This window comes from Paracidovorax avenae ATCC 19860, assembly GCF_000176855.2.
In the GTDB taxonomy this organism is placed as follows: Bacteria; Pseudomonadota; Gammaproteobacteria; order Burkholderiales; family Burkholderiaceae_C; genus Paracidovorax; species Paracidovorax avenae.
Genome location: NC_015138.1, coordinates 559558 through 669866, shown reverse-complemented (window position 1 = coordinate 669866; position 110309 = coordinate 559558). Strand labels below are relative to the sequence as shown.

The 110309-nt window shown below is 69.3% G+C and carries 117 protein-coding genes and 1 tRNA gene (1 of these 118 running past the window's edge); 54 read left to right on the top strand and 64 right to left on the bottom strand.

The genetic code is table 11. From position 1 onward, the window contains the following. A protein-coding gene (locus ACAV_RS03055; protein ID WP_013593109.1) for an MFS transporter crosses the window boundary here: on the bottom strand, positions 1–407 show its beginning. Its footprint begins 904 nt before the window's first position; 407 of the gene's 1311 nt are visible here — the first part of the coding sequence; its start codon is at positions 405–407; its stop codon lies beyond the left edge, outside the window. 342 nt (positions 408–749) lie between these two features. Between ACAV_RS03055 and ACAV_RS03050 the strand changes: the two genes are divergently transcribed. Together ACAV_RS03050 and ACAV_RS03045 are read left to right on the top strand one after the other, a co-directional pair. Continuing rightward, positions 750–2318: a class I SAM-dependent methyltransferase gene (locus tag ACAV_RS03050; RefSeq protein WP_013593108.1), complete on the top strand. Its 1569-nt coding sequence runs from the start codon at positions 750–752 to the stop codon at positions 2316–2318. A gap of 9 nt (positions 2319–2327) precedes the next feature. Continuing rightward, positions 2328–3269 (top strand): XamI family restriction endonuclease, encoded by a 942-nt coding sequence (locus ACAV_RS03045; protein ID WP_081463102.1) that lies wholly within the window; start codon positions 2328–2330, stop codon positions 3267–3269. Between the two features lie 95 nt (positions 3270–3364). On the opposite strand, the gene ACAV_RS03040 is transcribed toward ACAV_RS03045, so the two are convergent. Together ACAV_RS03040 and ACAV_RS03035 are read right to left on the bottom strand one after the other, a co-directional pair. Continuing rightward, on the bottom strand, positions 3365–4129 hold the full coding sequence (locus ACAV_RS03040) for a LuxR C-terminal-related transcriptional regulator (RefSeq protein ID WP_013593106.1): 765 nt from the start codon (positions 4127–4129) through the stop codon (positions 3365–3367). Between the two features lie 12 nt (positions 4130–4141). After that, a complete protein-coding gene (locus ACAV_RS03035) occupies positions 4142–6049 on the bottom strand; it encodes a type IV pili methyl-accepting chemotaxis transducer N-terminal domain-containing protein (protein WP_041828537.1) in 1908 nt (635 codons plus the stop codon). A gap of 97 nt (positions 6050–6146) precedes the next feature. On the opposite strand from ACAV_RS03035, the gene ACAV_RS03030 reads away from it, so the two are divergent. Next, the gene (locus ACAV_RS03030; RefSeq protein WP_013593104.1) at positions 6147–6971 is read left to right on the top strand and encodes a ChaN family lipoprotein; all 825 of its coding nucleotides are present in this window, start codon (positions 6147–6149) and stop codon (positions 6969–6971) included. Between the two features lie 36 nt (positions 6972–7007). Here ACAV_RS03030 and ACAV_RS03025 read toward each other — a convergent pair whose 3' ends face one another. The 3 genes from ACAV_RS03025 to ACAV_RS03015 form a co-directional block, all read right to left on the bottom strand. Further along, entirely contained in the window at positions 7008–7724 is a 717-nt protein-coding gene (locus tag ACAV_RS03025) for an MgtC/SapB family protein (RefSeq protein ID WP_013593103.1), read from the bottom strand. A 109-nt stretch (positions 7725–7833) separates the two neighbouring features. Continuing rightward, a complete protein-coding gene (locus ACAV_RS23770; protein ID WP_013593102.1) occupies positions 7834–8205 on the bottom strand; it encodes a hypothetical protein in 372 nt (123 codons plus the stop codon). A 295-nt stretch (positions 8206–8500) separates the two neighbouring features. Next, the gene (locus ACAV_RS03015; RefSeq protein ID WP_013593100.1) at positions 8501–10474 is read right to left on the bottom strand and encodes a putative bifunctional diguanylate cyclase/phosphodiesterase; all 1974 of its coding nucleotides are present in this window, start codon (positions 10472–10474) and stop codon (positions 8501–8503) included. A 51-nt stretch (positions 10475–10525) separates the two neighbouring features. Here ACAV_RS03015 and purU point away from each other — a divergent pair, with 51 nt between their 5' ends. The 4 genes from purU (at position 10526) to ACAV_RS02995 (ending at position 16001) form a co-directional block, all read left to right on the top strand. Then, positions 10526–11374: a formyltetrahydrofolate deformylase gene (purU, locus tag ACAV_RS03010; protein ID WP_013593099.1), complete on the top strand. Its 849-nt coding sequence runs from the start codon at positions 10526–10528 to the stop codon at positions 11372–11374. Positions 11375–11434: 60 nt separating this feature from the next. Next, complete coding sequence (locus tag ACAV_RS03005) at positions 11435–12340, top strand: LysR substrate-binding domain-containing protein (RefSeq protein ID WP_013593098.1); 906 nt, start codon at positions 11435–11437, stop codon at positions 12338–12340. Positions 12341–12380: 40 nt separating this feature from the next. Beyond that, positions 12381–14378, top strand: a complete 1998-nt coding sequence (locus ACAV_RS03000) for a UvrD-helicase domain-containing protein (RefSeq protein WP_013593097.1) — start codon at positions 12381–12383, stop codon at positions 14376–14378. An 87-nt stretch (positions 14379–14465) separates the two neighbouring features. Further along, positions 14466–16001: an FAD-linked oxidase C-terminal domain-containing protein gene (locus ACAV_RS02995; protein ID WP_013593096.1), complete on the top strand. Its 1536-nt coding sequence runs from the start codon at positions 14466–14468 to the stop codon at positions 15999–16001. Between the two features lie 71 nt (positions 16002–16072). Here ACAV_RS02995 and ACAV_RS02990 read toward each other — a convergent pair whose 3' ends face one another. Further along, positions 16073–17176 carry a hypothetical protein gene (locus ACAV_RS02990; protein WP_013593095.1) on the bottom strand — a complete coding sequence of 368 codons (1104 nt, stop codon included), beginning with the start codon at positions 17174–17176 and terminating at the stop codon, positions 16073–16075. Positions 17177–17340: 164 nt separating this feature from the next. Between ACAV_RS02990 and ACAV_RS02985 the strand changes: the two genes are divergently transcribed. Further along, positions 17341–17766 (top strand): hypothetical protein, encoded by a 426-nt coding sequence (locus tag ACAV_RS02985; RefSeq protein ID WP_013593094.1) that lies wholly within the window; start codon positions 17341–17343, stop codon positions 17764–17766. A gap of 107 nt (positions 17767–17873) precedes the next feature. Next, the gene (locus ACAV_RS02980) at positions 17874–18302 is read left to right on the top strand and encodes a hypothetical protein (RefSeq protein ID WP_013593093.1); all 429 of its coding nucleotides are present in this window, start codon (positions 17874–17876) and stop codon (positions 18300–18302) included. A gap of 22 nt (positions 18303–18324) precedes the next feature. On the opposite strand, the gene ACAV_RS02975 is transcribed toward ACAV_RS02980, so the two are convergent. Next, complete coding sequence (locus tag ACAV_RS02975) at positions 18325–19749, bottom strand: DUF445 domain-containing protein (RefSeq protein WP_013593092.1); 1425 nt, start codon at positions 19747–19749, stop codon at positions 18325–18327. 211 nt (positions 19750–19960) lie between these two features. Next, on the bottom strand, positions 19961–21100 hold the full coding sequence (locus tag ACAV_RS02970) for an aminotransferase class V-fold PLP-dependent enzyme (protein ID WP_013593091.1): 1140 nt from the start codon (positions 21098–21100) through the stop codon (positions 19961–19963). A gap of 204 nt (positions 21101–21304) precedes the next feature. Here ACAV_RS02970 and ltaE point away from each other — a divergent pair, with 204 nt between their 5' ends. Further along, the gene (gene ltaE / locus ACAV_RS02965; RefSeq protein WP_013593090.1) at positions 21305–22369 is read left to right on the top strand and encodes a low-specificity L-threonine aldolase; all 1065 of its coding nucleotides are present in this window, start codon (positions 21305–21307) and stop codon (positions 22367–22369) included. Positions 22370–22380: 11 nt separating this feature from the next. Here ltaE and ACAV_RS02960 read toward each other — a convergent pair whose 3' ends face one another. Beyond that, positions 22381–23103: a YggS family pyridoxal phosphate-dependent enzyme gene (locus tag ACAV_RS02960; RefSeq protein ID WP_013593089.1), complete on the bottom strand. Its 723-nt coding sequence runs from the start codon at positions 23101–23103 to the stop codon at positions 22381–22383. A 41-nt stretch (positions 23104–23144) separates the two neighbouring features. Between ACAV_RS02960 and ACAV_RS02955 the strand changes: the two genes are divergently transcribed. The 4 genes from ACAV_RS02955 to ACAV_RS02940 all read left to right on the top strand — a co-directional run bounded on the left by ACAV_RS02955 (position 23145) and on the right by ACAV_RS02940 (position 27100). Next, on the top strand, positions 23145–24188 hold the full coding sequence (locus ACAV_RS02955) for a type IV pilus twitching motility protein PilT (protein WP_011793812.1): 1044 nt from the start codon (positions 23145–23147) through the stop codon (positions 24186–24188). Positions 24189–24275: 87 nt separating this feature from the next. Next, entirely contained in the window at positions 24276–24914 is a 639-nt protein-coding gene (locus tag ACAV_RS02950) for a cyclic nucleotide-binding domain-containing protein (protein ID WP_013593088.1), read from the top strand. A 27-nt stretch (positions 24915–24941) separates the two neighbouring features. Next, on the top strand, positions 24942–26078 hold the full coding sequence (locus ACAV_RS02945; RefSeq protein ID WP_013593087.1) for a PilT/PilU family type 4a pilus ATPase: 1137 nt from the start codon (positions 24942–24944) through the stop codon (positions 26076–26078). 83 nt (positions 26079–26161) lie between these two features. Next, positions 26162–27100 (top strand): NAD(P)-dependent oxidoreductase, encoded by a 939-nt coding sequence (locus tag ACAV_RS02940; RefSeq protein WP_013593086.1) that lies wholly within the window; start codon positions 26162–26164, stop codon positions 27098–27100. A gap of 99 nt (positions 27101–27199) precedes the next feature. On the opposite strand, the gene ACAV_RS02935 is transcribed toward ACAV_RS02940, so the two are convergent. The 3 genes from ACAV_RS02935 to ACAV_RS02925 form a co-directional block, all read right to left on the bottom strand. Further along, positions 27200–27856 carry a BON domain-containing protein gene (locus ACAV_RS02935; protein WP_013593085.1) on the bottom strand — a complete coding sequence of 219 codons (657 nt, stop codon included), beginning with the start codon at positions 27854–27856 and terminating at the stop codon, positions 27200–27202. After that, positions 27853–28455 carry an SIS domain-containing protein gene (locus ACAV_RS02930; RefSeq protein WP_013593084.1) on the bottom strand — a complete coding sequence of 201 codons (603 nt, stop codon included), beginning with the start codon at positions 28453–28455 and terminating at the stop codon, positions 27853–27855. Before ACAV_RS02930 ends, ACAV_RS02935 begins: the two co-directional genes overlap by 4 nt. Before the next feature lie 71 nt (positions 28456–28526). Further along, on the bottom strand, positions 28527–28934 hold the full coding sequence (locus ACAV_RS02925) for a YraN family protein (RefSeq protein WP_041828534.1): 408 nt from the start codon (positions 28932–28934) through the stop codon (positions 28527–28529). Between ACAV_RS02925 and rsmI the strand changes: the two genes are divergently transcribed. Beyond that, the gene (gene rsmI / locus ACAV_RS02920; protein WP_013593082.1) at positions 28934–29893 is read left to right on the top strand and encodes a 16S rRNA (cytidine(1402)-2'-O)-methyltransferase; all 960 of its coding nucleotides are present in this window, start codon (positions 28934–28936) and stop codon (positions 29891–29893) included. The two genes, ACAV_RS02925 and rsmI, sit on opposite strands and share 1 nt — an antisense overlap. Before the next feature lie 84 nt (positions 29894–29977). Here rsmI and ACAV_RS02915 read toward each other — a convergent pair whose 3' ends face one another. The 26 genes from ACAV_RS02915 to ACAV_RS02795 all read right to left on the bottom strand — a co-directional run bounded on the left by ACAV_RS02915 (position 29978) and on the right by ACAV_RS02795 (position 48552). Beyond that, positions 29978–31228 (bottom strand): Hsp70 family protein, encoded by a 1251-nt coding sequence (locus ACAV_RS02915; protein WP_013593081.1) that lies wholly within the window; start codon positions 31226–31228, stop codon positions 29978–29980. Positions 31229–31389: 161 nt separating this feature from the next. Next, positions 31390–31466 (bottom strand) — tRNA-Met (locus ACAV_RS02910). Positions 31467–31485: 19 nt separating this feature from the next. After that, a complete protein-coding gene (gene rplQ, locus ACAV_RS02905; protein WP_013593080.1) occupies positions 31486–31890 on the bottom strand; it encodes a 50S ribosomal protein L17 in 405 nt (134 codons plus the stop codon). 98 nt (positions 31891–31988) lie between these two features. Further along, positions 31989–32981, bottom strand: coding sequence for a DNA-directed RNA polymerase subunit alpha (locus tag ACAV_RS02900; RefSeq protein WP_011793801.1), 993 nt, complete (start codon positions 32979–32981; stop codon positions 31989–31991). A 109-nt stretch (positions 32982–33090) separates the two neighbouring features. Beyond that, positions 33091–33714: a 30S ribosomal protein S4 gene (rpsD, locus tag ACAV_RS02895; protein ID WP_013593079.1), complete on the bottom strand. Its 624-nt coding sequence runs from the start codon at positions 33712–33714 to the stop codon at positions 33091–33093. 103 nt (positions 33715–33817) lie between these two features. Next, a complete protein-coding gene (rpsK, locus tag ACAV_RS02890) occupies positions 33818–34222 on the bottom strand; it encodes a 30S ribosomal protein S11 (RefSeq protein ID WP_011793799.1) in 405 nt (134 codons plus the stop codon). A gap of 18 nt (positions 34223–34240) precedes the next feature. Beyond that, positions 34241–34606, bottom strand: coding sequence for a 30S ribosomal protein S13 (gene rpsM, locus ACAV_RS02885; RefSeq protein WP_011793798.1), 366 nt, complete (start codon positions 34604–34606; stop codon positions 34241–34243). Positions 34607–34627: 21 nt separating this feature from the next. Then, the gene (gene rpmJ, locus ACAV_RS23965; protein ID WP_011793797.1) at positions 34628–34741 is read right to left on the bottom strand and encodes a 50S ribosomal protein L36; all 114 of its coding nucleotides are present in this window, start codon (positions 34739–34741) and stop codon (positions 34628–34630) included. A 145-nt stretch (positions 34742–34886) separates the two neighbouring features. After that, the gene (gene secY / locus ACAV_RS02880; RefSeq protein WP_013593078.1) at positions 34887–36206 is read right to left on the bottom strand and encodes a preprotein translocase subunit SecY; all 1320 of its coding nucleotides are present in this window, start codon (positions 36204–36206) and stop codon (positions 34887–34889) included. Positions 36207–36233: 27 nt separating this feature from the next. Beyond that, complete coding sequence (rplO, locus tag ACAV_RS02875; RefSeq protein WP_013593077.1) at positions 36234–36665, bottom strand: 50S ribosomal protein L15; 432 nt, start codon at positions 36663–36665, stop codon at positions 36234–36236. Between the two features lie 10 nt (positions 36666–36675). Further along, positions 36676–36858 (bottom strand): 50S ribosomal protein L30, encoded by a 183-nt coding sequence (gene rpmD / locus ACAV_RS02870; protein WP_013593076.1) that lies wholly within the window; start codon positions 36856–36858, stop codon positions 36676–36678. A 14-nt stretch (positions 36859–36872) separates the two neighbouring features. Beyond that, positions 36873–37391, bottom strand: a complete 519-nt coding sequence (gene rpsE, locus ACAV_RS02865; RefSeq protein WP_013593075.1) for a 30S ribosomal protein S5 — start codon at positions 37389–37391, stop codon at positions 36873–36875. A gap of 16 nt (positions 37392–37407) precedes the next feature. Continuing rightward, complete coding sequence (gene rplR, locus ACAV_RS02860; protein ID WP_013593074.1) at positions 37408–37773, bottom strand: 50S ribosomal protein L18; 366 nt, start codon at positions 37771–37773, stop codon at positions 37408–37410. Between the two features lie 11 nt (positions 37774–37784). Further along, positions 37785–38318: a 50S ribosomal protein L6 gene (rplF, locus tag ACAV_RS02855; protein ID WP_013593073.1), complete on the bottom strand. Its 534-nt coding sequence runs from the start codon at positions 38316–38318 to the stop codon at positions 37785–37787. 23 nt (positions 38319–38341) lie between these two features. Beyond that, entirely contained in the window at positions 38342–38737 is a 396-nt protein-coding gene (gene rpsH, locus ACAV_RS02850; RefSeq protein ID WP_011793790.1) for a 30S ribosomal protein S8, read from the bottom strand. Positions 38738–38755: 18 nt separating this feature from the next. Then, positions 38756–39061, bottom strand: a complete 306-nt coding sequence (rpsN, locus tag ACAV_RS02845; protein ID WP_013593072.1) for a 30S ribosomal protein S14 — start codon at positions 39059–39061, stop codon at positions 38756–38758. A gap of 9 nt (positions 39062–39070) precedes the next feature. Next, positions 39071–39610 carry a 50S ribosomal protein L5 gene (rplE, locus tag ACAV_RS02840; protein WP_011793788.1) on the bottom strand — a complete coding sequence of 180 codons (540 nt, stop codon included), beginning with the start codon at positions 39608–39610 and terminating at the stop codon, positions 39071–39073. 9 nt (positions 39611–39619) lie between these two features. After that, positions 39620–39940, bottom strand: a complete 321-nt coding sequence (gene rplX, locus ACAV_RS02835; protein WP_013593071.1) for a 50S ribosomal protein L24 — start codon at positions 39938–39940, stop codon at positions 39620–39622. Positions 39941–39949: 9 nt separating this feature from the next. Continuing rightward, positions 39950–40318, bottom strand: a complete 369-nt coding sequence (gene rplN, locus ACAV_RS02830) for a 50S ribosomal protein L14 (RefSeq protein ID WP_013593070.1) — start codon at positions 40316–40318, stop codon at positions 39950–39952. Between the two features lie 190 nt (positions 40319–40508). Next, entirely contained in the window at positions 40509–42101 is a 1593-nt protein-coding gene (locus tag ACAV_RS02825) for a glycerol-3-phosphate dehydrogenase/oxidase (protein WP_013593069.1), read from the bottom strand. A gap of 151 nt (positions 42102–42252) precedes the next feature. After that, a complete protein-coding gene (locus tag ACAV_RS02820) occupies positions 42253–43986 on the bottom strand; it encodes an ABC transporter substrate-binding protein (protein ID WP_013593068.1) in 1734 nt (577 codons plus the stop codon). 89 nt (positions 43987–44075) lie between these two features. Next, complete coding sequence (locus ACAV_RS02815) at positions 44076–44384, bottom strand: DUF2160 domain-containing protein (protein WP_013593067.1); 309 nt, start codon at positions 44382–44384, stop codon at positions 44076–44078. Between the two features lie 167 nt (positions 44385–44551). Then, entirely contained in the window at positions 44552–45364 is an 813-nt protein-coding gene (locus ACAV_RS02810) for a carbohydrate ABC transporter permease (protein ID WP_013593066.1), read from the bottom strand. A 60-nt stretch (positions 45365–45424) separates the two neighbouring features. Continuing rightward, positions 45425–46315, bottom strand: coding sequence for a carbohydrate ABC transporter permease (locus tag ACAV_RS02805; protein WP_013593065.1), 891 nt, complete (start codon positions 46313–46315; stop codon positions 45425–45427). Between the two features lie 15 nt (positions 46316–46330). Beyond that, positions 46331–47404 (bottom strand): ABC transporter ATP-binding protein, encoded by a 1074-nt coding sequence (locus ACAV_RS02800; RefSeq protein WP_013593064.1) that lies wholly within the window; start codon positions 47402–47404, stop codon positions 46331–46333. A gap of 71 nt (positions 47405–47475) precedes the next feature. Further along, the gene (locus ACAV_RS02795) at positions 47476–48552 is read right to left on the bottom strand and encodes an ABC transporter ATP-binding protein (protein WP_013593063.1); all 1077 of its coding nucleotides are present in this window, start codon (positions 48550–48552) and stop codon (positions 47476–47478) included. A 204-nt stretch (positions 48553–48756) separates the two neighbouring features. On the opposite strand from ACAV_RS02795, the gene ACAV_RS02790 reads away from it, so the two are divergent. From ACAV_RS02790 to ACAV_RS02765, 6 genes are all read left to right on the top strand, one after another. Next, positions 48757–49521, top strand: coding sequence for a DeoR/GlpR family DNA-binding transcription regulator (locus ACAV_RS02790; RefSeq protein ID WP_013593062.1), 765 nt, complete (start codon positions 48757–48759; stop codon positions 49519–49521). Between the two features lie 43 nt (positions 49522–49564). Beyond that, entirely contained in the window at positions 49565–51085 is a 1521-nt protein-coding gene (gene glpK, locus ACAV_RS02785) for a glycerol kinase GlpK (RefSeq protein ID WP_013593061.1), read from the top strand. A 106-nt stretch (positions 51086–51191) separates the two neighbouring features. After that, a complete protein-coding gene (gene proC / locus ACAV_RS02780; RefSeq protein WP_013593060.1) occupies positions 51192–52034 on the top strand; it encodes a pyrroline-5-carboxylate reductase in 843 nt (280 codons plus the stop codon). Between the two features lie 96 nt (positions 52035–52130). Next, the gene (locus ACAV_RS02775) at positions 52131–53648 is read left to right on the top strand and encodes a glycosyltransferase family 39 protein (RefSeq protein WP_013593059.1); all 1518 of its coding nucleotides are present in this window, start codon (positions 52131–52133) and stop codon (positions 53646–53648) included. Between the two features lie 190 nt (positions 53649–53838). After that, positions 53839–54270 (top strand): GtrA family protein, encoded by a 432-nt coding sequence (locus tag ACAV_RS02770; protein ID WP_013593058.1) that lies wholly within the window; start codon positions 53839–53841, stop codon positions 54268–54270. Continuing rightward, positions 54267–55079 carry a ChbG/HpnK family deacetylase gene (locus tag ACAV_RS02765; protein WP_013593057.1) on the top strand — a complete coding sequence of 271 codons (813 nt, stop codon included), beginning with the start codon at positions 54267–54269 and terminating at the stop codon, positions 55077–55079. Before ACAV_RS02770 ends, ACAV_RS02765 begins: the two co-directional genes overlap by 4 nt. Before the next feature lie 17 nt (positions 55080–55096). Here the strand turns inward: ACAV_RS02765 and ubiA are convergent, their stop codons facing one another. The 4 genes from ubiA to recG all read right to left on the bottom strand — a co-directional run bounded on the left by ubiA (position 55097) and on the right by recG (position 59870). Continuing rightward, entirely contained in the window at positions 55097–55984 is an 888-nt protein-coding gene (ubiA, locus tag ACAV_RS02760; protein ID WP_013593056.1) for a 4-hydroxybenzoate octaprenyltransferase, read from the bottom strand. A 72-nt stretch (positions 55985–56056) separates the two neighbouring features. Next, entirely contained in the window at positions 56057–56581 is a 525-nt protein-coding gene (locus ACAV_RS02755; protein ID WP_013593055.1) for a Dps family protein, read from the bottom strand. 90 nt (positions 56582–56671) lie between these two features. Next, complete coding sequence (locus ACAV_RS02750; RefSeq protein ID WP_013593054.1) at positions 56672–57637, bottom strand: LysR substrate-binding domain-containing protein; 966 nt, start codon at positions 57635–57637, stop codon at positions 56672–56674. A 106-nt stretch (positions 57638–57743) separates the two neighbouring features. Next, a complete protein-coding gene (recG, locus tag ACAV_RS02745) occupies positions 57744–59870 on the bottom strand; it encodes an ATP-dependent DNA helicase RecG (RefSeq protein ID WP_013593053.1) in 2127 nt (708 codons plus the stop codon). A 176-nt stretch (positions 59871–60046) separates the two neighbouring features. Here recG and ACAV_RS02740 point away from each other — a divergent pair, with 176 nt between their 5' ends. From ACAV_RS02740 to queA, 6 genes are all read left to right on the top strand, one after another. Then, a complete protein-coding gene (locus ACAV_RS02740; RefSeq protein WP_013593052.1) occupies positions 60047–61342 on the top strand; it encodes an HD-GYP domain-containing protein in 1296 nt (431 codons plus the stop codon). Continuing rightward, positions 61339–62304 carry an AraC family transcriptional regulator gene (locus ACAV_RS02735; protein ID WP_013593051.1) on the top strand — a complete coding sequence of 322 codons (966 nt, stop codon included), beginning with the start codon at positions 61339–61341 and terminating at the stop codon, positions 62302–62304. Before ACAV_RS02740 ends, ACAV_RS02735 begins: the two co-directional genes overlap by 4 nt. Positions 62305–62397: 93 nt before the next feature. After that, positions 62398–63183 (top strand): fumarylacetoacetate hydrolase family protein, encoded by a 786-nt coding sequence (locus tag ACAV_RS02730; RefSeq protein ID WP_013593050.1) that lies wholly within the window; start codon positions 62398–62400, stop codon positions 63181–63183. Positions 63184–63341: 158 nt separating this feature from the next. Continuing rightward, positions 63342–64322: a peptidoglycan recognition protein family protein gene (locus ACAV_RS02725; protein ID WP_244875518.1), complete on the top strand. Its 981-nt coding sequence runs from the start codon at positions 63342–63344 to the stop codon at positions 64320–64322. A 29-nt stretch (positions 64323–64351) separates the two neighbouring features. Then, positions 64352–64618 (top strand): hypothetical protein, encoded by a 267-nt coding sequence (locus ACAV_RS02720; protein ID WP_157768710.1) that lies wholly within the window; start codon positions 64352–64354, stop codon positions 64616–64618. Between the two features lie 150 nt (positions 64619–64768). After that, on the top strand, positions 64769–65878 hold the full coding sequence (gene queA, locus ACAV_RS02715) for a tRNA preQ1(34) S-adenosylmethionine ribosyltransferase-isomerase QueA (RefSeq protein ID WP_013593047.1): 1110 nt from the start codon (positions 64769–64771) through the stop codon (positions 65876–65878). Between the two features lie 11 nt (positions 65879–65889). On the opposite strand, the gene ACAV_RS02710 is transcribed toward queA, so the two are convergent. The 9 genes from ACAV_RS02710 to ACAV_RS02675 form a co-directional block, all read right to left on the bottom strand. Beyond that, positions 65890–67509: a gamma-glutamyltransferase family protein gene (locus ACAV_RS02710; RefSeq protein ID WP_013593046.1), complete on the bottom strand. Its 1620-nt coding sequence runs from the start codon at positions 67507–67509 to the stop codon at positions 65890–65892. A gap of 95 nt (positions 67510–67604) precedes the next feature. After that, positions 67605–69815 (bottom strand): T3SS effector XopP-like protein, encoded by a 2211-nt coding sequence (locus ACAV_RS02705; protein WP_013593045.1) that lies wholly within the window; start codon positions 69813–69815, stop codon positions 67605–67607. 194 nt (positions 69816–70009) lie between these two features. After that, positions 70010–70738, bottom strand: coding sequence for a uracil-DNA glycosylase (locus ACAV_RS02700; RefSeq protein WP_013593044.1), 729 nt, complete (start codon positions 70736–70738; stop codon positions 70010–70012). Positions 70739–70749: 11 nt separating this feature from the next. Further along, positions 70750–71550 (bottom strand): indole-3-glycerol phosphate synthase TrpC, encoded by an 801-nt coding sequence (gene trpC, locus ACAV_RS02695; protein ID WP_013593043.1) that lies wholly within the window; start codon positions 71548–71550, stop codon positions 70750–70752. Further along, complete coding sequence (locus ACAV_RS24875) at positions 71543–71698, bottom strand: hypothetical protein (RefSeq protein WP_013593042.1); 156 nt, start codon at positions 71696–71698, stop codon at positions 71543–71545. The genes trpC and ACAV_RS24875 overlap by 8 nt, the downstream gene beginning before the upstream one ends. A gap of 25 nt (positions 71699–71723) precedes the next feature. Beyond that, the gene (trpD, locus tag ACAV_RS02690; RefSeq protein WP_013593041.1) at positions 71724–72761 is read right to left on the bottom strand and encodes an anthranilate phosphoribosyltransferase; all 1038 of its coding nucleotides are present in this window, start codon (positions 72759–72761) and stop codon (positions 71724–71726) included. 32 nt (positions 72762–72793) lie between these two features. Then, the gene (locus tag ACAV_RS02685) at positions 72794–73477 is read right to left on the bottom strand and encodes a LysE family translocator (RefSeq protein WP_013593040.1); all 684 of its coding nucleotides are present in this window, start codon (positions 73475–73477) and stop codon (positions 72794–72796) included. Positions 73478–73495: 18 nt separating this feature from the next. Beyond that, a complete protein-coding gene (locus tag ACAV_RS02680; RefSeq protein ID WP_013593039.1) occupies positions 73496–73996 on the bottom strand; it encodes a DinB family protein in 501 nt (166 codons plus the stop codon). Positions 73997–74001: 5 nt separating this feature from the next. Further along, complete coding sequence (locus ACAV_RS02675) at positions 74002–74571, bottom strand: aminodeoxychorismate/anthranilate synthase component II (protein WP_013593038.1); 570 nt, start codon at positions 74569–74571, stop codon at positions 74002–74004. Between the two features lie 427 nt (positions 74572–74998). Between ACAV_RS02675 and ACAV_RS02670 the strand changes: the two genes are divergently transcribed. The 4 genes from ACAV_RS02670 to ACAV_RS02655 all read left to right on the top strand — a co-directional run bounded on the left by ACAV_RS02670 (position 74999) and on the right by ACAV_RS02655 (position 78480). Next, entirely contained in the window at positions 74999–76702 is a 1704-nt protein-coding gene (locus tag ACAV_RS02670) for a hypothetical protein (RefSeq protein WP_013593037.1), read from the top strand. A gap of 81 nt (positions 76703–76783) precedes the next feature. Then, the gene (locus tag ACAV_RS02665; protein ID WP_013593036.1) at positions 76784–77170 is read left to right on the top strand and encodes an HrpB1 family type III secretion system apparatus protein; all 387 of its coding nucleotides are present in this window, start codon (positions 76784–76786) and stop codon (positions 77168–77170) included. A 27-nt stretch (positions 77171–77197) separates the two neighbouring features. Beyond that, positions 77198–77686, top strand: coding sequence for a GNAT family protein (locus tag ACAV_RS02660; RefSeq protein ID WP_013593035.1), 489 nt, complete (start codon positions 77198–77200; stop codon positions 77684–77686). Further along, positions 77668–78480 carry a hypothetical protein gene (locus tag ACAV_RS02655; RefSeq protein ID WP_013593034.1) on the top strand — a complete coding sequence of 271 codons (813 nt, stop codon included), beginning with the start codon at positions 77668–77670 and terminating at the stop codon, positions 78478–78480. The genes ACAV_RS02660 and ACAV_RS02655 overlap by 19 nt, the downstream gene beginning before the upstream one ends. A gap of 75 nt (positions 78481–78555) precedes the next feature. On the opposite strand, the gene ACAV_RS02650 is transcribed toward ACAV_RS02655, so the two are convergent. Further along, positions 78556–79326: a lytic transglycosylase domain-containing protein gene (locus ACAV_RS02650; RefSeq protein ID WP_013593033.1), complete on the bottom strand. Its 771-nt coding sequence runs from the start codon at positions 79324–79326 to the stop codon at positions 78556–78558. Continuing rightward, entirely contained in the window at positions 79326–80825 is a 1500-nt protein-coding gene (locus ACAV_RS02645) for a class I SAM-dependent methyltransferase (RefSeq protein WP_013593032.1), read from the bottom strand. The genes ACAV_RS02650 and ACAV_RS02645 overlap by 1 nt, the downstream gene beginning before the upstream one ends. A gap of 310 nt (positions 80826–81135) precedes the next feature. Here ACAV_RS02645 and sctC point away from each other — a divergent pair, with 310 nt between their 5' ends. The 14 genes from sctC to sctN all read left to right on the top strand — a co-directional run bounded on the left by sctC (position 81136) and on the right by sctN (position 90672). Further along, positions 81136–83187 carry a type III secretion system outer membrane ring subunit SctC gene (gene sctC, locus ACAV_RS02640; RefSeq protein WP_013593031.1) on the top strand — a complete coding sequence of 684 codons (2052 nt, stop codon included), beginning with the start codon at positions 81136–81138 and terminating at the stop codon, positions 83185–83187. After that, on the top strand, positions 83184–84185 hold the full coding sequence (gene hrpD5, locus ACAV_RS02635) for an HrpD5 family protein (protein WP_013593030.1): 1002 nt from the start codon (positions 83184–83186) through the stop codon (positions 84183–84185). Before sctC ends, hrpD5 begins: the two co-directional genes overlap by 4 nt. 25 nt (positions 84186–84210) lie before the next feature. Then, positions 84211–84474 (top strand): hypothetical protein, encoded by a 264-nt coding sequence (locus tag ACAV_RS02630; RefSeq protein ID WP_013593029.1) that lies wholly within the window; start codon positions 84211–84213, stop codon positions 84472–84474. Between the two features lie 13 nt (positions 84475–84487). After that, on the top strand, positions 84488–84937 hold the full coding sequence (locus ACAV_RS02625) for a hypothetical protein (RefSeq protein ID WP_013593028.1): 450 nt from the start codon (positions 84488–84490) through the stop codon (positions 84935–84937). A gap of 119 nt (positions 84938–85056) precedes the next feature. Then, positions 85057–85263: a hypothetical protein gene (locus ACAV_RS02620; RefSeq protein WP_011793652.1), complete on the top strand. Its 207-nt coding sequence runs from the start codon at positions 85057–85059 to the stop codon at positions 85261–85263. Between the two features lie 80 nt (positions 85264–85343). After that, on the top strand, positions 85344–85550 hold the full coding sequence (locus tag ACAV_RS02615; protein WP_013593027.1) for a hypothetical protein: 207 nt from the start codon (positions 85344–85346) through the stop codon (positions 85548–85550). A gap of 101 nt (positions 85551–85651) precedes the next feature. After that, positions 85652–85858: a hypothetical protein gene (locus tag ACAV_RS02610; protein WP_011793652.1), complete on the top strand. Its 207-nt coding sequence runs from the start codon at positions 85652–85654 to the stop codon at positions 85856–85858. A gap of 50 nt (positions 85859–85908) precedes the next feature. Beyond that, complete coding sequence (locus tag ACAV_RS02605; RefSeq protein ID WP_013593026.1) at positions 85909–86088, top strand: hypothetical protein; 180 nt, start codon at positions 85909–85911, stop codon at positions 86086–86088. After that, entirely contained in the window at positions 86085–86603 is a 519-nt protein-coding gene (locus ACAV_RS02600; RefSeq protein ID WP_013593025.1) for an HrpB1 family type III secretion system apparatus protein, read from the top strand. The genes ACAV_RS02605 and ACAV_RS02600 overlap by 4 nt, the downstream gene beginning before the upstream one ends. 41 nt (positions 86604–86644) lie before the next feature. Beyond that, positions 86645–87025, top strand: a complete 381-nt coding sequence (locus tag ACAV_RS02595) for a type III secretion protein (protein ID WP_011793650.1) — start codon at positions 86645–86647, stop codon at positions 87023–87025. Between the two features lie 12 nt (positions 87026–87037). Beyond that, a complete protein-coding gene (gene sctJ, locus ACAV_RS02590) occupies positions 87038–87901 on the top strand; it encodes a type III secretion system inner membrane ring lipoprotein SctJ (protein ID WP_013593024.1) in 864 nt (287 codons plus the stop codon). Continuing rightward, entirely contained in the window at positions 87898–88533 is a 636-nt protein-coding gene (locus ACAV_RS02585; RefSeq protein WP_013593023.1) for a type III secretion protein HrpB4, read from the top strand. Before sctJ ends, ACAV_RS02585 begins: the two co-directional genes overlap by 4 nt. Then, positions 88527–89351 (top strand): FliH/SctL family protein, encoded by an 825-nt coding sequence (locus ACAV_RS02580; RefSeq protein ID WP_013593022.1) that lies wholly within the window; start codon positions 88527–88529, stop codon positions 89349–89351. The genes ACAV_RS02585 and ACAV_RS02580 overlap by 7 nt, the downstream gene beginning before the upstream one ends. Further along, positions 89344–90672: a type III secretion system ATPase SctN gene (sctN, locus tag ACAV_RS02575; RefSeq protein ID WP_013593021.1), complete on the top strand. Its 1329-nt coding sequence runs from the start codon at positions 89344–89346 to the stop codon at positions 90670–90672. Before ACAV_RS02580 ends, sctN begins: the two co-directional genes overlap by 8 nt. A 102-nt stretch (positions 90673–90774) precedes the next feature. Here sctN and ACAV_RS02570 read toward each other — a convergent pair whose 3' ends face one another. The 4 genes from ACAV_RS02570 to ACAV_RS02555 are packed head-to-tail and all read right to left on the bottom strand — an operon-like array spanning position 90775 to position 94028. Continuing rightward, complete coding sequence (locus tag ACAV_RS02570) at positions 90775–91302, bottom strand: hypothetical protein (protein WP_218918157.1); 528 nt, start codon at positions 91300–91302, stop codon at positions 90775–90777. A gap of 23 nt (positions 91303–91325) precedes the next feature. Next, positions 91326–93041 (bottom strand): hypothetical protein, encoded by a 1716-nt coding sequence (locus tag ACAV_RS02565; protein ID WP_013593019.1) that lies wholly within the window; start codon positions 93039–93041, stop codon positions 91326–91328. Positions 93042–93045: 4 nt separating this feature from the next. Beyond that, positions 93046–93543 carry a hypothetical protein gene (locus ACAV_RS02560; RefSeq protein WP_013593018.1) on the bottom strand — a complete coding sequence of 166 codons (498 nt, stop codon included), beginning with the start codon at positions 93541–93543 and terminating at the stop codon, positions 93046–93048. Next, on the bottom strand, positions 93540–94028 hold the full coding sequence (locus tag ACAV_RS02555; protein ID WP_013593017.1) for a CesT family type III secretion system chaperone: 489 nt from the start codon (positions 94026–94028) through the stop codon (positions 93540–93542). Before ACAV_RS02555 ends, ACAV_RS02560 begins: the two co-directional genes overlap by 4 nt. A 312-nt stretch (positions 94029–94340) precedes the next feature. Between ACAV_RS02555 and ACAV_RS02550 the strand changes: the two genes are divergently transcribed. Next, positions 94341–95729 (top strand): leucine-rich repeat domain-containing protein, encoded by a 1389-nt coding sequence (locus tag ACAV_RS02550; protein ID WP_041828528.1) that lies wholly within the window; start codon positions 94341–94343, stop codon positions 95727–95729. A 117-nt stretch (positions 95730–95846) separates the two neighbouring features. Here the strand turns inward: ACAV_RS02550 and ACAV_RS02545 are convergent, their stop codons facing one another. The 5 genes from ACAV_RS02545 to ACAV_RS02530 all read right to left on the bottom strand — a co-directional run bounded on the left by ACAV_RS02545 (position 95847) and on the right by ACAV_RS02530 (position 101471). After that, the gene (locus tag ACAV_RS02545; RefSeq protein WP_013593015.1) at positions 95847–97598 is read right to left on the bottom strand and encodes a pectate lyase; all 1752 of its coding nucleotides are present in this window, start codon (positions 97596–97598) and stop codon (positions 95847–95849) included. Positions 97599–97747: 149 nt separating this feature from the next. Then, a complete protein-coding gene (locus ACAV_RS24435; protein ID WP_013593014.1) occupies positions 97748–97891 on the bottom strand; it encodes a hypothetical protein in 144 nt (47 codons plus the stop codon). Next, positions 97875–99464, bottom strand: a complete 1590-nt coding sequence (locus tag ACAV_RS25170) for a hypothetical protein (protein WP_013593013.1) — start codon at positions 99462–99464, stop codon at positions 97875–97877. Before ACAV_RS25170 ends, ACAV_RS24435 begins: the two co-directional genes overlap by 17 nt. A gap of 551 nt (positions 99465–100015) precedes the next feature. Beyond that, positions 100016–100924 (bottom strand): type III secretion system export apparatus subunit SctT, encoded by a 909-nt coding sequence (gene sctT, locus ACAV_RS02535; RefSeq protein WP_013593012.1) that lies wholly within the window; start codon positions 100922–100924, stop codon positions 100016–100018. 4 nt (positions 100925–100928) lie between these two features. After that, positions 100929–101471 carry a type III secretion protein gene (locus ACAV_RS02530; RefSeq protein WP_013593011.1) on the bottom strand — a complete coding sequence of 181 codons (543 nt, stop codon included), beginning with the start codon at positions 101469–101471 and terminating at the stop codon, positions 100929–100931. Between the two features lie 240 nt (positions 101472–101711). Here ACAV_RS02530 and sctU point away from each other — a divergent pair, with 240 nt between their 5' ends. From sctU to ACAV_RS02490, 8 genes are read left to right on the top strand one after another with little or no spacing between them, the layout of a single operon-like run. Continuing rightward, the gene (sctU, locus tag ACAV_RS02525; protein ID WP_013593010.1) at positions 101712–102770 is read left to right on the top strand and encodes a type III secretion system export apparatus subunit SctU; all 1059 of its coding nucleotides are present in this window, start codon (positions 101712–101714) and stop codon (positions 102768–102770) included. Positions 102771–102814: 44 nt separating this feature from the next. After that, positions 102815–104878 carry a type III secretion system export apparatus subunit SctV gene (gene sctV / locus ACAV_RS02520; protein WP_013593009.1) on the top strand — a complete coding sequence of 688 codons (2064 nt, stop codon included), beginning with the start codon at positions 102815–102817 and terminating at the stop codon, positions 104876–104878. Positions 104879–104886: 8 nt separating this feature from the next. Continuing rightward, the gene (locus ACAV_RS02515) at positions 104887–105789 is read left to right on the top strand and encodes a type III secretion HpaP family protein (protein WP_013593008.1); all 903 of its coding nucleotides are present in this window, start codon (positions 104887–104889) and stop codon (positions 105787–105789) included. Further along, positions 105786–106907, top strand: coding sequence for a type III secretion system cytoplasmic ring protein SctQ (gene sctQ / locus ACAV_RS02510; protein WP_013593007.1), 1122 nt, complete (start codon positions 105786–105788; stop codon positions 106905–106907). The genes ACAV_RS02515 and sctQ overlap by 4 nt, the downstream gene beginning before the upstream one ends. Beyond that, positions 106904–107566: a type III secretion system export apparatus subunit SctR gene (gene sctR / locus ACAV_RS02505; RefSeq protein WP_013593006.1), complete on the top strand. Its 663-nt coding sequence runs from the start codon at positions 106904–106906 to the stop codon at positions 107564–107566. The genes sctQ and sctR overlap by 4 nt, the downstream gene beginning before the upstream one ends. Positions 107567–107586: 20 nt before the next feature. Then, complete coding sequence (sctS, locus tag ACAV_RS02500) at positions 107587–107850, top strand: type III secretion system export apparatus subunit SctS (RefSeq protein WP_013593005.1); 264 nt, start codon at positions 107587–107589, stop codon at positions 107848–107850. After that, complete coding sequence (locus ACAV_RS02495; protein WP_013593004.1) at positions 107847–108821, top strand: hypothetical protein; 975 nt, start codon at positions 107847–107849, stop codon at positions 108819–108821. Before sctS ends, ACAV_RS02495 begins: the two co-directional genes overlap by 4 nt. Next, positions 108818–109273, top strand: a complete 456-nt coding sequence (locus ACAV_RS02490) for a type III secretion system chaperone family protein (protein ID WP_013593003.1) — start codon at positions 108818–108820, stop codon at positions 109271–109273. The genes ACAV_RS02495 and ACAV_RS02490 overlap by 4 nt, the downstream gene beginning before the upstream one ends. A gap of 34 nt (positions 109274–109307) precedes the next feature. Here ACAV_RS02490 and ACAV_RS02485 read toward each other — a convergent pair whose 3' ends face one another. After that, complete coding sequence (locus tag ACAV_RS02485; RefSeq protein ID WP_013593002.1) at positions 109308–110126, bottom strand: response regulator transcription factor; 819 nt, start codon at positions 110124–110126, stop codon at positions 109308–109310. Between the last annotated feature and the right edge of the window lie 183 nt (positions 110127–110309).

The following is a 110309-nucleotide window of genomic DNA, read 5'->3' as shown; positions in this document are numbered from 1 at the left end:
CAGCGCGCCACGTAGGGCGTGCCCACCGAAAACGAGCCCCCGGCCAGCCCGACGAACAGGCCGATCGCGAGGAAGTGCCAGTACTGCGTGGCATACCCCATGATCCAGATGGCCGGCACCGTCACGGCCATCAGGCAGGCCATCACGATGCGGCCGCCGTAGCGGTCCGTCCAGATGCCGAGCGGCACGCGCACGAGCGAGCCCGTGAGCACCGGCATGGCCGTGAGCAGGCCGAACTCGGTGGCATTCAGGCCCAGCATCTTCTTGATCGGGATGCCGATAACGCCGAACATCATCCACACCATGAAGCACACGGTGAAGGCGAGCGTGCTCACGGCGAGCACGGACCAGGCCTGGCGGGTGCGGCGCGGGGTTCCGTCCGGGGTTGCGGACGCGGTGTCAGCCATCTTGTTTTCCTCGTGGGAGCGATGGCATGGATGATTGCGCTCGCGGAGCGCGCTGCATATCCGCCGGTGGTACGGCCGGGGCGAGGCAGAAGAACTAGGCGCGGGCCCGCGGTGTAGTTAGAAAGAACTAGGTTTGGGCCACCGCCTCCGCGACCGGCTTGCCAACACCATCACGGGCATGAGGAGGGACTTTGCATCAAGGGTCAGCGGACAGAGAAAAGCTGCTTGCTGACAAGGCCTCGTTTGCAGCGAGTGCTGTAATAAACTACAGGTGTAATCGTTTCAAAACAACTAATCCTTGTGACTACACCTGAACAGCACCTCGCCTGCCGGCTCGACACAATGTCAGCCGTCATGGGCGTCGTCGCTGCGCTTGTGCCTAAAAAAGGGGTGACTGCCCTTGAGCGAACGGTCCTTGAAGACTTCAAGCCAGCTAGGGAAAAAACGCTTTTGGCTGCTGTGGTTGCAGCCGTGCAGGCCGGTGAGGATCCTCTGGGAAACGCTTACTGCGCCCTCAACAGCCCTGAGGCTCGCCGCGGTCGGGGACAAACCTTCACGCCGGACTCCGTCGTCGAAGGGATGCTCACTTGGGTTCGCAGACAAAGGAAGTCCATAGTAAGGCTGGTTGACCCCGGAGCGGGATCCGGACGCTTCACGCTCGCTGCTTTGCGGATGTACCCGAAGGCAGAGGCGGTCGCAGCCGAGATGGACCCGACCGTGGCGCTCATCCTTCGAGCCAACTTGGTGGCTATGGGGTTCGCTGATCGCACGGAGGTGCGTGTGGGCGACTTCCGGGATCTCAAACTCCCGGCGGTGAAAGGCACCACCCTTTTCATCGGTAATCCTCCGTACGTGCGGCACCATGACATAGATGCTGCTTGGAAGGAGTGGTACTCCAGGACGCTCCGGCGCTTCGGGCACGATGGCAGCAAACTCGCAGGCCTTCACCTTCACTTCTTCCTGAAGACTCTCGAGCTTGGCAACCCGGGAGATCTCGGGTGTTACGTGACTGCGGCTGAGTGGCTCGACGTGAAGTACGGCCAGGCGCTACGCCAGCTACTCACCAACGGTCTGGGGGGCATGGACGTTTTCGTTGTTGATCCAGAGGTTCAGATTTTCGGTGATGCACTGGTTTCAGCCGCCATCACCGGGTTCTCACATGGCTCCGCCCGCACGGAACTCCGTTTCGCCGAAGTAGGTAGCAAAGCCCAACTGCGCAAGCTCACCGCGGGAAATCCCGTCGCAGTGGCTGCGGCGAAGGCTGAGCCTAAATGGTCCTTCCTGGTCAAAGGTGGCCGTGCAGCCAAGCCTAAGGGCTTTGTAGAGCTGGGCGAGATGTTCAAGGTGTCCCGAGGCCAGGTGACCGGGCTGAACCGTGTATGGATCGCGAACCCGGGCGCCCCAGACCTGCCGAGCCGGTTCCTGGTGCCCGCTATCACTGACTCCACTGACATCACAGGCGCCGCGCGTGGTGTCATCGATAACAGCAAGGAACTACGGCGCCTGGTGTGCCTGCCTCGCGACCTTCAGGAGCTACCGCGGGCGGAGCGTGACGCGGTGGACCGATTCCTGGATTGGGCTCGCCGGCAAGGCGCTCACGAGACTTACATCGCCCGACACCGCAATCCCTGGTGGTCTGTGAGCACCAAGGAGCCTGCGCCTATCGTTATGACTTATATGGGTCGGCGCCCACCTGCGTTTGCTCTGAACAAAGCGAATGCCCAGCTCATCAACATAGCCCACGGGCTCTACCCGAGACGGGACCTTGATGAATCGCACTTTGGTCGGCTGGTCGCGTGGCTCAACGAGAACGTTCAACAAGCTGATGGGCGCGTGTACGCCGGTGGCCTGACTAAATTTGAGCCCTCGGAAGCAATGCGTATTCTTGTCCCGGGGGAACTGGCCCTCTGACAGGAATCTATGCGAGCTACTGACGATCAGGCAATGCCATCGGTATGGACCACCGAGCAAATCAAAGAAGACGCAACCGTCGCCCGAGCTGAGTTCCGCAGCCGTCGACTCGACGAGCCTTTGAGGGAGTACCTTGAAAAGTTTCCTGCAGCCAAAGCAGCCGCCGACGTCGTCGTCAGCCAGATAAGCCTGCTGCTGACCCCGCCGGTCAACAAAGAGTTCGCAGCCGAAATCGTCGGCGACAAGCATCAGTTCGCAGCATTGCGCAGTTTGGCGGCGGTACCCATTTCCGAAGACGACTTGGACACGCTTTTGGATGCTTCCTTGAATCGGACAGCGCTGAAGAAAAGCCAGGAACTTGCTGACAAGCTCGGGCAGATCCTGTCATCCAGCCTCGACCCGAAGCGCTTCCTCTGGGTGAAAGCAGGAAGGACGGCCACTCCAGAAGAGTTGGAAAGCGCACAACTGGCAACAGCGCTCATCACTGCTGTGAGCGCGGTGCAGGCCGGCCGCCGGGGCGAAGAGAGCAAGGCGCTCGAGGGTAAGGTCGCAGAGATTCTCGACGCCGCAGGCTACACGCGGGTGCCGAAGCGGTCCACCGGTATCAAGCTCATCTCGCATTTCCCCGAGGCTGGCACGTACATGCGGCAGACAGTGCTGGGCGGTCACAATGCAGACTACGTGGTCCGACTGTTCGACGGTCGTCTACTCGCCCTGGAGTGCAAGGCGTCGAACAGCGCGGTCAACGGATTCAAGCGCCTCAACAAGGAGGTTGTGGTGGACGCTGGCGACTGGCACCGCGAGTTCGGGCATTCGAGCGTAGTGGCTGCGGCGGCCATCCGAGGCGTCTTCAAGGCAGACAACGTCGCCACTGCCCAGTCGAAGAACGTGTTCGTGTTCTGGTGGCACAAAATGGACGCCTTGACTGACTTTCTGGCTGCTGCCAGGTAAGCCCAGGTGAACGCGTTGCGTAAGCGGTCACCTCCGGCCGGCAGCATCCGGTCTTGAGAAAGGCTGGCAGCCGCCGGCATCGAGCCGTCACCCGCCTACTCGCGCTGGCGCTCCGACGCATAAACCGCCGCCTGCACGCGCGAACTCAGTCCCAGCTTGCGCAGGATGTGCTGCACATGGATCTTCACCGTGGTCTCCGCGATGTCGAGCGCACGGGCGATTTCCTTGTTGCTCGCGCCGCGCGCGATCTCCCGCAACACATCCTCCTCGCGCGGCGACAACGGGGATGCGCCGCCCGGGGTCGCGGCCTCCGGTTCGCACGCGATGGCGGCGGTTTCTGCATCGGCGTCCACCGCGCGCACAGGCGCCGCGGGCGGCCCGCCCTGCGCCTGGAAGGCCGCCACCAGCTTGCCCATCAGCTCCATGCTCACCACCGGCTCGCCCCGCGCAGCGCGGCCGATGGCATCGGCCAGCAGGTCGCCTTCGATGGTCTTGAGCAGGTAGCCCTGGGCCCCCTGGCGCAGCGCCTGGGCCAGATCCTCGCCATCCTCGCTCACCGTCAGCATCAGCACCCGTACGCCCGGCATGGCCTCGCGCAGGCCCCGGATGGCCTCGATGCCGCGCACTCCCGGCAGGTGGTTGTCCAGCAGCAAGACCTGCGGCGCGAGCGGTGGCGCCAGCCGCAGGGCCTCGCCGGCATCGCCGGCCTCCCCCACCACGCGCAGCGACGGGTACTGCGACAGCAGGGCGATCAGGCCACGCCGGAAGAGCGTATGGTCGTCCACCACGAACACCCGCAAGGGCGTGGCGTCCGGCGCCGGGGACGTGCTGCTGCGGGGCGGCAGGGGGGCGGATGCCATGGGAATTGGTTTTCAGGACGCCAGCGGCGCGAAATCGGAAATGGAAAAGCGCGCCGTCGCGGCGGCGGGCGCGTCCGGCGCCCCGGCTGCCGGCAGGTCGATGCGCACCCGCGTGCCGCGCCCCGGCGAAGACTCGATGCAGACCTGCGCGCCCACGCGCTCGGCCCGCTCGCGCATGATGCCCAGGCCCACGTGCACGGAGTCGGGCGGCACGGCGGCCGGATCGAAGCCACGGCCGTCATCCTCCACCTCGAAGCGCCAGTGCGGTTCGCGCTGCACGCGCAACTCCACGCGGCGTGCGCCCGAGTGCTTGCGCACGTTGGACAACGCCTCCTGCACCATGTGCAGCACCTGCACCTGCAGGTCGGGTGCGAGCGGCAGCCCGTGGCCGGCCATCGACAGCCCGTGCGCGATGCCGGTCTGGTGCCCGAACTTGGACAGCGTGGCGCGCAGCGCTCCCTCGATGTCCTCCTCGCTCGTGCGGGTGCGGAAATGCAGCAGCAGTTCGCGCACGTCGGCATAGCAGCCGCGCACGCCCACGTCCAGCTCGCCCATGCTGCGGTCGCGCGCCGCATCGTCGCCCCGGCCCACCGCGTCGCGCAGCAACTGCGTCTGGATCTTCAGGAAGGCCAGCGACTGCGCGATGGAGTCGTGCAGCTCCCGCGCGATGAAGGAGCGCTCCTGCGCCACGGCGGCCTCGCGATCGAGCGCGGTGGCACGCAGTCCCTCCATCGCCGTCGCGAGATGGCTGGCCATGGCCTCCAGCATTTCCTGCATGCCGGGCTCGATCTCGGTCGCCGAGCGGAAGAACAGGTCCACCTCGCCCAGCACGCGCTGCTGCGTGCGCACCGGCACCAGCACCAGGGTCTGGTAGCCGGCCTCGCCGCAGTGCGGCATGCCGGCCGGCGCACCGGGAAGAATCGGGATGACGCGCAGGCGCGCGGCACCCTCCGGCTGGCCGCAATGGCAGTTGCCGGTGGGCAGGCAGTGCTCGCCCTGCACCAGGCTTTCGGGGAGCCCGTCACCGGCCAGCAGCATGTAGCGCTCGTTGGCCTCGTCCGACCAGCGCATGGCGGCGGCGTCCGCCCGCGCGATCTCGCGCACCCGCTGCACGAAGCCGCGCGCCAGTGCGTCCAGGCTGCCGGCCTCGGACACCTGGGCGCTCACCTCGTAGAGCGCCGCCAGCCGCGCGTTGCGCTCTTCCAGGCGCGAGGTCTTCTCGGCCACCTTGCGCTCCAGGTCCTGGTGGGACGACTGCAGTGCGTGCGCCATCAGGTTGAAACCCGTGGCGAGCTGGCCGAACTCGTCCTGCGACTCCACCGGCAGCCGCGTGCGCAGGTCGCCCTGCCGCATGCGGGCCAGGGCCTGCTGCAGCCGCGCGACCGGCGCGAGCACCAGCCAGTGGCTCACGGCCATGAAGGCCACCGCCGCAGCGATCGCCACGGCAATCATCGCCAGCTGGAACAGGTGCAGCGCCGCCGTCCACCGCGCCATCTGGCGCTCGATCGCCTCCACGAAGCCGTCCACGCCCGCCACGAAGGCGTCCGCCCGGGCGACGTCCGGCGCGGCGCGGCCGTCGCGCAGCCGGCTCCAATCCTCGACGATGCGCGCGAAACGTGCCCGCGTGTCCTCGTTCCAGGGCACGAACAGGGGCCGGGCGGGGTCCCCCTGGCGCAGCAGATCCAGGCTGGCATCGAACCGGCCGGACAGCGGCGCCAGCGCCTCCGGCGCCTCGGCCCGCCCCGCCAGCGCCATGCGCATCATCGTCATGCGCAGGCGGCCCGCCTCGTTCACGGCCGCGGCGCCACCTTCGAGCTTCCAGGTGATCCACAGCGTGAAGGCGATGGACAGCAGGGCGACGGCAAGGAAGCCGCTGCCGATGGCGAGCAGCCGGGTGGTCAGGGTAAGGGGCCTGCGCATGGCCGGCAGTGTAGGAACGGGCATGGCCGCAGCCCTTGATGCAAGTCAAGCCACGAGCCTTCCGGGCCGCCCGCCGCGATGGGGTAAGGTGCCGGCCATGCACCTGCCCCTCCGCTTGCGGCGCTCCGCGGGGCGCGCCGCCTCCCTGGCCCTGCTGGCCCTGGCCGCTGCGTGCGCCAGCCCCTCCCCGCCCTCCCCGCCTGCCGGCGGCGTCTCCTGGCAGGCGCTGCTACCCACCGAGATCCTGCTCCTGGGCGAGCAGCACGACGCGCCCCACCACCAGCGGCTGGAACGCGAGGCCGTCGCCTCGCTGGCGGGCCGCGGGCAGCTGGCAGCGCTGGTGATGGAGATGGCCGAGGCCGGCCACGGCACGGCCGGCCTGCCGCGCGATGCCACCGAATCCGCCGTGCGCGCAGCGCTCGCCTGGAACGACGCGGCCTGGCCCTGGACGCACTACGGCCCGGTGGTGATGGAAGCCGTGCGTGCCGGCGTGCCGGTGCTCGGCGGCAACCTGCCGCGCGCGCGGATGCGCGAGGCCATGCAGGATGCAGCCTGGGATGCCCGCGTGCCGGCCCCTGTGCTGCGCCGGCAGGTCGAGGCGATGGAGGCCGGCCACTGCGGCCTGCTGCCCGCGTCGCAACTGCCCGGCATGGCCCGCATCCAGATCGCGCGCGACGACAGCCTCGCCCGGACGGCGGCCGGCGCGCGACGTCCGGGGCAGACGGTGCTGCTGGTCACGGGCGCGGGCCACGCCCGCCGCGACCTCGGGGTGCCGCTGCACTGGGACTCGGGCGTGCAGGCCCGCGTCGCGATCGCGCGCCCGGACTCCGCCACCGATCCGCTGCCCGGAGGCGCCGCCGACACGGTCCTGCCGACGCCACCTCTTCCGCCCACGGACCATTGCGCCGCGCTCCGGCGATAAGGTGATGAGGCGCCGGTCCACGGCCCTCCCGCGGGCCTATTCCTCCGACCCGGCGTTCCAGAACGCCTGCAGTACGCCCGGCAGTTCCTCGATCGCACGCATCACGGCATCCAGCTCATCGGCCTCCACGGCCGTGGCGTAGAGCGTCGCCTCGATCTCGGTCTCGGTGCGCCCGAAGGCATGCTGGCCCACGCCGCGCACCGGGTAGTTCGCCCCCTCCAGCAACTCCACCATGCGCTCGCGCACCTCGCCGTGGACGCCGCGCTCGCACAGCACATAGACGGTGTAGATGGCCTCGCTGGTGGCTTCCTGCACCGGGCGCCGGTTGATGCGGTTGGCCACGGGGCGCAGCAGCGTGTTGCTCGCCAGCACGAACAGCGCGGCCAGTACCGCCTCGGCCACGAGGTGCGAGCCTGCGCAGGCGCCCACGGCCGCGGAGCCCCAGAGCGTCGCCGCCGTATTGAGTCCGGTGATGTTGGCGCCCTCCTTCATGATCGCTCCCGCCCCCAGGAAGCCCACGCCCGACACCACATAGGCGATCACGCGCACCGCGCCGGACGGCCCCTCGAGCCGGTCGGCCAGCACCACGAAGGCCGCGGCCCCGACGGCCACGAGCGTATTGGTGCGCAGCCCCGCCGTCCGCTGGCGGATCTGCCGCTCCAGCCCGATCGCCGCGCCCAGCCCGAAGGCGGTGAGCAGGCTGACCAGGGTATCGAGGAAGGGGAACAGGTGGAAATGGCGGAGGAATTGCATGGTGGGGTCCGGGTGCGGTGGCCTGCCGGGCAGGGGGAGCGAAAGAAGGCCGGGAACGGGCCGGGAACGGGCTGGGAACGGGCTGGCGAAGGGCAGCGGGGGCCGCGCTCTAGACCGGCGTGCCGGAACGCCGGCAGCGGCGTCCCCACCAGGCCCGGGCGCGGTGCCAGGCGCCTGCCGGAACGGACGGCCCGAAGGCGTCGAACGCCCTGCCGCCGATGCGCTCGGCCCGCTCGCGCGCAGACCGGCTCAGGCGCAGGAAGACCGCGCGGCGCTGGTCCTCTGGCAGCATGGACAGCGCATCGGCGATCACCGCGCCCGGCTCGCGGGACAGGCACGCCGCCACGGCGCCGCGTCCGTGGCTCTGCAGCAGGCCGCACAGCGCCTGCGGGCGGCGGCGGGCGAGCGCGTCGCGCAGCGCCAGGGCGACCAGCTCGTCCCTCTGGAAGGCACCAGGAAGAAAAGAACGGAAGAAGAACATGGGAAGGCTCCAGCCGCGCCATGCGCGCGGGGGAGCCTCCGTGCCGTCAGCGGCGGGGCGGACGGCAGGCGGCGTCCGGGCGCGCGCCGGATGCGGCAAGGGAAATGCGGGAGAAGGGGGCGGCCATCGGGCACACCGGGGGCATGGCAGGGGAGGGCCGTCTAGGGTAGGGGTCCATGGCGTTCTCTCCCGCGCTCGCGCGCTCCGGTGGATGGGCCCGCGCAGGGCGCGCGGGAAGAAGCCGGCAGGGGCCGGAAGGCAGCAGGCCGGGCGGCCCGCGGAAAAAGCGGGCGGATTATGGCTGGGCCGGCGAAGGCGCGTCAACTCCCGCGGCCTGCTGCGCCAGCAGCGCGGCGAACTCCGCAGCAGGCACCGGCCGGCGGCACAGGTAGCCCTGGTAGCGGTCGCAGCCCCGGCTTCGCAGGAACGCCAGCTGCTCCGGCGTTTCCACCCCTTCGGCCAGCACCGCCAGGCCCAGGCTGTGCCCCATCGCGATGATGGCCGCGCAGATCGCCATGTCGTCCGCGCTCTGCGGCAGGTCTCGGATGAACCCCTTGTCGATCTTCAGCACATCGATCGGGAAGCGCTTGAGGTGCGCCAGCGACGAGTAGCCCGTGCCGAAATCATCGATCGCCAGCCGCAACCCCAGGCCACGCAGCCGCAGCAGCACCTGCCGGGCCTCCTCGGGGCGCTCCGCCAGCGCACCCTCGGTGAGCTCCAGCTCCAGCAGCGTGGACGGCAGGCCGGAATCCGCCAGCGCCAGGGCCGCGCAGCCCGCCAGGTCGGTCAGGTGGAACTGTCGCGGGGAGACATTCACTGCCATCGTCACCCCGGGCAGCCCGGCCTCGCGCCAGCCCTGGGCCTGGCGGCAGGCCTCCTGCATCACCCATTCGCCCAGCGGGCCGATCATGCCCGTGCGCTCGGCCACCGGGATGAAGCGGTCGGGCGCGATGGTGCCCTCCACCGGATCGATCCAGCGCACCAGCGCCTCCGCGCCCACGATGCGCCCGGAGGCGATGTCCACCTGCGGCTGGTAGTGCAGTTGCAGGTGCCCCTGGGCCAGCGCCGAGCGCAGCCGCGCCTCCAGGGCGAGGCGCTCGCGCGCGGCCTGGGTGAGGCTCTCGTCGAAGAAATGCCATGCGCCCTGCCCGTGCTCGCGCGCGCCGTACACCGCCGCATGGGCGCCCTGCAGCAGCGCATCGGCGGTATCGCCATGGTCCGGGAACAGGCAGATACCCACGCTGGCCGAGGCCACCACCTCGAAGCCGTCGGGCGAGCGCCAGGGCTCGGCCAGCGCGGCCAGCAGGGCCCGGGCGGCAGCCACCGCGCCCGGCGCGCCCTCCACGCGGCGGGCGATCACGCCGATCTCGTCGCCCGCCAGCCGCCCCGCGAGGTCCCCCGGCCGCAGCGCATCCTGCACGCGCGCCGCGATGTGGCGCAGCACCTGGTCGCCCACCGCATGGCCGTAGCTGTCGTTCACGTCCTTGAACCGGTCCAGGTTGACCAGCAGCACCGCCAGGGGCTCGCCGCGGGCGCGCGCATCCGCCATCGCCTCTTCGAGCTGCTGCGCGAAGAACGTGCGGTTGGGCAGGCCCGTGAGCGGGTCGGTATGAGCCATCACTTCCAGCCGGCGCCGCTGCTCGTGCTCCTGGGAAATGTCGGTGAACAGGCACACGTAGTGCGTCACCTCGCCGCGCGCGTTGCGCACGCTGGAGAGCGACATGCGCTCCGGGAACACCTCGCCGTTCTTGCGGCGGTTCCAGATCTCGCCCTGCCAGTGCCCCGTGCGGCCCAGTTCTTCCCACATGGCCTCGTAGAACGCGCGGCCGTGGCGGCCCGACTTGAACAGCCGCGGCGTGCGGCCCAGCAGCTCCGCCTCGCCGTAGCCCATGAGCCGCGTGAAGGCCGCGTTCACCGACAGGATGCGGCTCTCGGCATCGGTCACCACCATGCCCTCGGCCGCGTTGTCCACCACCGTGGCCGCGAGCCGCTGGCGCTCGTCGGCCTGCAGGGCACCGCGGGCCAGCGCCGCGATCTCCCGGCCCCGCGCGCGCCAGCGCCGCAGCGCCCACACGCCGCAGCCCGCCGGCGCCAGCACGAAGGCCGCCTGCAGCGCTGCACGCAGCACGCTGCCGGCCGGCAAAAGCGCCTCCGCGCCGGCCACCCAGGCCAGCCCGGCGGCAGCGTACAGGAGCAGTGCGGCGGGTACCCACCAGCCTGCCATCCCCCCGGGAGCGTTGCGGGGGATGCCCCCCTCCTCCTCATGCATCAATTCCTTGCTCCGCGTTGCTGCGGGCCGTGCTGCGACAATCGCCCCGCTATGACCCAAGCCTATATTCTCACCCTCTCCTGCCCGGACAAGCTCGGGCTGGTGCATGCGGTCTCCGGATTCCTGCTCGAGCATGGCGGCAACATCGAGGAAGCCGCCCAGTACAACGACCACGCCACCGGCCTGTTCTTCATGCGCGTGCGCTTCGCCTGCGACACCCACGACCAGGCCGCGCTGCGCGCGCGCCTGGCCGAATTCGCCGAGCCGCACCGCATGCACTGGAGCCTGCACGCCGCCAGCGAGCCCATGAAGACCGCCATCATGGTCAGCCGCGAAGGCCACTGCCTCAACGACCTGCTGTTCCGCTGGAAATCCGGCCTGCTGCCGGTGCACATCTGCGCCATCATCAGCAACCACCGCGACTTCTACCAGCTGGCGGCCAGCTACAACGTCCCCTTCCACCACATCCCGGTCACGAAGGACAACAAGCCCCAGGCCGAGGCGCGCCAGTACGAGATCATCCAGCAGGAAGGCGCCGAACTGGTCGTGCTGGCCCGCTACATGCAGGTGCTGTCGGACGACCTCTGCCGCAAGCTGGAGGGCCGGGCCATCAACATCCACCACAGCTTCCTGCCCAGCTTCAAGGGCGCCAAGCCCTACTACCAGGCGCACGACCGCGGCGTGAAGCTCATCGGCGCCACCGCCCACTACGTGACCGCCGACCTGGACGAAGGCCCGATCATCGAGCAGGACGTGGCCCGCGCCGACCACACCGACACCGTGGAAGACCTGACGGCCCGCGGCCGCGACACCGAAAGCCAGGTGCTGGCCCGCGCCGTGAAGTGGCACACCGAGCACCGCGTGGTGCTCAATGGCCACAAGACGGTGATTTTCAAATAACGTGCAACATCCCCTGACTCGCTGCGCGGCAGGCGGAGCGTTGCGCCGGGAATCCATGTGATGGCTTCCGCAAGCCCCGCTTTGACCTCGTCCAGAGGCGCCGCCCAGCGCATCCCGCCCATCCAGTGCCTGCTGACCTTCGAGGCGCTGGCGCGGCTGCGCAGCGTGACGCAGACGGCCGACGAGCTGTGCGTGACGCCCAGCGCGGTGAGCCACCGCGTGCGCCAGCTGGAGCAGATCCTGGGCGCGCGGCTGTTCGGGCGTGCGGATTTCTCGCTCACCACCGAAGGCAGCGCCTACCTTGCGCACGTGCGCGAGGGCCTGGGCGCGCTGCAGCGCTTTCCGGGCACGGCGGCCGCGCCGGGCAAGCGGCGGCTCAAGATCGCCGTCACGCCCACCTTCGCCCGGGCCATCCTGATTCCGCGGCTGCGGCAGTTCACCGAGGCCTACCCGGAGATCGACCTTGCGCTGCACGTCTCCATCCCCCTGCTCGACGTGGTCGCGGAGGATGCGGACCTCGTGGTGCGCTTCGGCCCGGGGCACTACGCCGACATGGAGCATGTGGAACTGTCGCGCGACATCGTCACGCCCCTGGCCTCTCCCGGCTTCCTGCGCGAGCACGGTCCCTTCGAGCGCCCCGCGGACCTCGAAACCTCGCTCCTGCTGCGCAGCCCGCTGGAGCCGTGGCGCACCTGGTTCGCCGCCGCCGGGCTCGCCTGGGCGGAGCCCTCGGAAGGTTCGCAGTTCAACGACATCGGCCTGATGTGCGACGCCGCGTCGGCCGGCATGGGCGTGGCGCTGGTGCGCCTCAAGCTCGGCGCATCCTGGCTGGAGAACGGCACCCTCGTGCGGCTGTTCCCGCTCGATGCGCCCAGCCCCCATGCCCACTACCTCTGCTGGCGCACCGGCACCATGGACCGCTGGGAATGCGCCGCCTTCGCGGAATGGCTGAGGCGCGTGACCTGACACCCCCTTGAGGCCCTGCGGGCCTCCTGCATCGGACCCCATGGCCCAGCCTCCCTCCCCCGCCCCCCTCTTCCTCCAGCGCCGCCCGAACGACGAGCAGAAGGCCGTCCTCAACACCGCGGCGAAAACGGTGCTCATCAACGCGCTGGCGGGCACGGGCAAGACCACCACCCTGGCGACCAAGGCGGCGGACCTGGTCCAGATGCGCGGTGCGCGCCGGGTGCTCATGCTGGCCTACTCCGACGCAGGCCTCGCCGCCCTCCACGACCGGCTGGGCCGCTACATGCCGGCCGACGCGCGCGAGGTGCGGATCATGACGGTGGAGCAGCTCTGCGCCGGCCTGCTGCAGGCCCAGGGCCTGCCCGTGAACACCCTGGCCGAGCCACTGGAGCGCCAACTGCTGATCCGCCAGGCCCACGCCGCGCTGCTGCAGGAACTGCGGCATGAGGCACCGCCCGAGGCCGCAGACTTCCTGGCCCGCGAACTCGACGTGCAGGCCTTCACCGACTTCGAGGCCCTGGCCAAGCAGCGCCTGCTGCACCGCGACATCGCCCGCGAGGGCATTCATGCCGCCGCCTACTGCCGGGACCACGCGCTGGACTACGGGCTCTACCTGCTGCTGGGCCGGTACGAACGCCTGCGCCGGGGGCCGGACGACGAACCGCAGTTCTACGCCCCCGGCGACTGCACCTATGAAATCGCGCGGCAGCTCGGCGAGCTGGACTTCGGCGACCCCTGCCCCTGGCTGCAGGGCCGCTACGACGCGGTGCTGTTCGACGAACTGCAGGACCTGGACGAGGCCGCCATGCTGGTGCTGCGCCACCTCGTGGCCAGCGGCAACGGCGTGTTCGTGGGTGCGGGCGACTTCAACCAGCACATCCTGCCCGGCGCGTTCTCCGTCTTCGGCAACGGGCTGCAACGCATCCGGCAGGAACTGCCCGAGCCGCCCGAAGTGCTCACGCTCAACACCACCTACCGTTTCGGCAAGGCCATCTGCGAAGGCCTGAACCCGCTCTTCGGCGTGGAATTCGAGACGCACTACCCCACCAAGACCGCCCGCTTCGAGCGGCTCGCCTATGACAGCGACGAGGACTGCGCCCGGCAACTGCTGGCCATCCACCAGTTCGTGCAGCGCACCCCGCCCCCGGCCAGCGGCGCTGCGCCCTGCCTGACCGTGGTGCTGCGCTCGCCCGAGGACTCCGTGCTGCTGGAATGGCGCTTCGCCCACGAGGGCATCCATTACGCCTGCAAGGGCCTGAAACGTTTCTACCAGCGGCCCGAGATCGCCCTGGTGCTGGCCCTGTTCCGGGCGCTGCCGGGCTGCGGCGGCCAGGTGCGCCTCACGCAGGGCATCCTGAGCAGTGCGCTCGACGGCCTGATGCGCTACGTGCGGCGCGGCAGCCGGCCCGATGCCGACGTGCTCGCCAACGGCCTGTTCGACCTGCAGGCCCTGGCGCAGCACTCCACCGCCGAAGTGGACACCCGCGCCGTCGCTTCCGAACTCATCCACCAGCCGGACCGCATGCGCGACTTCCTGCTGCGTGCCAGCTTCGATCCCAACGCGCCCGTGGCCTCCGCCGCCTGCGAGGCCTGGCTCGCCCTGCCGGCCGAGGTGTGCGCGGACGCCGGCCGGCTCTGCAACCACCCGCTGCTGCGCCGTTTCTTCGCCGAAGCCCCCATCAGCCCCCAGGAACACCGGCAGTGCCTGGACAGCCTGCAGGCACTCTCGCGCATCTGCGCGGGCCTGTCCGTCGATGAATTCCTGGGGCAATTGGCACTCATGGTGGAGTCCGGCATCCGGCAGCATCGCCAGAACGAGGCCCCCAGCCTGCAGCTGCTGACGGTGGAGCGCTGCAAGGGGCACGAATACGAATACGTCGCCGTGCCGCTGGTCGAGCGCGGCCGCTTTCCCCGCGCCGCCGCGCTGAACGAGGCCTACCGGGAACGCAACATGCTCTACGTGGCCCTGACCCGCGCCAGCCGGCACCTCTGGCTGCTGGAAGGCAGCCGGCGCCCGGTCAGCCCCGGGCCGGTGTGACCGGTCCGGCCGGCCATCCGGCCGATTCACGCGGTGCTGAAAGAAAACTCACGCACCCGCGGCCCGCCTTACTCTAAAGTGAAGGGCATGAGCGCCGTCGCCCCCCTCCCCGCCGCATCCCCCGACCCCACGACCGCCAACCCGCACCCCGGAGCCACAGAGCGCGCCGCCCGGCAGGCGCAGGTCGTGCAAGCGCTGTCTGCGCACCTGCCAGCGCACATGCTGCTCTGGCATGCGGAAGACACCACGCCCTATGAATGCGACGGCCTCACCGCCTACCGCCAGCGCCCGCTGGTGGTGTGCCTGCCCGAGACCGAAGCCCAGGTGCAGGCCGTGCTGCGCACCTGCCACGCGCTGGGCGTGCCGGTGGTGGCGCGCGGCGCAGGCACGGGCCTGTCGGGCGGCGCTATGCCGCACGCCCTGGGTGTCACCTTGTCGCTGGCGCGCTTCAACCGCATCCTGTCCATCGACCCGGTGAGCCGCACCGCCCGCGTGCAGTGTGGCGTGCGCAACCTGGCCATCAGCGAGGCCGCCGCGCCCTGGCAGCTCTACTACGCACCGGACCCGTCCAGCCAGATCGCCTGCACCATCGGCGGCAACATCGCCGAAAACTCGGGTGGCGTGCACTGCCTGAAATACGGCCTCACCGTCCACAACGTGCTGCGCGTGCGCGGCTTCACCGTGGAAGGCGATCCGGTGGAGTTCGGCAGCGAGGCACTGGATGCCCCCGGCTACGACCTGCTGGCCGCCGTGATCGGCAGCGAAGGCATGCTGGCCGTGACCACCGAGGCCACGGTACGCCTGATACCGAAGCCGCAGCTGGCGCGCTGCATCATGGCCAGCTTCGACGACGTGCGCAAGGCCGGCGACGCGGTGGCCGCCGTCATCGCGGCCGGCATCATCCCGGCCGGGCTGGAGATGATGGACAAGCCCATGACGGCCGCCGTCGAAGACTTCGTCCAGGCCGGCTACGACCTGGCGGCCGAGGCCATCCTGCTGTGCGAGAGCGACGGCACGCCCGAGGAGGTCGAGGAAGAGATCGGCCGCATGAGCGAAGTGCTGCGCGCGGCCGGCGCCACCGCCATCACCGTGAGCGAGAACGAGGCCGAGCGCCTGCGCTTCTGGAGCGGTCGCAAGAACGCCTTCCCCGCCAGCGGCCGCATCAGCCCCGACTACATGTGCCTGGACTCGACCATCCCCCGCAAGCGCCTGGCCGACATCCTGCTGGCCATCCAGGAGATGGAGAAGAAATACGGCCTGCGCTGCTGCAACGTCTTCCATGCCGGCGACGGCAACCTGCATCCGCTCGTGCTGTTCGATGCCAACGACGCCGACGAGCTGCACCGCTGCGAGCTCTTCGGCGCCGACATCCTGGAGACCAGCGTGGCCATGGGCGGCACCGTCTCGGGCGAGCACGGCGTCGGCGTGGAGAAATTGAACAGCATGTGCACCCAGTTCACCACCGAGGAAAACGCGCAAATGTTCGCCCTCAAGGCCGCGTTCGACCCGGCGGGCCTGCTCAACCCGGGCAAGGTCATTCCCACCCTGAACCGCTGCGCGGAGTACGGAAAGATGCTGGTGCGCGGCGGGCAGATCGCGCACCCGGAACTGCCCCGGTTCTAGGGCGGCCCCCGCTCGCTGTCTCGCGCCGTTGCCGCATGCCGTCGCACGAGGTGTACCGCCCATGGCCGGAGCTACCCCGCCGGGGTCATCAGCAGCCAGCGACGCATGCGGGCCACGGTTTCTCCGCTCTGGCGCGTCAGGCGGCCCAGGTCGTCCAGCAGGTGGACCGTCGCGGTGCGGTACAGGGCTCCGCCCAGCGTGGTCAGCATTTCCAGCACCGCACGCTCCCCGGGCAACAGCTCCGGCGCAAGACCCTGCCCCACAGTGCGCGCCGGGTGCGCCTGGCGCGCTTCCCGCAGCGCCAGCGCGATCTCGGCCCGGTGCGCCACCGGACCGAGGCGTGCCTCCAGCCGCCCGAGCAGCCAGGTGATCTCCTGCACGCGCAGGTCGATCGCGTCCAGCATGGCGGCGGCGCACTCCACCTGCTCCGCCGCGTCCTGCAGCGGTGCGGAGTGCATGCGGGCGATCGCCAGCGCCTCGTCCACCCGGCCTTCCGCGCTGGCGCGCAGGGCACGCAGCACCACCACATCGATCACCCCGCCGAGCACCATGCAGGGCCCCTGCGCGTTGGCCGCCGCCACGGCGGCGCCGCTCAGCCAGGCCACCGTCGGGTTTTCCGCCGCGGTGCCCACCGCGCCGGCACCATGCCCCAGCGCCCAGGCCACCATGGCACCGGGGGACAGCCCCTGCCAGCCGTAGCTGCGCAGGTCCGCCGCACGGCCCACCACACCCGCCAGATCCTCCAGCCGCGGGGCGCCCTGCTCCGGCGTGCCGCCCAGCCCTGCGCCGCGCGTGGGCGCCATCCCGCGTGGCAGCCGGCGCGCCAGGCCCAGCACCGTGTCCAGCCCTTCTCCCTGGGCCTGCAGGCGCGCCATCCCCAGGGCCGACAGCCGGCCCCAGAGGGCGCGCCGGCGCGCCTCCAGCGCCAGTGCCATGGCACGAAAAGGCCATTCGGCCGAGGCGATCCAGCGGTCCGCCGTCGTGTCGGGATCCTTCATGCACCACGCCAGCCGCAGCTGGGCGATGGCGCGCTCCATCGGATCGTCCGGCTCCGGCCGGCCCTCGGGCCGGTAGTTGTACCCTTCGCTACGCTCCCCGTTTTCGGCGACCCCCCAGCCCCCGACGCAAAGCGCCCGTCCCGGCGCCTGCAGCGCCATGCCAACCACGTCCTCCATCGCACGCCCTTCCCTTTACCGTGGAGCCGTCCCGGGCCACCTGTGCATGCCTGCCGGCCCGCCAGACAGCGCCACGCCCCGAATCCGTAACCACAAATCACGTTGATTTCGTGACTATATAGCCGAATCACCCCGTTCCGGCGGGCGATCCCTAGCGTGACTGCATGCAGGATGCAAAGCAAAATTTTGCCGAGAAGTTACGGAACGCTATGGAAAAGGCGGGCTACGAGGCCCGGCCGTCTGTCCTCGAGCGGGAATTCAACATCCGCCACTGGGGCAAGCCCATGAGCCTGCACGGCGTGCGGCGCTGGCTGCGCGGCGAAACCCTGCCCGATCACCGCAAGCTCGTCACCCTGTCCCAATGGCTGCAGATTCCCCTGCAGGACTTCCTGGAAGACGTGGCGCCGCAGGCCGTGCGCCCCAGCGCCGAGCCCGGCGCCCTCTGGCATGCAGGCATGGGCTACGACGACCGCCAGCTGTTCGAGGTCTATCTGCGGCTGCCCGTGCCGCAACGCCGCATCGCCCGCGAGGTAATCCTCGCCATCGCCCGCGCGCATGCCGCCGAAGAAGAGCGGCGGGGCCGGAACTGACGTACGGATACCCGTTCCCTGCAGTCCACTGAACCAAGGATCACACCCCGGACGTAACCCGCATTCCGAGTCACGCCACGCTCTGCAGGGGTCCCTAGCGTGCCGGCATGCAGGACCAAGCAAAACAAAAATTCGCCCGGAAATTGCGGGAGGCAATGGAAACGGCAGGCTACGAGCCCAAACCCTCGGTGCTGGAACGCGAGTTCAATACGCGCCACTGGGGCAAGCCCATGACGCTCCACGGCGTACGCCGTTGGCTGCTCGGGGAAACCATGCCGGGCCCCCGCAAGCTCACCACGCTGTCGCAGTGGCTGCGCGTGCCCCTGGAGGACTTCGTCGATGTGGGGGACGGCAGCCCCGTCCTGCGCGCGGCCGGCGAGCCCCTCCACAAATGGCATGCCGGACTCGGCTACGACGACCGCGAGCTTTTCGACATCTATCTCAAGCTGCCGGTCCCCCAGCGGCGCCTGGCACGCGAGGTCATCCTGGCCATCGCACGGGCCCACGCGGTGGGAGAGGAACCGCGCAAGGGCTGACCCGGCAATGGAAGCCGCCGGCTCAGCCGGCGGCGAGGATTCCCAGCCCCTGGGCGATTTCCCGCGCGTGCGAGAGCGCGAACAGCACGAGTCCGATCAGGCCGCCGACCACGGTGCCGTTGATGCGGATGAACTGCAGGTCGCTGCCGATATGCAGCTCCACGAGCCGCGCCATTTCCTTGGCATCCCACCGGTCCACGGTGTTGCGGATGTGCTCGGCCACGAACTGCGACAGGTCGGGCGCCACCTGCGTGGCCCAGAGCTGCAGGCGCACGTTCAGCCGCACGCGCAGCGCGGGGTCGCCCGCCAGCGCCATGCCCAGCCACTGCCCCATGGCGGCCACCCTGCGCGAGATCTCGGAGTCGTCGTCGGCCAGGTCCTTCTGCAGCCGCTCGCGCAGGTTCGTCCACAGGTCATGCACGTAGCGGCCCAGGGTCTCGTCGTTCTGCAGGTACTCGCGCAGCTCGAGGCCGCGCCGCTCCCAGTCGGGATCGGTCTGCAGCCGCTCGATCAGCCGCTGCACCGCGGCATCGAGCGCCGAACGCAGCTGGTGCGCCGGATCGCTCGCCACCTCGGCCAGCAGGCTGTCGATGGCCTGGGCGATGGCCCCGGCCCCCTTGCCGCTGAGCCAGTCGGTGGGCAGCACCTTCTCCTTGAGGGGATGCTCCCGCTTGATCCACTGCACGATGGCTTCCGCGATGAAGGTGCGCGTCTCGGGGGCGCGCAGCAGCAGGGTCACGCGCGCGAGCACGTCGTCCAGCAGCACCTGGTGCCGCCCCCCCTGGGTGAGCGCGCCCAGCGCCGCGGCCATGGTGCGCGACAGGTCCAGCTGTCCCACCAGCGCACGCGCGGCCTGGTTCATGAAGCGCTGGATGCGTGCGTCCTCCACCGTATCGAGCGCCGCGAGTGCCAGCCGCGCCACCTGCCGCCCCAGCAGCTGCGCATTGCCCGGCGACGTCAGCCACTGCGCCAGCATGTCGGCCGGGTCATGGCGGCGGATCAGCGTGACCAGCGACGGGGCGTCCAGGAACTTGTCGCGCACGAACACGGCCAGGTTGCCGCCGATGCGCTCCTTGTTGCGCGCGATGATGTCGGTATGGCGCTGCACCCAGGGCAGCGGGATCCGGCGGAACAGGGCGGATACCGCGAACCAGTCGGCCAGCGCGCCGACCATCGCCGCCTCGGCCATCGCGCGCACGCACGACACCAGCAGGCTCGGCGGCAGGGCATAGGTGCCGGCGAAGACCGCCGCCACGGCCAGCAGCAGGCCGGTGGCCAGCCATTTCGACCGCGCCAGCGCCAGCGCGCGCTCGGTGGCGGCCGGCGATGCCGAAGGGCTTTCGGCCACGGGAGGAACCCCCAGGAGGCCGCCCGCGGCGCCCAGGGCTTCCATGCCCGGCGCGGTCCCGCCGTCGCCGGGGTTGCGGTTGCGACTGCTGCTGTCCATGCCCGGAGAATAGCCCGCCCGCCGCCCGGCGGGGCGTAAGGAACTGTTGCCCGTACGGGCTTGGCGGTTTAGAGCCACCAACACGCCCCCCCTTGCGTTGTTGTTCCGTCCTGTCGTACCTGATGTACTGCCTGCGACGGGACGCCTGGCCAGGGCCGCTTCGCTGGGTTGTGTCGGCAGCTCTTGGTGCTCTGCCGCGCCCGGTGTGGTTTCAGCCCTGGGCGGGCGCGATGCGGTCCAGGGCCGCGGCAAGGTGACCGACCGTGCGGTCCACGTCGCGCCACTTGTCCAGCCCGAAGAGGCCCAGGCGGAACGTCTGGAAATCCGGGCCCTCGCCGCACTGCAGCGGCACGCCCGCGGCCGTCTGCAAGCCGGCCTCCAGGAACTTCCGGCCGCTCTGGATGCCCGGATCGGTGGTGTAGCTCACCACCACGCCCGGCGCCTTCCAGCCCTCGGCCGCCACGCTCGGGAACCCGCGCGACTCCAGCAGCGCGCGCACCTTCGCGCCCAGTTCGATCTGCCGCTCGCGCACCCGCTCGAAGCCGTCGTCGCGGGTCTCGAACATCACGTCCCGCAGCCGCACGAGCGCATCGGTCGGCATGGTCGTGTGGTAGGCATGCTGCCCCTTCTCGTAGCCTTCCGCGATCTGCATCCACTTCTTGAGGTCGCAGGAGAAGCTGGAACTCTGCGTGCCCTCGATCGCCTGCCGCGCGCGCTCGCTCAGCATGACCATGGCGCAGCAGGGCGAGCCGCTCCAGCCCTTCTGCGGCGCGGAGATGAGCACGTCCACACCCGTGGCACGCATGTCCACCCACATCGCGCCGGAAGCCACGCAGTCCAGCACGAACAGCGCGCCCACCTCGTGTGCCGCCTCTGCCACGGTGCGCAGGTAGTCGTCCGGCAGCAGGATGCCGCTGGCCGTCTCCACATGCGGAGCGAACACCACCTTCGGCCGCTCGGCGCGGATGGCCTGCGCCACCTCGGCGGCCGGGCACGGCGCCCAGGGGGCCTGCGGGCCCTCGCCCTGCTGGCGCGCCTGGCAGACCACGGCACCGCCGCCCAGGCCGCCCGCGTCGAAAATCTGGCTCCAGCGGTAGCTGAACCAGCCATTGCGCACGATCAGCACCTTCTCACGGTTGGCGAACTGGCGGGCCGCCGCCTCCATGCCGAACGTGCCGCTGCCGGGAACGAGCACGGCGGTGTGGGCGCCGTACACCGACTTCAGCGTGGCGAGGATGTCCTGCACCACCGCGGCGAAGCGGCGGGACATATGGTTGAGAGCCCGGTCGGTGTACACGACCGAGAACTCCAGCAGGCCATCGGGATCGACATCGGGCAACAGACCGGGCATGGCGGGGCAACTCCTTGAAAACGGGAAAGGGGGCAGTCCCTGTAACGGGAACAGCGCGAAGCGCCCCAGCTTACACCTCCCGCAGGCGGGGGCGCACCCGCCTCCAGAGGGGATTTGCCCCCGTTTCGCTCCCGCAGCGGGTCGCCGCAGCTACTATCGCAGCCGAAGCCCGCCCCTTCTCCAGCCTCCCAGGAGCCCCTTCCGATGCACGACTTCCGCAGCGACACCGTCACGCAGCCCACCGCGGCCATGCGTGAAGCCATGCAGACCGCCCCCCTGGGCGACGACGTCTTCGGCGACGACCCTTCCGTGAACGACCTGCAGAACCATGCCGCGGAACTCCTGGGATTCGACGCCGCGCTGTTCGCCCCCAGCGGCACGCAGGCCAACCTCATCGCGCTCATGGGCCACTGCCAGCGGGGGGACGAAGCCATCGTGGGCCAGAGCTGGCACACCTACCGCTGGGAAGGCGGCGGCATGGCGACGCTGGGCTCCATCCATCCCCAGCCCATCGAGAACCGCGCCGACGGCACGTTGTGCCTGCGCGATATCGCGTCCGCCATCAAGCCGGACGACCCGCACTTCGCCCGCACCCGCCTCGTGGTGCTGGAAAACACGGCCGGCGGGCAGGTCCTGCCCAACCCGTACATCGCCGACGTGGCCGCCCTCGCGCGCAGCCGCCAGCTGTCCATGCACCTCGACGGCGCCCGCCTGTTCAATGCGGCCACCGCCAACGCCATGGCCCACGGCACGGACGTGTACGACGAGGCGCGCGCCATCTGCGCGCACTTCGACTCCGCCTCGATCTGCCTGAGCAAGGGCCTGGGCGCCCCCGTGGGCTCCCTGCTGCTCGGCTCCCATGAGTTCATCGCCCGTGCCCGGCGCACCCGCAAGATGCTGGGCGGCGCCATGCGGCAGGTCGGCATGCTCGCGGCCGCAGGGCACTATGCCCTGGACCACCACGTGCGCCGCATGGCGGACGACCACACCCTGCTACGCTCGCTGGCCGAGGGCCTGGCGGAGGTCGGCCGCAGCCATCCGGTGCTGCGCCGGCGCCTCAGCGTGGCCTCCGCGCACACCAACATCCTGTTCACCGACGTGCACTCCGACATCGCCCCGGCCCTCATGGCCTGGCTGTCCCAGCACGGCATCTACGTCACGCGCAGCCTCTGCGGCGGGCAGATCCGCCTGCGCTGGGTCACCCACCTGGACGTGGGCCCCGAAGACGTCGAACACACCCTGGGCTGCGTCGAGGCATTCCAGGGCTGACCCTGCGCTCCTTAGCGCGGGTAGCTGCGCGCGCCGAAGATCCCGCTGCCCACGCGCACCATGGTGCTGCCCGCGTGGATGGCGGCCTCCAGGTCGGCCGTCATGCCCAGCGAGAGCGTGTCGAAGTCCTCCAGGCCCGGAGCGCCGGATGCGCGCAGGCGGTCGAAGAGCGCCCTCGCCTGCGCATGCACCGAGAACTGCGCCGCGAAGTCCGGAGCCGGCTCGGGGATGGCCATGAGCCCCCGCAGCCTCAGGCGTGGCAGCCGCGCCACGGCCAGGGCCAGGCCGGGCACCTCGTCCGGCGGCAGGCCCGCCTTGGTGGCGCCGCCGTCCACGTTCACCTGGATGCACACCTGCAGCGCCGGCAGGTGGTCCGGGCGCTGCTGCGACAGGCGCTCGGCCGTCTTGGGGCGGTCCACCGTGTGCACCCAGTCGAAATGCTCCGCCACCAGCCGTGTCTTGTTGCTCTGCACGGGGCCGATGCAGTGCCATTCCAGCGCATGGGCGAGGCCGGACTCTGGCGCACCCAGGGCAACGATCTTCTCGACGCCCTCCTGGATGTAGTTCTCGCCGAACGCCCTCTGCCCCGCCAGCGCCGCCTCGCGGACGGCCGGGGCGCCGAAGGTCTTGGAAACGGCCAGCAGCCGCACGCTGGAGGGCGCCCGGCCCGCCCCCGCGCAGGCCTGCGCGATGCGGTCCAGGACCCCTTGGAGGTTGTTACCAATCGTCGTCATAATGATTGCTCTCAAGCGTACCAAACGACCAAGGGCTTTTCGTGGACATCACCCAACTGCTCGCCTTCAGCGTGAAGAACAAGGCTTCCGACCTGCACCTGTCCGCGGGCCTGCCTCCGATGATCCGCGTGCATGGCGACGTGCGCCGCATCAACGTCGATGCGCTCGACCACAAGACGGTGCATGCCATGGTGTACGACATCATGAGCGATGCCCAGCGCAAGGTGTACGAGGAGTTCCTGGAAGTGGACTTCTCGTTCGAGATCGAGGGCCTGGCGCGCTTCCGGGTCAACGCCTTCAACCAGAACCGCGGCGCGGCCGCCGTGTTCCGGACCATCCCGAGCAAGATCCTCACGCTCGAGCAACTCAATGCCCCGCGCATCTTCGCCGACCTCGCCCTCAAGCCGCGCGGCCTCGTGCTCGTCACCGGCCCCACGGGCTCGGGCAAGTCCACCACGCTCGCGGCCATGGTGAACCACCTCAACGAGACCGAGTACGGGCACATCCTCACGGTGGAAGACCCGATCGAGTTCGTGCACGACTCCAAGAAGTGCCTGATCAACCAGCGCGAGGTCGGGCCGATGACGCTGTCCTTCGCCGCCGCGCTGAAATCCGCGCTGCGCGAAGACCCGGACGCCATCCTCGTGGGTGAAATGCGCGACCTCGAGACCATCCGCCTGGCCATGACGGCCGCCGAGACGGGCCACCTCGTGTTCGGCACCCTGCACACCTCCAGCGCCGCCAAGACCATCGACCGGATCATCGACGTGTTCCCCGCCGAGGAAAAGGAGATGGTGCGCGCCATGCTGTCCGAATCGCTGCAGGCCGTGATCTCCCAGACGCTGTGCAAGACCAAGGACGGCCAGGGCCGCGTGGCGGCGCACGAGATCATGCTGGGCACCAGCGCCATCCGCAACCTGATCCGCGAGGCCAAGGTGGCGCAGATGTACTCCACCATCCAGACCAGCAGCAGCGTCGGCATGCAGACGCTGGACCAGAACCTCACCGACCTCGTGCGGCGCAACATCATCAGCCCCGCGGAAGCCCGCGGCAAGGCCAAGATTCCGGAGAACTTCCCGGGCTGACACCGCCCCGGGCGCCCCATCCCCCCATCCCCCAACACACCGCGCGGCAGACATCCAGCACCGCCGCGCGCGCACCGGAGCATCTCCATGAAAGGCATCCTCGGCCTGCTCAAAGCCAAGTCCCGCGGCAACAAGTCCGGCGGCGAAGGCGCCAGCGATTCGGTCTTTTTCACCACGGCCTTCGCCGGCCAGGGCGTGGACAGCTCCATGCTCGTGCCCTGGGAAGCCCGCGCCGTGGAGGTCGCTGCGCAGCGCCTGCCCGCAAGCCGGGGCGGCAAGCTGCTGCAGGCGCTCTGGTCGAAGGACCGCTACATGGCCCACCTCGACGCCTCCGCCGTCGAGCGCATGGAGCGGTTCTTCCATTTCGCGGCCGTGCCCGCCGACCGCGACGTCATCCGCCAGGACGAATACGGCAACTTCATGGTCGTGCTGCTGACCGGCACCATCGCCGTGGACCGTGTGCAGCCCTGGGGCGAGCACCTGCGGCTCGCGGAAACCCGCCCGGGCGACATCCTCGGCGAGATGTCGCTGCTGGACAGCGGCATCCGCTTCTCCGCCTGCACCACGCTGACCGACTGCGAGATCGCCGTGCTCAGCGCCGAGGCCCTGGACGACATGATGGCCAAGGACCCCCAGCTCGCCGCGAGCCTGGTCGCCCTGCTTGCGCGCAAGCTCTCGCAGCGCCTGCGGGTCGTCAGCGCCCGCCTGAGCGACAGCCAGCGCTGACGCCGCGGCGCACGACCGGAGCACTGAATGGAACGCGATCAGGCCAGCAAATTCATCAACGACCTGCTGAAGCTCATGGTGGGGCGCGGCGGCAGCGACCTTTTCATCACGGCGGAATTCCCCCCTGCCATCAAGGTGGACGGGAAGGTCACGAAGGTCTCCCCCCAGCCGCTCACGCCGGCGCACACCCTCACCCTTGCGCGCGCCATCATGAGCGACAAGCAGGTGGCGGATTTCGAGCGCACGAAGGAATGCAACTTCGCCATATCCCCCGCGGGCATCGGCCGCTTCCGCGTGAACGCCTTCATCCAGCAGGGCCGCGTGGGCATGGTGCTGCGGACCATCCCGCTCACGCTGCCCACCATCGACGGGCTGGGCGTGCCGCAGGTGCTCAAGGAAATCACCATGTCCAAGCGCGGGCTGTGCATCCTCGTGGGTGCCACCGGCTCGGGCAAGTCCACCACCCTCGCGGCCATGGTGGACTGGCGCAACGAGAACTCCTTCGGCCACATCATCACGGTGGAAGACCCCATCGAGTTCGTGCACCCGCACAAGAACTGCGTGGTCACCCAGCGCGAGGTGGGCCTGGACACCGACAGCTGGGAGGCGGCCCTCAAGAACACGCTGCGCCAGGCGCCCGACGTGATCCTCATGGGAGAAATCCGCGACCGCGAGACCATGGACCATGCCATCGCCTTCTCCGAGACCGGCCACCTGTGCCTCGCCACGCTGCACGCCAACAGCGCCAACCAGGCGCTGGACCGGATCATCAACTTCTTCCCCGAGGAACGGCGCGCGCAGCTGCTCATGGACCTGTCGCTCAACCTGCGCGCCATGGTGTCCCAGCGGCTCATCCCCAAGCAGGACGGCAAGGGCCGCGCCGCGGCGGTGGAAGTCATGCTCAACACGCCCCTGATCGCCGACCTGATCTTCAAGGGTGAAGTCGCCGAGATCAAGGAGATCATGAAGAAGAGCCGCAACCTCGGCATGCAGACCTTCGACCAGTCGCTGTTCGACCTCTTCGAGGCCAACGTCATCGGCTACGAGGACGCCCTGCGCAACGCCGACTCGCTCAACGACCTGCGGCTGCAGATCAAGCTCGGCAGCCAGCGCGCCCGCAGCACCGACCTGTCGTCCGGCACCGAGCACTTCGCCATCGTCTGACGCCATTTCCGCGCCGCGCCCGCCGCAGCCCGGCGGGCGTTGTCTTTTCCACCGTTCACGAGCACCCGACAGGAGACCACCCCATGCCATCCAGCACCGCACCGCGCAGCTATGACGCTCTTCCCTCGCGCAAGGTCGCCTTCCTGGGCCTGGGCGTCATGGGCTACCCGATGGCGGGACACCTGGCGCTCGCCGGCCACCAGGTCACCGTCTACAACCGGACCGCCGCCAAGGCCGCTGCCTGGTGCGAAGAATTCACCCAGGCTGCCGGCGCCCGGCATGCAGCCACCCCGCGCGAGGCCGCCCAGGGCGCGGACATCGTGTTCTGCTGCGTGGGCAACGACGACGACCTGCGCGCCGTCGTGCTCGGTGCCGACGGCGCCTTCGCCGGCATGCAGCCGGGCGCGGTCTTCGTGGACCACACCACCGCGTCCGCCGAAGTCGCGCGCGAACTGGACCGGGCCGCCCGCACGCTGGGCCTGCGCTTCATCGATGCCCCCGTCTCCGGCGGCCAGGCCGGCGCGCAGAACGGCCAGCTCACTGTCATGTGCGGCGGTGACGCCGAAGCATTCGACAACGTACGCCCCGTGGCGATGGCCTTCTCGCGCGCCTTCACGCGCATCGGCGACAGCGGCGCCGGACAGCTCGCCAAGATGGTCAACCAGATCTGCATCGCGGGCATCGTGCAGGGCCTGTCGGAAGCGATCGCCTTCGGCCAGCATGCGGGGCTGGACATGCCGCTGGTGCTCGACGTGATCGGCAAGGGCGCCGCCCAGAGCTGGCAGATGGACAACCGCGGCAAGACCATGGTGGAGGGCCGCTTCGACTTCGGCTTCGCCGTGGACTGGATGCGCAAGGACCTGGGGCTGGTGCTCCAGGAGGCCCACCGCAACGGCTCCCGCCTGCCCCTCACCGCCCTCGTCGACCAGTTCTATGCCGACGTCCAGCAGGCCGGCGGCGCGCGCTGGGACACGTCGAGCCTCATCACCCGCCTGGGCATGAAAAAGCCGAAGAACAACTGAGTACGGCGCAAGAAACCGCCGCGGTCCTCACTCCGCCCTGCCCACCGTGCTGCGCACGGCGAGAGCGGGGAAGCGGCGCAGTCGCCCAGGGAGTGCCTCTTACTTGCTATCCGTGGTGACCGGTGCCGGGGTCTGGGGCTGCTGCGAGAAGCCGCGCGCCAGTTCCTGCTCCGAGACGATCTCGAACACGCGCACCACCTTGCGCACGTCGTTCACGCCGCGCGCGATCTCCGTGGCACGGTCCGCCTCACGCTGCGTCACGCGGCCCATCAGATAGACGGTGTTGCGCTCCGTCACTACCTTGAAGGCGGTCGCGAAGATGTCCTTGGCGTCCACCAGGCTGGCGCGCACCTTGCCCGTGATCAGCGTGTCGTTGGCGCGCTGCGAGAGCGTGCTGGCCGACATCACCGCCAGGTCGTTCACCACCGAGCGCACGTTCTCGACGGTCAGCACCGTCTGCTCCACCCGCTCCTTGTCCTGCTGGGAGGGCACCTCGCCCGTCAGCAGCACCTGGCGGTTGTAGCTGGTCACGTTCACGTGGACCCGGTCACCGAAGGTGTCGCGCAGCCGGTTGCCTGCGCGCAGTTCGATGGTCTCGTCCTCCACCTGGGTCCCGGTGGTGCGCCGGTCCGCGGCCATCATGGTGCCCACGGCGGCGCCGCCGATCACCAGCGGCGCGCATGCCGAAAGCGCCGTTCCCAGGGCGACGGCGGCCAGCACGGCGCCAGTGGTACGGGTCAACGTCTGCAAGGTCATAGCGGTATCTCCTGTTCACCAAATAACTGGGCATCCACCCCATCGCACAGACAGTGCAGCACCAGCGCATGCACTTCGCGCACACGGGCCGCACGGTCGTGCGGCACCTCGATCAGCACGTCCGTCTCGCGCAGCAGCCCGGCCAGCGCGGCACTGCCCCGCCCGGTAAGGGCGATCACGGTCATGTCCCGCTCGTGCGCGGACTGGATGGCCTCGACCAGCGCGGCATCGGTGGCCGCGCTGCCGTCGGCCACCGCCAGAAGCACGTCGCCCGCCTGGCCGAGCGCCCTCACCTGGCGCGCCAGCACCTGCGCATCGCCGCCGGGCATGCCGGGCGCGGACCAGAGCGCATCGGGCTCCAGCGCAACGGCCGCCAGTTCGGGCCGCTCCCGCTCGAAGCCGGCCACGCAGAGCGCCGCGAACTGCCGCGCCTGCGCGGAGGCCGCCCCGCTGCCGCAGGCCAGGACCTTGGCTCCGCTGGTGACGCACGCCAGGATGGCCTGCACGGCCGCCCCGATGGGTTGACTGAGGATTTGCGCGGCCTGGTACTTGAGATCCGCGCTGTCGATGAAATGCTGTTGGATGCGTTGCTCGAGCATGTATGCCGATGATACCCCCCGGGTGCTATCGCTTTGGTGGCAAAGCGTTGGCACGGCATGCGGCTGCCGCGCTAACCGGCATCGAACGCAGCCTGCAGCCACTGCACCGCGTCGCCACTCACCAGTACCGCATCGAAGCGGCACGGAGGCAGCGACGGCCAGCGCAGCAGGTAGTGCCGCGCCGCGAACACGATCCGTCGACGCTTGGCCGCACCGATGCTCGCGCCAGCGCCACCGTAGGCATCGCTCGCCCGGCTGCGCACCTCCACGAACACCACGGTGCCATCGCGATCGCGCAGGATCAGGTCGATCTCTCCGCCCCCACGACCCGGCGTCCGATAATTGCGCGTCAGCAGCCGCAGGCCGGCGGCCTGCAGATGGGCCAGCGCACGGTCCTCCGCGGCCATGCCCGCCGCCCGCGTCGTCGTCTTGCGCACGGCCCCGTCCGTGCCGCCGGTCTTTTTTTCAAGGATTCCCATTGAGCGCCTCTTTCGCCTCCGCCCTGTCCGCCGCGCGCGACGCGGCCGCAGCGCAGCATTATCCGCAGGGCGCCCTCTACGTCGTCGCCACGCCGATCGGCAACCTCGCGGACATCACCCTGCGCGCCCTGCACGTGCTGCAGCTGGCCGATGCCATCGCCTGCGAGGACACCCGCCACACGCAGTCCCTGCTGCGCGCCTACGGCATCGACAAGGCCCCGCCGCAATGGATGGCCGTGCACCAGCATAACGAGGCCGAGGCGGCCCAGGCCGTCGTGCAGCGGCTGCAGCGCGGCGAGCGCGTCGCCTACGTGAGCGACGCCGGCACCCCGGGCGTGAGCGACCCGGGCGCCCGGCTCGTCGCCGCCGTGCAGGCGGCCGGACTGCGCGCGCTGCCGCTGCCCGGTGCGAGCAGCGTGACGGCCGCACTCAGCGTCGCCGGGGCCCTCGATGCCGGCGCGGCCTCGCACCGGCCGCTGGCCGGTGGATTTCTATTCGCCGGCTTTCTCCCCACGCGCGCCTCGGAACGCCAGGCCGCCGTCCAGGCCCTGGCGGCCGAACATCGCTGCACCGTCCTGCTCGAAGCACCCCACCGCATCGCCGACCTCACAATAGCGCTGGCCCCCCTGGGGGACCGCTTGGTCACCCTGGCACGGGAAATCACCAAGCAGTTCGAGGAAATCGCCACCTTGCCCGCCCATGCCCTGGCCGCCTGGCTGGGAGAGGAAGGAAGCTCGCGCACGCGCGGGGAATTCGCCATCGTCGTGCATCCCGCAGCCCTGCCCGGGGGCGACGACAACCCCACCACCGCGTCCGGCCTGCGCATCCTGCGCCAGCTGCTGGCCGAGCTGCCCGTCAAGACGGCAGTCCGCCTGGCGGCCGAGATCAGCGGAGCGCCGCGCAACGCGCTCTACGACGCCGCGCTGGCGATGAAGAAGGAAGGCGCCGAGGGCGGCTGAGACCGGGTGCCACAACCGCATGCCGAGCCTGCACGAAAGCGGAAGCTGCGGGCGGCTTTCAGCGGGCGACGCGCCCCCTCCGCCTCAGGAACGGACGGTGTACGCCAGCCCGGAGGCCACGCCGCCGAACAGGTCCCCTTCGACCTGGGGCACACCGGGAAACGCCACGGCCAGCGCATCGCGCAAAGGCTTGAGGGCAGAGGAGCCGCCCGTGAGGTAGAGCGCATCCACGCCCCGGGCTCCGAGGTCGGCCGCGGCGAGGCATTCCGCAGCGCACCCCACCACCTCCTGCAACGGTTGCTGCAGTGTGTCCGCCAGCGAAGCCGGGGTGACGGTTGCATCCAGTCCCCGCTCCACCCATCCGAGCGGCAGCGCTGCCGGAGCTCCGCTGCTCGAGACATCGATCTTCGCCTGCTCCACCGCCTGGGCCAGGCGATGCCCCCACCGCTCCGAAAGCACCACCATCAACCGGTCATGCAGGCGGGTGTCGCGATAGTCCGGCCTCAGCCCCTTCGCTTCCGCGAGGGCCCTGGGGCTGTATAGCCATTGGATCAGGTGCCAGGTCGAAAGGTCGAAGAAAATGCGGCTGGGCACCTCACGCCCCGATGGACCATGGTGCCCCAGGCCGAGCAGGGGCATCACCTGCGAGCGGCTGAGCCGCTGGTCGAAATCCGTCCCGCCCAGGTGCACGCCGGCGGTGGCGAGCACATCGCTGCTGCGGTCGGCGCGACGGGAGCGCTCCGGCCCGAGCAGGACCACCGTGAAGTCGGAGGTCCCCCCACCGATGTCCACCACCAGCACGCGCGTTTCCCGGTCCACGCGCTGTTCGTAGTCGAGCGCCGCCGCGATGGGCTCGAGCTGGAAGGAAACATCCGCGAAGCCGGCCATTTCCGCCGCCCGCCGCAGCGCCCCTTCCGCCAGCGCGTCTCGCGCCGGGTCACCGTCCACGAAATGCACCGGCCGCCCCAGCACCACATGCGCCGGAACGCCGCCCACCACGGCCTGCGCGCGCTGGGCCATCGTGCGCAGGAACAGCGCGATGATGTCTTGGTAGCTCATCAGCGTCCCTTGAACCGCCGTCTTTTCCTCCAGCAGTGCACTGCCCAGCAGGCTCTTGAGCGAACGCATCAACCGCCCTTCGGTGCCCGCCAGGTACTGGGCGATCGCATCCCGGCCCACGTGCGTGCGGGACTCTTCGGTATTGAAGAACATCGCCGTCGGCAGCGTGTGAAACGACTGCTCCACGGGGACCATCTGCGCCACCCCGCCCTCCCGCCGGACCGCCATCGCGGAATTGGAAGTACCGAAGTCGATGCCAAGGGTCAGCGGGCGCATGGGATTCGAAAAGCAGTGTGGGAGACACCGGCAGGCCCCGGTTCGCGGAGGCCGTCACCGAACAGAGCGCCACCCGGGAAGCCAGCAGGGCCAGCGGGCAACGCAAAAACAAAAACGCCCACTGTGAAGTGGGCGTTTTCGAAAGTGCAAGGCACTTGTGTTGGTTGCGCGAGAAGGATTTGAACCTCCGACCTTTGGGTTATGAGCCCAACGAGCTACCAGACTGCTCCATCGCGCGGCAAGAAATAAATTATAGCTTACTTTGCGGCGTCTGCGGAAGAATCTTCAGAAACTTCTGCGACTTCCGGGCGATCGACGAACTCGACGAAGGCCATGGGAGCGTTGTCGCCCACGCGGTAACCCATCTTCAGGATGCGGGTGTATCCGCCGGGACGGGCCTTGAACAGGGGGCCGAGCACGTTGAAGAGCTTGGTCACGCTGTCACGGTCACGCAGGCGGTCGAAGGCCAGGCGGCGGTTCGCCACCGTGTCTTCCTTGGCCAGGGTGATCATGGGCTCGATCACGCGGCGCAGTTCCTTGGCCTTGGGGACGGTGGTCTTGATGGCCTCGTGCTCGATGAGCGAGTTCATCATGTTCTGCAGCATCGCGAGGCGGTGCGAGCTGGTGCGGTTCAGTTTACGGAGTCCGTGTCCGTGGCGCATGGTGCTTTTCCTTATCAGTCAATTAAAACGGGCAGCCGTATCAGGTACTGCCCGCAGCACTGGTTCCCCGAAATGGGAAACCGAAGATTATAGAGCGATCAGCGCTTGTCGAGGCCAGCCGGGGGCCAGTTCTCGAGCTTCATGCCCAGCGTCAGGCCGCGCGAAGCCAGCACTTCCTTGATCTCGTTGAGCGACTTGCGGCCCAGGTTCGGGGTCTTGAGCAGTTCGTTCTCGGTACGCTGGATCAGGTCGCCGATGTAGTAGATGTTCTCGGCCTTCAGGCAGTTGGCGGAACGCACGGTGAGTTCCAGCTCGTCCACGGGGCGCAGCAGGATCGGGTCGAACGTGGCGCTGCCGCGCGGGCCGGCCGGCGTATCGAATGCGGCCAGTTCGCCGCCCTCGAGCTGTGCGAAGACAGCGAGCTGCTCGACCAGGATCTTGGCGGAGGCGCGCACGGCGTCTTCCGCGGTGATCGCACCATTCGTCTCGATCTCGACCACCAGCTTGTCCAGGTCCGTGCGCTGCTCGACGCGGGCGCTCTCGACGGTGTAGCTCACACGCTTGACCGGCGAGAAGGATGCGTCCAGCACGATGCGGCCGATCGACTTGGTCGATTCGTCGGCATAGCGGCGCAGGTTGCCCGGCACATAGCCACGGCCCTTCTCCACCTTGATCTGCATGTCCAGCTTGCCGCCTTGCGACAGGTGGGCGATCACGTGGTCGGGATTGACGATTTCAACGTCGTGCGGCGTCTGGATGTCGCGCGCGGTGACCACGCCCTCGCCATCCTTGCGCAGGCTCAGCGTGACTTCGTCGCGGTTGTGGAGCTTGAACACGACGCCCTTCAGGTTCAGCAGGATGTTCACGACATCTTCCTGAACGCCGTCGATGGACGAGTACTCATGGAGCACGCCGGCGATCGTCACTTCCGTTGCTGCGTAACCCACCATGGACGACAGCAGCACGCGGCGGATGGCGTTGCCGAGCGTGTGCCCGTAACCGCGCTCGAAGGGTTCCAGCGCGACCTTGGCGCGGTTGTGTCCGAGCTGCTCGACGTTGATCGTCTTGGGTTTCAGCAAATTGGTTTGCATGCAGACTTCCTCTCAATACCCCCAGCTCGTTACACCGGTAAGGCTGGCGAAGCACCCATACCGCGATGCCTCGCGGTATGGGAAACAATTGCGATCGATGAACGCTGGATTAGCGCGAGTACAACTCAACGATCAGGGATTCGTTGATGTCTGCACCGAACTCGTCGCGGTCGGGAGCCTTCTTGAAGGTACCTTCGACCTTGTCGGCATTCACTTCCACCCAGGCGGGGATGCCCACCTGCTGGGCCAGTTGCAGCGCTTCCACGATGCGGGCCTGCTTCTTGGACTTCTCGCGCACGGCCACGATGTCGCCGGGCTTCACGAGGTAGGAAGCGATGTTCACGGACTGGCCGTTCACCGTGATGGCCTTGTGGGACACCAGCTGGCGTGCCTCGGCACGGGTGGAACCGAAGCCCATGCGATACACCACGTTGTCCAGGCGGGACTCGAGCAGCGACAGCAGGTTGGCGCCGGTGTTGCCCTTGCGGCGGTCAGCGGCTTCGAAGTAACGGCGGAACTGCTTTTCCAGCACGCCGTACATGCGCTTGACCTTCTGCTTCTCGCGCAGCTGCAGGCCGAAGTCGGAGGTGCGGGCGCCGGAGGTGCGGCCGTGCTGGCCGGGCTTGGAGTCGAACTTGGCCTTGTCCGCGATGGAGCGGCGTGCGCTCTTCAGGAACAGGTCGGTGCCTTCACGGCGGGAGAGTTTGGCCTTGGGGCCGAGATAACGTGCCACTTGAGCTTCCTTGAAATGTCATCTGCCGCGCCGAAAAACGCGGGAGCCACCCGCACCATGCCTTGCGGCATGCGCCCGGGTGGCGGTGGGCTTACGCAAAAAATCAGATACGACGGCGCTTTTGCGGGCGGCAGCCGTTGTGCGGAACCGGGGTCACGTCGGAGATGGACGTGATGCGGATGCCCAGGGCACCCAGTGCGCGCACCGACGATTCGCGACCCGGGCCAGGGCCCTTGATCTCGACGTCGAGGTTCTTGATGCCTTGCTCGATCGCGGCGCGGCCGGCCACTTCGGAAGCCACCTGGGCAGCGAAGGGCGTCGACTTGCGCGAACCCTTGAAGCCCTGGCCACCGGAAGAGGCCCAGGACAGGGCGTTGCCCTGGCGGTCCGTGATCGTGATGATCGTGTTGTTGAACGAAGCGTGCACGTGCGCGATGCCGTCGGAAACGTTCTTGCGAACCTTCTTGCGCACACGCTGCGCTGCGTTATTGGCGGGAGACTTTGCCATGTGGATCTTTCAATCTGCTTATTTCTTGAGCGCTGCGGCACCCTTGCGCGGACCCTTGCGGGTACGGGCGTTCGTGCGGGTGCGCTGACCACGCATCGGCAGACCACGGCGATGGCGGAAACCACGGTAGCAGCCGATGTCCATCAAGCGCTTGATGTTCATCGTGGTTTCGCGACGCAGATCACCTTCGATGGTGAACTGGGCGATCTGGTCGCGGATTTTTTCGAGATCGCCGTCCGTCAGATCCTTGATCTTCTTGGAGTAGGCGATGCCGCAGGCTTCGCAGATCTTGCGAGCGCGCGTGCGTCCGATGCCGAAGATAGCCGTCAGGCCGATTTCAGCATGCTGATGCGGCGGAATGTTGATGCCAGCGATACGTGCCATTTGCGTCCTCTAAACTTTCAATCAACCTTGGCGCTGCTTGTGGCGCATGTCGGTGCAGATGACCCGCACGACACCCTTGCGGCGGATGATCTTGCAGTTGCGGCAGATTTTCTTGACCGAAGCCGAAACTCTCATTTCACTCTCCTAAAACTAGTCCATTCGTTCCGGCCACGCGCGGAACACATTTGCGTGCCCGCGATGGATCGATGGGCATCATTAACCGTAACATGCTGGAGGCGAACCCGCGATTGTAGCGGATCCGCTCCCGGCTCGCCAGACCTCAGGTGCCTGGTGTTGCTTTGAAGTTCGCCTTCTTGAGCAGCGACTCGTACTGCTGGGACATCATGTAGTTCTGCACCTGGGCCATGAAGTCCATGGTGACGACCACGATGATCAGCAGCGACGTGCCGCCGAAATAGAACGGCACGTTGTACTTCAAGATCAGGAACTCCGGCAGCAGGCAGACGAAGGTGATGTACACCGCGCCGGCCAGCGTCAGCCGCACCAGGATCTTGTCGATGTAGCGGGCCGTCTGATCGCCCGGACGGATGCCGGGGATGAACGCACCGCTCTTCTTCAGGTTGTCCGCCGTCTCACGGCTGTTGAACACCAGCGCCGTGTAGAAGAAGCAGAAGAACACGATGGCGGCCGCGTAGAACATCACGTAGATGGGCTGGCCGGGGGTCAGCGCACCGGAGATGTCGCGCAGCCAGCGCATCGATTCACCGGCACTGAACCAGTTCACGATCGTGGCGGGCAGCAGGATGATCGACGACGCGAAGATCGGCGGGATCACGCCGGCCATGTTCAGCTTCAGCGGCAGGTGCGAAGACTGTCCCCCGTAGACCTTGTTGCCCACCTGCCGGCGGGCATAGTTCACGAGGATCTTGCGCTGACCGCGTTCCACGAACACCACGAAGTACGTCACCAGCGCCACCAGCAGCACGATGAAGATGGCCGCCAGGATGCTCATCGCACCCGTTCGCACCAGCTCCAGCAGGCCGCCGATCGAGCTCGGCAGGCCGGCCGCGATGCCCGAGAAGATCAGGATCGAGATGCCGTTGCCGAGGCCGCGCTCGGTGATCTGCTCGCCGAGCCACATGAGGAACATGGTGCCGGCCGTCAGGCTGACCACCGCGGTGAGGCGGAAGCCGAAGCCCGGGCTCAACACGAGGCCGGCGGAGCTCTCCAGCGCCACGGCGATGCCAAGCGACTGGAAAATGGCCAGGCCCAGCGTTCCGTAGCGCGTGTACTGGGTGATCTTGCGGCGTCCGGCCTCGCCTTCCTTCTTCAATTGCTCGAAGGTGGGAAGGACATAGGTCATCAGCTGCATGATGATCGATGCCGAGATGTACGGCATGATCCCCAGTGCGAACACCGTGAAGCGGGACAGAGCACCGCCCGAGAACATGTTGAACAGGTTCAGGATACCGCCATGCTGGCCACTGAACAGCTGCTGCAACTGGGCCGGATCGATGCCAGGCACCGGGATGTGTGCCCCGATGCGATAGACGATCAGGGCCAGCAGCAGGAAAACCAGCCGGCGACGCAGGTCGCCGAATTTACCGGTCTTTGCAATCGACGCTGCACTGGTAGCCACGAATGCGTTCCTTCTTCAGGGTGCCGTTCAGGCCAGGCTGCCGCCGGCGGCCTCGATGGCTGCCTTCGCACCCGCCGTGGCACCGATGCCGTTCAGCTTCACGGCCTTGGTCAGTTCGCCGCTCTTGATGACCTTGACCACCTTGGCGAGCTGGCCCACCACACCGGCGCTCTTGAGCGCTGCGAGGTCGACTTCGGCCAGGCCGAGCTGTTCGAGCGTGCCCAGGGTCACTTCGGCGTTGAACTTCAGCAGGTGCGACTTGAAGCCGCGCTTGGGCAGACGGCGCTGCAGGGGCATCTGGCCGCCTTCGAAGCCCACCTTGTGGTAGCCACCCGAACGCGACTTCTGGCCCTTGTGTCCGCGGCCTGCGGTCTTGCCCAGGCCGGAGCCGATGCCACGGCCCACACGGCGCTTGGCATGCTTCGCACCTTCTGCGGGCTTGATGCTATTGAGTTCCATCATCAACCTCTCAGAGGACCTTGACCAGATAGCTGATCTTGTTGATCATGCCGCGCACTTCGGGGCTGTCCTTGAGCTCGCTGATGCTGTTCAGCTTGCGCAGGCCCAGGCCGCGAACGGTGGCGCGGTGCGATTCCTTGGTGCCGATGGGGCTGCGCACCAGTTGAATCTTGACGGTTTGTTGCGTAGTCATTTGCGGAGCTCCGTTCAGGCGAAGATGTCTTCGACCGACTTGCCGCGCTTGGCAGCCACTTCCGCGGGGGTCGTGGAGTTCACCAGCGCGTCGAACGTGGCGCGGACCATGTTGTAGGGGTTCGAGGAACCATGGCTCTTGGCCACGATGTCGGTGATGCCCACGACTTCGAACACGGCGCGCATGGGGCCGCCGGCGATGATGCCGGTACCCTTGGGAGCCGGATGCAGTTCGACCGATGCGGCACCGTGATGGCCCTTCACCGAGTGGTGGATGGAACCGTTCTTGAGCGCAACCTTCACCAGGTTGCGGCGGCACTCTTCCATCGCCTTCTGCACGGCTGCCGGCACTTCCTTGGACTTGCCCTTGCCCATGCCCACGCGGCCGTCACCGTCGCCGACCACCGTCAGTGCAGCGAAGCCGAGGATACGGCCGCCCTTCACGACTTTGGTCACGCGGTTGACCGCGATCATCTTCTCGCGCATCCCGTCGTCTTGTCCTTCGGTCTGCACTTTGGGTTGAAACTTAGCCATTTTCTATTCGCTCCGCTTAGAACTGCAGGCCGGCTTCACGCGCGGCTTCTGCGAGGGCCTTCACGCGGCCGTGATATGCGAATCCAGCGCGGTCGAATGCGACTTTCTCGATGCCGGCAGCCTTCGCCTTTTCAGCGATGCGCTTGCCGATCATCTGGGCCGCGGCGGCGTTGCCGCCCTTGCCGGAACCGCCCAGTTCCTTGCGCACTTCGGCTTCCGCCGTGGATGCGCTGGCAAGCACGCGGTTGCCGTCTTCGGAAATGACGCTGGCGTAGATGTGGAGGTTCGTGCGGTTCACCGTCAGACGGACCACGCCTTGCTGTGCAATGCGGATACGGGTCTGGCGCGAACGACGAAGACGCTGCTCTTTCTTGGTCAACATGCTGCAGCTCCTTACTTCTTCTTGGTCTCTTTGATCGTGACCTTTTCATCCGAATAACGGATGCCCTTGCCCTTGTAGGGCTCGGGAGGACGAACGGCACGGATTTCGGCAGCCAGCTGGCCGACGCGTTGGCGGTCCGCGCCCTTGATCACGATTTCCGTGGGGGTCGGCGTGGCCACCGTGATGCCGGCGGGCATGTCGAAGTTCACGGGGTGCGAATAGCCGACGGCGAGGTTCAGCTTGGCGCCCGAAGCCTGGGCCTTGTAGCCCACGCCGATCAGGTTCAGCTTCTTCTCGAAGCCCTTGCTGACACCCACCACCATGTTGTTCACGAGCTGGCGGATGGTGCCGCTCATGGCATTGGCTTCGCGGGAATCGTTGACAGGCTCGAAGCTGAGCTTGCCTTCCTTGTTGGCGATCTTGACCAGGCGGTTCTGCGCCACGGACAGCGTACCGCCCGAGCCCTTCACGCTGATCTGGTCTTCCGTGATGGACACATCGACCCCGTTGGGGATGGCCACCGGCATTTTTCCTACGCGGGACATTTCAGTTTCTCCTCGATGCCACGTTAAGCGACGTAGCAAAGCACTTCGCCGCCGACGCCGGTGGCACGTGCCTTGCGATCCGTCATCACGCCCTTGGGCGTGGTGACGATGGCAACGCCCAGGCCGTTCATGACCTGGGGGATGGAGTCGCGACCCTTGTACACGCGCAGGCCGGGACGGCTCACGCGCTCGATGCGCTCGATCACCGGACGGCCGGCGTAGTACTTCAGGGAAATTTCGAGTTCGGACTTGTTGCCTTCGGACTTCACTTCGAAGCCGTCGATGTAACCCTCGTCCTTCAGCACCTGCGCGATGGCGATCTTCACTTTGGAAGAAGGCACGGAAACGGTGGCCTTGGACACCATTTGCGCATTGCGGATGCGGGTCAGCAAGTCGGCGATGGGATCACTCATGCTCATGTGTTTTCTCCTGCCTGCTTACCAGCTGGCCTTGGTGACACCCGGGATGTCACCGGCAAAAGCCAGTTCACGGATCTTGGCGCGGGCCAGACCGAATTGGCGGAACGTGCCACGGGGACGACCCGTGATTTCGCAGCGGTTGCGCTGGCGCGTGGGGTTCGCGTTGCGGGGAAGCTTCTGCAGGCCGAGGCGTGCGGCTTCGCGCTCCTCGTCGCTGCGCTTCGCGTCGCCGGCGATGGCCTTCAGTTCCGCATACTTCGCGGCGTACTTGGCTGCCAGTTTTTCGCGCTTCAGTTCGCGCTGGATCAAAGCTACTTTAGCCATACGCTGCCTTTAGTTCTTGAAGGGGAAACGGAAACCGGCGAGAAGGGCCTTGGCCTCTTCGTCCGACTTGGCCGTCGTGGTGATGCTGATGTTCAGGCCGCGCAGGGCATCCACCTTGTCGTACTCGATTTCGGGGAAGATGATCTGCTCTTTGACGCCGATGTTGTAGTTGCCGCGGCCATCGAAGGCACGGCCGGAAATACCACGGAAGTCACGGACGCGGGGCAGTGCCACGGTCACGAAACGATCCAGGAATTCGTACATCTGGACGCCGCGCAGCGTGACCATGCAGCCGATGGCCTGGCCTTCGCGGATCTTGAAGCCGGCGATGGCCTTCTTGGCCTTCGTCACGACGGGCTTCTGGCCGGCGATCTTCGTCAGGTCGGCCACGGCGTTGTCCATGACCTTCTTGTCGGACACCGCTTCGCTCACACCCATGTTCAGGGTGATCTTCGTGAGGCGCGGGACCTCCATCGGCGAGGTGTAGCCGAACTGCTTGGTGAGTTCGGGAACGATCTTTTCGCGGTAGTGTTGTTGCAGTCGTGCCATGTTGACTCCTTAGGCCGCCTTGATTTCAGCGCCGCTGGACTTGAACACGCGAACGCGCGAACCATCCGCCTGCACCTTGATGCCCACGCGATCGGCCTTGCCCGTGGCAGCGTTGAAAATGGCCACGTTGGACTGGTGGATGGGCATGGCCTTTTCCACGATGCCGCCGGTCGTACCCTTCATGGGGTTCGGCTTCACGTGCTTCTTGACCAGGTTGATGCCGTCGATGACCAGATGGGAGTCATCCTTGCGCAGCGACACCGTGCCGCGCTTGCCTTTGTCGCGCCCGGTGAGCACGATCACTTCGTCGCCCTTGCGAATCTTGTTCATGGCGCGTCCTCAGAGAACTTCGGGAGCCAGGGACACGATCTTCATGAAGCGCTCGGTACGCAGTTCACGCGTCACGGGGCCGAAGATGCGGGTGCCGATAGGCTCCAGCTTTGCATTCAGCAACACTGCTGCGTTGCCGTCGAATTTGACGAGCGAACCGTCGCCGCGACGGATGCCCTTGGCGGTGCGGACCACCACTGCGCTGTAAACCTCGCCCTTCTTGACGCGGCCACGCGGAGCGGCTTCCTTGATGCTCACCTTGATGATGTCGCCCACGCTGGCATAGCGACGCTTGGAACCACCCAGCACCTTGATGCACAGGACGGACTTCGCGCCGGTATTGTCGGCAACGTCTAACCGAGATTCTGTCTGGATCATGTGAATATTCCCAACTTGCACCAGAAGATCGACAGCCCTGGAAACCTCGCAGGGCTGCTTATCAGCCAGTCAGTCTTGGGCCCGTCGTCCGCGGTGCAAACCATTTGCACCGCTTCCCGCTGGGCAGAAATCCGCGTAGAGAAACGCGAAGCCCTCGATTCTTTCAAAAAACCAAAGGCGTGTCAAGTAGTTAGCGGGGCACCGAGAGGTACTGCGCCGCCAGGGCCTCGAAGGCGGCGAGCGCGGGGTCCCTGCCCAGCTCCTCCTGGAGGATCCGGGCCACGTCGGGGGCGATCGCGAGGGCGCGGGCGGCATCGAGGAACAGCATCCGGCTGCGCCGCGAGAGCATGTCCTCGACCGTGCGGGCGTACTCATGGCGTGCGGCGAAGCGGACCATGGCCTCCGACAGCCCCGGCGCCAGCCAGCGCTGGGCACCGGGCACGGTATCCAGGAACTCCGCCTCCGAACCGTAGGAATGCGGCCCCTGGGCCTCGTCCATCCCGTGCCGAACGGCACCCTGGGGGGAACCCACCACCGGCAGTCGCTGGGTGACGCCGCCGGCGCGGGCCGCGAGCAGGCCGGCATCGAAGCATTTTTGCAACACGTCCTCCGCCATGGCGCGGTAGGTGGTCCATTTGCCGCCCGTCACGGTGACCAGTCCGCTGGGGCTGGCCAGCACGGTGTGCTCGCGGCTGATGCCCTTGGTGCTGCCTCCCTCGTCGTCCGGCGGCCGGACCAGGGGGCGCAGGCCCACCCAGATGCTGCGCACGTCCGACGCGGAAGGCGCGCGGGTGAGGTAGCGGGCCGACTCGCTCAGGATGAAATCGGCCTCTTCGCGGAACGGCAGGGGTTCGCGTTCGAGGTCCTGCCGGGGGCTGTCGGTGGTCCCGAGGATGATCTTTCCGAGCCAGGGCACGGCGAAGAGGACGCGGCCATCGGCCGTCTTGGGGACCATCATGGCATGGTCGGAGGGCAGGAACTCCCGGTCCACGACGATGTGTACGCCCTGGCTGGGGGCCACGATGGGCTTGGCCGGACGGCCGAGCGCTTCGGCGTCCTGGCGCAGCAGCCCGTCCACCCACACGCCGGTCGCGTTGACCACGCAGCGCGCGCGTACGGTATAGCGGGTGCCGGTTTCCACGTCCTCGCAGTGCAGGCCCGCCACCTTGCCGTCTTCATGGATGAGCTCGCGGGCGGGGCAATAGTTGACCAGCAGCGCGCCGCGGAGCGCGGCCGTGCGCGCCAGCGCCAGCGCCAGCCGGGCGTCGTCGAACTGGCCGTCCCAGTACTTGACGCCGCCCCGCAGCCCTTCGCGCCGCACGGTGGGCAGCAGGCGCAGGGTGCCTTCGCGGCCGAGGAATTCGGTGGCACCCAGGCCGGCTCGGCCCGCCAGCAGGTCATAGGCCTTCAGGCCCACTCCGTAGAACGGCGTCTCCCACAGGTGGTAGGAGGGCATGACGAACGGCAGGGGCTGGGCCAGGTGGGGCGCATTGCCCAGCAGGGTCGTGCGTTCGTGGAGCGCCTCGCGCACCAGGGAGATGTTGCCCTGGGCCAGGTAGCGGACGCCGCCGTGCACCAGCTTGGTGGCGCGCGACGAGGTGCCCTTGGCGAAGTCATGGGATTCCACGAGCACGACGCTGAAGCCGCGCGCGGCAGCGTCGAGCGCCACGCCGAGCCCCGTGGCACCGCCCCCGATGACCGCCAGGTCGTACTGCCGAGGCTCGGCAAGCCGCGCCAGGAGCTGGGCGCGCACGGTAGGCTGGGGCGTGTTCGGGGAGGTCATGGGATGGATTGTCCATTCAACCGGGGCGAATTTCAGGGTTTACCCTGATGTCACCCCGCAAAGGCAGGTCTCCCGCGCGGCCCCGGGGGACAGGGCCGGGCGGGAGACCGGAGAAAGAAAGTGGCGGCCCGCGCCGGGCCGCCGCCGGTCGTCAGCGCACCTTGCCGTCCTTCCAGGCCTGCAGCAGGCGGTCGTAGGCGATGGTTTCACCCTTCGGCTTCTCGTTGGCCAGCTTCTTCCAGGGGGCGTGCTCGTCGCTCAGCCACTTGGCGGGGTCGCCCTTGGGGTTGAGCTTGGGCGCGCAGTGGGCCATGCCGGCGCGCTGCAGGCGGGCCATCACCTGGTCCATTTCCTCGGCGAGGTTGTCCATGGCGCCCTGCGGGGTCTTCTCGCCCGTGACGGCCTGGGCCACGTTCTTCCACCAGAGCTGCGCGAGCTTGGGGTAGTCGGGCACGTTGTTGCCGGTGGGGGTCCAGGCGACGCGCGCCGGGCTGCGGTAGAACTCCACCAGGCCACCCAGCTTGGGCGCCGCGTCGGTCATGGCCTTGGAGCGGATGTCGGATTCGCGGATCGGCGTCAGGCCCACCAAGGTCTTCTTGAGGGACGTGGTCTTGGCCGTGACGAACTGGGCGTAGAGCCAGGCGGCGGCCGTGCGGTTGGCGTCGTGGTCCTTGAAGAAGGTCCAGCTGCCCACGTCCTGGTAGCCGTTCTGCATGCCGTCCTTCCAGTACGGGCCGTTGGGACCGGGGGCCATGCGCCACTTCGGCGTGCCGTCGGCGTTCACCACGGGCAGGCCGGGCTTGACCATGTCGGCAGTGAAGGCGGTGTACCAGAAGATCTGCTGGGCGATCTGGCCCTGCGCGGGCACGGGGCCGGATTCGCCGAAGGTCATGCCCATGGCTTCCTTGGGCGCGTACTTCTTCATCCAGTCGATGTACTTGGTCAGCGCATAGACGGCAGCCGGCGAGTTGGTGGCACCACCGCGCGAGACGGATGCGCCGACCGGCGTGCACTTGTCGTCGGCCACGCGGATGCCCCATTCATCGACGGGCATGCCGTTGGGGATGCCCTTGTCGGCAGCACCGGCCATGGAAAGCCATGCATCGGTGAAGCGCCAGCCCAGGGACGGATCCTTCTTGCCGTAGTCCATGTGGCCGTAGATGGGCTTGCCGTCGATCTGCTTGACGTCGTTGCTGAAGAACTCGGCGATGTCCTCGTAGGCGCTCCAGTTCTGCGGCACGCCCAGTTCGTAGCCGTACTTGGCCTTGAACTTGTCCTTCAGGTCCTTGCGCTCGAACAGGTCGGCGCGGAACCAGTAGAGGTTGGCGAACTGCTGGTCGGGCAGCTGGTACATCTGGCCGTCCGGCGCCGTGGTGAAGCTGGTGCCGATGAAGTCCTTGATGTCGATGCCGGGGTTGGTCCACTCCTTGCCCGCCTTGGCCATGTAGTCGGTGAGCGACATGATCTTGCCGTAGCGGTAGTGGGTGCCGATCAGGTCGGAGTCGCTGATCCAGCCGTCGTAGATGGACTTGCCGGACTGCATGGAGGTCTGCAGCTTCTCGACCACGTCGCCTTCCTGGATCAGGTCGTGCTTGACCTTGATGCCGGTGATCTCCTCGAAGGCCTTGGCCAGCGTCTTCGATTCGTACTCATGCGTGGTGAGGGTTTCGGAGACGACCGAGATGTCCTTCACGCCCTTGGCCTGCAGCTTCTTGGCGGCGTCGATGAACCACTTCATCTCGGCCATCTGCTGGTCCTTGCTGAGCGTCGAGGGCTGGAATTCGCTGTCGATCCACTTCTTGGCCTCCGCCTCGCCGGCCCATGCGGCCTGCCCGATCACCAGGGCCGTGGCGGCGAACGCCAGGGCGGTCAAACGCATCTTCATGACTGTCTCCTTGTTAGGTGGGTGTCCCCTGCTGCCATTGCAACCGGCCGGCGGCCCCGGGGAGCGGGGGGCCGCACGTCCGAGAAAAATCAGCCTTTGCGCAGGATCAGCGCGAGGACCAGCATCGACAGCACGAAGCTGATCCATACGGAGGGCTCCTGCTCGAGCTTGAACCACTCGGCGAACTTCGCGCCCAGGCCCACGAAGATGAGGTTGATGTAGGCGGCCGAGAGCAGGCCGATGAAGAGCCGGTCGCCGCGCGTGGTGGCAATCGGCAGGAAGCCCTTGCGCAAGGTGGTGGGGGACTTCACCTCCCACACGGCCATGCCCGCGAGCATGAGCACGATGCAGGTAAAAAACACGGCCACCGGAGTGGTCCAGGCCATCCAGTCAAACATGAGCGACTCCTAGCAGTGAGCGATGGACAGCACCGTCGCGACGGCACGATAGGCGCGCGGCCCCACGCGAGGGACGCCGAGCAAGGGCCGCCCCGCAGCGAGGGCGTCGTCCCCCTCCCGCGAAGCGAGAGAGGGGTGAAGGCGCGAAGCGACTCAGGGGGTGCATTTCAAACTCTTCCCATCGCGAATCCCTTCGCGATGTAGTGGCGCACGAACCAGATGACGATGGCCCCCGGCACGATGGTGAGCACGCCGGCGGCGGCCAGCGTCGCCCAGTCCATGCCCGAGGCGCTCACCGTGCGCGTCATGGTCGCCACGATGGGCTTGGCGTTCACGCTGGTGAGGGTGCGCGCCAGCAGCAGCTCCACCCAGCTGAACATGAAGCAGAAGAACGCGGCCACGCCCACGCCGGCCTTGATGAGCGGCAGGAAGATGGTGAAGAAGAAGCGCGGGAAGCTGTAGCCGTCGATGTAGGCGGTCTCGTCGATCTCGCGCGGGATGCCGCTCATGAAGCCCTCCAGGATCCACACGGCCAGCGGCACGTTGAACAGCAGGTGCGCCAGCGCCACGGCGATGTGCGTGTCCATCAGGCCCACGGTGGTGTAGAGCTGGAAGAAGGGCAGCAGGAAGACGGCCGGCGGCGTCATGCGGTTGGTGAGCAGCCAGAAGAAGACATGCTTGTCGCCCATGAACTGGTAGCGGCTGAAGGCATAGGCGGCCGGCAGCGCCACGGCCAGCGAGATCACCGTGTTCATCGCCACGTAGATCAGGCTGTTGATGTAGCCCGAGTACCAGGACTCGTCGGTGAAGATGGTCCGGTAGTTGTCCCAGGTGAAGTGCTGGGGCCAGAAGGTGAAGGTGGAGAGGATCTCGGCGTTGGTCTTGAAGCTCATGTTGACCATCCAGTAGATGGGCAGCAGGGCGAAGACCAGGTAGGCCAGCAGGAAGAGGGTGCGTTTGCGGAAGCGGCGCTCAGTCATGGCGGCTATTCCTTGTTTCGTGGATCGGCATCGGCGTCGTGATCGATGGCGGCAGCCGCATCAATGCTCCACCTCGGGCTGCTGGGTGCCCACGCGCTGCATCCAGTTGTAGAGGATGAAGCACAGCAGCAGGATGATGAAGAAGTAGATGAGCGAGAAGGCGGCGGCCGGCCCCAGGTCGAACTGGCCCACGGCCTTGGTGGTGAGGTACTGGCTGAGGAAGGTGGTGGCGTTGCCCGGCCCGCCGCCGGTGAGCACGAAGGGCTCGGTGTAGATCATGAAGCTGTCCATGAAGCGCAGCAGCACGGCGATCATGAGCACGCCGCGCATCTTGGGCAGCTGGATGTAGCGGAAGACGGCGAACTTGCTGGCGCCGTCGATGCGCGCGGCCTGGTAGTAGGCATCGGGGATGGAGCGCAGCCCGGCGAAGGCCAGCAGCGCCACCAGCGGGGTCCAGTGCCAGACATCCATCAGCAGCACGGTGAGCCAGGCCTGGGTCTCGCTGCCGGTGTAGCTGTAGTCGATGCCCATCTGCTGCAGGGTGCGGCCCATGAGGCCGATGTCGGCGCGCCCGTAGATCTGCCAGATGGTGCCCACGACGTTCCAGGGGATGAGCAGCGAGAGGGCGACGGTGACCAGCACGGCGGAGGACTTCCAGCCCTGCGCGGGCATGGCGAGAGCCAGGCAGATGCCCAGCGGGATCTCCACCAGCAGCACCGAGAGGGAGAAGCCGAGCTGGCGCAGGAGCGCGCCGTGCAGCTCCTCGTCGCGCATGACCTGGGCGAACCATTCGGTGCCGACGAACACGCGCCGCTCGGGCGAGATGATGTCCTGCACCGAGTAGTTGACCACCGTCATGAGCGGCAGGATGGCCGAGAAGGCCACGCAGAGGATGACGGGCAGGATGAGGAACCAGGCCTTCTGGTTCACGGGTTTGGTGGTGGTGCTCATGGAGGCAGCTCCTTCTCAGGGCAGCAGTTGCTCGTCGCGATAGAAACAGGTGTGCGGGCCCACCACCTGCAGCCATACGGTGGCGCCGGGTGCCGGCAGGGTTTCGGCGGGCGCCACGCGGGCCTTGAGCGGCTGGCCGTCCAGCCGCGCCGTGAGGAGCTGGTAGGTGCCGATGTCCTGGACCTTGTCCACCACGCAGGGCAGTGCGCCCGGGGTGCCCTCGGTGACGACCGACAGGTACTCCGGCCGCACGCCGAGCTGCAGCGGGCCTTCGGGCAGTTCGCGCGCCGGGCCCGGCAGCGTCTGGCCGCCGACGCGCAGGCCGCCGGCCTGCAGTTGCGCAGGCAGGAAGTTCATGCCGGGCGAGCCGATGAAGTGGCCCACGAAGACGTGCGCGGGCCGCTCGAAGAGCGCATCGGCGGAGCCCACCTGAACGGCACGGCCGCGCGTCATCACCACCACCTCCTCGGCGAAGGTGAGCGCCTCCACCTGGTCGTGGGTGACGTAGATGAGGGTGAGCTTGAGTTCGTGGTGGATCTGCTTCAACTTGCGCCGCAGCTGCCACTTCAGGTGCGGGTCGATCACGGTGAGCGGCTCGTCGAACAGCACGGCCGAGACGTCCGGGCGCACCAGGCCGCGGCCCAGGGAGATCTTCTGCTTCTGGTCGGCCGAGAGGCCGGCAGCGCGCATGTCCAGCTGGTGGCTCATCTCCAGCATCTCGGCGATCTGGCCCACGCGCTGGCGGATCTGCGCGTCGGGCACCTTGCGGTTCTTGAGCGGGAAGGCCAGGTTCTGGGCCACGGTCATGGTGTCGTAGATGACCGGGAACTGGAACACCTGGGCGATGTTGCGCTCCTGGGGGCTGGCGCGCGTGACGTCGCGGCCGTCGAACAGCACCCGGCCGTGCGAGGGCACGAGCAGGCCCGACATGATGTTGAGCATGGTGGTCTTGCCGCAGCCCGAGGGGCCCAGCAGCGCGTAGGCGCCGCCGTCGCGGAACTCCATGGTCAGGGGCAGCAGTGCGTAGTCGCTGTCCTGCTGCGGGTTCGGCTTGTACGAGTGTGCGAGCTCAAGTTGGATGCGGGCCATGTCAGTCTTCCGTCGTGCTGCGCGCCATCCGCAGGGCGGCCGCGGAGCAGGCCAGGGGGTGTGTCGTCATCTCAGCGGCCTTTGCGCACCGGGGCGCGCAGCAGTTCTTCGCCAGTGCCGAACACGTAGGCGTCGCCGGGCTGCAGGTGCAGAGTGAGGGCGGAGCCGAGCGCGAAGTCGTGCACGCCGGTGAATTGCGCGACCATTTCGCCCCAGGGCGTGTGGGCATGCACGAAGGTGTCGGAGCCGGCGATTTCGGCCAGTTCCACCGTTCCGGCAACCGCGACGTCGCCGGGCCGGGGCGCCAGGCGCAGGGCGCTGGCACGCACGCCGACGGTGAGGCCGCCGGCCGCGCCGGCAGGCAACGGCTCCGGCAGGGGCAGCACGTCGCGTCCCGCCACGCGCACGCCCCCCGCCACGGCCTCGGCGGCGAGCAGGTTCATGGGCGGATCGCTGAAGGCCCGGGCCACCCGCAGGGAGGCCGGCGCATGGAACACCTCGGCAGTGGGGCCGTATTGCAGCAGTTCACCTTCGTGCAGCACCGCCGTGTATCCGCCCAGCAGCAGCGCTTCGCCGGGCTCGGTGGTGGCATAGACGACCGTGGAGTCGCCCGCGGCGAAGAGCTGGCTGAGCTCGTCGCGCAGTTCCTCGCGCAGCTTGTAGTCGAGGTTGACCAGGGGTTCGTCGAGCAGCATGAGCGGCGCGCCCTTGGCCAGGGCCCGCGCCAGCGCCACGCGCTGCTGCTGGCCGCCGGAGAGTTCGGCCGGCAGGCGGTCGAGGAACATGTCGATGTGCAGCCGCTCGGCCAGGGACCGCACGCGCTCCATGGCGTTCTTCTCGCCGCGCAGCCTGAGCGGGGAGGCGATGTTGTCCGCCACCGTCATCGAGGGGTAGTTGATGAACTGCTGGTAGACCATGGCCACGTTGCGTTCGCGCACGGGCATGCCCGTCACGTCCGCGCCGTCCACCAGCACGCGCCCTTCGGTGGGCGCATCCAGCCCGGCCATGATGCGCATGAGGCTGGTCTTGCCCGCCTGCGTCGCCCCCAGCAGCACGGTCACGGCCCCGGGCTGGAGTGCCATGTCCATGCCCCGGAGCCAGGTTTGCGCGCCCACCGTCTTGCCGATGCGCTCGAGTACCAGCTGCATCCCCGCACCTTTCGTGTTGTCTGGAGCCGCAGGACTTCGCAGCCTGCGTGTTCTTTCTTTGCCGAAACGCGCATCCAATGCACCAATACGTTTCGGTTTCGTTCATTTTTGTTCTTTTTGATTCGGTTCACCTCCAGGTTTACCCTCGGTTTTTTCCTTTTCGTTCGTTTTAAAGTCAAGGCACAGCCCTCTTCCCCTTTTCGCGTGAACACGAACCCCCGACAGCTCCTGCTTCTCGAAGAAGTCCGCACCCGCAGAACGGCCACCGTCGAACAGCTCGCGGAAACGCTGGGCGTGACGCTGCAGACCGTCCGGCGCGACATCCAGCGGCTGGCCGACAGTGGATTGCTGTTGCGGTTCCACGGCGGGGTGCGCGTGCCGAGCTCCACCACGGAGAACCTGGGGCACACGCAGCGGGAGACGCTGCATGCCGAAGGCAAGGCGCGCATCGCGCGGGCCGTGGCCGAGGCCGTGCCGCACAACTGCTCCCTGATCCTGAACATCGGCACCACCACCGAGGCGATCGCACGGGCGCTGCTGCACCACCAGGGGCTGCGCGTGATCACCAACAACCTGAACGTGGCAGCGATCCTGGCGGGCAATCCGCAGTGCGAGGTGATCGTGGCTGGCGGCGTGGTGCGAGCGCGGGACCGCGGCATCGTGGGCGAGGCAGCGGTGGACTTCATCCGCCAGTTCAAGGTGGACATCGCGCTGATCGGGATCTCCGGCATCGAGCCGGACGGCTCGCTGCGCGACTTCGACCTGCGCGAGGTGAAGGTGGCGCAGACCATCATCGCCCAGGCCCGCGAGGTGTGGCTGGCCGCGGACCACAGCAAGTTCGACCGGCCCGCGATGGTGCAGGTGGCCACGCTGGCGCAGATCGACCGGATGTTCACGGACGCGGCCCCGCCCGATCCCTTCCCTGCCCTGCTGCGCGACGCCGGGGTCGAACTCGACGTGGCGGCGTGAGGCCGCCCTTCCCTCTTCCAACACCGCATACCCTCCGGACGCCATGACCTATCTGCTCGCCCTCGACCAAGGCACCTCCAGCTCGCGCAGCATCGTTTTCGACGAGCATGGGCACATCGTCGCGCAGGCCCAGCAGGAACTGCCGCAGATCTATCCGCAGCCCGGCTGGGTGGAACACGACCCGCTGGAGATCTGGCGCACGCAGCTGGCCACGGCGCGGCAGGCGCTCGCGCAGGCGAAGATCGGCCCGGGCGATGTGCGGGCGCTGGGCATCACCAACCAGCGCGAGACCACGGTGCTGTGGAACCGGCGCTCCGGGCAGCCCGTGCACCATGCCATCGTCTGGCAGGACCGGCGTGCGGAGCCGCTGTGCGCCGAACTGCGCGAGCAGGGCCACGAGCCGATGATCCAGGAGCGCACGGGGCTGCGCATCGACGCATATTTCTCGGCGACCAAGCTGCGCTGGCTGCTGGACCATGTGCCCGGCGCGCGCGCGGCGGCAGAGGCCGGCGAGCTGGCCTTCGGCACGGTGGACAGCTGGCTCATCTGGCAGCTGACGGGCGGCAAGGTGCACGTGACCGACGTGAGCAATGCCTCGCGCACCATGCTGTTCAACGTGCATTCCAACACCTGGGACGACGACCTGCTGGCGCTGCTGCGCATTCCACGCGAACTGCTGCCGCGCGTGCAGCCTTCGGCGAGCGACTTCGGCGCCACGGACGCGGCGCTGCTGGGCGGAGCCATCCCGATCGGCGGGGTGGCCGGCGACCAGCAGAGCGCGCTGTTCGGCCAGGCGTGTTTCACCGCGGGCATGGCCAAGAACACCTACGGCACGGGCTGCTTCATGCTGATGCACACGGGCAGCAGCTTCCAGACCTCGCGCAACGGGCTGCTGACGACCAGCGCGGCGCAGATCGCCCCCCGGGGCGGGCCGGGCCAGGGCACGCCGGAGCCAGCCTTCGCCATGGAGGGCAGCGTGTTCGTCGGCGGCGCGGTGGTGCAATGGCTGCGCGACGGGCTGCGCGCCATATCGACCAGCAGCGAGGTGCAGTCGCTGGCCGAGAGCGTGCCGGATTCCGGCGGCGTGATGATGGTGCCAGCCTTCACCGGGCTGGGCGCGCCCTACTGGAAGCCCGACGCCCGCGGCACCATCACCGGGCTCACCCGCGGCACGACCATCGCCCATATCGCGCGCGCGGCGCTCGAGAGCATCGCCTACCAGAGCGCGGCGCTGCTGCAGGCGATGAGCCGCGACGCGGTGGCGGCAGGCGGCGCGCCCGTGAGCGAGCTGCGGGTGGACGGCGGAGCCTGCGTGAACGACCTGCTGATGCAGTTCCAGGCCGACCTGCTGGGCATTCCGGTGGTGCGGCCGGCGGTGATCGAGACCACGGCGCTGGGGGCCGCCTATTTGGCGGGACTCTCCAGCGGGGTCTATGCGGGCACGGATGCCCTGTCCGCGCTGTGGCGCGCCGAGCGGAGGTTCCTGCCCACGCTGAGCGCTGCTCGCGCCCAGGAATGCATGGCGCGCTGGGAGCATGCGGTGCGGCAGGCCGCGCTGGACTGACCGGAAGGAAGCGCTACCATCCGGTGCCGCGGCCTGCGGCGACGCTCCGCTGCGGGCCTTCCCCTCTTCCACGGGCCGCCCGCCGGCCCCACGCCCTTTCGCACGCATGACGCCCGACACCCCCCTCCCCGCATCCGACCAATCCGCGATCGCCTTCATCGGCGGCGGCAACATGGCCAGCGCCATCATCGGCGGACTGATCCGGCAGGGCATGCCGGCCTCCGCCATCGAGGTGGTCGAGCCCTGGGAGGAAGCGCGGGCCGCCCTGCGCGCGCACCACGGCATCGAGGCCCTGCCGGAGGCCGGGACGGCCCTGGAGCGCGCCGGCGTGGTGGTGTGGGCTGTCAAGCCCCAGACGTTCAAGGAGGCCGCGCAGCAGGCACGCCCCTACACGGCGAATGCGGTGCACCTCAGCGTGGCCGCCGGGATCCGGTCGGATAGCATCGCCGCCTGGCTGGGCTCGGAATGCGTGGTGCGCGCCATGCCCAACACGCCTGCGCTGATCGGACGCGGCATGACGGCGCTGTATGCCCGCCCGCAGGTGAGCCCCGCGCAGCGCGCCGCCGTGCAGCAGGTGCTGGCGTCCACGGGCGAGCTGCTCTGGGTGGACGAGGAGCCGCAGCTCGACGCCGTGACCGCGCTGTCGGGATCGGGCCCGGCCTATGTCTTCCTGTTCCTGGAGGCGATGGCGCAGGCGGGGGTGGAGATGGGCCTCGCGCCCGAGCAGGCGCACCAGCTGGCCGTGGGCACGTTCACGGGGGCGTCGGAACTGGCGCGCCGCTCGGACGAATCGCCCGCGGTGCTGCGCCAGCGCGTGACCTCCAAGGGCGGCACCACCTTCGCGGCCGTCCAGTCGATGGAGCAGGCCGGCCTGCCGGAGCAGTTCATCCGCGCGATGAAGGCCGCGCAGGCACGGGCCCGCGAACTGGGAGACGAGTTCGGAAGGTGACCATGGTGGGACGGCCGGCACCGCAGGCGGCACCTGAGGGTGTTGCAACTTTTACAATCGCAGGTTATTTCGCCAGAACCCGCCGCGCCTGCCTGCATGCCCATCGCCACTACCGTCCCGCCCAGCAATTCCCATAGAGCCCTCGCACTGCTGGCGGGGCTCTACGTCCTCGCATGGTCGCTGCTGCCGCCCCTGCTGAGCCACAGCCTGCCGCTGGACGTGGTGGAGAGCCTGTCCTGGGGGCGGGAATGGGAGTGGGGCTACTACAAGCACCCGCCGCTAGCCCCCTGGTTGCTGGAGCTGTCGTATCGCGCACTGGGCCGCGTCGGGCCGTTCCTGTTGAGCCAGCTGTTCATCGCGGCCACGCTGTGGCTGGTGTGGATCACGGGGTGCCGCCTGGTGTCGCGCGAGCGCGCCCTGCTGGGCACGCTGCTGACCATGGGGGTGGCGTACTACACCCGGCCGGCGCTGGAGTTCAACCACAACATCGCGCAGATGCCGCTGTGGGCGGCGACGGGTTACTGCCTGCTGGCGGCGCTGCAGGAGGGCCGGCTGCGGCACTGGCTGCTCCTGGGCATCGTGGCGGGCCTGGGCCTGCTCACGAAGTATTCCGTCGGCCTGTTGCTGGCGGCGCTGGCGCTGTACCTGCTGCTGACGCCCGCGCGCCGGGTGCTGGCGGGCCCGGGGCCATGGCTCGCGCTGGCGGCGATGCTGCTGGTGTTCGCCCCGCACCTGCAGTGGCTGCGGGAGTCCGGCTGGCTGCCCATGGCATATGCCAAAGGCCGCGCCTCCGTCGAAGGCGCCGGCCCCATCGCGGCCCGGCTGGATGCATTGTCGTTCCTGGCGACGCAGTTGCTGAACCACCTGCCCCTGGCGCTGATCATGCTTGCGGCGCTGTGGAACACGCGCGGGCAGCGTGCCGCGGACGCACCTCCCGGCGCATGGCGACTGCAGGCCCGCATGCCGGGCTACCTGCTCGTCCTGGCACTGGGCCCGTGCCTGCTGGCCTGCGCACTGGGCATCGTGCTGGGGCTGCGGCTGCGCGACATGTGGGGCGTGCCCATGTGGGTGTACAGCGGCCTGCTCGTGGCAGCGTGGCTGCCCGAAGCCTGGCTGCCGGCCCTGCGGCCACGGCTGCTGCGCGGCTTGGCGGTGTGGTTGGTGCTGGTTTCCGTGCTGACCGGCGTGTTCCTGGCCTATGGGGCGCAGTGGCGCAAGCGCCCGGCGCGCACGGACTGGCCCCAGGCAGCGGTCGCACAGCAGGCGCAGACGCTGTGGGAGGCGCATTCGCGTTGCCCGCTGGATTCCGTCTCGGGCGACTATTGGGCCACCGGCCTGGTGGCGGCGCAGTTGCCCGACCGGCCGTCGGTGTTCATCACCGGAGACGACCGATTCTCTCCGTGGATCACGCTCGAGCGCCTCCGGTCGAATGGCACACTGTGGATCGGTCTGGGCGACCAGCCCCCGGTGCCGGCTCTGCTCGAAGAACTGGACACCGCCCCCGGGATGCGCATGCAGCAGGGACAGGTGCAGGTGCGCTGGCCGTACCGGGGCGCCGAAGCACCACTCACCATGCATTGGCGCGCCTATGTGCCCAAAGCATGTGCCCGCTAACCTCGAATACCGGAAATGCTGACATGACGGCTTCTCTCTCCGACATCCTCATCGCCTCCCGCGGCGGCAGGAATGACTGCCTGTCTGTTGGCGCCAGGACCGCTGGACAGTCCTGCAGTGCATTCGGGAGGCGCCTGACCGGCCTGGCGGCACGCGGCGAAGACCGTGCCCCTCTGGCGCGAGAGCGGTCGTGAACCAGACGCTGCATACCCTTCTTGCCGTGTTGCGGCACCTGCCGCAGGAGCTTCAGTTCGTCCTGGTGGGCGGTGCTGCCGCCGCCACGCACCTTGCCGTGGCAGTTTCTCTGGTGGCGCTCGCCGGCATGGCGCCGCTGGCTGCCAACGTGTTCGCGTTCCTGGTGGCTTTTTCCGTCAGCTACAACGGCCATGCCTTGCTGACGTTCGCCAGCGCCCGGGCCAAGGGCCCCGCGGTGATGGCGCGCTATTTCGCGGTCGCCAGCCTGTCCTTCGCCGCCAACGAGCTGCTGTACTTCGTCGCCCTGCATGCCCTGGACTGGCACTACGCCTGGAGCCTGGTCGGCGTGCTGGTTCTGGTGGCCACGGGCACGTTCCTGCTGAGCAAGTCCTGGGCGTTCAAGAACCCCTCGGGTCCACGGACGTGACCCGCGCCGTCGTCCTGTGCGCGGATGACTATGCGCTGCATCCACTGGTGGATGCAGCGGTGGAACAACTCGTACTGGCAGGCCGCCTTTCCGCCACCGGCTGCATGACGACATCGCCCCAATGGCCCGCAGCGGCGCGCCGCCTCGCGCATCTGCGTCCCCGCCTGGCCACGGGCCTGCATTTCAACCTGACCGAAGCCCACGGAGGCGCGCACTCCGGCGCCCGTCCCCTGGGAGAGGTGATTCTGCGGGCATACGCGCGCCAGCTGTCCGCCGCGTCACTGCGGGCTGCCTGGCGCGCGCAGTTCGACGCCTTCGAGCGGGAGACGGGCACGCCGCCCGACTTCGTCGATGGCCACCAGCATGTGCACCAGTTGCCCCGCGCGCGGGAAGCGCTGCTGGCCGAACTGCAGGCCCGCTATGCGCCCCACGAATGCCCCTGGGTGCGCTCCACCGCGCCCGCCCCTGGACTGTGGCGCCAGCCGAAGGCATCCATCATCGCCATGCTCGGCGGCTGGACGGCCACGCGGCGCTGGCGCCGGGCGGGGCTGGCGATGAACCCGGGGTTCGGCGGGGTCTATGGGTTCGATGCGCCCGATGCCGCGGCCTACGGAGCGCACATGGCGAAGTGGCTGCCGCACCTGCCGGAGGGCGGGCTGTTGATGTGCCATCCAGCCACGGACGTAGTGCATGGCGATGCCATCGGCGCGCAACGGCCGGTGGAGTTCGCCTACCTGATGTCCGAGGCCTTCGGCGAACTGCTGCGGCGCAGCGGCCGGCATGTGCAGCAAGGGCCGTTCGCGCCGTAGCAGCCCGCCGGGCCGGATCAGCGCAGCGCGAACCCTGCCACGATGCCCGCGAACAGCGTGAAGCCCAGCCAGTGGTTGCTGGTGAATGCGCGAAAGCACCCCTCGCGGGTGCGGTGCCGGATGAGGCGCCAGTGCCATGCCACCTGGAGCAGCATGGCGGCCAGCGCGGCATGCAGGGGCCAGCCCAGGCCGAAGGGCGCCAGCGCCCAGGCCCAGAGCGCCACGAAGGCCAGGTAGAAGGCCATCACGGCCCGCACGTCGTGGCGCCCCAGGGTGATCGCCGAGGTCTTCATGCCGATCTTCAGGTCGTCGTCGCGGTCCACCATGGCGTATTCGGTGTCGTAGGCCAGCACCCAGCAGAGGTTGCCCAGCACCAGCCAGGCAGCCAGCGGCGTCACGCTGCCACCCACCGCGGTGAAGGCCATCGGGATGCCCATGCTGAAGGCCACGCCGAGCACGGCCTGGGGCATGGAGACGAAGCGCTTGGCGAAGGGGTAGGCGATGGTGACGGCCAGCGCGGGCAGCGACCACGCGACGGTGGCCGCATTGGTGGTGAGCACCAGGCCGAACGACACGAGGGCCAGCACCGCGCCCACGGCCAGGGCCTCGCGCACCGACACGGCACCGCTGGTGACGGGGCGCTGCGCGGTGCGCTTGACGTGCCGGTCGAAATCACGGTCGGCAACATCGTTCACGCAGCATCCCGCACTGCGCATGAGGATGGTGCCCAGGATGAAGACGGCCAGCAGGTGCCAGCCCGGGAAGCCCCCGGCCGCGATCCACAGGGCCGACAGCGTGGGCCAGAGCAGCAGCAGCCAGCCGGCGGGCCGGCTCCAGCGGATCAGGTCGAGGTACAGCGCCAGGCGCGAGGGCTGGGGGGGACGGTGCGGTGCGGTGCTCTGCATGGGCGGACGGCGGGAATGAAAAACGCCCGCGACAGGCGGGCGTGGGCTGGCCAGAAAGGTCGTTTCGGCCGCTCAGTCCTCCAGCAGCGAGCGCAGCATCCAGGCGGTCTGCTCGTGCACCGTGAGGCGCTGCGTGAGCAGGTCGGCCGTGGGCTCGTCGCTGGCCTTGTCGGCCACGGGGAACAGTTCGCGCGCGGTGCGGGCCACGGCTTCGTGGCCCTCGACCAGAATGCGCACCATTTCGAGCGCATGGGGGGGCTCGGCCGGCGCGTCGGGCAGCGAGGTGAGCTTGCCGAACTGGGCGTACGAACCCGGAGCGGGATGGCCCAGCGAGCGGATGCGCTCGGCCACCGGGTCCACGGCGTTCCACAGTTCGGTGTACTGGCCCATGAACATGGTGTGCAGCGTGTTGAACATGGGACCGGTCACGTTCCAGTGGAAGTTGTGCGTGGTCAGGTAGAGCGTGTAGGTGTCGGCGAGCAGGCGCGAGAGGCCCTGCGCGATGGCGGCACGGTCCTTGTCGCTGATGCCGATGTTGATGCGCGGCGCGGTGGAGGTGGACGGGCGGGCTGCAGATTTGCCGGGGGCTTTGGCCATGGGAAGAACTCCTTCGATGGATGGGCTGGAAACAACTGTATCGCAGGCGCGCAGGCCCATGGTACGGTGCGGGCTCTCGCCCGCAGGGCATCAGGACAGGCGCGTCACGCCCGGCAGCTCGCAGGCGTACACGGCGTTGCGCAGCGCCGCGATCGCCTCGTAGCGCGTGAAGCTGCGGCGCCAGGCCAGGACCACGCGGCGCATGGGCGGCGGGCTGCCGTCCTCTTCCTCGATGGGCAGGTAGCGGATGTGGGTGTCGTCGCTCTTGCGGCGCTTGGTGCCGGTGTGCAGCGCATCGCGCGGCACGGACAGGCGCGGCACCAGCGTGACGCCCATGCCGGCCGACACCATGTGCTTGATGGTTTCCAGCGACGAGCCCTCGAAGGTGCGGCGGATGCCCTCCGCGTTGCTCGCGTAGCGCGCGAACTCGGGGCAGACCTCGAGCACGTGGTCGCGGAAGCAGTGGCCGGCGCCCAGCAGCAGCATGGTCTCGCTCTTGAGTTCGGCGGCCGAGATGCTCCTGCGCTCGGCGAGCGGGTGGGACGAGGGGACCGCTGCCAGGAACGGCTCGTCGTAGAGCGGCGCCATGGCGAGGCCCGTGTCCGGGAACGGCTCGGCCATGATGGCGCAGTCGATCTCGCCGGTGCGCAGCATCTCCAGCAGCTTGACGGTGAAGTTCTCCTGCAGCATGAGCGGCATCTGCGGGGTGCGGGCGATGGCGTGCCGCACCAGCTCGGGCAGCAGGTAGGGGCCGATGGTGTAGATCACGCCCAGCGTGAGCACGCCGGCCAGCGGATCCTTGCCGCGCTTGGCGATTTCCTTGATGGCCGCGGCCTGCTCCAGCACGCTCTGGGCCTGGCGCACGATCTCCTCGCCCAGGGGTGTCACCGACACCTCGCCCGCGCTGCGCTCGAAGAGCTTGACCTCCAGCTCGTCCTCGAGCTTCTTGATCGCCACCGAGAGGGTCGGCTGCGACACGTAGCAGGCGTCCGCCGCGCGGCCGAAGTGCTTCTCCCGTGCAACGGCGACGATGTATTTGAGTTCTGTGAGGGTCATTGTCTGAAGGGTCGGCAATGCGGAAGGTGCGATTGTGCGCCCGCAACACGGAATCCGGGCGGTGCAGGCAAGCCGCCAAGTCTGCCACGGATGGAGGGCTGCCGGATCAGGCCTTGAGGTAATCGGCCTTGCCGCCGAGCCAGCGGCCCACATGGCGGCGCGCGTCGCCGGGATGCCCGTCGAGCATGCGCGGGGCGGTCTCGCGCGCCCATTCGAGCAACAGAGTGTCGGTGGCGAGATCGGCGAAGCGCAGCATCGGCGCGCCGGACTGGCGGGCACCGAGGAATTCGCCGGGGCCGCGGATTTCCAGGTCGCGCCGCGCGATCTCGAAACCGTCCTGGGTCTCGGCCATGGCCCGCAGGCGGTCGCGCGCGGTCTCGCCCAGCCGGCCGCCCTCGCCCGTCGAGTAGAGCAGCACGCAGGCCGAGGCCGCCGATCCGCGGCCCACGCGCCCACGCAGCTGGTGCAGCTGGGAGAGCCCGAAACGCTCGGCATGCTCGATGACCATGAGCGAGGCGTTGGGTACGTCCACGCCCACCTCGATCACCGTGGTGGAGACGAGCACGCCCATGGTGCCGGCGGTGAACAGCTCCATGACGGCCTTCTTCTCGGCCGGGGGCATGCGGGAATGCAGCAGGCCCACCATGACCGGGGCCTGCCCGCGCGCCGGATCGCCCTGCAGGGCCTCGCTGAGTTCCACGTGGGTGGCGGTGGCGTTGGAGAGGTCCAGCGCCTCGCTCTCCTCGATGAGCGGGCAGACCCAGTACACCTGCCGGCCGGAGGCCACCTGCGCGCCGATGCGCTCGATGACCTCGTCCTTGCGGCTGTCGGCGATCAGCTTGGTGACGATGGGCGTGCGGCCGGGGGGAAGCTCGTCGATGGTGGAGACGTCGAGGTCGGCGTAGTAGCTCATGGCGAGCGTGCGCGGGATCGGCGTGGCGCTCATCATCAGCAGGTGCGGCTCCATGCCCTGGTCGGCGAGCTTGCGGCGCAGCGCGAGACGCTGCGCCACGCCGAAGCGGTGCTGCTCGTCGATGACGGCCAGCGCGAGGTTGCGGAAGCGCACCTGGTCCTGTATCACGGCGTGGGTGCCCACGACCAGGGCCGCCTCGCCGCTTTCCACCAGCGCCAGCATGGCGGCGCGCTCCTTCTTCTTCTGGCCGCCGGCCAGCCAGGCCACGCGCCGTCCGCTGGCCGCGAGCAGGGGCTCCAGCCAGCCGATGAGCTTGCGGAAATGCTGCTCGGCCAGGATCTCGGTGGGCGCCATGAGCGCGCACTGCCAGCCGGCATCCATGCACACGGCCGCAGAGAGCGCCGCCACCACGGTCTTGCCCGAGCCCACGTCACCCTGCAGGAGCCGGTGCATGGGCACGGGGCGGGCGAGATCGGCCGCGATCTCGGCGCACACGCGCTGCTGCGCAGCCGTGAGGCCGAAGGGCAGCGCAGCCAGCAGGCGCTCGTGCAGCGCGGGCCCGCCCTGCTCGCCCGGCACGGGCCGCAGCACCGGGGCGCGCAGCCGGTCGCGCTCGCGCTTGGCCTCCAGCTGCGAAAGCTGTTGCGCCAGCAGTTCCTCGGCCTTCAGCCGCTGCCAGGCCGGGTGGCTGTGGTCCTCCAGCGTGGCCAGGGCCACATCGGGGGTGGGGTGGTGCAGGAACACGAGCGCGTCGCGCAGCGTCCACCAGGAGCGGCCGCCCCCGCCCTCTCCCAGGAACCGCGGAATCGGGGGCTCCAGGCCCGGCGGGATGGTTTCGGACAGGTCCACGCGCTGCAGGGCGCCTACGACGGCACGGCGCAGATAGGGCTGGGGCAGGCCGGCCGTGGTCGGATAGACCGGCGTGAGGGCGGCGGGCAGTTCGCCGCCCGCCAGGCGGAATGCCGGGTGCAGCATCTGCCGCCCCCAGAAGCCGCCCTTGACCTCGCCGCGGATGCGCAGGCGCGCGCCGACCGCCAGGGTCTTCTGGTGCGAGGGATAGAAACTGAAGAAGCGCAACTCGCAGGTGCCCGTGCCGTCGTCCACCGTCACCACCAGCTGGCGGCGCGGGCGCAACTGCACTTCGCTGGCCGTGACCGTGGCCTCGATCTGGGCCGTGTCGCCGTCCCGTACGTTGCGCAGCGGAGTGATGCGGGTTTCGTCTTCGTAGCGCAGGGGCAGGTGCAGCGCGAGATCGATGTCGCGCGACAGTCCCAGCTTCTGGAGGGCTTTCTGGGCGGGACTGGGCGCGGAAACGGGCATGGGCAAGGCAACGGCGGGACAGCGAAGGCGCGGGTCGCGCTGGACAGTAAAATATTAAAAAGCGCAATAACTGCAAAAACGGAAACAACGCACCTTGCGCGCCACGGGAACGCGCAAAAGGCTAACATGCTGCCGCAGCCCGGCCGACCTTCCCGCACCAGCTCCCATTTCGCCCCATGCTCAAGCGAATCAGCGTACAGCACCTCACCCTGGGCATGTACCTGCACCAGTTCTGCGGCTCCTGGATGGACCACCCGTTCTGGCGCACCGGCTTCGTGCTGCAGGATGCCGCGGATCTCGCGCGCATCCACGCGACGGCCATCCAGGAGGTCTGGATCGACGTGTCCAAGGGGCTCGACGTCGCCGCCGGAGTGCAGACCATCACGCCCGAGCAGGCCGAGGCCCGGCGGGAGACGGATTTCCAGAAACTCCAGGACATGCCGGAACTCAAGGTGGCCGCACCGCCGCCGCCTGCGCCCTCCCCGGCCGCGCCTGCGCGCCCGCGGGGGACGGCGCCGACCAGCATGTCCGAGGAACTGGCCCATGCGGCGGCCCTGACCAGCCACGCCCGCCAGACGATGACCTCGATGTTCACCGAGGCGCGCATGGGGCGGGTGGTGGATTCGACCGAGGCCCGCAGCCTGGTCGAGGAGATCTCGGACTCCGTGACGCGCAACCCCTCGGCCCTCATCAGCCTCGCGCGCCTGAAGACCGCGGACGACTACACCTACATGCATTCGGTGGCCGTCTGTGCGCTCATGGTGGCCCTGGGACGCCAGATCGGCCTGGAGGGCGACCGCCTGCGCACCGCCGGCATGGCCGGCCTCATGCACGACATCGGCAAGGCGCGCATCCCGCTGTCGGTGCTGAACAAGCCCGGCAAGCTCACCGACGACGAGTTCGACGTGATCCGCAGCCACTCCGAGCACGGCCACCGGATGCTGCTGGCCTGCGGCGGCGTGGACGAGGAGGTGCTGGACGCCTGCCTGCACCACCACGAGAAGATGGACGGCAGCGGCTACCCGCACCGGCTCGCGGGCGACGGCATCGGCCTCATCGCGCGCATGACGGCGATCTGCGACGTCTATGACGCCATCACCTCCGACCGGCCCTACAAGCGCGGCTGGGACCCGGCCGAATCGCTGCGCCGCATGGCCGAGTGGACGCACGGGCATTTCGACGCCCGGCTGTTCCAGGCCTTCGTCAAGAGCATCGGCATCTATCCCGTCGGCTCGCTGGTGCGGCTCGCCTCGGGCCGCATCGGGGTGGTGATGGAGCAGTCCGCCTCGCTGGTCTCGCCGCGCGTGAAGGTGTTCTTCTCCACGAAGTCCGACCTGCGCATACCGCCCGAGGTGGTCGATCTCTCGTCGCCTGCGAGCGGTGACAAGATCATCGCGCGCGAGGACCCGGACAAATGGCGCTTCCCGGACCTCGTCGATCTCTGGGCGCGGCCCGGGGGCACCGCCGGATGAGCCGGGTGCGCCCGGAGCGCGCGCGCCCTGCCGTGCGCACGTATGCGATGGCGGAGCGCTCCCGGCACCTGGACTTCGATATCCGCGACCAGAGCGGCCGCACGCCCCTCACGCAACCGCACAAGCACGAGTATTTCCAGATCCAGGCGAGCCTAGAGGGCGCCACGCAGCACCACGTGGGCGGCACCGTGCGCCCCTTCACGCCGGGCACGCTGAGCTTCGTGCTGCCGCACCGCATGCACCTGGTGCCGCATCCGCCCGGCACGCGCTGGCTGGTGGTGAACTTCAGCCAGCGCTTCCTCTGGCCCGACCTGCGCGTGGATCCGCTGGACCTGGAGGACGTTCCGCTGGCGCTGGCGCCCGAACTCGCGCCCTTCCAGTTCCAGGAGCACCTGGATTTCAGCTTCGGCGGCGCGGACTGGCAGGCCGTGCTGGCGGTGCTGGACATGCTGCAGCAGGAGAATGCGGCGCGCCGGCTGGCGTCGTCGGCGCGCATCCGCGGCGGGCTGCTGGAACTGCTGTCGCGCGCCTGCCAGTGCCGGGAGGGCGAACTGCGCGCGCTGGCGGCCAACCAGGCCCAGCGCGGCAGCCGGCGCGCGGCCCTGGCCCGGGTGCTGCGCTACCTGCGCGGCGAACTGGCGGGCGAGCCCACGCTCGCGAGCGCGGCCGAGGCGGCCTGCCTCTCGCCCAACTACCTCGCCCACCTCATCAAGAAGGAAACGGGCCGCACCTTCACCGAACTGCTGACCGAGCGGCGGCTGGCCCTGGCGCAGGAACTGCTGCTGGCCACCGGGGAGCGCATCGGCGAGATCGCGCGGCGCTGCGGCTTCGCGGACGAGGCGTACTTCGCTCGGCGATTCCGCCAGTGGCACGGCCTGAGCCCGCGCGACTGGCGCACGGAGCGGCTGCGGGAACTGCAGGGCGAGCCAGCGGCCCCCGATCGCGTCCAAGTCTTGCGCTGAATCGTCCGCATGCGGCGCCCCGGCCGCTCCTACAGTGGCATGCACCGGCCCGAGAGAGGCCGCACGCCATCCAGGACACAGGAGACACAGCCCATGCAACGCAGAGACATCCTCATGAACACCACCGCCACCCTCGGCGGCGCCCTGGCCGCCGGCTGCGCCAGCGTCGCCGCCACGCCCGCCGCCCCCTCGCCTTTCACCCTGCCCGTGCCGGCCGTGCCGATCGCCGGCAGCGCCGAGGTCTTCCCGGTGCACCGCATCTACTGCATCGGCCGCAACTACGCGGCCCATGCCCGCGAAATGGGCTCGGACCCGACGCGCGAGCCGCCGTTTTTCTTCCAGAAGCCGAACGACGCGATCCAGTACGTGGCGCCCGGACAGATCGCAGACCACCCCTACCCGGCCCTGACCCGCAACTACCACTACGAAGTGGAGCTGGTGGCCGCCCTGCACAGCGGCGGGCGCAACATCCCGGCCGATCAGGCCCTGCAGCACGTCTTCGGCTACGCCGTGGGCCTGGACATGACGCGCCGCGACCTGCAGGGCGACATGAAGGACCAGAAGAAGCCCTGGGAGATCGGCAAGAGCTTTGACCTCTCCGCCCCCATCGGCCCCATCCACCGCGTGGCACGCACGGGCCATTTCCCCCGGGGTGCCATCACCCTGGCGGTGAACGGCACGGTGAAGCAGCAGGCCAACCTCGACCAGATGATCTGGAGCGTGGCCGAACAGATCGCCAAGCTCTCCGAAGCCTTCGAGCTCAAGGCCGGCGACCTGATCTACAGCGGCACGCCGGAGAACGTGGGTGCGGTGGTGAGGGGGGACGTGATGGTGGCGCACATCGACGGGCTGCCGGATCTGGCACTGAAGGTGGTGTGAGGCCCAAGGGGGGCATCGCAGTCGAATGGCCGCCGAAGGGCCCCCTCACCTTCGGACAGCCCCCATAACGCAAGAGAATGCAAGCCAGAACGGCACGGAATGGGTTCCTTCTGTATGTACCGATAAACTGGCTTGTTGCAGTGCCCCCACTTGCATCGATGGTGAGTCTGCACATCTGGAACTCTCCATTGACAAGAATTGTCCTCTCTTCTCCTGTTGGCAGGACCGCAGGGAACAAGCCGCATGAAGTCCTGAGCATTCAATGCGCCTTGAACAGGCACATGGCGTGCAAGATGGGCTACAGGCTCATTCCGGAAGACGGTCGTATCAGTCCAGATACGCTCCAAGCCATCCTGATCTTCCAGAAAATGGTCGGCATCCAGCCTGCTGATTCGATCATTCTTCCCAACGGACCGACGCATCAGGCGCTGTGTCGGGACCAAATCAGAATGCTCCAACCCACCATCGCCTGCCGGATCGCTGATCACGCTCAAATTCGGAAGGTGCTCATCAGCAGGTTGGGTATCGTGGAGCGTTCGCAGTGGGGCGCGACCAATCCTTCTTCGATACCTCATGGCGATTGGGACTATCGTGCCATCGCGCTTCACCATGCAGGCAACTCCTTCAGTTGCGGAATGAACGGCATCGAAGCGTTGCGCAAAGCAGAGAAAATCGACTTGAGCAGCTTCGGGCAACTGAGCTATCACTACGCCATTGACTGCCAAGGCACCATCTACGAGGCACTGGACATTCGCCATAGAGGTGCCCACATCGAGAAAGGCAACACCGGAGTCATAGGGGTAGTATTCCTGTCCGACTTCAGCCAACGTGGCGAAGCAGGCGACCATGGTCCTGGAGTGGCGCAAGCATTCAAGAAGCGGGGCATGCTTGGCGGAGTCTCCGAATTTCTGGGTGTGCAAAAAGACAAGCTCGATTTCTACAACGACGAGCCCTCTGACTTTCAGCGAAGAGCGGCAGAAAATTTGGTAAGCACCTTGAAGGAGTTTTTCCCCATCAAGGCTTTGGGCGGACACCGGGAATTTGCAGCGGCGGCGGGCAGCAGCCGTGCATGCCCGGGAGTTCACGGGCTCGCCATGGCCCAACAATTGCGAACCCACTTCGGACTCATGCCACCGTGAAGGTCCGAGCCACTCTGGGAATTGCCACCGTGCTGCTGTTCGGCAGCTGGCTGTGGGTCGGCTTCGACCAATACGTCGGAGACCATGAGGTTGGAAGCGCATGGGAGCCATTTCTCAAGTCGCGTCCCACGCTGGTACTGCTCTTCAAGAACCCTGCGCAACAGGGGCTGGACAGGGATGCCTTCGACACCCTGGACGCGGCACGGCAGCAGGCGTTTCGGGACTACTGCGCTGTCCGCTTCGGGATCGCAGATCCGCATCGGTGCGAGAAAGCCATCGAAGACCGTCGCCTGTAAGTCGCCCGTGCCAAGGTGCCGATCAGCGATCAAACGCCCTGGAGCCGGCACCGGGCCCAGCAAAGCGCTCACCCCTCCATGGGAGAATCGAAGGCTTCGCCTTCCTGATCCATCTCCTTGGAACGGGCCCGTCCGGCCCTCAAGCCCCCCATGTCCGCCAGCCAGCCACCCCGCGCCTTCACCCTCAGCGATTTCGACTTCTCGCTGCCCCCCGAACTCATCGCCCAGCACCCCGCGCCCGAGCGCAGCGCCTCACGCCTGCTCGATGGCCGTGCGGACGTGCCCGTGGACCGCATCTTTCGCGAGCTGCCGGACCTGCTGCAGCCGGGCGACCTGCTGGTGTTCAACGACACGCGCGTGGTCAAGGCCCGCGTGTTCGGCGAAAAGGCCAGCGGCGGCAAGGTGGAGCTGCTGATCGAGCGCGTGCTCGTGGGCCCGAATGGTGAGGCCGGCAACGAGGTGGTCGCCCACATGAAGGTGAGCAAGAAGCCCGCCGTGGGTGCCATGCTCCACATGGCCGGGGGCCCCGCGGGCGGTGGCTTCGGCGCGACGCTGCTGGGCCGCTGGCCCGACGAGGACGGCCCGCTGTTCCGCTTCGCGCTATCGAGCCCCGATGGCGAGGGCCCGCATGCGCTGATGGAGCGCCACGGCCACATGCCGCTGCCGCCCTACATCGAGCGCCACCAGGACGGCGGCGGCGATCCCGATGCGGCCGAGGACGCCGAGCGCTACCAGACGGTGTTCGCGCGCGCGCCGGGCGCGGTGGCCGCGCCCACGGCGGCACTGCATTTCGACGAAGGGGTGCTCGCGTCGCTCGCGGCCCGCGGCGTGGAGCGCGCGAGCGTCACGCTGCACGTGGGTGCCGGCACTTTCCAGCCCGTGAAGACGGAGAGCCTGGCGGACCACCGCATGCACAGCGAGTGGTACGAGGTGCCGCTGGCCACGCTGGCCGCGCTGGAGCGCTGCCGCCAGCGCGGCGGCCGCGTGGTGGCCGTGGGCACGACGACGGTGCGCACGCTCGAATCCTGGGCGCGCAGCGGGCAGGCCACGGGCGATACCGACATCTTCATCACGCCGGGCTTTGCCTTCCAGGTGGTGGACCTGCTGGTCACCAACTTCCACCTGCCCAAGAGCACGCTCATGATGCTCATCAGCGCCTTCACGGGCTACGACCACGCCATGGACCTCTACCGCCACGCGATCGCGCAGCGCTACCGGTTCTTCAGCTACGGCGACGCGATGCTGCTGGCGCGGCGCTGACGCAGCAACGCTCAGTACGCGACGGCGTGCCCGTCCTTGCGCGGGTCCGAGCCCGCGGTGTAGGCGCCGCTGTCCAGCCGCAGCACGAGCTGGGCGCCTCCGAACGCGAAGACGCCATCGCCCGCCTCCACCGCCACTTCATGGCCGCGCGCGCGCAGCGCCTCGACCACCGCGGGGTCGAATGCCGGCTCCACGGCCACGCCACGGCCGCCCGTCACGCGCCAGCGCGGCGCATCGGCGGCGGCCTGCGGGTTCTGGCCGTAGCGCAGCACGCGCAGCGCCATCTGCACGTGGCCCTGCGACTGCATCGGCCCGCCCATGACGCCGAAGGCCATGCGCGGCGCGCCGTCGGCATCCATGGCGAAGGCCGGGATGATGGTGTGCGAGGGGCGCTTGCGCGGCGCCACCTCGTTCGCGTGGTCCGCCTCGGCGGTGAAGCAGTGGCCGCGGTTCTGCAGGCTGATGCCCGTGCCCGGCACCACCACGCCCGAGCCGAAGCCCATGTAGTTGGACTGGATGAAAGAGACCATCATGCCGCTTTCGTCGGCCGCGGCGAGGTACACGGTGCCGCCCGGGCGTGGCGTGCCGTGGCCGGGGTCGCCCGCGCGGGCCGGGTCGATGAGCGCGGCGCGTTCGCGCACGTAGGCGTCGGACAGCAGGTCGCGCGCGGCCACGCGCATGGCGTCCGCATCGGCGTTGTGGCGGTACAGGTCGGCCAGCGCGAGCTTCATCGCCTCGATGCTCGCGTGCACGGTGTCCACATGGTCCACCGGCTGCGCGCCGATGCCGGCCGCATCCAGCATGCCCAGCGCCATCAGCGCCGCAATGCCCTGGCCGTTGGGCGGGATCTCGTGGATCACCGAATCGCCGAAGCGCCGGCTCACGGTACCCACCCAGTCGGCCTGGTGGGCCGCGAGATCCTCCGCGGTCATCGCGCCGCCGTTCGCGCGGGCATGCGCGGCCATCTGCCGGGCCAGTTCGCCCCGGTAGAAGTCTTCGCCCTCGGTGGTGGCGATGCGCTCCAGCGTGCGGGCATGGGCCTCGCTGCGGAAGATCTCGCCGGCCCGCGGCGTGCGGCCGCCGGGCATGAAGCATTCGGCGAACCCCGGCTGCCCGCCGAGCTTGGCAGCCCCCAGCGCCCACTGCCGCGCGATGGTGGGCGAGACGGCGAAGCCGCCGCGTGCGTAGTCGATGGCCGGCTGCGCGAGCTGAGCGAAAGGCAGGCGGCCGAAGCGCCGGGAGAGCGCCACCCAGCCCGAGACGGCACCCGGCACCGTGACGGCGTTCCAGCCCGTCTCCGGGATGCCGCCGCGCTCGGCGAAGTAGCCGGGCGTCCAGGCGGCAGGGGCCCGCCCCGAGGCGTTCAGGCCGTGCAGTTCCTGGCCGTCCCACACGATGGCGAACGCGTCGCTGCCGATGCCGCAGCCCGTCGGCTCGACCACGGTGAGCACCATCGCCGCGGCCAGGGCCGCATCGACCGCATTGCCCCCTGCCTGCAGCATCCGCAGGCCGGCCTGGGCGGCCAGCGGCTGCGAGGTGGACACGACATTGCGGCCCATGACCGCGCTGCGGTGGGAGGCGTAGGGCAGGGACCAGTCGGTGGCCGGGCGGGCGCCGGGGGATGCGTTCATTGCGGTGTCTCCTTCATCGATTGCGGATGGAGACGGCATTCTTGCAGGTGCTGCGCGGCCACGAGGACCGGCGCCGGAAAACCCTGGCGGCTACCTCAGCCCCGCGCCATGCGCTGCTGCAACTGCTGCAGCGCCTTCGCGTCCAGCGGCCCGCGGTGCACGCTGTCCAGCGCGTCGTGGAGCACCTCCCAGGTGCGTCCCCGGCCCCGCTGCTCCGCATTCTTCACGTGAATGGCGTCCAGGTCGTCGAAGGCGATGCTGCGGCAGGCCTCGGCGGTGACCGGCTGCCGGGTGTGCATGTGCACGTAGAGCGGCGGCGCGGGCATGCCGTTGGAGAGCACTCCCAGGTTCAGCTCCACCTCGAAGAGCGTGCTGTGGCGCCCGTCGGCATCGCCCTCCGCGCGCAGCCGCCGCGGCGGGCCGGCCCTGAGGTGGCGGCCCTGCGGGTCGGACGCCATCAGGTGTTCCACGTGCTTGAGCCGGGGGTGCGGGAAGGTCTTGACCTGGTCCAGCTCCAGCGCGTCGATCTGCGCGTGCAGCTGCCGGAGCGGCTGGATCCGCTGCTGGTCGATTTTCTGCAAGAGTTCTTTCGCCGAAGCCCCGCTGTCCCCTCCCTGCAAGGACTGCAATTGCTCCTGCACCCCTGCCCAGCGCCCCGCCTGGCCGAACCAGCCGTCGAGCGCCAGGCGCATCTGCTTGCCGCGTTCCAGCGGGTCGCTGGCCGCGCTGCGGTAGGCCTCCAGGACCGAGGTGTCCTTGCGCAGCGATGCCCCCATCGCGATCACGTCGTCCAGGTTGGCGATACGGACTTCGGGAGGGCGCCTGAACGCGCCCAGTCGCTCGCGCGCCAATTGCAGCACCGCGGCCTGCCCAGGCTCCTGCGCACTGGAGGAGGCAGAGGGCAAGGAAGCAGAGGGCAAGGAAGCAGAGGGCCCGCTGCTGCCTTGCGGGGCCTTCTGCTTGCGGGATGGGATGGGGGCCTGGGCCTGCGCAGTCTGCGGCGGGGACGCCACGGGAGCAGGCTTGCCGGCCGTTGCACCCGGGATGGTGGCGTGCGGCCCTCCGCGGGACGGATTGCGCGCCGCCGCCTCCAAACCCACGGCCACGCCGAGGTAGGTCGTGCCGTGCACGTGCCGGGCGACGGAGCGTGGCAATCTGTAGGCCCCGAGGGCATCCTCCATTTCGGCGACGATGCGCGCGACGGAGTGCAGTACGTGCGGTGCCAGGCGCACCGTGGCAGAGGACGGATCGTCGTCCTCGGCCGCGAACTGCGCGCTCGCCACCTCCACGAAGCCCCGTGCAGCGCCCAGCAGCGCGTCCAGCTGGCCCTGCAACTGCACCACCTTCTGCGGCAATGCAGGTGAACGTGCGTCCAGCAACACGTCGAGCACGTCCAGCAGCTCATCCTGCTCCGCGGTGCGGGCCTCCAGCGCATCCAGCGCCGTGCCTGCGGGTGTGCCCGCCAGGGCCGGCTCCATGCGCAGGCGCTGGATGCACAGCCGGATGCCGTCGAGGTGCCGCTCGATCCGCTTCACCCGCATTTCGGTGAGGCTGACCACGGCATCCTTGAGGCATTGGGCCATGCTCTCGCTGGCCTTGAGATCCGGCCTGGCACCCAGGAGCCGGATCGACGATAACGCGGCGTGCATGCAGGGCTCGAGCTGTTCCAGGGTGCCGTCCAGGCCTTTCAGGTAGTCGACGAGTTCCTGATCGAAATCCGGAGCCATCTCCCTGTGAGCCATCTCGGCCGCGCGCATGCGCCACTTGAGCTTGCCCCCGGTATCTTTCGCATCGAAGGTATCGATCAGCACCCCGGAAAGATCACTGGCCAGGACGGCCTGCTTCTGCGGAAGATACTGCTGCGCCTTCTCGCCCTGCAGGCTGTGGAGCTGCTGGATGTTCAGATGGGGAATGGCCTCCAGCGCGCGCCGGATGGCCTTCAGCGCACCGGGCAGCATGCGCGCAATGGCAGCCTTCGTCACGTTCGGGTCGATCGAGAGTTTCTCGAACTTCTGGAGATACGTCATGGCCTCGTCGACCACCGCGCCCGCCGCCCTGTCGCTCAGGGCCGGCAGCGCGACACGGCCCCGCGCGGGGAGGGCCGCCCTCGGCGGCGATGGATGCGTGCCCGACGATGACGACGCCCCGGCGGCCTGCGCGCGCGGCGCGATGGCCGCCGAAGCGCAGCCCTGGGGTGGCGGCGCGTTGCCGCGCCGGGCGGCAGCCCCCGCACCGGGGGCCGCCTGTTGCGGGGATGCAGCACCGCGCTGGGCGCGATGGCTGCGGCTCACGTTTCCTGTTGCCATGGGGGATCCGCCTGACGGTGGGTAGTGCGGCGGTGGCGGGTCGCGCGCATCTGCGCAGCACCCGTCCACCGGCAAGGCCCCATGCTGCGCCTGCGCGGGCAGCAGCGCAGCCGGGGCGCGAAGCCCCGGCCGGCGGTGCGAAACAGCCGCCCCGGCCGGTGTGCATCACGCCCCGGCCGATGGCCGCCCGCCGGCTACTTCGCCGCCTGCTGCTCGCGGAACTCGCGGGCCCGGCCGAAGTGGCCGCAGCCGATGAAGGGCACGGGCGGCCGCAGCGCCGACAGCGGCGACGGATGGTTGGCCGTCAGCACCAGGTGCCGTTCGGCGTCGATGAGCGGTCGCTTGGACTGCGCATGCGATCCCCAGAGCATGAAGACCGCGGGCCGGTCGCCCTCGCCCACCTTGCGGATCACCGCGTCGGTGAGCTGCTCCCAGCCCTTGCCCGCGTGGCTCGCGGGCTGGGCCTCTTCGACGGTGAGGCAGGTGTTGAGCAGCAGCACGCCGTTCTTCGCCCACTTGACGAGGCTGCCGCCCGGCTCGGGCCAGGCGGGGAACGGCGTACCCAGGTCGCGCTGCAGTTCCTTGAAGATGTTGCGCAGCGAGGGCGGCAGTTGCACGCCCGGAGCGACCGAGAAGGCCAGCCCTTCGGCCTGTCCGCGCCCGTGGTAGGGATCCTGCCCCAGGATGACCACGCGCACCGACTCCGGCGGCGTGAGCTCCAGAGCGCGCAGCGGCCGCGGCGGAAAGATCACGGCGCCCGCTTCCAGCCGCTGGCGCAGGAAGCCCAGCAGCGCCTGCCCGCGCGCGCTCGCGAAGAAATCATCGACCAGCGGCTGCCAGCCGGGCGCCACCGGCCAGTCGGCGGGATCGGCGCTCTGCAGTTGCGAAGGCGGGGCGGAGGGATCGTGCGCGGGAGGGTTCATGGCCGAAGGAATCAGGAGAACAGCTTCGCCAGCGCGGCCCCTGGCTCCTGTGCCCGCATGAAGGCCTCGCCCACGAGGAAGGCATGCACGTCGGCATCGCGCAGGGTCTTGACGTCCTGCGGCGTGAGGATGCCCGATTCCGCCACCAGCAGCCGGTCGGACGGCACCGCCTTGCGCAGCGAGACGGTGGTGTCCAGCGACACCTCGAAGGTGCGCAGGTTGCGGTTGTTGATGCCCACCAGGGGCGTGCGCAGCTTGAGGGCCCGGTCCAGTTCGGCGCCGTCGTGCACTTCCACCAGCGCGGCCATGCCCAGGCTGTGCGCGATGGCTTCGAACTCCGCCATCTGCGCGTCTTCCAGGCAGGCGGCGATCAGCAGGATGGCGTCGGCACCCATCGCGCGCGATTCGTAGATCTGGTAGGCATCGACCATGAAGTCCTTGCGCAGCACCGGCAGCGCGCAGCTCGCGCGCGCCTGCTTGAGGTAGTCGGGCTGGCCCTGGAAGAACTGCCGGTCGGTCAGCACCGAGAGGCAGGCCGCACTGACCTTGCCGTTGCCCTCCGCATAGCTCTGGGCGATGTCGGCCGGGACGAAGTTCTCGCGGATCACGCCCTTGCTGGGGCTGGCCTTCTTGATCTCGGCGATCACGGCCGCCTGGCCAGCGGCGATCTTGGCGCGCAGGGCGCCCTCGAAATCGCGCGTGAGCACGCGGCTCTCGGCATCGGCGCGCATGGCGGCCAGCGGCGTTTTCTTCTGGGCCGCCGCGATCTCTTCGCGCTTGACGGCCACGATCTTGTTCAGGATGTCACTCATGTTCCGGTGCTTTCTTCGAAGAGGGCGCCTCTCCCTCGGGTGCGCCCTTCTTCAGGATGTGGATGAAGACGCGGTGCATCACGATGCCCGCAACGATGAATAGCAGGGATACGCCAAGGGCGATCCAGGTTCCGCTGTCGCGCCACATGCGGCGATTCCCACCGGCTGGCGCCTCAGGCGCCCACGGCCAGGGCCCGGGTGCGTGCCACCAGCTGCTCCAGCCGCGCGAGCGCCGCGCCGGAGTCGATCGCCGCGCGGGCCCGGGCGATGCCGTCTGCCACGGTCGCAGCCACGTTAGCCGCATACAGCGCCGCGCCCGCATTCAGGCTGACGATCTCGCGCGCCGGGCCCGGCTCGCCGCGCAGCACCGACAGCAGCATCTCGCGCGACTGCTCGGGCGTTTCCACCTTGAGGGCGCGGTTGCTGGACATCGCCAGGCCGAAGTCCTCCGGATGGATCTCGTATTCGGTGATCTCGCCGTTCTTCAGCTCGCCCACCATGGTGGCCGCGCCCAGGCTCACCTCGTCCATGCCGTCGCGGCCATAGACCACCAGCGCGTGCTCCGCGCCCAGGCGCTGCAGCGCGCGCACCTGGATGCCCACGAGGTCGGGGTGGAACACGCCCATGAGGATGTTCGGCGCGCCCGCGGGGTTGGTGAGCGGCCCGAGGATGTTGAAGAGCGTGCGCACGCCCAGCTCCTTGCGCACGGGCGCCACGTTCTTCATGGCCGGATGGTGGTTGGGCGCGAACATGAAGCCGATGCCCACCTCGGCGATGCAGCGCGCGATGGCCTCGGGCGGCAGGTCGATGTGCACGCCCAGCGACTCCATCACGTCGGCGCTGCCGCTCTTGCTCGACACGCCCCGTCCGCCGTGCTTGGCGGTCTTGGCGCCCGCGGCGGCGGCCACGAACATCGCGCAGGTGGAGATGTTGAAGGTGTTGGCGCCGTCGCCGCCCGTGCCCACGATGTCCACGAGGTGCGTGGTGTCGGCCACGGCCACCTTGCGGGAGAACTCGCGCATCACCTGCGCGGCGGCGGTGATCTCGCCGATGGTTTCCTTCTTGACGCGCAGGCCGGTGACGATGGACGCGGTCATCACGGGGGAGAGCTCGCCGCGCATGATCATGCGCATCAGGTGCAGCATCTCGTCGTGGAAGATCTCGCGGTGCTCGATCGTGCGCTGCAGCGCTTCCTGGGGGGTGATGGACATGGCGGGAAGCCTTTTTCTGGAGATCGGGAGATTCAGGGGCCGGGCCGTTCGGACAGCGCCAGCTTGATGCCGAAGCCGACAAACATGGCGCCGGCCGCGCGGTCGAGCCAGTGCATGCGGCGCTGCACCAGGGTGGCGCGGCGCGCCATCCAGGCGGCGGCCAGGGCCCAGCCCGCGTTCACGGGAATGGCGTTGAGGTTGAACAGCGTGCCCAACAGCACGAAGGCCAGCGCCTTGTGCTCCGCGCCCGGCGCGATGAACTGCGGGACAAACGCCAGGAAGAAGATCGCCACCTTGGGGTTGAGCACGTTGGTCCAGAAGCCGCCCAGAAAGACCTTGCGCAGCGGCGTGCCGGCTGCGGCATTCCCCGCGGCAATGCCCTCGCCCGCCGGGCCCGCGCTGCGGGCCACGGCCGCGAGGCCGCCGCCCGGCCGGGCGCGCAGCATGCGCAGGCCCATCCAGACCAGGTAGGCCGCGCCGGCCCACTTGAGCACGGAGAACGCGGTGGCCGACGTGGCCAGCAGCGCCCCCACGCCGAGCGCCGCGGCGGCCACGTGGACGAAGCAGCCCGCAGTGATGCCCAGGCCCGCCACGATGCCGGCGCGCGCACCCGATCGCAGGGCATGCGTGACGATGTAGAAAACATCGGGGCCTGGCGTGAGGTTCAGCAGCCAGCCCGCGGCGATGAACAGCAGCAGATGGTGGAGATCCGGCATGGCGGTGTTGCCCCCGGGTTACCAGCGCCGCTCGGGCTCGAAGCGATGCAGGAAGGTGGTGATCGCGTCGCGCGGCGGCTGCACGCCATGCACCGCCAGGATGCGGCCGGCCGCACCCCGGTGGTAGGTGCCGTGCAGCAGCAGGTGGTGCAGCATTTCCGCGCGGGTCATCGTGCCCGTGTCGCCGTCCGTGAAGCGGAACGGGATGCGCTCGGCGAGGCCGTCCGCATCCAGCGCCTGCACGTACTGCACCAGCCAGTCGTCGCATGCCCGCACTTCGGGCACCAGCGCCTCCAGCGCGGGCGTTTCGTCGGTCTGGGTGGCCGCGGGTGCGCCCTGCGCATCGCCGGCGAGGCGCGCGCGGAAGATCCGGTCCACCAGGTGGGTGTGGTTCAGCAGCCGCGAGAAGGTCCGGAAATCGTCCGCGGGCAGCTGGTCGCGCGAGGCGATGCCCAGTGCGAGCAACTCGCCATTGGACCAGCGCTTGAACTCGAAGAGGGAAACCAGGGAGGCATCCATGGCGGTCATGCCTTCGTGGCGAGGAAGTTCTTCAGCATGGCGTGGCCATGCTCGGTGAGGATGCTCTCGGGATGGAACTGCACGCCTTCGATGGGCAGTTCCCTGTGGCGCACGCCCATGATCTCGCCATCGTCTGTCCAGGCCGTGATCTCCAGCGCCTCGGGGCAGGACTCGCGCTCGATGGACAGCGAGTGGTAGCGGTTCACGGTGAACTGCTCGGGCAGGCCGGCGAACACGCCCTGGCCGGTGGTGGTGATGGTGCTGGTCTTGCCGTGCATCAGTTCGCGGGCCCGGATGATGCGCCCGCCAAAGGCCGCCCCGATGGACTGGTGGCCCAGGCACACGCCCAGGATGGGCAGCTTGCCCGCGAAGTGGCGGATGGCCTCCACGGAGACACCGGCCTCCGCGGGCGAGCACGGGCCGGGCGAGATGACGAGGTGGCGCGGATTGCGGGCCGCGATCTCCTCCACGGTGATCTCGTCGTTGCGGTGCACCTCCACCTCCTCGCCCAGTTCTCCGAAGTACTGGACGATGTTGTAGGTGAAGCTGTCGTAGTTGTCGATCATCAGCAGCATGGGGTGTTTCCTTCTGCGGACGGGGCGGGACCCGCGGGTCCGTCGGCCCCTTCCAGGGACGGTTCCGGCACCCGGGCGCGCGGCGGGCGCGGCGCTTTCCGGGCGGACTGGGGAGGGGGCGCCCGGCACGGGGCGCAAGGGGTGGTCAGCGCGCAGGCTTGCGCCAGCGGAAACCGGAAAAGGTCGCCTGCCAGGGGTGGGAAGGGAACGCATGCGGACACAGCATGCGCCGCATTATCACCCGGCGCGCGGCGGCCTGCCGCTTCGCATCTTCTTACATGCCATCGCACCCCCGGCCTGCCCCGCCGGGCCGCCCCCCCACAGTGGAACCTGCGTTGGTCCACCGATCCACGATTCCCCTTCCGATGGTGAAAGTGCCTGGTGCACCGGTGCTTTTTTCCACGTCAACCACTAGGAGCCACTAAAGATGAGTGCCATCAAGAAAGCCTTCCAGGCGATAGGGAAGGGAATCGAAAAAGCCGTCAGCAGCGTCGGCCAGATCGCCAAGGGAATCGTCACGCTGAACCTGAAGGCCGCGGCCCAGGGACTCAAGGGACTGGCCGACGCCACCCTGACCATGGCACGCGGCGCCATGAACCTCATGCCGGCAGCGATGGCGGCCAACACACTGCTCGACGGCGCGCTCGACAAGGTGCTGAACAAGGTGCAGAAAACCGCGCAGAAGCTGGCCGACTCCGTCGTGGACAGCGTGGAAGGAGGCCTCTCCAACATCAAGGACGGCGTGGTCAACACGGCCAAGGCCATCGCCAAGGGCAATTTCTCCAAGGCCTTCCAGGGACTGACGCAGCTGGCCATGGGGGTGGTGGACACGGCGTCCAACTTCGGCCCTGGCGGCGTGGCCAAGAACATGGCCCGCATGGCGGTGGACGCCGCCATCGGGCTGGCCGGGCAGGAGGTCACGAAGGTCGCCGCCAAGGTGCTGGATCCGCATGGAACCTCGCGCTTCGGGGCGCTCGCCACCGACATGGTGGGCGCTGCGGTGGGCGGAGGCCTGGGCAGCTCGCGCGCCGGCCGGTTCGCGGGCTGCGGCACGGGTGCCACGGGCGTGCTGCAGGGCGCCAGGCACGCCGTGCAGGACACGGCGCGCACGGCCGCCCTCGGTTTCGCGCAGGAGCAGGTATCCACGCTCACGATGAAGGTGCAGATGACCCTGGACCCCAACGGCGACTCGCGCGTGGGCGAAGCCGGGGCGAACGCCTTCGACAGCGCGGCCAACGCCGCCCTCTTCCAGGCCACCGCCGGGCGCCGCCGCGCCGACGGCACGCGTGCCACGGCCGGAGAGCACCTGCGCGGCGTGCAGGGCGCCGCCACGGACGCCGCGCTCAACAGCCTGAACTTCTCGGCGCAGACCGCCGTCCAGGGTGCGATCTACGAGCAACTGTCGCCGCTGGGCGCTGGCACGGGCACGGGCCTGGGCCTGGGCTCCAGCCTGGGCGCCATCGGCACGGAAGCCGCCGCGGGCGTGGCCGGCGCCGCGGTGAACCATGCCTTCACGGGCCGCCAGCGCGGCCTGGACGGCGCCCTGCCGCCGATGGCACCGGCTACCGCCCTGGCGGCCACCAAGGGGGCCATCCTGCTGGCCGTGGACCAGTTCGTGCAGCAGGTGGTCGCACGCACCATCCTGGAAGCCATCCAGAGCGCGCTCGGCCAGCTGGACGCATCGTCGCTCAAGGGCTTCGCCTCGCTGTCGGAGGCGTCGGACACCACCGATGCTCCCGCCGGACAGGGCCCGGTCCAGATGGCGCGCCGTGCAGCCGCGCAGATCCGCCAGCAGATGGGCCTGTCCATCGAGATGGCCATCGACCAGGCCACCCGCCAGGCCACCGACGCCATCGGACAGCGCCTGCTGCAGGGCCTGGCGGGCGGCGGCAACAACGCCCGCGCCCTGGGCGGCGACCTGGCGGCCATCACCCGCAACGCGGCGATGCAGCCCATCGAGCAGGCCTCGCGCAGCGTTTTCGATGCGGTGCAGGGCGCCATCGGTGTGGCCGCGCGCCAGACCGTGGAGCAGGGCCTGGCCGACAAGCTCCCGCTGGGAGGCAGTTCCACCGCAGCCACGCTGCAGGTGCAGATCGAAGCCCAGATCAGCCACTACCAGATCCGGGCCTGACGCGGCCCGCCGCCGGGCGCGGCGGCCCGTCCGCCCCGCCCGGCATCCCATCCCACTTCCTTTGCAAAGGCACGCCAAGCCATGGACGAAACCCAACTTCCCGATGACCCAGTCGCCGCCCTGGCCGTGCGCCTGGTGGAGGCGCTGCGCGACGACCGCCTCGACGAAGCCGAGACGCTGCTCGACGAGATGAACGCCATGAGCCCCGAAACCGAGGAGCACCTGATCTTCCCGGTGCTGATCGCCATCCAGCGCGGCTATATCACCGAGGCCCTGCAGTACCTGAACACCCTGGGCGAGGACACCGCGCCGGAGCTCAAGGCCCTGTGCCTGAACATCCTGGGCGACCCCACGTGGCACTACCACGCGCAGCAGTGCCTGGAAAGCGACGACCCGCACGTGCGCAAGGCAATGCGCCAGCTGCTGGAGATGGAACCCGAGGACGAGCCGGCCGCCCTGGCGGCCTGACCGGCGGTCCGCACCAGGGAGCAACACATGCTGAAACTGACAGACCGCGCCGATCTCGGCGTGTTCTACGACGCCGACGCCGCGCGCTATGGCGGCCAGGGCTACACGGACACCGTGACGCGCGAGCGCTTCGCGGCGTTCTACGCGGATTGCCCGTCGATCGGCTTCGAGGCCGACGGCCAGCCCATCGGCGGCATCCTGTTCGATGGCGAGGAGGCGCACATCGCCGTGCTGCCCTCCCACCACGGGCGCTGGGCGCTGCTGCTCAAGCCGGCCCTGGCCTGGCTCTTCGCGCTGCAGCCGGGCATCACGGTGGCGGTGGAGCGGAACAACACCCGCTGCCTGCGCTTCCTCGACCGGCACGGCTGGCAGCGTGCCGGCGAACGCGACGGCGACCTGCTCTACCGGCTCGAGCCCCAGGGCGGTACGCGCAAGACCGCCTACCCCTTCCGCCGCCGTGCGCGCGGCACCGTTTCTCCATCCACCGAGGTGGCACCATGCATGCACCCACACTGACCTCGTCTCCCCAGCCGTCCGCCATTCCGGCGGCCTGGCGCTCCGGCGCCAACCGGCTCGTGTCCTGCGGGGGCCGGCCCGGCGTGCAATTGCGCCTGGTCTCGCTCGTGGAGCCGCCCTTGCTGCTGGACGAAGGCTTTCCCCAGGCCTCGGGCCTGTGGGTGTCCTCGCAATTGCGCTTCTCCTGCGGCATGAATTCGCTGGCGCTGCTGCACATGGCCATGCACGGCCTGCTGATCCGGCTGGAATCGATGGCCGGGGCCAGCCACGGCATGGCGGCCAACCACACGCTGCGCATGCTGGTCGAAGGGCGGCTGACCCACGTGTTCGCCAGCACCGCCGACTTCCAGCGCCTGACCGGCCATGCGGATGACGGCACGGCGCCCCTGCCCCGCCTCGTGGACATCGACGTGGAGCATGACTGGCTGGTGGTGGATGCGCAGCGGGGTTTCCACAACGCCCGGCCGGCACCCGCGCTGATCGCGGGGCTGGTCCGCCTGGCGGAGATTCCCCGGGCGGCACGGCGCCTGGACATGCTGCCGGACACCGGGCCGGCCGGCGCGGACGGAGACCGCCTGGGACTGCTGCTGGAGGCTGCCCGCGCGCTCGCGCAGCAGGATCTGGGCGACCGGGGCGCGACGCTGTCGCAGGATGCCGGCACCCTGGCATCGCGGCTCGGGGTCCGGACACTGGTGCAATGGCTGCTGTCCGACCTGCCCCTGCCGGATGCGCTGGCGCCGGTGGCCGGGCCTGCGGAAAAGCAGATCGCCGGCTTCCAGGGCTTCCTGCAGTAGGCGCGGCGAACACGACCCTTGCGGCAGCGACGCCGCATGAAGGCGGACCGGTCGGTCCGCCTTTTGTTGTTCTACCTAGCGTTTCGCCAGCGGATACAGATCCAGGACCTTGCGCACGTAGTCCTGGGTCTCGCGGTAGGGCGGCACGCGGTATCCGTGGCGGATGACCGCGCCCTCTCCCGCGTTGTAGGCGGCCAGCACGAGGTCGGTGCGGCCGCCGAAGCGGTCGGCCAGGAACCGGAGGTAGCGCACGCCCACATCGACATTCACCGCGGGGCTGAGGATGTCGTCCTCGGAGGCGGCCCCGAACCGTGCGGCCGTGGCAGGCATGAGCTGCATCAGGCCCATCGCACCCTTGGGCGACCGCGCGCGGGGTGAATAGCCGGACTCGACCTGGATGACCGCGCGCACCAGGTGGGGATCGATGGCGTGGCGCTGCGCCGCGGACTCGATGATCGGCGACAGCGCTTCGGCCCGGGGGCTGATGCCGGGCCCGCGCCGCGCTCCGCCTTCCGGCCAGCGCATGCCCGGCAGCGCGGCGCCGGCCGTGGGTGCATAGATGTCGCGGGGCGCCGGCGCATGGATCACGCGCGCGGCAGCGATCGCCGAGGTATCGGGCCAGCCGGGCAGCGCGACGTCGCGCGCAGGAGTCCAGGCGGCTGCGTTGCACGAACTGCCGATGGAGGGAAAGCGCTGCGCGATGTCCGCACCCACCACGAGCAGGGCCGCGCCGCCGGGCAGCCGGCAATCGTAGGCGCCCGCCGCCATGGCCGCGCCGGCCGACAGGGCGAACAGGCCGGCCAGCATGCGGCGGGCGGCCCGTATCCGGGAAGCAGGCCGCGCCATCACACCACCTCCAGCCGGCGCAGCAGAGGGGCGCGCTGCGCGAGGTACTGCCGGGCGCTTTCCGCGAGTTCGGCGGCGTCCAGCACGCCGTCGCCGCCCAGCGATTCGGCCACGGCGCGCGCGATGGCATCCGGGTCGCCGGCATGGCTCTGCGCGGCGCGGATCTGCCGCAACGCGGCGGGCGTCCATTCGGTCGCGAGCCCGGAGGCGCCGCACACGAGGTGGCGCGTGCCGTCCGCGCCGCCGCGCTGCAGGACGGCGGTGTTGAAACCCTGCACCGACGCACGTGCCGTGGCCCGCAGGGCGGCAGGCAGCGCCGGCATCACCACGCCGCTGCTGGACAGCAGCAGCAGCGCCTCGTGGATGGACTGCGCGGGCAGGCGGGCCTGCTGCGGCCTGGCCGCCAGGTCCCGCAGGCGCACCGGCCCTTCGCCCAGCGCATCGAGCAGATCGGCGCAGGCCGCCTCGCCGAGCCACTGGCCGACCAGCCGCAGGGCCGCGCACTGCGGCAAGGCGTCGCGCGGCGCGGCCAGCAGCCACTCGCGCTCCAGCATGCGCGCGACCTGCTCGGCGGGCGCCAGCGCCTGCCCCCCGCGCACGAACAGGTCCCGGCGGAAGGCGCGGTTGAGGCCGTAGTCGCGCAGTGTTTCGCGCAGCACGGGGTCGAGGGTCGATTCCAGCAGCGCGGCCAGTTCCTCCGGCACGCAGGCGGCATCCACCTGTTCGGCCAGCAGGGCCGGCGCGGCGAACGACAATCCGGCCGACTCGAATTCCGCAGCCACCTGGTGGAAGTACAGCGGGTGCGAGTCCGGCCCCACGTACTCGTGCAGCGCGTAGTTCGGCCCTTCCACCTGCGCGTGCCGCAGGCGCTCGGCCACTGCCGGATGGGCCTGCACGTAGCCGCCCTCGCAGGCCGCGAGCCGGCCGATGAAGTCCAGCGCCCCCTGCAGCTGCCCGGCAGCGTCCGACCCCGGATCGGCCACGCGCGAGGCATGCAGGTGGAACAGCTCGCGCAGCGGCAGCAGCGGGGCCCAGCCGGGCAGGGTGTTGTAGCTCACATAGACCACGCCGCCGGGCTTGAGGCGGCGCTCGATGAAGCGCACGATCGCCTGCCGCAGCGCCGGGGACACCCAGGAGTACACGCCGTGCATCACGATGCAGTCCATCATCGGCAGGTCGCGGTCGGGCAGCTCCTCGAACCCGTCCTCGAACACCTCGACATTCGACAGCCCCGCGTCGCGGGCCAGTTCCCGCGCATAGGTCACGTGGGCGGGATTGAAGTCGTTGCCGAAAAAGCGCATGTGCGGAAAGCTGGCCGCATGGGCGAGCAGCGAAACCCCGAAACCCATGCCCAGCTCGAAATAGCACAGCGGATCCTGCAGGTCGGGAGCGCGCTGCCCGCGCGATTCCAGCGCGGCGGCGATCACGCCGGGGGACAGGATCTCGTAATAGCCGTGGGTATAGACCAGTTCGTTCGCCGCGGTGCGGGGGAGTGACATCGTCGTTCCTTTCTGAGGGAGAGTGCCCGGGGCCGTGCGGCGGTCCGGGAGCGCAATCGAAGGGCATGGCCTGCGCGCGGGCGATATCCGGCGCGCGGCAGTGCCCGCATCGCCATTGCAAACGGACACCCCGCCGTCAGCGGCCCCAGGCTCGAAGCGATGGCCCGAAAGGCGAAGGAACCTGCCGCGCGGCGCGCTCTGCGGAGGGGCTTCGCAAGCCGTCGCGCGGCTTCGCATCCCCGCGCACTCCGCCCGGCACCGGCTCCTAAGCTGTCCCCCACACGAAGACACCGAACGGAGCGCTCCAGTGATGCCCAAAATTTCCGCCCCCCGACCACGGCATGCAGCCACCGGCATGGCCGGCAGCGTGCTGGCCGGCGCGGTGCTCGCGCTGGGCATGGCCGGCCTGCCCGCCGCCCAGGCCTCCTCGCTGCGGCTGAGCGCCAGCCTCTCCAGCCTGCCCTCGGCGGGCGCCGGCGCCGCCCTGGCGGTGCCCGCCGCGGAGCTGGCCACGGCCGGCACGGACGCAGCGCCCTCCAGCCCGGCCGCCGCGCCCGCCCCGGCCCAGCGCAGCAACACGCTGCAGAAGGCCTCGCCGCGCAAGCACACCTCCTACCACGCGCTGGCAGCGGCGACCTTCTCGGCAGGCGCCGTCGGCGCAGCCGCCGCCAACGCTCCCGTCCCGCCCGCCACGGCGCCCGTGGCGATACCGAGCATCCCTGCCGCCCGGGCACTGGAAACACTCGTGCCTGCCTCGCGGGCTTCCGACACCCTCAACCGCGGCCGCTTCGTGTACCGCGCCGAGAACAAGCGCCTGACGGACGTGCTGCAGGATTTCGCCGCCAGCCAGGGCATCCCCGCCGTGGTGGCGGACGGGCTGGACGGCATCGTCAACGCGAACTTCGACGCGAGGCCCCGGGAGTTCCTCGACAGCGTGGCGCGCGCCTACAACATGCTCTGGTACCACGACGGCTCGGCGCTGTATTTCTACCCGGGCAAGTCCATCCAGAGCCGCATGTTCCGCATCAAGGGATTCAGCCGCGACCAGCTCACGGCCATGCTGCAGTCCCTGGACGTGGGTGACAAGCGCTACCCCATCCGCTTCGACGCGGCCAGCAGCACGATCTATGTGTCCGGCCCGCCCCGGCACGTGGAACTGGTCAGCTCCGCGCTGGAGGCCCTGGATGCAGGCGTCACGGCCAGCGCCGAGCGCACGGTGCGCGTCTTCTCCCTGCAGTTCGCCTCCGCCAGCGACCGCTCGATGGGCGACTCCGTGGTGCCCGGCGTGGCGACGACGCTGCGCAAGCTCTACAGCAAGGATGACGGTGAAGGCCTGGCGACGTCCAAGGCGACGAGCGCCGAGGTGATCGAGAAGATCCAGCAGCAGACGCGCCGCAAGATGAGCGCCTACGTGCCCGTGCCCGCGGCCAACCAGTTCCTGCCGCCGCTGCCGCGCGCCAACCCCTCCGAAGGCATGCGTCCGCCCGAGCCCGTGTCCCTGCCCACCGCCACCGCCGCGGACAAGGCCGAGGAGGCACCGCCCCGGTTCGAGGCCGACGAGGGCACGAACTCCGTCGTCGTGTACGGCCGGGCCGACCGGATGGACGAATACGAATCGCTGATCCGCCGCCTGGACCAGAAGCCGCAGCTCGTCGAGCTCGAGGCCACGATCATCGAAGTCAACTCCGACAGCGTGGATGCGCTGGGCGTGAACTGGTCGTTGCGCGCCGGCACGAGCAGCATCGCCACCAACCTGCCCGGTCCGAGCACCCCGGCCGCGCTCAGCACCATCGTGCTCGACGCGGGCCGCCACCTGCTGGCCAACGTGAACGCGCTGGAAGCCCAGGGCAAGGCGCGCATCCTGTCCAAGCCGTCCGTGCTGGGCGTCGCCAACCGGGCAGCGGTGATGCGCGAGAAACGCGTGGCCACCGTGCGCGTCGCCGGGAACCTGGAGGCCAATCTCTTCCAGATCGAGGCCGGCACGCTGCTGCAGATGACGCCGCAGGTCACCGCGGTGGAAGGCAAGAACAACATCAAGCTGAGCCTCTACATCGAGGACGGCGCCTTCGAGACGAACGTGGTGGACCAGATCCCCCTGGTCAAGAAGACCGAGATCCGCACCGAGGCCCATGTCCGCGAAGGCGAGAGCCTGCTGATCGGCGGCATCACCGTCGAATCGGAGAACACGCAGGACAACGCGGTGCCGGGCCTGTCCAAGCTGCCCGTCGTGGGCGGGGTCTTCCGCAACACGGAGCGCCTCACCCGCCGCACCGAGCGCCTGTTCCTGATCACGCCGCGCGTCCTCGCGCAGGACGCACCGACCACCGTTTCCTCGATCTCTCCGGAGGTTCGCAAGCCATGAAGCAACTTCGTATCCTGACCGGCCAGCACGCCGGGGCCCGCATAGATTTGACTCCAACGCGCCAACACATCAGCGCGGACGACACGGCGGACATCCAGCTGCTCGACTGGACCGCCGAACCGGTGGTCATCGACGCTGGAGACGACGGCATGGTCCACATCGCAACGGCATCCGCAGGGGCACAGTCCTCCGCCGTCCTGGCCGACTTCACGCCCCGGCGCTTCGGCGACGTGGTGCTGTGCGCCGGTCCCGCCGATGCCACCTGGCCTGCCGACGCGGACATCATCGCCCGGCTGGCACCCGCCGCCGCTGTCGTCGCTGCCCCGCCCGCCGCCCCCGCCAAGGGGCGGTCGATGTGGCCACGCATCACCTCCGCCGTGGTCGGCACGGCGCTCATGACGGCAGCGCTCAGCGCCGCCGTCGCGCCCCTGAGCCAGAGCCAGGCGGAACGCAAGGCGCTGACCTCGGTGCTGCCGCCCGAGCCGCTGAAGATGCGCGTGGAACGCGCCCTGGCGGAAACCTCCGTGGCGGGCTACGAAGTGGCCCAGCAGGGCGACGGCGTGGTGGTGCGCGGACTGCTGCGCCAGCCCTCCGATGCCGACGCGCTGCGCCAGCGCCTGGCCAGCTTCCAGGGCGACCGCATCGTGCAGTCCTTCGCTTCGGCGACGGAAGTCGCGCAGAGCATCTCCGACGCACTGGGCCAGCCTGGCCTGCGCATCGCCCACCACGGCAACGGCCTGTTCACGGTCACGGGAGAGGTGGCGAACCTCGCCGCCCTGCAGCAGAACGCCGCCCGCGTGGCCACCGACCTGGCACCGCTGGTGCGCGGCATCGACGTGGCCGCGACCCAGCGCCCCCCGGCCAGCCCACCCGCCATGAGCGCGCTGATGGAAACCGACGGCCTGCAGTACATGCAGACCCGGGACGGGGTGAAGCACCTTTCGCTCACGTCCGGTTCGCGGATCGCTTCGGCCGACCAGCCGGCGTCCTTCCGATAACACACCCAAGAGACCTTTTCAGACCATGACCGCATCCATCGAATCCACCATTTTCAGCGATCTGGAGAACCTAGAGCAGGCCCTGAGCGAAGACCTCAGCGGAGACCGCGCACGCGCCATGATCCGCTACTTCGACGAAGTCGCCCGCGAAAGCAGTGCGATGCGGATCCAGGCGGAGATCGACGCCGAGCGCCAGTTGATCGGCCAGCTGGTCGATGCGTTCCAGGCCTCGCAGCGCGTGATCCGCAAGATCTGGGAAACCCTGCACGGCACGACGCTGGCGGTGTGAGGAAGGCACGACCATGATCCACGCCCCCCACCCCGCCGCTGCTCCGTACGCCGCCGCCGAAGCGCCGGCCGCGCCCTATCCGGTGATCTACCGCAACCTCATGAGCGTCGCCCTGCTGGGCACCGTGTACCGCGTCGGCAGCGACGCGGACACGATCAGCCGGGCGGTCGAGGCCACGCTCGAGGACTCGAGCACCTACCTGCTCTACCGCAACATCGTGCTGGCCATGGCCGGACAGCGGGGCAAGGAACACGACCAGCTGCTGCACCACGTGGAGACCCACCCGGAAGACGGCGTGAGCAAGGTCGCCCTGGCGCTCACGCTGCTCTTCAACGGCGACCCCGCCTGGCGCCACTGGATCGACAACGTGCTGGCGACCAGCGTGGACCAGCCGGTGCGGCAGGCCGCGCAAGGGGTGCTGCATTTCCTGGGCCGGGCCACCCAGAAGCCCGTCATCCACTGAAGGGCAGGCCACAAGACACGGCGCGGCGGCGTTGCCGGCGCGCCTCCCGGATGGAGATCGCAGGGTGCGGTCTTCGCTAACCGCGGTTCGCACCGCAACATTCTCTCGAGGAGTTTTCTATGTCCGTTTCCGGCGCAGACGCAGCAACGATGCGTTCCATCGCTCTGCAAGAGCAAAACATGCGGAACCAGGAGGCGCTCACCGACGCCAGCACCCGCAACATGGCCAAGCAGGCCCTGCTGAACTTCCAGAAGGAAATGGCGGAAATGAACGCCAAGACCATCGGCGCAATGGGCAAGGGCCTGTCCGGCCTCGCACCCAACTGATGTCCACGGCGCCGCGCAGGGCGTGGCGCGACATCGCATCCCTTTTCACCCAGTCATTCATTTTCCCGAGGAGTCACACCATGTCCATTTCCGGCGCAGACGCAGCAACGCAGCGTTCCATCGCTCTGCAAGAGCAGAACATGCGCAACCAGGAGGCGCTCACCGACGCCAGCACCCGCAACATGGCCAAGCAGGCCCTGCTGAACTTCCAGAAGGAAATGGCGGAAATGAACGCCAAGACCATCGGCGCCATGGGAAAAGGCCTCTCCGGTCTCGCCCCCAACTGACGCGGCATGCGCCGTGCGCGGCCGCCCGGCGGCACGCGGCGCGGCGCCAGCCCGCCTCCCATTGCATCCCTTCACGATTTTTCGACCCAAGGAGTCACACCATGTCCGTTTCCGGCGCAGACGCAGCAACGATGCGTTCCATCGCTCTGCAAGAGCAAAACATGCGGAACCAGGAGGCGCTCACCGACGCCAGCACCCGCAACATGGCCAAGCAGGCCCTGCTGAACTTCCAGAAGGAAATGGCGGAAATGAACGCCAAGACCATCGGTGCCATGGGCAAGGGCCTGTCCGGCCTCGCACCCAACTGATGCACGCGGTGCCCCGCGCAGTCCGAGACGCCGATCCAGGGACGACGCATATGCCGTATGCCGTGTTCCTGGCCGTGGCCACGCTCTCCTGCGCGGCCTACGCGGTTCTGGTGCATTCCGGCACCGAAGCGGCCGCGCAGCCCGCGCTGCGCGAATCGCCTGCCACCGCAGGGCCGTCATTCGACCCGTCGGACGCACCCCAAAAATCCTCCAGGGAGACCGCTCCATGACCCCGAAAATCTCTCGACGAGAAGTGGTCGCCGGCCTTATCAATCTGGCGACGAAAGCCGTCGAACTCGAACTCACCGACGACGCTGCCGAGATCCTCCAGGGCGCGCGCATACTGCGTCCCCGCATGGTCGAGCTGGACCTGCTGGAAGGCTGGATCTGCATCCAGCGCGGCCAGGTGGAAGAGTGCATCCGCCTCATGCGCAACGTGGAAGGCAGCCCCACCCACTGGGGCATGGCCAAGGCGCTGATGGCGCGCTGCCAGCGCTTCATGCGGGACCCCGCCTGGCGCGCCAATGCCGACGAGGTGCTGGCAGGCTGCACGGACCCCACGGCCCTGTACCTGGTGCAGCAACTGTTCGCACAGGCCGGCGATGCCGATGGCAACGCTGCCGGCCAGGACGCCGCTCCCCAGGAGTCCGGCGAGACGCCGGATCCGCAGTCCGCATTCCGCCCGCGCAAGTTCGCGCCCGTGGATCCGCTCACCAATCCCTTCGTATTCCAGCTGCGCGCCTGAGCCCCGCGCGCAGTACCCCCTTCTCCCTACAGGACACCGCCATGAACGCCCTCCAGCTGCCCGTATCCCCCGCGCCGGCCATCGAATCCGGCGCCGCCCAGCCCAGCAACCTGAGCGCGCTGGCGGAGAAGTTCGCGCGCATGATGGAAGGCAAGCCCCAGGCGCCCCTGGCCGAGATGGCCCCCGACTCCACCCTGGGCAACGCGCTCATGCACCAGGACGAATCCATGCGCAAGGCACTGCAGGACATGCACGCGCTGGCCCACGCGCAGAAAGACAACTCGATGAACGACATCGACATGACGTCCCGCCAGATCGAGCTGATGTACCGGGTGTCCGGCATGCAGTTCCAGTTCCATGCCATGGTCTATCTGGCCCAGAGCGGCAAGAGCGGCCTGCAGACGCTGATGCGCAACCAGTGAGCGGAGGCCACCATGACGCATGACACGCCATATCCGGCCCGGGGCTTCTCGCCGCTGCGCCGGTGGCTCGCTCCCCTCGTCCTGCTGCTGGCGCTCGTCGGCTGCAAGGACGACCTCTTTACCAGACAGACCGAGGCAGACGCCAACGACATGGTGGCGGCCCTGCTCGAAAGCGGCATCGACGCGGGCAAGGCGACCTCCGACGCCGGCAAGACCTGGAACGTGCAGGTGGAAAAGAGCGACGTGGTGCGCTCGCTCGCCGTGCTGCGCTCCTACGGGCTGCCGCGCGAGCGCCATGCCACCCTGGGCGAGATGTTCAAGAAGGAAGGCCTGATCTCCACCCCGACGGAAGAGCGGGTGCGCTTCATCTACGGCGTCGCCCAGCAGCTGGAGGCCACGCTGTCGCAGATCGACGGCGTGGTCACCGCGCGTGTGCAGATCGTGCTGCCCAACAACGACCCGCTCGCCTCCACCGTCAAGCCCGCGAGCGCCGCGGTGTTCATCAAGTACCGCGAGAGCGCGAACATCGCCGGGCTGACCGCGGGCATCAAGAACATGGTGGCGCGCAGCGTCGAAGGCCTGACGTACGAGAACGTCACGGTCACGCTCGTGCCGGGGATGCCCATCGGCCCCGCGCCGGAGAAGGAAGCCTCGCGCGCCGGCCTCTGGGCCGCGCTGGCCGCCGCCGTGCTGCTGGTGCTGGGCGGCGCGGCGGGCTGGATCGCCTGGAAGCGGCCGGCCTGGCTGCCCGCCGGCCTGCGCCGCAAGCCGGAAGCCGCCGCCGGCGAACTCGCCGCCGACGCATCCGCGCCATCTCCCGCATCCGCGGCGCCCCTCCCGTCGGCCCCCGCCATGGCCAAGGGACTCGCGGGATGAGCCGCGCACGCGATCTCGCCCGGCTGGCCTGCGAACTGCAGGCCCGCATCGATGCGCTGCCCGACCACGTCGATCCCAGCTGGCTGCGGCCCACGGACGCCGTGGGCGCCGCCGCGGCACACGGCGATGCGCTGCCTCCGCAGGTGCAGGGCACCCTGTCCAAGGACTGGTTCGTCCGCCGCTGCGGCCCCCTGCCCCCGCTGGAACGGCTGGAGGATGGCGGTGCGCGCCTCGCGCTGCTGGACCGGACATCGCTGTTGGCGCGCCTGTGCGCGCTGGCGCTGCTGGGCCGCCCCGGCGTGCTGCGCTGCTGCGTGCAGCGCAGCGCGCGCACGGCGCTGCAGGAAGCGCTGGGCCCCGCCTTCGCCCCGCTGCGCGCGCGCGACGGCGGCGCTGCCGTATCTCCTGAAGTGGCCGGCTGGCCACCGCTCGCATGGTCCTGGGTGGGCTACCGCGAACTGGTGCGCGCCGGTGCCTGGCCGGACCGCGCGCTGCGGCGCATGGTGCGGCTGGCCCTGCCGGCATCGCGCTCCGGCGCTCCCCGCCCCCACCTGGTGCCCCGGGCATCGGCCGCGGCGCGGGAGCGCCTGCAGGCGCTGGAAACCCTGTTCCCGGAGGGCCGCGCATGCTGATCTGGTCTTCTCCCGCAGGCGCCGGCCTGCATTCGCCGGCCGGCATTCTCCGGGCCGCTGAATTCGAAACCGCCACCACGGCCGTGGCCGTGCTGGAAGGGGCGCGCACCGAAGGCGAGCACCTCCTCGCACAGGCAAGGCAGGAGGCGGCCGACCTGCTGGAGGCCGCGCGCAGGCAGGCGCAGGCGCTGCGCGACCAGGCCGCGGCCGACGCCGCAGCGCTGGTCGATCAGGCCCGTGCCGATGCCCGGCTCCTCGCGGAGCAGGCCGTGGCCGACGCCTCCGAGGAAGCCGCCCGCCGCTGGCACGCGGAATTCGCCGCGCTGCAGGCATCGCACGATGCCGCCATGGCGGGCATGGAAAAGCGCCTGGCGGCCGTCGTCGCGATGGCGGTGGAACGCATGGTGCTGGCAGAGCCGAGGCAGGCCCTGCTGCAACGCGCGATCCTGACCCTGCGCGATACCCTGGGCGACGCACGCACCGCGCGCCTGCGCGTCCATCCGGACGATGCCGATGCGGCACGCGCCGCGCTATCGGCCATCGGCAGCGACCCCGATGCCCCGCGCGTCCAGGTGGAAGCCGATGCCGACCTCCCGCCCGGCAGCAGCATTTTCGATGCCGACATCGGCCGCCTGGACACCAGTCTGCACGTGCAGCTGGCCGGCCTGCGCGGCGCGCTGGAGCGCGCCGTCCGCGTGGCCGCCGAAGAGCCGGTCACCGTGGCCTATGCGAGCCGGCTGGGCGAGGACGACAACGACGAATACCAGGACGAAGGCCAGGGCGACGACCGCCTGGCCCGGGAGGACCACGATGCATGACGTGAACGGAACCGCGCGGATCGCCCGCTGGATGGAGCGCGAGATCGCCGCCGCCCCGCTGGTGCGCCGCAGCGGCAAGGTGGCCGAGGTGATCGGCACGCTCATGCGCGTGAACGGCCTGGACGCCAAGCTGGGCGAGCTGTGCCACGTGCTGGACGAGCGCGGCGAGCTGCTGCAGGCGGCCGAGGTGGTGGGCTTCGCCAACGGGCAGAGCATTCTCTCGCCCTTCGGCTCCATCCTCGGCGTGCGCGGCGGATCGCCGGTGGTGGGCCTGGGCGAAGTGCTCTCGGTGCCCGTCGGCCCCCGGCTGCTGGGCCGCGTGATCGACAGCCTGGGCCAGCCCATCGACGGCAAGGGGCCGCTGGACTGCAGCGAAACGCGGCCCGTGTTCGCGCTGCCGCCCACGCCCATGGAGCGCGAGATGATCGAACACCCCCTGCCCACGGGGGTGAAGGCCATCGACGGCCTCATCACCCTGGGCGAAGGGCAGCGCATGGGCATCTTCGCGCCCGCCGGCGTGGGCAAGAGTACGCTGATGGGCATGCTCGCGCGCGGCACGCAGTGCGACGTCAGCGTGATCGCGCTCATCGGCGAGCGGGGCCGCGAAGTGCGCGAATTCGTCGAATTCATCCTCGGCGAGGAAGGCATGGCGCGCTCGGTGGTGGTCTGCGCCACCTCGGACCGCTCCTCCAGCGAGCGGGCCAAGGCGGCCCACGTGGCCACGGCCGTGGCGGAGTACTACCGCGACCAGGGCCTGAAGGTGCTGCTGATGATGGATTCGCTCACCCGCTTCGCACGGGCACAGCGCGAGATCGGCCTGGCCGCGGGTGAACCGCCGGCGCGCCGGGGCTTTCCGCCTTCGGTGTTCGCCGAGATCCCGCGGCTGCTGGAGCGTGCCGGCATGGGCGCGCGCGGCTCCATCACGGCGCTCTATACCGTGCTCTACGAGGATGAAAGCGGCAACGACCCGATCTCGGAGGAAGTGCGAGGCATCCTCGACGGGCACATGATCCTCTCGCGCAAGATCGCCGCGCGCAACCAGTACCCGGCCATCGACGTGCTGGGCAGCCTCTCGCGCGTGATGTCGCAGATCGTGCCGCGGGAACACCAGCAGGCCGGCGGGCGCTTCCGCCAGCTCATGGCCAAGTACGAGGAGATCGAACCGCTGGTGCAGATGGGCGAATACAAGCCCGGCAACGACCCGCTGGCCGACGAGGCCATGGAGAAGCACGAGGAGATCCGCGCCTTCCTCAACCAGTCCACGTCCGACCTCTGGGACTTTGGCCGTTCCGTCGATACGCTCTCGGACATCTCGGGCTGACACGCCCCGCCCCGGCCGCGCGTGGCCGGGCGCAGGCTCCCGGTTCCGGGGCCGGGGCAAAGCACCCGCAGCCGGGCAGCCGGGCTGCGGGGTCCGGAAGAATCACCCTGGAGAAAACACTTCAGGCGAAGGGAAGGTGGCCAGCGCCTGCGCCCCGGCGCCCGCGGCGCAGGCCTGCGCGCCCTGCCCAGGATCGCAGGCCGCCCCGGGCCGCAGCAGGAACGCGACCACCTCGTCGGTACGTTCGAGCAGCAGTGCACGCAGCGCGGACTCCTCCAGGGCCAGGCGCAGCGCCTTCCAGTTGGCGCGCAACGGCGCCGTCCTCAGTGCCCGGCCCCGGCCGCCGAGAAGCTCCACCACCTGGCGCAGGCGGCCAGGGGGCATGGCATCCAGCTCGCAGAACTGGAAGCGCTCCAGCAACTGGCGGGCGGGCGAAGCCGGCGCGCCGTCACCGGGATCGCGCGGAGATGCAGCCGCCATGGCGGCGCGCACGGGCGCGGGCACCGCCGCCAGTGCCCGCGCCCTCCGCAGCGGCAGCCGTGCCCCGGCGGCCGGCACCGCGGTGGCGCGGAGCCGCCGGCCCCATCCACCGCGGGAGCGGACCGGGGAGGTGTCCGTCGGGGCGGGCATCATGGGACAGCCTGGCGCAAGGATCAGACGTTCTCCGCACCGTGGGGCACGGCACGGCGGTCTTCCGCGGCACGCACGGCACCGTCGGCCTGCCAGGTGGAGCCGATGCTCTTGTAGTTGACGCCAGCCCAGATCCCCTGCGCACCGTTGGTCAGCAGGGCACTGGTCGCCGGGGGCATGTCCTTGGTGAGGAAGCCCACCAGGTCCCCGACCGAGTTGGAGCTGTCGATGATCGCGACGCGTGCGGCGACATGGTCTTTCAGGCGACCGTAGTCGTCAGGCAGGATGCGGGGGGCCAGCTGCTGCTTCGCGCCCGCCTGCCGCGCCTCCTGCTCGGTCACGGAGAACCAGTCCGAGGCCTCCAGCACGGTGTTGATGGCGGCCTTCACGCCGATCATCTTGGCCGTGGCGCCGACGGCGCCCTGCAGGGACAAGCCCTCCACCGGCACGCCGCGCAGCACGTCGCGCACGTTCGCCGTCGTCACGCCGGCCGGCAGGGCCAGGGGCGGCAACGCGCCCCAGGCATAGGCGGCCGCCAGGTTGGCTCCCCCATAGAACAGCCCCGCGCCAGTCAGGTGGCTGCCGCTCACCCCGTTGGTCGGCTTGTCTATCCTGATCATGGAGAACTTGGACTGGATGCCGTCCCGCATCAGCGAATAGGCGATCACCTTGGCCTCGCTCGCGATGCTGGATGCCGCGAAGGAGTTGTCGCCATGCGCCGTACCGTACGCCGCGAAGCCCACATTCACCATGACCGAGGCCATCTGCAGCGAGACGACGCGGTCCGAGTGCTGCTGCTGCTCCTTGCGCAGCTGGGCCTTTTGCTCCGGCGTCTTGTTCGCCCACTGCTCGGGGCTCAGCGCATGAAAGCCTCGCGCCGCCACGTCGGGATTGCGCTTCTCGCGCACCTGGCGCAGTGCCTGCAGCGACATGTTGACCACGCCCATGCCGATCTCGATACCCAGCAGCGCACCGGCAGGCGCCTGGCGCAAGCCTGCGATCAGCGCTTCCGCGGCCACTTCGCGCACCGCGGTGGTCACTCCCACGGCGATGCCCTGGTGCGTCAGATGGCCGATGGCCACCTTCGGAATGCGGAAGGCCTGGCTGCCCATGTTCCACGCCGCGGAGACGCCGCTGCGGGCCAGGGAGACCGGGGCCATCGCCGTGCGCCCCAACGCCTCGCCGCCGCTCTGCACGGCCTGCCGGGCGGCTGTCGCCCGATGGCGCAACGCTGCGGTCGCCATCTGCCGCCAGCTTTGCTGCGCCGGCACGGCAGCGCCGTCTTCGTTGCCGGCGGGCGGGGACGGCTGCCGTTCGCCCATGGCTGTGCGGAAGGACTCACGGGCGGCGTCGGAGCCGTCCGCTGCAGGGCTCGCCAGCGAGCCGGAAGGACTGAATTCGATGTGGGGCAACTCGTCCTGCAAGGCGTCGGAGTAATGCGTTGCCTCCGTCCGGAAGGAAGGATGGCTGGATCCGAGATCGCTGCGGTCCCGCAGGGGCACCATTTCCCGCTGGGGCGACATGTCCATCGCCACGCGCGGGAGGCGCTGGGGGAGCGGCGCGTCCGCGCGGGCGCGCCCGCTGGCGTTGCGCACCGGCGGTCCTCCCTCGTTGCCGATGCGCTGGCTGCCGCGGGCCGCCGGGGCCTGCGAGGTGGATGCACCGGACTGAGAACTGGCGCCGTGATCGCCGGCAGCGGGGGTGGTGGAAGACCTGTGGGTCGAAGAAAGGGGCGTCATGGCGTCACTCCTGGCGTTCGCCAGCGCCTCGCGCCGGCCGGGAAAGGGAAGAGGAAAGTGAGGCCCCGGAAGGGCTGGGGGCCCGGAAGCCCTGGGCGATCGCGCCCATCTGGCGCACGCCGTTGGCGAGTGCCTGCGCATCGGTCGAAGGCCAGCGGCCCACGAGCACGGGGCCGGCCGGGCCGCGGGCGAACACGACGCCGGCCTTGACGAACAGGTGCATGTTGGCGAGCAGTGCGGCCTGCGCGCGATCGGGATCGGCCAGGTAGTCGGGGCCCAGGTCCACCGACAGCAGCAGCGTTTCCTCGCTGGCATCGGGCGTCACGGCCACGGTGTGCCGCTCCAGTTCGAAGCGGCCGGTGCGTGTTGCCTCCTGTGCCTGTCCGGCGCTGGCGCCCAGCACCAGCGCTGCATCGCATACCAGGGCCTGCAGGGCCGGCGAGGCCTCGAATTCCTGCACGGGAGCAGGCGGCTGTTTCGACAGGTCGAGCGGGGCGTTCATGCGGCCTCCTTGCCCGTCTGGGCAGCCTGCGCCAGTGCCTGGGCACCGGTGGACACGGCCTCGCACAGCGACAGCATGCCGTCGAAACAGGCCGCCAGCATGCGGGCATCGGCCATGTCGGGCTCCAGGGACATCAGCAGCACCGCGTCGCCGCTGTCGTCCAGGCTGAAAGCCCAGGGAGCCAGCAGGATCGTCTGCCCGTTCGCCACCAGCAGGGCTTCGCTCCAGCGGGCGCTCGAGACGCCCTCGGGGCGGGGCAGCAGCGCGGAGGCCAGCCAGCGACCGTCATCGCGCTCCTGCAGCGATGCGATCGCCAGCAGAACGTCGTTGACCATCACCATGCCCTGCTCGGCGAAGGCGCGCACGGAGGCATCGTCGGCCCCCATGTGCTGCAGGGCGGCCGCCAGGCAGGCGCGGCGCGCAGGGGACAGGGGTATCCGGGGCGGCACATGCGCCTGCGCGGACTCGGTTGTTTTGATTGTCATACTCCTCCAGATTTCTAAAAGGTCCGCCATGTCCGGGTGACCGTCGGATCAGCGCGATGTCCGCGCCGCCGCAGACCAAGCCGCCAGGCGGATCGACTGCTTGGATTCATCCTAGGAAGGCGCGGGCCCGCCCGCGCGCGGCGGGCGAAGCCGCGTGCGGTACCGCGAAGCCCCCCTGGCCCGCTCCTGGTCATTCCCGGGTCGCCGCCCTCCCTCGCCACGCCGGCGTTCTCTTCGTGTCCGCAGGCACCTCCGCGCCGCTGCCCCCCTACCCTGGGCGCTTTGCAATCCGCCCTCGCGCGGCGACACACCATGAACGCCTTCTCCCATGCCCCTGCCGGCCCGGACGCCGGCCCCGAGGAACATACCGTCCGCGACGTCCGGGGCCTGCTCGCGCTGTGCCGGGAGGACATGCGGGGCCTGCGCGGGCTCACCCTGCGTGGCGACTTCTGCGACGACGACCTGCGCCTGCTGCCCGCCACGCTCCAGTCCCTGGAGCTGTCCGACTGCACCGGGCTGACGGCTCGCGGCCTGTCGTGGCTGCTCGCCCTGCCGCTGGCCACCCTGGCCCTGCGGCGCATGGCCCTGCGGCCCGAAGCCGTGCACGCGCTGGCACGCCACAGCCGCCTGGCGACCCTGGAACTGGCCCACGTGCCGCTGGATGCGGAGGGAGCGCGTGCGCTGGCGGGCGCGGGCTCGCTCGCCACGCTGCGGCTGGACCATTGCGGCCTCACGCCGGAAGGGCTCGCGGCCGTTTCGTCCCTGCCTCGGCTTTCGCGCCTGCAGGCCCGCGGCAACGGACTGGGCCCCGAAGCCGCGCCCGCGCTGCCGGGCCTGCGCAGCCTGGTGGAACTGGACCTGGACGGCAACCGCCTGGGGGCCGAAGGCGCCGCCGTGATCGCACGCATGCAGGGCCTGCGGACCCTCTCGCTGAACCACAACGCGCTGGGCGACGATGGCGCACGGGCCCTGGCGGCACTGCCCGGCCTGCAGACGCTGTCGGTCCAGGCCAACCAGATCGGGGCGGCGGGAGCCGCGGCCCTGGCGCGCGGTGCCGCGCTGCGCGCCCTGGACCTGCACCGCAACCGCCTGGGCGATGCCGGCGTCCGCGCCCTGGCCACGGGCACCCGGTGGCAGCAGCTCGACCTCGCACGCAATGGCATCGGCGCAGAAGGGGCAGCCGCCCTGGCCAGCCTGCCCGCGCTCGACGCCCTGGTCATCGCCCACAACCCGCTGGGCGATGCCGGCGCCGGCGCCCTGGCGGCTTCGGATTCGCTGCGCTTCCTCGATGCGGGAGACTGCCGCATCGGCGATACCGGCGCCTCGGCGCTCTCGCGCTGCCCGCAACTGGCCTCGCTGGTGCTCAACAACAGTTCGGCGGAGGGTGTGCGCATCGGGGAACGCGGCGCGCTCGCCCTCGCCGCCAGCCCGTCCCTGGAAGAAATCGACCTGGAAGGCCATGCCGTGGGATCGGCCGGGGCCCGCGCATTCGCCGCCAACCCGCGGCTGCGCCGGCTCGGCCTGGCACGCAACCAGGTCGGCAATGCGGGCGCCCACGCGCTTGCCGGCAGCGCCAGCCTGGCCAGCCTGGACCTGTGGGACAACCGCGTCACGGACAAGGCCCTCCACAGCCGCGGCGGCGCCCCGTGGTTGCGCCGCCGCGGCCCGGCACCGCGCTGGGTGAGCCGGGCGGCCGGCTGACCACGAGGGGCGCCCGGCGCCCTACGCCCGGGCAAGGAAAAAAGGCCCTGGCATGCCGCTCGCGCGCATGGCCAGGGCCTTGCCCGGGTCACCGGCGGCGGCCTGCGCCGCGCGCCGTCAGCCGGTATAGCTCTTGGTTCCGCGGTGCTGCGCACCCTCGACCTGCGCAGCCTGGGGAGCGATCACGTCATGGGGCGTGTCCACCACCGTGTTGCCGGCCAGGTGGGTCTTCGCCTGCTCCGCGTCGGAACGCACCACGGCCTCCTTGCCGTTCCTGAACGACGAACGGGTCACCGAGATATCGATCGGAAAGTCCTTTCCGCCATTGGTCCGCACGGCCTTGCCGAAGGTGTCCGCCGTGAAGTTGTCCAGCTTGAAGGAACCGCCGGCGTTGAGCTGGAAGATCTTGTCGCTGGCATTGAAGGCGGAGCTGTTGGTGACCTCCACATGCCCCGGTCCCTTCATCGTGAAGGCATCCTCCCCGACATCGGCCCACTTGATGCGGTCGAGCTTCGCGTCCCCCATCGCATGGATGCCGTCCGCCCCGGACAGCTCCAGGTTGGCGATGGAAGACCCCGACTCCATGCGGATCAGCGGCTTCTGGCCCTCGGCCTGGCCGCCGTCGCCCAGGGCTGGTCCGGCCTTGATCCGTGCACCGTTGAAATCCACCTGCACGCCGGCCGGGATCACGCGGGTGGTGTTGTAGATGCCCACGCCGTCCGCACCCACCGCGTCGGGCTTGAGCGCCTCCTGCAACTGTCTGGCCTGCGCGCTGCTCAGGGGCCTGGAGGGATCCATGGAACGGACCACGGGAGCGCCGCCCTGGCCGGAAGGCGCCGCCACGCCGTGCGCGCCGTCCACGCCCTTGCCGGCTGCACCACCGCCTGCACCTGCACCGGTTCCTGCGCCGGCATGACCGGGGCCGGCACCGCCGCCGCATGCGGGGGCGCCTGCGCCCGGACCGCCACCCGGGCCGCCGCCCTGGCCTGCCGGGCCGCCGCCATCGGGCTTGCCGCCGGACAGCATGGTGATCAGTTGCGTCAGCAGTGCCAGGATCTGCTGGAGCGAATGCCTCCCGCCCTGGCCTTGCAGCAGCTTGTCCACGCCGCTGGTATCGCCCTGCATGAAGGCGCCCAGCAGTTGCTTGACGAGCTCCGCCATGGCCTCGGCGCCACCACCGCCGGCAGCATGGCTGCCGCCCGCCGCGCCGCCACCCGCAGCCTGCAGGCCCAGGCCCAGGAGTTGCACGAACTGCTCCAGCACCTTCAGGAGGACATCGGAGCCGGCGCCGCGGTGGCCCAGCAGCTTGGCGAGCGCCTGGGGATTGCCTAGCAGCATCGCCAGGATCAACTGGCGCACGAGATCGCCCAGGTCATCGTCGTCATCCCCGCTGCCGCTGCCCACGCGGCCGGAGCCGCTGGCCGCGCCATTGCCCGAGAGCGCATCGAGGTTCTTGAGGAAGTCCTTCGCGAAGGACTGGAAGCTGCCGTTGTCCGCGCCATCGCCCAGCCGGTCGAGGGTGCGGGCATCGGAGCCCAGGGCGCGCGCCAGCCTGTTCGCGAACGCGTTCGCCCGCACGGCCGCCAGCGATTTCTCGAGCGCCTGGCCCAGGTGCTTGAGCAGTTCGGCGAAACGCTGCAGCACCCCCTCCGGGCCGTTGCGCTGCCCCTCCGCGGAGCGCGTGCCGCCTGTGCAGCCGACGCCATGGCCCCCCTGGCCGGTGCCCTGCAGGGCCTTGAGCACCTGCTCCAGCACCTGCAGCACGAGCTGGTCGATCGCCAGTTCCGCGCTGCCTGCCGGCATGGCCGGCGGCGTCTCGGTGGTCCGCAGCGACGTGGATTGGGAATATGTCTGAAGAGAGACGGACATGGATGTGGATTCCTGTGAATGGATGGAAGAGAAACGGATCCCTGCGGGACAGGGCCTCGCTGCGGGCATGGCAGCTGCGCGCCCTCCCTCGGCAGCCTGCAGGCGGATATTCCGGCGGAATGTGGAAAGGAGACCGGCGCGGGTCGAGTTCAGAAGACCATGCCGCGGCCGGTCCGGGGCCGGCCGGCAGCCCCCGCCGACGAGGCGCGTTCCCCGCCGGACCGGGGCACCGCCCGCAGCGACGGACCGCCCATGGGCAGTCCGCCGTCCTGCAGGTCAGCGGGACGCTGCATGCTGCTCCTGGGGAGCGGCAGCCGGCGCAGGAGCCGGGGCAGGCGCCGGAGCCTGCGTGGCTTCGGGCTGCTGCACCTTGACCGGCTCGGGCACCGGGGGCCGGGCCTTGGCAGCAGGATCGGAATCACGCTGCGTGCCGTCGCGGCTGTCCGACTCGGTCGAGGCGGGCTGGGGTGCGGCGGTGCCCGACGGCTGGGGTGCCGGGGTCGGGGCGGGAGCAGGAGCCGGAGCGGCGGCCGGAGCCGGCGCAGCCTGCCCACCCTGCGGAGCCTGTCCGCCTTGTGCGCCGCCTGCAGCCGGCGATCCGCCACCGCTGCCGCCACCCTGGCCACCGGCCTGGTCGGCGCCATCGTTGCCGGGCTTCTTGCCGGTCAGCGCCTCGATCAGCTTCATCAGCATCTCGAGGATCTGCTTGAGCTGCTCCTGGCCCTTCTCGCCCTTGAGCATGTTGTCCACGCCGCTGGTGTTGCCCTTCGCGAAATCGTCGAGCAGTTGCTTGATCTGGTCCTCGGGGCTGCCGGCACCGTCGGCGCCCTGGGCGCCACCGCCCGAGCCACCCGCACCCTGCGCGCCGCCCGCCTCCGGCGAGCCGCCGCCAGCGGGGGCACCGCCTCCGGCGCCTTGCGCGCCGCCAGCACCACCCTGGGCGCCACCTGCACCGCCCTGCGCACCGCCGGCACCGCCAGCGCCCTGGGGAGCACCCGCACCGCCGCCGTTGCCGCCGCCCTGGCTGCCGTTGTTGCCCTTCAGGGCCATTTCCAGCAGCTGGATGAACTGCTTGAGCACTTCCATCAGCTTGTCGAGCGAAGCGTCGCCCTTGCCGTCCGCACCGCCCTTGTCGCCGGCGCCGTCCTTGCCCGACACGTTGTCAGCGCCCTGCGAATCGCCCTTGAGCAGGCGTTCGATCAGTTGCTTGACCAGGTCGCCGATGCTGCCATCGGAGCCCTCCGCGCCATCTGCGCCGCCGGCGCCACCAGCGCCTTCGGCTCCGCCGGTTCCACCGGCACCGCCCGCGCCATCCGCGCCGCCGGCATTGCCTGCGCCGCTGGCACCACCGCCCGAGCCACCACCCACGCTGCCGCTGCCGTCGGCACCGCCCGCACCGCCCTGGGAGAGCGCGTCCAGGTTCTTCATGAAGTCCTTGGCGAAGTCGTTGAAACTGCCGTTTTCCTTGCCGTCATCGAGCTTGTCCAGCGTCTTGGCATCCGTGCCCAGCGCGTTGGCCAGCTTCTGCGCGAAATCGTTGGCCTTCTGGTCGTTGAGCGACTTGTCCAGCGCTTCGCTCAGGCCCTTGAACAGTTCGGCAAAGCGCTGCAGCGCACCTTCCGGGCCCGAACCTCCCTGGTTGCCGCCGGCACCGCCGGGACCGGACGCGGAATCGGCACCGCCGGGTGCCTTGCCGCCGCCCTTGTTGCCGAGCTTGTCCTGCAGCGCCTTGAGCACCTGCTCGATGATCAGCATCATGATCTGCTGCAGCGGATTGTCTCCGCCGCTGCTGCCGGATGCCGCGGACGAATCGCTGGAAAGGCCCAGCGAGGAGGTTTGCATCTGCGTCTGGAGAGAAATGGCCATGGATGAACTCCTGTGAGGTGAATCAAAAAAGCAGCGGCCGCCCTGCGGCGGACGCCGTTGCCGCAGTCCTGGGATGCAACCGCTTCCCGGACCACCGCCGAGCGATGGCCGGCATGCACGGCCAGCCACCCCGAAGGCGGCCGGCGGCAGGCATGCCGGGCAACACGTCCCGACCTCCCGCTCCTGGCTGCGCACGTTCCGCCGCGGGCACGCAGCGCGCCGACACTCCGAACCAGGAAGGAGCAACGGCGCGCTGCGTGCACGAAAGCAGAAACCCGCACGGCAGGCATCGGGAGATCGCACTGGCACGTTAAGAGCCGGCCCCCGCAGTCCGCGGGCGCCACGCGAAGACGGCGCAGCGGATGCGAACCGTCTGCGGCAACGGGTATGGCCGCAGCGGATGCCCGGGGGGAACACAGGGGGCGGGAACGGCAGCGGCCCGCGCCTCTGCATGCGAGGCCGACCCACGGCAACAAGCGCCGGGTGCCCTGCAGGGCATGCCGGCGCACGAATGGAGTGAAGACGGCGGAGCGGGACCAGGCCCGTGAACGCTAGCGACCTGCAGCGGTGCTCGCAGCAGGGCCGGTCGCCGGCGCAGGCACCGGTGGCGAAGCCACGCCTGCGGGACCGGAATCCGCCGGGTCACGCGGGGCGAAGATGCGCTCCAGCCGCTGCGCCACGGGCCGCAGGGTGAGCTGCTCGCGCACCTGGTGGAAGAAGACCCCCACCAGCAGCACCAGCAGGAGCATGGTGGCCGCGCCCTTGATGGGCTGCGCCAGGCTTCCGGGCTCGAGCTTCTCGGCCGCCTTGCTGAGCAACCCCATGCCCAGGTCGATCAGCATCAGCGTCATGAGCACCGGCCCCGCGATCTTGAGCACGGTCTGCGCGTAGCCGGCGACCTCGTCGGGAAAGAAGCGTTCCGCCAGCACCGGCCAGCTGGGCATCATTCCCGTCAGCGGCCACCAGTCGTAGCTGTCGAACAGCAGCCCCACGAACACCATCATGCCGCCCAGCATGTAGAAGCCCACGATCGCCAGCTGCATGAGCAGGTTGCCCACCGGCGTGCTCTGCTGCCCGCTGAGCGGGTTGGTCTGCTGGATGTTGTTGTAGCCCGCCTGGTTGTCAATCAGCATGCCGATGCCTTCGGCCGCCCAGAACACCACCGAGACGGCGAATCCGATCAGCATGCCGATCAGCGCCTCCTTCACCACCAGGGCGATGAAGACCAGCGGGCTGGTGGACTCGAGCAGCCCCGAAGGCTGCCCCCACGCCACGAAAGCCCCCAGCAGCAGCACCGTCCCGTTGCGCACGCGCCCCAGCAGCAACTGGTCGTTGGTCGCCGGCAGCACCAGCATGGCCGCATAGAAGCGTGCGCAGCAGAGCGCGAGCAATCCCAGCATGCCGTGCAGGTCTCCGCCCAGCCGGACCAGCGCATACCCATTCTGCAAATACTCTTCCATCGCGTCAGACCTCCACCGCCCTCGATGCCCCGGATCGCGCGCCGGTGCGCCGCCCCTGCCGCGCAGCGGCCAGCATGCGGGCCACCGCGGTTTCCTCGGCCTCCTCGTCCTGCGCGTCCTCCTGTGCGCGCTCGGCGGCCGCAAGGGCCTGCTCCAGGCGCTCGCGCGTGGCTTCCAGCTGCCGCTGCGCACGGCGCACGGCCGCGTCGCGCAGCCGGACCTGCTCGCGGGCCGCCTCCACCCGCCCCTGGGCCTGCGCCGCATGGCGTTCGGCCTCCGCGCTCCGGCCCTGCGCCTCGGACACCAGCATCTGCAGGGTGATCGCATCGTTGGCCACGAAGCAACTGCCCGCCGACGTGGCCGACGCCAGCCGCTCGCGGCGCGCACGCTCCGCATCGCGCGCATGCGACTCCTCGGCCTGCGCCTGCGCCAGTGCCTCCTCTTCGCCTTTCAGCGCCTGGATGCTGTCCTGCAGGGCCGCTTCGGCCTGCTCCGTGCGGCGTGCCTTGAGGCGCACCAGCGTGCGCAGGCCCTTGATCGTGCTCACGAGTTCTCCATCGGCCGATCCACCCCGGCCAGCTGGCCAGCAGCCTGGGGCATAGGAGCCCGCGCGGCGCCGGCCGCCCCGAAGCCGTCCACCGGAATGCGAAACCCCGGAGCACATGCGCGCCCGCCCTGCCACCGCTTCGCACCGGGCGGCACCGCTTCGCCCGGCACGGGGTTCCGCGGCCGCCCGGCCCCTAGATTGGCGCATGCCGCGCATTCCGCGCTGGATCGATGGCCCACCATGTCGGAAAAAACCGAAGAGCCCACAGCCAAGAAACTCAAGGACGCCCGCAAGAAGGGCCAGACCACCAAGAGCCAGGACCTGGTGGCCGGTGCCGTCCTGGGTGCGGCCCTGCTCGTCCTCACGGGTGCGGGCCCCCTGCTCTACGACCGCGTGCGCCGCATCGTCACCACGGCGCTGGAACAGGGCGTGCGCGTGCACGGCACGCAGGAGCTGCTGGCGCTGCTGTCCTCCATGGCGCTCGACGGCATGGCGGTGGCTTTCGGCATGGTCATCGTCTCGGTCCTGGTGGCCGTGCTGGCCCTGCTGCCGCAGGTCGGCTTCATGATCACCTTCGAGCCCCTCACGCCCAAGTTCGACAGCCTGAACCCCGCCGAGGGGCTCAAGAAGATGTTCAACGCGCGGTCGCTCGTCGAATTCGCCAAGTCCGTCCTCAAGGCCGTCGTCTTCGGCGCCGTGCTGTGGCACATCGTGACCGGGCTGGTGCCCCTGCTCGTGGGTTCCGTCTATCTCACGCCCGAGGCCAGCGGAAAGATCGCCTGGAGCGCGCTGCTGAAACTCTTTTCGTTCGCATTCCTCGTCTTCCTGGTCATCGGCCCCCTCGACTTCGGCCTGCAGCACTGGCTCTTCATCCGGGACCAGCGCATGAGCAAGGACGACGTGAAGCGCGAGAACAAGGACAGCGAAGGCGACCCGCACCTCAAGGGCCACCTCAAGTCGCTGCGCGAGGAAATGGCGACATCACCGCCGCAGGAACGGGTGCCGGGCGCCACGGTGGTCGTCACCAACCCCACCCATTACGCCGTGGCGCTGCGCTACGAAGCCGGCGCGACCCCGCTGCCCATCGTCGTGGCCAAGGGCATGGACGAACAGGCCGCCGTCATCCGCGGACTGGCCGCGTTGCACCACATCCCGCTCATCGCCAACCCGCCGCTGGCGCGGGCCCTGCACAAGCTGCCGCTGGACCAGCCCATTCCCGAGGAACTGTTCGAGGCCGTCTCCGTCGTGCTGCGCTGGGTGGCGGAACTCGACCGGCTCGGCGGCGGCAGCCCGCGCTGACGCCCTGCTTTCCATCCCGTGCCCCGCTCCCCGAGGACCACTCCATGGCCAAACGATTCGACTCCACCCTGGTCAACGACCTGACGATGGCCGGCTTTCTCGTCGGCGTGATCGCGCTGATGATCCTGCCGCTGCCCACGCTGCTGATCGACTCGCTGCTCGCGATCAACCTCAGCATCAGCGTGCTGCTGCTGATGACCACCCTGTTCATACCGGACGCGGTCTCGCTCTCCACCTTCCCTTCGCTGCTGCTGTTCACCACGCTGTTCCGGCTGTCGCTGAACATCGCCTCGACCAAGGCCATCCTGCTGCACGCCGACGCGGGCCACCTGATCGAAAGCTTCGGCCAGCTCGTGGTGGGCGGCAACCTCGTGGTGGGCATCGTGGTGTTCCTGGTGATCACCATCGTGCAGTTCATCGTCATCGCCAAGGGCTCGGAGCGCGTCGCCGAAGTCGGCGCGCGCTTCACGCTCGACGCGCTGCCCGGCAAGCAGATGAGCATCGACGCCGACCTGCGCGCCGGCCTGCTCACCGCCGACGAGGCCAAGGCCAAGCGCGCCCGGCTCAGCATGGAGAGCATGCTGCACGGCGGGATGGACGGCGCGATGAAGTTCGTGAAGGGCGACGCCATCGCGGGCCTCATCATCACGCTGGTCAACATCCTCGCGGGCATCGTGGTGGGCATCATGTACCACAGCATGACCGCCGGGGAGGCGGCCAACCGCTTCGCCGTGCTGTCCATCGGCGACGCCATGGTCTCGCAGATTCCCGCGCTCTTCATCTGTATGGCCGCCGGTATCCTGACCACCCGCGTGGCCGACGAGCACCGCAAGAAGCCCACCTCCCTGGGCGAGGACATGACGGAGCAGCTCACGCGCAATACCCGCTCCATGTACCTCGCGGGCGCGCTCACCCTGGGCTTCGCGGCCATTCCGGGCTTTCCCGCCGTTCCGTTCTGCCTGCTGGCGGCGGGCCTGGTGGGCGGCGGCCAGTGGCTGTCGCGCAGCCGCAAGTCGGCCACGCCGGGCAGCGCCAAGACCCACTCCAAGCCCATCGCCTCCCTGCTGCGCGAAGGCGGCAAGGGCGAGGGCACGGCCATCCAGCACCGCGCCCCCGAATTCGCCAAGCCGCTGTCGATCCGCCTGTCCGACCCGCTCGCCCGCCTGCTCAATGCCGAGCGGCTCGACCAGGCCCTGAACAAGGAGCGTGAAGGGCTGCAGACGCGGCTGGGGCTGCCCTTCCCCGGCGCCGCGATGTGGGTCTGGGACGGCCTCCAGGACCTGCGCTTCGACATCCTCATCAACGACGTGCCCGTGGCACAGCCGCAATTGCCCGGCGACATGCTCCTGCTGCTGGACCCGCAGTCCGCCCTGGCCGCGCAGGCCCAGCGGCACGGCCCGCTGCTGGGCATGGAGGAGTCGCTCTGGGTCCCCCAGGCGGCCATCCCGCCCGCCCAGCGCGCCGGGGCCTGCCTGGAGATCGAGCAGGTGATCGCCCGCGAAGTGGTGGAGATGCTCCAGCGCCACGCCCACCTGTTCATGGGCGTGCAGGAAGTGCAGTGGATCATCGAGCGGGCCACGCCGGAATATCCGGGGCTGGTGGCCGAAGTGCAGAAGGTCATGCCGCTGCAGCGCATGGCCGAGGTGCTGCGGCGCCTGCTGGAAGAACAGGTGCCCATCCGCAACATCCGCAGCATCTTCGAAAGCCTCATCACCTGGGCGCCCAAGGAAAAGGACCTGCTGCTGCTCACCGAATACGTGCGCTCCGACCTGGGCCGCTACCTCGCGCACGAGGCCGGCGGCGGCCAGCGGCACATCTCGGCCATCCTGCTCGCGCCGGAAATCGAACAGGCGATCCGCGGCTGCATCAAGCCCACGCCCGCCGGCAACTACCTCGCCATGTCGCCCGACGACGCGCGGGACATCACCGACCGCATCGCGGCCGTCGCGCGCTCGTCGCCCGCCACGGGCGTGGCCCTGGTCACGTCGATGGACATCCGCCGCTACGTCAAGAAGATGATCGAAGGCCGCATCGACTGGCTGCGCGTGTATTCCTTCCAGGAACTGGGCAGCCTGATCGAGCTGCGGCCGATCGGCCGCGTCGCCTAGCCTGCGCCATGGGCCAAGACCTCTCGCAACTCCGCCCGGGCCCCTCCGGCAGCCGCAGCCTGGCTCCGGAGGCCGTATGGCGCGGGCCATCCACCCTGCCGCAAGCGGCCGGCGCCGCCCACCGGTTCCAGCGCCACCTGCTGGGCGATGCGGCCGACGCCATGCCGGAATCCGCCGGCTTCCTGCAAATGCCAGCGCGGCGTGCGCCCGCGGGCCCCGCCGAGCCAGACACGCCCGCCGCAGCCTCGCCAGTGCATCCGCTGCCCGTCCACGCCTGCAACCCGGACGAGGAGGCCCCGCCGTGGCCCGGACCGGACGCCATGGCGGAGAGACAGGCCCGGTCCAGCGCGCTGGCAGCGAAAGACTATCCTGCGGCCGGCCAGGCCGCTGCACCGGACAGCGCCACGCCGTCCGCCGACACCGCGGGCCCCACGCCGGACGCGGCCCTCGCCGCGACTCCCGACACGACCCTCCCGCCGGCCCCGGCTCCCGCCACGGCGCCACCGCCCCCGCAGGCGCCTTCCCTGGCGCGCCAGGACGGCGATACCCCCCGGCAGCCCGGGCAGGACTCCGGAGCGGAACAGCCCGGCGCCGGCGCCCCGGCGCGCCCTGCCGCGGCCGATGCGCCCGCCTGGCTGCAGGACACCGTGCAGCGCATCGCATGGCTGTGCGCCCAGGCCGATCCGGCCTTCCAGTCCTGGTCCGTCACGGTGCCGATGGACCCGGCCGTGCTCCCGGAAAGCGAAGTCGCCCTCACCCTTTCGCCTTACGCGATGAGCCTTCGGTTCCGCACCCAGTCCTCCGAATCGGCACGGCTAATCTCCCTCCATCGCGATCCACTGCGTGCGCAGCTCGAGGCATTGGGCCCCGGACAGCGCGGCATCGACATCGATCTGGAATCTCCAACGTGAACGTCCTCGCGCCCCCATCCGCCACCAACGCCGAACTGGCCGACTGTCTGCCGACCGTGCCCGCCGGCGAGGCGCATCTGGCGCGCATCGCCTTCGACCGCCGCTTCGCGCGCTGGGCAGCCGGCCTCTGCGGACAGCCGCAGGGGCGCGTGGCAGCCGCCACGCCCGGCCACCGGCACGAGGCGGCGATGCTGGACTTCTCCTGCATGCACGGACACCTGCAGGTCTCCGTGCCCGTGTCGGCATGGCCGGCGCTCGGCATGGCGGCCCGCCTCGCCGATGCCGCGCTGGCGCGCGAAGTGGCGGAAACCCTGCTCGCAGGCCCCCTCGCCGCCGCGGCGCCGGTGCTGCCGGGCCTCGCCCTGTCCGCCGTGGCCGTGCGCCCGGCCGTGCAGGCGCCACTGGAATGGACATGCGGCGGCCTGCGCATCGGCCTGCATGCCATCGACGGCACCGTGGCCGCCAGGCTGCAGGCCAGCCTCGCGCATTCCGCGCAGGCCGACGGCGCCCCCTTCGCGGCGCTGCGCCTGCCCGGCACCGTCCGCCTCGCCACCCGCAGGCTCGCGCCCGCGGACCTCGCCACCCTGGCGGCAGGCGATGTCGTCCTGTGCGGCACGCTCGCCGCAGGCCGGCGGCGCCCCTGCCATCTCTCTTTCGGACTGGGAACCACCATGCACATACCCGCAGAACTCGATCTGGACGACTCCGAAATCGCGCTGCACGCCGCACCGCAGGCCGATGCCTTCGCGGACCTGGACGATGGCAGCGCCGAGCCGGCTCCCGCCAGCGCCGCCGCGGAAATCCCGGAAGACGCCGGCAGCGAAGCCGCCCTGCCGGCCACGCCGCTCCCCCTGGCCGACATCGGCAGCATCCGCGTTCCCGTCGCCATCGAGATCGACACGGCCCACATCCGCCTGGACGAACTCGCGGCGCTGGATGCCGGTTCGGTCGTCCCGCTCGCCGTCCCTGCCCGCGACGCCACCGTCCGCCTTGTCTGCCACGGCCAGGTCGTGGGCACGGGCCGCCTGGTCGTGATCGGCGAAAGCCTGGGCGTGCGCATCGCGCACATGGCGGCGGCCGGCGCAGCCGCATCGCCCACGGCAACGGACGCACCATGACGCCGATTTCGGGACTCGATCCCATCTCGCTGGCGCTGGCGCTGATGCTGCTGGCGGTGCTGCCGTTCGCCGCCATGATCGTCACGTCCTACACCAAGGTGGTGGTGGTCCTGGGCCTGCTGCGCAACGCGCTCGGCGTGCAGCAGGTGCCTCCCAACATGGTGCTCAACGGCATCGCCATCATCATCTCGGTGTACGTCATGGCCCCGGTCGCCATGGAGGCCTCGGACCGCATGCAGATGCTGCCGCCCTCCGCGCAGAGCTCCAACACCCAGCAGATGCTCGCCGCCGCCTCGGCCGCACGCGAGCCGTTCCGCAAGTTCCTGGACAAGCACGCCGATGCTGCCGAGAAGGCGTTCTTCCTCAAGTCGGCCCAGGCGCTCTGGCCCGAGGACCGTGCCCGGTCGCTGCAGGCCGACGACCTCGTGGTGCTGGCGCCCGCTTTCCTGCTCACCGAGCTTACCGCCGCCTTCCGCATCGGCTTCCTGCTCTACCTGGCCTTCATCATCGTCGAGCTGGTCATCGCCAACGTCCTGCTGGCCATGGGCCTGTCCCAGGTCTCCCCCACCAACGTCGCCATCCCCTTCAAGCTGCTGCTCTTCGTCGTGCTCGACGGATGGTCCCAGGTGATGCACGGGCTGGTCATGACCTATCGCTGACTGCACGGGGCTCGCTCGCCATGAACCACGACAACATCGTCCAGCTCACCTCCGAGGCCCTCATGCTGTGCCTGCTGCTGTCGCTGCCGGCCGTGGCCGTCGCGGCGATCGTCGGCCTGCTCGTGGCGCTGGTGCAGGCCGTCACCTCGCTGCAGGACCAGTCGATCTCGCAAGGCATCAAGCTCATCTGCGTGACGGTCACCGTCGCCGTGAGCGCCCCCTGGGTGGGCAGCACCGTGCTGCAGTTCTCGCAACGGCTTCTCACGGCCGTCTTCACGCCATGATGCAGAACCTGTTTTCGGTGTTCCGGCTGAAGCAGCTGCGCACGCGCCAGCTGCAGCAACAGCAGCTGGTCAAGCGCGAAAACCTGCGCACGCAACTGCATGAAGAAGCCGTGCAGGACCGGCAGCGCGCCGTGCTGCAGGGCCGCTATGGCGACTATGTCTTCAAGACGCTGGGGCGCCCCCCGCCTCCACCGCCGCCCCGGCACAGCCACCTGCCGGGCCAGGGCAGCGAGCATGCGCCCACGGAGGAGCGCACGCCGCTGGACTTCCTGGCCGACTTCGAACAGGCCAAGGAAACCGGCGAATCCGCGCGCAGCGAGCACAAGGGCCAGGAAGAGGAAAGCAGCCGGGAGGTGCGCGAGCGCGGCCGCGAAGGCCTCGCGGAGCACCGCCGCGACCTGGAAGAGCAGGAACAGTACTCCCAGGACATCTTCCTGCAGCCCGGCAGCAACACGGCGCAGCAGGACACGCGCGATGGCGAGTCCGGCTCCGGCGGGCAGTCCGGAGGCCACCACCAGGGCAGCGATGGCCGCGGCCATGGCGGACAGGCGCAGGCGGGCGGCAGTGCGGCGAAGCTGCGCATGCAGGCCATGCTCGCGGACCTCGAGGTGGGCATGTCCAGCGACGACCCCATGGTGCAGGCCGACACGCTGGTGGCCGCGCTAGGCTCGATCGTCTGGGCATCGCACGGCGCCGGGCACCCGGTACAGGCGATGCTCCTGGCACGGATCGCCGAGCACCTGCGCCGCCAGAACGGCGGCAAGCCGCTCACCACGGTGGCCGAGGTGCGCGAGGCGCTGCTGCGCGCCGGCATGGACGTATCGAGCAAGCCGTCCGACCGTTTCGCGCTGCTGCCCCTGCAGCTCCTGAACTACAGCCGGCCCCGGACCACGTCGCAGCTGCGGCTGACGACGGAACGTCTGGCCGGCGGGCCGGCATGGCTTCTGCCGCGCATGCCCGAGCGATCATGAGCTTCCAGCAGTACGAGCAACTCGTCACCGATCTCTGCGGTGTCATCGACCTGCCCGATTCCCGGGCCGTGCTGGACCGGGGCTGGGTGGAAGTCGAAGGCTTCGAGGTCCAGATCGCGCACTACGAGAACGACGTGGGCGCGATGTACCTGAACTTCCATTTCGGCATCGTCACGGCAGGCCGCACGCTGGCCGTGTACCGCCTCCTGCTGGAGGCCAATCTCACGGTCTATGCGCAGGACCAGGCGCAGGCCGGGATCAACCCGGACACCGGCGGCATCATCCTCATCGTGCGCGTGCCGATGACGCCCGACATCACGGGCACCTGGCTGGCCGAAACGCTCACGCACTATGCCGAGCACGGCCGCTACTGGGGCGACAACATCCTGACCTCCACCGACGAGGCCTTCCTGGGGATCTGCTCCGGCGAATACCTGTGGATCAAGGTCTGAGCCCGGCCCCTGGCGGGGCGGGCAGGCCTGCGGCTCAGCTGCCCAGCGGCGGCATGGAGAACATCGCCGCCAGGGATGCCGGCATGGGGGCGGACATGGCCGGGGGCACCGGGGGCGCCGCAGGCCGGACCCGGGACACCTGCATGCTGGGGGGTTGCGCGACCGGAGCGGCGGTGGCTTCCTCGGTGGACGACATGAGGCGGTAGCCCCGGCCGTACGCGGCCTGCACATGCAGGCTGCATCCGCACTGGCGCAGCTTCAGGCGCAGCTTGTAGATGTGCTGCTCCAGCGTGCGCTTGTTGGATTCGACCGACCGCCCCCAGACCCGGGCCACGATGGTGGGGGAGGACACCACCTGGTTGGGCCGCGAGAACAGCAGCCAGGCGAGTTCGCATTCGCGGTGGGTGAGTTCGACCACCGTGCCGCGATGGACGAAGCACTGGCGGGCCGGATCCAGTTCGCAGCCATCCACAGTGATCGACCGCGCGGTCTCCAGCGCATAGGCCTCCACGTGCCCGCGCAGCCGCGCCTTCAGCTCGTCATGGCCCACACGGGACAGGTTGATGTAGTCCACCGCCCCGCACGCCAGGGCCGTGCCGAAGCCCGCCTGCAGCTCCGAGCCGGCCACCAGCACCGGCACGTGGGCCGAGATGCAGCTGCGGATCAGGCCGAGGTCCTCGGCCAGCGTACCGCCGCAATCCTCCAGGATGACCGCATCGGGCGGGTGCCGACGGGCCTGCATCCGGAAGGCAGCGATGCTGACCTGCAAGATGGCCTGGATGCCCCCACGATTCAACAAATCCACCAGGAATTGATTCACCGCCGAACGGCGCGACAGCAATGCGACTCGCATGAATTTCCCCATACGCAAACGTTTTCGTAGATCTAGTCATGACCATGACAGCCATGTGTCAGCCACCGGGACATTCACAATTTTTGCATTTCATTGCAAATATCCGTGCGTGAGTGGCGACAGGCGCAAGCTTAGTTCATTCCAGCGGAGATAGGTGTATTTATCGTCTGTAATACGTCGATA

Coding starts and splice junctions, on each gene's coding strand:
- ACAV_RS03050 (WP_013593108.1), top strand. CDS start 750: ATGTCAGCCGTCATGGGCGTCGTCGCTGCGCTTGTGCCTAAAAAAGGG.
- ACAV_RS03045 (WP_081463102.1), top strand. CDS start 2,328: ATGCGAGCTACTGACGATCAGGCAATGCCATCGGTATGGACCACCGAG.
- ACAV_RS03040 (WP_013593106.1), bottom strand. CDS start 4,129: ATGGCATCCGCCCCCCTGCCGCCCCGCAGCAGCACGTCCCCGGCGCCG.
- ACAV_RS03035 (WP_041828537.1), bottom strand. CDS start 6,049: ATGCGCAGGCCCCTTACCCTGACCACCCGGCTGCTCGCCATCGGCAGC.
- ACAV_RS03030 (WP_013593104.1), top strand. CDS start 6,147: ATGCACCTGCCCCTCCGCTTGCGGCGCTCCGCGGGGCGCGCCGCCTCC.
- ACAV_RS03025 (WP_013593103.1), bottom strand. CDS start 7,724: ATGCAATTCCTCCGCCATTTCCACCTGTTCCCCTTCCTCGATACCCTG.
- ACAV_RS23770 (WP_013593102.1), bottom strand. CDS start 8,205: ATGTTCTTCTTCCGTTCTTTTCTTCCTGGTGCCTTCCAGAGGGACGAG.
- ACAV_RS03015 (WP_013593100.1), bottom strand. CDS start 10,474: ATGCATGAGGAGGAGGGGGGCATCCCCCGCAACGCTCCCGGGGGGATG.
- purU (WP_013593099.1), top strand. CDS start 10,526: ATGACCCAAGCCTATATTCTCACCCTCTCCTGCCCGGACAAGCTCGGG.
- ACAV_RS03005 (WP_013593098.1), top strand. CDS start 11,435: ATGGCTTCCGCAAGCCCCGCTTTGACCTCGTCCAGAGGCGCCGCCCAG.
- ACAV_RS03000 (WP_013593097.1), top strand. CDS start 12,381: ATGGCCCAGCCTCCCTCCCCCGCCCCCCTCTTCCTCCAGCGCCGCCCG.
- ACAV_RS02995 (WP_013593096.1), top strand. CDS start 14,466: ATGAGCGCCGTCGCCCCCCTCCCCGCCGCATCCCCCGACCCCACGACC.
- ACAV_RS02990 (WP_013593095.1), bottom strand. CDS start 17,176: ATGGAGGACGTGGTTGGCATGGCGCTGCAGGCGCCGGGACGGGCGCTT.
- ACAV_RS02985 (WP_013593094.1), top strand. CDS start 17,341: ATGCAGGATGCAAAGCAAAATTTTGCCGAGAAGTTACGGAACGCTATG.
- ACAV_RS02980 (WP_013593093.1), top strand. CDS start 17,874: ATGCAGGACCAAGCAAAACAAAAATTCGCCCGGAAATTGCGGGAGGCA.
- ACAV_RS02975 (WP_013593092.1), bottom strand. CDS start 19,749: ATGGACAGCAGCAGTCGCAACCGCAACCCCGGCGACGGCGGGACCGCG.
- ACAV_RS02970 (WP_013593091.1), bottom strand. CDS start 21,100: ATGCCCGGTCTGTTGCCCGATGTCGATCCCGATGGCCTGCTGGAGTTC.
- ltaE (WP_013593090.1), top strand. CDS start 21,305: ATGCACGACTTCCGCAGCGACACCGTCACGCAGCCCACCGCGGCCATG.
- ACAV_RS02960 (WP_013593089.1), bottom strand. CDS start 23,103: ATGACGACGATTGGTAACAACCTCCAAGGGGTCCTGGACCGCATCGCG.
- ACAV_RS02950 (WP_013593088.1), top strand. CDS start 24,276: ATGAAAGGCATCCTCGGCCTGCTCAAAGCCAAGTCCCGCGGCAACAAG.
- ACAV_RS02945 (WP_013593087.1), top strand. CDS start 24,942: ATGGAACGCGATCAGGCCAGCAAATTCATCAACGACCTGCTGAAGCTC.
- ACAV_RS02940 (WP_013593086.1), top strand. CDS start 26,162: ATGCCATCCAGCACCGCACCGCGCAGCTATGACGCTCTTCCCTCGCGC.
- ACAV_RS02935 (WP_013593085.1), bottom strand. CDS start 27,856: ATGACCTTGCAGACGTTGACCCGTACCACTGGCGCCGTGCTGGCCGCC.
- ACAV_RS02930 (WP_013593084.1), bottom strand. CDS start 28,455: ATGCTCGAGCAACGCATCCAACAGCATTTCATCGACAGCGCGGATCTC.
- ACAV_RS02925 (WP_041828534.1), bottom strand. CDS start 28,934: ATGGGAATCCTTGAAAAAAAGACCGGCGGCACGGACGGGGCCGTGCGC.
- ACAV_RS02915 (WP_013593081.1), bottom strand. CDS start 31,228: ATGCGCCCGCTGACCCTTGGCATCGACTTCGGTACTTCCAATTCCGCG.
- rplQ (WP_013593080.1), bottom strand. CDS start 31,890: ATGCGCCACGGACACGGACTCCGTAAACTGAACCGCACCAGCTCGCAC.
- ACAV_RS02900 (WP_011793801.1), bottom strand. CDS start 32,981: ATGCAAACCAATTTGCTGAAACCCAAGACGATCAACGTCGAGCAGCTC.
- rpsK (WP_011793799.1), bottom strand. CDS start 34,222: ATGGCAAAGTCTCCCGCCAATAACGCAGCGCAGCGTGTGCGCAAGAAG.
- rpsM (WP_011793798.1), bottom strand. CDS start 34,606: ATGGCACGTATCGCTGGCATCAACATTCCGCCGCATCAGCATGCTGAA.
- rpmJ (WP_011793797.1), bottom strand. CDS start 34,741: ATGAGAGTTTCGGCTTCGGTCAAGAAAATCTGCCGCAACTGCAAGATC.
- rplO (WP_013593077.1), bottom strand. CDS start 36,665: ATGGAACTCAATAGCATCAAGCCCGCAGAAGGTGCGAAGCATGCCAAG.
- rpmD (WP_013593076.1), bottom strand. CDS start 36,858: ATGACTACGCAACAAACCGTCAAGATTCAACTGGTGCGCAGCCCCATC.
- rpsE (WP_013593075.1), bottom strand. CDS start 37,391: ATGGCTAAGTTTCAACCCAAAGTGCAGACCGAAGGACAAGACGACGGG.
- rplR (WP_013593074.1), bottom strand. CDS start 37,773: ATGTTGACCAAGAAAGAGCAGCGTCTTCGTCGTTCGCGCCAGACCCGT.
- rplF (WP_013593073.1), bottom strand. CDS start 38,318: ATGTCCCGCGTAGGAAAAATGCCGGTGGCCATCCCCAACGGGGTCGAT.
- rpsH (WP_011793790.1), bottom strand. CDS start 38,737: ATGAGCATGAGTGATCCCATCGCCGACTTGCTGACCCGCATCCGCAAT.
- rpsN (WP_013593072.1), bottom strand. CDS start 39,061: ATGGCTAAAGTAGCTTTGATCCAGCGCGAACTGAAGCGCGAAAAACTG.
- rplE (WP_011793788.1), bottom strand. CDS start 39,610: ATGGCACGACTGCAACAACACTACCGCGAAAAGATCGTTCCCGAACTC.
- rplX (WP_013593071.1), bottom strand. CDS start 39,940: ATGAACAAGATTCGCAAGGGCGACGAAGTGATCGTGCTCACCGGGCGC.
- rplN (WP_013593070.1), bottom strand. CDS start 40,318: ATGATCCAGACAGAATCTCGGTTAGACGTTGCCGACAATACCGGCGCG.
- ACAV_RS02825 (WP_013593069.1), bottom strand. CDS start 42,101: ATGACCTCCCCGAACACGCCCCAGCCTACCGTGCGCGCCCAGCTCCTG.
- ACAV_RS02820 (WP_013593068.1), bottom strand. CDS start 43,986: ATGAAGATGCGTTTGACCGCCCTGGCGTTCGCCGCCACGGCCCTGGTG.
- ACAV_RS02815 (WP_013593067.1), bottom strand. CDS start 44,384: ATGTTTGACTGGATGGCCTGGACCACTCCGGTGGCCGTGTTTTTTACC.
- ACAV_RS02810 (WP_013593066.1), bottom strand. CDS start 45,364: ATGACTGAGCGCCGCTTCCGCAAACGCACCCTCTTCCTGCTGGCCTAC.
- ACAV_RS02805 (WP_013593065.1), bottom strand. CDS start 46,315: ATGAGCACCACCACCAAACCCGTGAACCAGAAGGCCTGGTTCCTCATC.
- ACAV_RS02800 (WP_013593064.1), bottom strand. CDS start 47,404: ATGGCCCGCATCCAACTTGAGCTCGCACACTCGTACAAGCCGAACCCG.
- ACAV_RS02795 (WP_013593063.1), bottom strand. CDS start 48,552: ATGCAGCTGGTACTCGAGCGCATCGGCAAGACGGTGGGCGCGCAAACC.
- glpK (WP_013593061.1), top strand. CDS start 49,565: ATGACCTATCTGCTCGCCCTCGACCAAGGCACCTCCAGCTCGCGCAGC.
- proC (WP_013593060.1), top strand. CDS start 51,192: ATGACGCCCGACACCCCCCTCCCCGCATCCGACCAATCCGCGATCGCC.
- ACAV_RS02775 (WP_013593059.1), top strand. CDS start 52,131: ATGCCCATCGCCACTACCGTCCCGCCCAGCAATTCCCATAGAGCCCTC.
- ubiA (WP_013593056.1), bottom strand. CDS start 55,984: ATGCAGAGCACCGCACCGCACCGTCCCCCCCAGCCCTCGCGCCTGGCG.
- ACAV_RS02755 (WP_013593055.1), bottom strand. CDS start 56,581: ATGGCCAAAGCCCCCGGCAAATCTGCAGCCCGCCCGTCCACCTCCACC.
- ACAV_RS02750 (WP_013593054.1), bottom strand. CDS start 57,637: ATGACCCTCACAGAACTCAAATACATCGTCGCCGTTGCACGGGAGAAG.
- recG (WP_013593053.1), bottom strand. CDS start 59,870: ATGCCCGTTTCCGCGCCCAGTCCCGCCCAGAAAGCCCTCCAGAAGCTG.
- ACAV_RS02740 (WP_013593052.1), top strand. CDS start 60,047: ATGCTCAAGCGAATCAGCGTACAGCACCTCACCCTGGGCATGTACCTG.
- ACAV_RS02735 (WP_013593051.1), top strand. CDS start 61,339: ATGAGCCGGGTGCGCCCGGAGCGCGCGCGCCCTGCCGTGCGCACGTAT.
- ACAV_RS02730 (WP_013593050.1), top strand. CDS start 62,398: ATGCAACGCAGAGACATCCTCATGAACACCACCGCCACCCTCGGCGGC.
- ACAV_RS02725 (WP_244875518.1), top strand. CDS start 63,342: ATGGTGAGTCTGCACATCTGGAACTCTCCATTGACAAGAATTGTCCTC.
- queA (WP_013593047.1), top strand. CDS start 64,769: ATGTCCGCCAGCCAGCCACCCCGCGCCTTCACCCTCAGCGATTTCGAC.
- ACAV_RS02710 (WP_013593046.1), bottom strand. CDS start 67,509: ATGAACGCATCCCCCGGCGCCCGCCCGGCCACCGACTGGTCCCTGCCC.
- ACAV_RS02705 (WP_013593045.1), bottom strand. CDS start 69,815: ATGGCAACAGGAAACGTGAGCCGCAGCCATCGCGCCCAGCGCGGTGCT.
- ACAV_RS02700 (WP_013593044.1), bottom strand. CDS start 70,738: ATGAACCCTCCCGCGCACGATCCCTCCGCCCCGCCTTCGCAACTGCAG.
- trpC (WP_013593043.1), bottom strand. CDS start 71,550: ATGAGTGACATCCTGAACAAGATCGTGGCCGTCAAGCGCGAAGAGATC.
- ACAV_RS24875 (WP_013593042.1), bottom strand. CDS start 71,698: ATGTGGCGCGACAGCGGAACCTGGATCGCCCTTGGCGTATCCCTGCTA.
- trpD (WP_013593041.1), bottom strand. CDS start 72,761: ATGTCCATCACCCCCCAGGAAGCGCTGCAGCGCACGATCGAGCACCGC.
- ACAV_RS02685 (WP_013593040.1), bottom strand. CDS start 73,477: ATGCCGGATCTCCACCATCTGCTGCTGTTCATCGCCGCGGGCTGGCTG.
- ACAV_RS02680 (WP_013593039.1), bottom strand. CDS start 73,996: ATGGATGCCTCCCTGGTTTCCCTCTTCGAGTTCAAGCGCTGGTCCAAT.
- ACAV_RS02675 (WP_013593038.1), bottom strand. CDS start 74,571: ATGCTGCTGATGATCGACAACTACGACAGCTTCACCTACAACATCGTC.
- ACAV_RS02670 (WP_013593037.1), top strand. CDS start 74,999: ATGAGTGCCATCAAGAAAGCCTTCCAGGCGATAGGGAAGGGAATCGAA.
- ACAV_RS02665 (WP_013593036.1), top strand. CDS start 76,784: ATGGACGAAACCCAACTTCCCGATGACCCAGTCGCCGCCCTGGCCGTG.
- ACAV_RS02660 (WP_013593035.1), top strand. CDS start 77,198: ATGCTGAAACTGACAGACCGCGCCGATCTCGGCGTGTTCTACGACGCC.
- ACAV_RS02655 (WP_013593034.1), top strand. CDS start 77,668: ATGCATGCACCCACACTGACCTCGTCTCCCCAGCCGTCCGCCATTCCG.
- ACAV_RS02650 (WP_013593033.1), bottom strand. CDS start 79,326: ATGGCGCGGCCTGCTTCCCGGATACGGGCCGCCCGCCGCATGCTGGCC.
- ACAV_RS02645 (WP_013593032.1), bottom strand. CDS start 80,825: ATGTCACTCCCCCGCACCGCGGCGAACGAACTGGTCTATACCCACGGC.
- sctC (WP_013593031.1), top strand. CDS start 81,136: ATGCCCAAAATTTCCGCCCCCCGACCACGGCATGCAGCCACCGGCATG.
- hrpD5 (WP_013593030.1), top strand. CDS start 83,184: ATGAAGCAACTTCGTATCCTGACCGGCCAGCACGCCGGGGCCCGCATA.
- ACAV_RS02630 (WP_013593029.1), top strand. CDS start 84,211: ATGACCGCATCCATCGAATCCACCATTTTCAGCGATCTGGAGAACCTA.
- ACAV_RS02625 (WP_013593028.1), top strand. CDS start 84,488: ATGATCCACGCCCCCCACCCCGCCGCTGCTCCGTACGCCGCCGCCGAA.
- ACAV_RS02620 (WP_011793652.1), top strand. CDS start 85,057: ATGTCCGTTTCCGGCGCAGACGCAGCAACGATGCGTTCCATCGCTCTG.
- ACAV_RS02615 (WP_013593027.1), top strand. CDS start 85,344: ATGTCCATTTCCGGCGCAGACGCAGCAACGCAGCGTTCCATCGCTCTG.
- ACAV_RS02610 (WP_011793652.1), top strand. CDS start 85,652: ATGTCCGTTTCCGGCGCAGACGCAGCAACGATGCGTTCCATCGCTCTG.
- ACAV_RS02605 (WP_013593026.1), top strand. CDS start 85,909: ATGCCGTATGCCGTGTTCCTGGCCGTGGCCACGCTCTCCTGCGCGGCC.
- ACAV_RS02600 (WP_013593025.1), top strand. CDS start 86,085: ATGACCCCGAAAATCTCTCGACGAGAAGTGGTCGCCGGCCTTATCAAT.
- ACAV_RS02595 (WP_011793650.1), top strand. CDS start 86,645: ATGAACGCCCTCCAGCTGCCCGTATCCCCCGCGCCGGCCATCGAATCC.
- sctJ (WP_013593024.1), top strand. CDS start 87,038: ATGACGCATGACACGCCATATCCGGCCCGGGGCTTCTCGCCGCTGCGC.
- ACAV_RS02585 (WP_013593023.1), top strand. CDS start 87,898: ATGAGCCGCGCACGCGATCTCGCCCGGCTGGCCTGCGAACTGCAGGCC.
- ACAV_RS02580 (WP_013593022.1), top strand. CDS start 88,527: ATGCTGATCTGGTCTTCTCCCGCAGGCGCCGGCCTGCATTCGCCGGCC.
- sctN (WP_013593021.1), top strand. CDS start 89,344: ATGCATGACGTGAACGGAACCGCGCGGATCGCCCGCTGGATGGAGCGC.
- ACAV_RS02570 (WP_218918157.1), bottom strand. CDS start 91,302: ATGCCCGCCCCGACGGACACCTCCCCGGTCCGCTCCCGCGGTGGATGG.
- ACAV_RS02565 (WP_013593019.1), bottom strand. CDS start 93,041: ATGACGCCCCTTTCTTCGACCCACAGGTCTTCCACCACCCCCGCTGCC.
- ACAV_RS02560 (WP_013593018.1), bottom strand. CDS start 93,543: ATGAACGCCCCGCTCGACCTGTCGAAACAGCCGCCTGCTCCCGTGCAG.
- ACAV_RS02555 (WP_013593017.1), bottom strand. CDS start 94,028: ATGACAATCAAAACAACCGAGTCCGCGCAGGCGCATGTGCCGCCCCGG.
- ACAV_RS02550 (WP_041828528.1), top strand. CDS start 94,341: ATGAACGCCTTCTCCCATGCCCCTGCCGGCCCGGACGCCGGCCCCGAG.
- ACAV_RS02545 (WP_013593015.1), bottom strand. CDS start 97,598: ATGTCCGTCTCTCTTCAGACATATTCCCAATCCACGTCGCTGCGGACC.
- ACAV_RS24435 (WP_013593014.1), bottom strand. CDS start 97,891: ATGCAGCGTCCCGCTGACCTGCAGGACGGCGGACTGCCCATGGGCGGT.
- ACAV_RS25170 (WP_013593013.1), bottom strand. CDS start 99,464: ATGGCCATTTCTCTCCAGACGCAGATGCAAACCTCCTCGCTGGGCCTT.
- sctT (WP_013593012.1), bottom strand. CDS start 100,924: ATGGAAGAGTATTTGCAGAATGGGTATGCGCTGGTCCGGCTGGGCGGA.
- sctU (WP_013593010.1), top strand. CDS start 101,712: ATGTCGGAAAAAACCGAAGAGCCCACAGCCAAGAAACTCAAGGACGCC.
- sctV (WP_013593009.1), top strand. CDS start 102,815: ATGGCCAAACGATTCGACTCCACCCTGGTCAACGACCTGACGATGGCC.
- ACAV_RS02515 (WP_013593008.1), top strand. CDS start 104,887: ATGGGCCAAGACCTCTCGCAACTCCGCCCGGGCCCCTCCGGCAGCCGC.
- sctR (WP_013593006.1), top strand. CDS start 106,904: ATGACGCCGATTTCGGGACTCGATCCCATCTCGCTGGCGCTGGCGCTG.
- sctS (WP_013593005.1), top strand. CDS start 107,587: ATGAACCACGACAACATCGTCCAGCTCACCTCCGAGGCCCTCATGCTG.
- ACAV_RS02495 (WP_013593004.1), top strand. CDS start 107,847: ATGATGCAGAACCTGTTTTCGGTGTTCCGGCTGAAGCAGCTGCGCACG.
- ACAV_RS02490 (WP_013593003.1), top strand. CDS start 108,818: ATGAGCTTCCAGCAGTACGAGCAACTCGTCACCGATCTCTGCGGTGTC.
- ACAV_RS02485 (WP_013593002.1), bottom strand. CDS start 110,126: ATGCGAGTCGCATTGCTGTCGCGCCGTTCGGCGGTGAATCAATTCCTG.